This window comes from Paraburkholderia phymatum, assembly GCF_038900715.1.
Classification (GTDB): Bacteria; Pseudomonadota; Gammaproteobacteria; order Burkholderiales; family Burkholderiaceae; genus Paraburkholderia; species Paraburkholderia phymatum_A.
On record NZ_JAYMRZ010000006.1, the window covers coordinates 171767 to 287109 of the forward strand.

A 115343-nucleotide genomic window follows, 5' to 3' on the forward strand; every position below is an offset into this window, starting at 1 on the left:
CCCGCGGGACCCGCGGCCGGCTGGCCGGGCACGGGCTTCGGCGGATCGGCGAATTTCGCGCCCGCGTTGTTCGCCATATAGGCGACGGCGAGGCCGATTTCGTAGTCGCTATAGTCGTCCGGGCTCGTGCCGCCGCGCGGGGGCATCGCGCCCTTGCCGGTCAGCGCGGTGTGCCAGAGCGTGTCGAAGCCCTGGGCGATGCGGGGCGCCCAGTCGCCCGTGTTGGTGAATTTCGGCGCGCCCGCCGCGCCCGCCGCGTGACAGGCCGAGCAGACGGCCTTGTACACTTCCTCGCCCGTCTTGTAGACGCGCGGCGCGTTGGCGTCGCGAATGTCGACTTTGGCGATGGGGGCGGTGCGCGAGTCGACGACGGCGTCGGACAGACCATCGGTGCCAGCGCCTGTGCGAGTCGAGTTGTCGACGTAGTAGGCGAGCAGAACGATGATGGCGATGGGGACAGCAAAGCCGGCGATGACTGCGGCGATCAGCTGTCCGGGGGTCTTGATCGGGGCTCCGTGTGGTGCTTCGCTCATGCTTGTCTCGTCTCCCATGGGTATTGTGAGCGGTACAGCGCGACGGCAACGACTTTGTTCTCAATAAGCCACGGACGATTATAGACGGAAGGTTTCGGCGCCGGTGCGCGGGCCTCGAGCGTGTTCAGTAGGCGTTTACGCGGACATTTTCCGGTTCTGGCGCTGTTTTGTGACCGATCGGATATCGCCTTCGACGGCCTGGCGGGTTGCGCCGGCGGGCCTGCGGTGGACGGGCCGCCTGAAAACGGGTATCCTCTCGGTCTCGCTCTGGCGCCGCATATCGCATCAACCTCGTGATTTTGCAGCGCTTTTCGTCGAGCATTTCCGCCGAATGCGCCCGTAGCTCAATGGATAGAGTACTGCCCTCCGAAGGCAGGGGTTGCTGGTTCGATCCCAGCCGGGCGCGCCAAATCAACTGCCGTTTCGGCACACACTTCCTCCTCCTCCTTCCTTCCGGCCGCTCTTCGCGTTCGCACCCATCGGCAAGCGGGTCACTAGTCAAGGGGCGGGTCCAAGCGTTTGCCCCAGAACCCACACGCCATTTCTTCGCTCACAAATCCGTTTGACCCGCGCAGGGAAAATCAACGGAAGGACTTCGCGCAGTCGAAGCGCCACGGTTTCCAGCTAGTTCACATTCCGGCTAATTGGCGGGGTAATCGCCCTCTATTACGCGAATTGGATCTGTCGAGGCGTCGATATATTGCCAACATCTGCCGCGAGTCTTGCATCGGTCGGTGTCGAAGCGCAGCCAGGCGCCGCTCCGCCATCATGGCGGGCATTCGCCCGGCGGGACAGGGTTGATGGGCTGCGGCGACCAGACGCTTCCAGCAAACCTGAGCATGGCCGCGTCGAATTTGCGCGGCATTCATACATTTTCGGCGGAAGCGATTTCGCCAGGTACGCCATCAATCAAGGAGTATTTTCATGCCCCCCGTCGATCTGATGCCCAGCATCGAGCAGTTCATCGAGCAATTCCTGATCGCCGTCGATTTCCAGGAGCCGGTCGAAGTAACGGCGGACACGGCACTGGCCGACCTGCCCGAGTGGGATTCCCTCGCTTCGCTCGGCGTGATCGTGATGTTCGATACGGAATACGGCACGACCATTTCGGGTGACGACATCAAGAAGTGCGCCACCATCGCTGACCTGCGCAAGCTGCTCGGATAAAACGTCATGGGCCTTTCCACTCTGCAAAACGTGCGCTTTGCGGGCATGGCGACCTGTGTGCCCAAGCGCGTCGTCAACAATATCGAAGATGCCCCGCCGCAGATGCGCTCCGAGCGCGAGCGACTGGTGCGCAACATCGGTATCCAGCAGCGCCGTCTCTGTCCGGAGTGGCAATGTTTTTCGGATCTCGCGTTCGACGCGACCGAAAAGCTGTTGGCCGAACTCGAATGGTCGCGCGATGAGATCGATGCGCTGATCGTGGTGACGCAGTCGCCGGACTACATCATCCCCGCGACGTCGATCATCTTGCAGGACCGCCTCGGTCTGTCCCACAGCACGATTGCATTCGATGTGAATCTCGGCTGCTCGGGCTATCCGTTCGGGTTGCATATTCTCGGCAGCATGATCGCATCGGGCGCGGTCAAGAAGGGGCTGGTGCTAGTCGGTGACCGCGCAGGCTCCTTGAAGGATCCGATTTTCTCCGACGCCGGCACAGCGACGGCGCTGGAATTCGATCCAAACGCGGCGCCGATGTACTTCGATCTGAACAGCGACGGCAGCGGCCACAAGGCGATCATTTTGCCCGTCGGCGGCCACCGCGAGCCTGTCACCACCCAACATACGATCACCCATCGCGACGAGAACGGTTTCTCGCGGTCGCCGATGGACCTGATCCTCGACGGCACCGCCGTGCTGAGCTTCTCGACGCAACGCGTGCCGCCCGCCGTCCAGAATCTGCTCCACTACGCAGAGATGGACAAGGAGCAAGTCGACTACTACGTTTTCCACCAGGCGAACCGGATGATCAACGAGACCATCCGCAAAAAGCTCGGGCTGCCTGCTGAAAAAGTGCCGTCGACGCTACATGACTTCGGCAATACGAGCGGCGCGTCGTTGCCGGTGACCATGACCGCGCGCTTGCACGACACGTTGCATCTCGCGAAGCATCGTCTGCTGTTGTGCGGCTTTGGCATCGGCCTGTCGTGGGGCGGCGCAATCGTCGATATCGAGTCCGCGAAATTCCCGGCGCTGATCGAGTCATGAGCATCCAGGAAGTTTTTTCGCTGAACGGCAAGCGCATTCTCGTGACAGGCGCGTCATCGGGTATCGGACGCCAGATCGCGCAAAGCTGTGCGCAAGCAGGTGCGACGGTCATCGCGTCGGGGCGTGACGAAGCACGCTTGCAAGCGGTGGTTGCCGGACTGGCTGGTGTCGGGCACGGCCATTTCGCATGCGATCTGGGCGACGACGAAAGCATCAGCGACCTCGTGAAGCACGTCGGCAAGATCGACGGCGTCGTGCACAGTGCGGGCATCTCGATGTTGGCGCCGTTGCGGCTCGCTTCGCGCAAACACATCGAAGACCAGATTCGCACCAACACGGTAGGTCCGATGCTGCTGACGCAGCAACTGCTGCTGCGTAACGCGATCCTCGCCGGCGGTTCTATCGTGTTCATTTCCTCGATCTCCGCGCACATCGGCGTGCATGGCGTTTCGGCCTATGGCGGCAGCAAGGCTGCGCTGGAGGGGATGGCCCGCAGTCTGTCGATGGAGGTGGCGAAGAAGAAGATCCGCATCAACTGTCTCGCGCCAGGCCTCGTCGAAACGCCGATGCTGGAAGCGGCGCGCAGCACGACGGGCGGGCTCGAGGAAACGCTCGCGCGGTATCCGCTTGGCTTTGGTCTGCCGGAGGACGTCGCACATGCGGCGATCTTTTTCCTGTCGCAGGCGAGCCGCTGGATCACGGGAACGACGCTGGTACTCGACGGCGGTCACACGGTGGGATGAGGCGAATATGCGCAAACGGCTTGTAATTATCGGCGCAGGAGGGCTCGGTCGCATTGTGTACGACGTGCTGTCGAACGACATCCCCATGCTCGACGAAGTCGAACTGGCGGGCTTTCTCGATACGCGCGCCGATCTGGAGATGCCTGAAGGACTGGATTGTCCCGTACTTGGCAGCCCGCTCGAGTACCAGGTTCGGGACGGCGACATTTTCATTCCCGCTGTCGGCGACCCGACGTGGCGCAAGAAGCTCGTTGCTCCTCTTCTTGAGCAGGGCGCTGAATTTTTCAGCTATACGCGCCGCGCGTCCGTCGCGGGACGCGCGCAGATTGGCCACGGCACGTTTCTGACGCCGGGCGCGGTCGTATCGACGGATTGCCGCATCGGCGCCTTCGGCTATATCGACACGTACACGATTCTCGGACATGACGTCGAAATCGGTGAGCATTGTATGGTCGGTGCGATGACCTTTATCGCCGGTGGCGTGCAAGTGGGCAATGGCGTCGCCATTCATCCGCGCACGACTATCGCAAAGGGCGTGAAGATCGGCGATGGTGCAACCATCGGTATTGGCTCAGTCGTCGTCAAAGACGTACCACCAGGCGTCACGGTTTTCGGTAATCCGGCACGCACCATTTAACGCTAAGCCCCATCAGATATGAATACCATGTCCCGCGCTCAGGCCCTGCACGGATTCGAACAGCTCACCGCGGATCTTCGTTTCCATCAGCCAAAGAGTGTTGCGCAGCCGCTCGAAGACGCGCGCACGATCTATCTGCTCGCGGCCGGCTCGTTCCTGGGTATTTCATTTGCAAATCCCATTGCCCGGAATCTTCTCGCGAAGGGCAAGCATGTCGTACTCGTCGACGATACTCTGCGCGAAACAACCGTTGCCGGCTGTGAACTGATCGGCTCACAGGCTTTTGCACAAGCAAAACCGGTTGGTGCGCTTGCAATCAATCTTGGCAACGCGACTTTCGCGGCCGAGTACTTCTCGAAACTGGCTTCGCGGGCGGGCGTCGCTGAACTGGACGTTATTCCCGTGCTCGACGTTCTCGGACTGCCGGTCATCTACGAGACGGCGAGCGTGATGCGTGAAGCGACGCTGCAACGTCTGCCCGACTACCTTTCGTTGGCGAACAAGCTCGATGATGCCCTGAGTATCCAGACACTCGGCGCGATGCTCGAGCTGCGCGTGCGACTCGATCGCCGCGCTGTGCTCCCAGTATTGTTGAGTCTTGAGGACGAATATTTCTCGCCCTATCCTGCGGGCAAAGACCTGACGTTTACGATGGGGCCAGAGGAAATCTTCTGTGACATCGGCGCGCATGTCGGTAGCACGATTCGCAAGCTGCTCACGGCGACCCACTGGAGTTACGACACCATCTATGCGTTCGAGCCCGACGCGATCAACTATGGAGCGCTGAGCAAAGGCGTTTTTACGAACCTCGAGCGTTTCAAGGCGAGCAATATCGCGTTGTCGGACACGCGCAGCGTGCTCAGTTTCTCTGAGACCGGGACCATGGGCAGTCGGCTCGACAATACGGGCAACGTTCAGGTTCAGGCCTCCACGCTCGATGACGAAGTGCCGCGCGCGACGTTCATCAAAATGGACGTGGAAGGACACGAAGTGAAGATCCTGCAGGGCGCACGTCGGCTGATAGCCAGCAGCAAGCCGCGCATGGCGATCACGGGTTATCACTATGCCGACGACCTTCTGAATATCGCGAACCTCGTGCACGAGATCGAGCCGCGTTACCGCTTCCGGCTGCGCCATCACTCGTACTACTACTTCGATTCGATTCTGTACGCCGACATTCCGTCATGATCAAACCGGTGCTTCCTCCCGTCTGCTACACGGAGCAGGGCTGGTTCGACCGCGAGCAGGAGAAGATCTTCGGCAAACTGTGGCTGCTGGCGGGTCTGACGCAGCAGTTGCAGGCGGAAAACGACTTCATCGTGCGCAACTTCAGTGGCGTGCCTGTGTTGATCCAGAACGCGGGCGGCACGCTGCGCGCATTCCGCAATGCCTGCGCGCATCGGGGCATGCCCATCCAGATCGCCGACTGCGGCAACCGCAGGCTGACCTGTCCGTACCACGGCTGGAGCTACAACGGCGACGGCCAGTTGCGCGGCATTCCGAACGAGAAGATCTACGGGCTATGCAAGAAGGAGCAGGCGAACCTGAAGCTGCACAGCTACGCGGTGGAAACGGTCGGCAACTTCGTGTTCGTCAATCTGAGCGACGATCCGCTGCCGATCACCGAGCAGTTTTCCGACGATCTGCTGCTGCTGTTGCGCGAGGTATCGCCTCACTTCGCGCCGGAAGTTTCGTATTCGACATTCACCGGGCACTACAACTGGAAGCTGAATTTCGAAAACATACTGGACTGGAACCACGCCCAGTTTGTCCATAAGCAGACGCTTGCGCCGTTGTTGCAGTTCGAAAGCGGCGGGGGCTTTAGTGCTGCGTCAAAGAACGTGTCCATACTCTTTGGACCTGATTCCCCGCTGTCCGACATCCGGTTCACGGGCGAACTGCCTCCCGCCGACCCCATCGGGTTGAAAGACATCAGCGTCATCGGACGCTCATCGATGCCGTACACGCAACGATGGTTCGCGAAGTTGTTCGATGCGCCGCTCGATCCAGGTTCGTTCTTCGCCTGCAACATCTTTCCGAACGTCAACTTCGGCTCGATTCACGGAGAGCATTTCTATCTCCAGCAGTTCGTGCCGATGGCGCCGGATCGAGTCGAGTACCACTCGTGGGTATTCACGGCGCGGCTCAAGCACGGCGTGCCTCCCCAGCCTCATCTGCTGTGGGGCATTCATCATGCCGAGAAGCGCGTTATCGACGAAGACGTCGTGCTGCTGAACGGACTGCAAAAGTCACTGTCGGTCGCATCGACGGTCGGCACGATGGGCGATCACGAGGAACCGCTTGCAGTTGTCGGACGCTGGTACATGGAACATCTACAGGAAGAAGGCTTGTCATGAAGTCTCTGCTAATTGCAGGCCCCGATAGCACGCTGCGCGATGTGCATGCTCTGGCTGTGCAAGCGTATCCGCAGCGTCGCATCGAGGTTCTGCATATTGCGTCGACGGACTATTACACCTTCGACCTTAACGGGCTCGCAGCCTTTCCTGTGACCGAGTGGGACATTGCGATCGCGGTCAACGAGTTCTACATCAACGACGTGCGCCGCGCGCTCCACGCCGAGGTAGCAGCGTTGGGCTACCAGGCCGTCTCGCTGATATCGCCGGCCGCGCACGTGAGCGCCGATGCGGTCGTCGGCGAGAACGCGATCATTCATGCGGGTTGCTTTGTCGGTGCTGGCAGCGTGATTGGACATCATTGCGTGCTGCGCCCCAACGTCGTACTCGGCGAGGAAGTGCGCCTCGGCAACTACGTCACGCTGGAAGCCAACGTTTCGATCCGCGAAAAGTCGACAATCGGTGACTTCGTCACCATCTGCGCCAACAGCAGCCTCACTCGCACGACGGTGGTCGGCGCACACAGCTATCTCAACGTTTCGCGTCAATACACTGGAACGATTGCGCCCTGCACGTTCTATTCGCCGGTCTTCGAGAACCCCGTACGGGTCTTGTCGAGCAACACCGCACTTTCATCATGATGCAACCGGTTTTGCCGCCGGCCTGCTATACGGAGCAGGGCTGGTTCGACCGCGAGCAGGAGAAGATCTTCGGCAAACTGTGGCTGCTGGCGGGTCTGACGCAGCAGTTGCAGGCGGAAAACGACTTCATCGTGCGCAACTTCAGTGGCGTGCCTGTGTTGATCCAGAACGCGGGCGGCACGCTGCGCGCTTTCCGCAATGCCTGCGCGCACCGGGGCATGCCCATCCAGATCGCCGACTGCGGCAATCGCAGGCTGGTCTGTCCGTACCACGGCTGGAGCTACAACGGCGACGGCCAGTTGCGCGGCATTCCGAACGAGAAGATCTACGGGCTATGCAAGAAGGAGCAGGCGAACCTGAAGCTGCACAGCTACGCGGTGGAAACGGTCGGCAACTTCGTGTTCGTCAATCTGAGCGACGATCCGCTGCCGATCACCGAGCAGTTTTCCGACGATCTGCTGCTGCTGTTGCGCGAGGTATCGCCTCACTTCGCACCGGAAGTTTCGTATTCGACATTCACCGGGCACTACAACTGGAAGCTGAATTTCGAAAACATACTGGACTGGAATCATTTCCAGTTCGTGCATCGGCAGTCACTCGCGCCGTTGCTGGAGTTCGAAGGCGACGGTGGGCCAGGCGAGCCGCTTACGCAACATTCGCCGTTTTTTCGGCCAGGCTCTGCGTTGGCGGACGTCAGGTTCTCACGCGGAGGTCCGCCTGCTGAGTCAGTGCGGCTCAAAGACCTGAGCATCATTAAACGCTATGCGATGCCGTATCGGCGACGCTGGTTCGCGAAATTGCTCGATAGAACCTTGGACCCGGGCGCATTCTTCGACTGCAACATCTTTCCGAACGTCAACTTCGGTTCGATTCACGGAGAGCATTTCTATCTCCAGCAGTTCGTGCCGACAGCGCCGGATCGAGTCGAGTACCACTCGTGGGTATTCACGGCGCGGCTCAAGGACGGCGTGCCTCCCCAGCCTCATCTGCTGTGGGGCATTCATCATGCCGAGAAGGGCGTCGTCGACGAAGATGTTGTGCTGTTCAACGCGCTGCAGAAAGCGCTTGAGTCGGCGTCCACGATTGGCGTGATGGGCGATCACGAAACGTCGATCACCGCGATCGGACATTGGTATAAGCGGCATTTGACGGAAGAAAATGCCCGCAACGTTTTGATGGCGGGTGATGGAAGTCACCATCCATGAAGGCGATCGTGCATGCAAAGGGGGCGCCATGAGACCATCGCGTCCCCTCTGTCTATTGTGTCCGGCTGCTGTTCAGCCTACGTACTCGAATAGAGCCACACCCCATGAAAGCCCAACGCCAAAGCCGACGGTCATCACGATGTCGCCCGGTTGCAGCAGCGGCAGTTGCTCGGCCAGCAAGATGGGAACCGACGCGGAAACGGTATTGCCCATATAAGCGCAGTTTTCCGGTACCTGTTCATTGCTCAGCCCGAGCTTCTTCACGAGCTGCGCGGTGACGAAGCTGTTGGCCTGATGAAAAATAAACTTCCTGATCTGCCCGACGTCGAGACCGTTGTCGCTGAGCGCCAGTCGAACGGCATCGGGTATCTCTCGCAGCGCGAAATTAAAGATCGCGGTGCCGTCCATGTAGATGCCGGACGGCTGATCGCTCGAACGCAAGGCCGAGCCATGGGCAACGAACGCGTCGTAGCCCGAGCCATCAGCGAAGCTGTGGCAGTACAGAAAACGCAGTCCTTCGGGTCGGGTCGAGAACTCCGCCGCCGTTGCCGCATCGCCGAACAGCACGCGTGTTGTCACATCGTCAGGCCTGAGAAGCCGCGAATAGGTATCGGCGTTGATCAGGATCGCGCTCTTTTCGGTTGGAAACGACTTCTGCAGCGCGACGAGCGTTTGCGCTCCAAGTACGAATCCCGAGCAGCCCTGGTTGATATCCAGCACGAAGCAATCGTTTGGCAACTCGAGCAGACCATGAACGCGTGACGACACGCCAGGAATGAGGTGATCCGGTGTCTGCGTGCAGACGACGAGCGCCCCGACTTCCGTATGAGGGCGTGCCGCAAGGAGGCCCTTTGCCGCCGCAAAGGCAAGATCGCTCGTGTATTGGCCGGGACCCGCAACAGGGCGACTACGAACACCTGTCTTCCTCACGATGCGATCGTAGTTCGCGTCAGGCACTCCGAGCGTCGAAGCGTCGTTCTGTTCGGTCAATGCGCCTTTGACCGCAACGATAGCGTTGAGGTAAACGTCAGGCGAGGTCAGCAAGTTTCCCATAATGAACAGGCCAGAATGAAGGGAGGTCTACTCGTCGCTCAGCGCGCTGGCGAGTTGCGTGGAATGGGCTGCCGTCAATACGACATCGATGACCCTGTCTTGTGATTCGACATCCAGAGCGGGGTAAATCGGCAAGCACAACACCTGCTGCGAGACTTTGCTGGCAATCGGCAGATTCTCCGGCGATGCCGACGGCAGTCCGCGATAGCTGGGGAACTGACTGATCAGCGGATAGAAATAGCGACGTGCCCAGACATCGCGTTCACGGAGCGCGTCGTAGAGCTCGTCGCGCCTGATCGGAAACTCATCCGTGATCCGGATTGGAAAGTACGAGTGATTGCGCGTACTGTGCTGCGGCACTTCATGCAGGATCAGACCTTCGATACCCTCGAACGCATCGCGGTAGCGTTGTGCGATGCGTCCGCGGGCACTTGCGACCTCGTCCATGTACTGCAACTGCAACAGGCCGAAGGCTGCCTGAACTTCATTCATCTTGGCATTGATGCCGGGCTTTACAACGGTGAGTTCGTCGGCGAAGCCGAAGTTCTTCAGATGATCGATGTGGCGCTTGGTCTTCGCGTCCTTGCAAACGATTGCTCCGCCTTCAAACGTGTTAAAGATCTTGGTGCCATGAAAGCTCAAGACCGACATGTCGCCGAACTTCAGAATCGACTCGCCATGTTTGCGTACGCCGAATGCATGCGCTGCGTCATACAGTACGCGCAGGCCGTAGGTGTCGGCGATGCGTTCGATCTCCTCGACTTCGCATGGGTTGCCATAGACATGGACCGGAAGGATCGCTGTCGTGTGCGGGGTGATCGCCGCCTCGATCTTCTGGGGATCGAGATTCATGCTTTTCGGGTCGATGTCGGCGAATACCGGCTTGATGCCATTCCAGTGCAGCGCATGTGTCGTCGCGACGAAGCTGAACGGCGTGGTGATGACCTCACCCGTCACTTTCATCGCCTGCAGGGCCGTAATGAGTGCGAGCGTGCCGTTGGAAAAGAGCGAGAGGTACTCGACGCCAAGGTACTCGCAGAGTGCCTGTTCCAGTTGGGCATGAAACGGCCCGCCGTTCGTCACCTGCTTGCTTTCCCATATCTTTTCCAGATACGGGAGAAATGCCTCCAGCGGCGGCAAGAAGGGCTGGGTTACCGGTATTAGCTTGTCCATGAAGAGCCCGCGTGAGCTATGGCGTGAATGCGGCACAGTGTCAACGTACCGAGGATAGCCGTCAGATTCGGAGATCGATTGCCCAATAAGCCACCTCAAAGCGTGCCAATTCCGATAAATGAGCGGCATGCCGAACGCTCTGCGCACACAGATGGGTGCCGACACGCTGAAATGGGCCGAAAAACCCAGGCTGTTCTCCCGTTCGGCTTGCACAGGCGGTTGGTATCCTGCGATTAACTCAATGGCGCCCATACGGCGCCCTGTTTCCGTCGAATATGGACTCGGCGGGATGTCAGTCAGGATCCTGCATCAATGGCCACCGTCAGCATTCTCATTCCCGCTTACAAGCCGGACTATCTCAGGAAGGCAATCGCCAGTGCAAAGGCGCAAACCTTCACTGACATCGAAATTCTGGTTGGTGACGACAACGTCGATGGCAGGCTGCGCGAAATCGTCGAAGGCTTCGACGATCCGCGCATCCGGCATTTCCATCACGGTTTGCGCGACTGCCGGCGCAATTCGGAGGCGCTTTGGCAGCGGGCGACGGGAACCTATGTCAAGTGGCTGTACGACGACGACATGCTGATGCCTACGTCCGTAGAGGCGCTGGTGGGCGCGTTGCAAGCCAATCCCGATTCGGCGATGGCATTTCATGAGCGCGTGATAATCGACAGCAACGACAACGTGGTACAGGTTCCGCAACCGCTGCTCCCGGCGGGCCAGCTGGCGCGTGTCGATCGTGCGTTTCTCGTACACAACATGGTGGCGGGCGCAAACAATTTCATCGGCGAGCCGAGCAACGTGATGATCCTTCGCGATGGAGTCGATCCCTCGTCGCTGATGGCATACCGCGGCTGGAACTTTATTTTCCTCACCGATGTTGCGATGTACCTGAACCTCGCTGAGCGTGCTCCGCTCACGCTCGTCGGTGGGCACCTCAGTTGTTTCCGCAGGCATCCCACGCAGAACTCGAGCAACGCGAGTCCAACGATCGCTGCCGGGTACTACGAGTGGGAGGCGCTCGTGCGAGGCGAAGCGGCGGCGGGCCGGATGTCTGCAGATTCACTGACGCGCGCAAAGGAGTACCTGACGCGGACTTATGCGCACGCTGTCGAATCGCTGGGAATCAAGGAGCTGGTGCCTTTGCGGCGCAACCTGAACGCCTTGACGGAGTCGCCGACGGCGGACCTGTTCACTTCGTCGCAGTACATGGCGGACATTTCCGAAGTGTTCGAAATGGTCCGGGCGCGCGCCAATGCCGCATAAGCAGGGGTGCATTGCGGTCCAATCACCTGGCACCTCATACGCCGCTCCTCCCAGCGCCCGTCATTCCGCCCCGTTCCCCGAATTACGGCCGTTTACCCAGTCTGATCCTTCGATCGGCTGTTGCGCTCCCAACCGAGAATAACGTCAGATCAGGTACGTCCGCGCTCCACGTGCGCACACATCGAACGCGCCTGACATGTTCGTCTCCATTGGATTTTTTCATGAAGCCAGTTCGATTTGTCTGCGGGACGCGCGAGTCTTACGACAACTTCGCGACGCGAACCGCGCTAGGCCGTTCGCTCTCGCAGTGGCGCTATTTCCATCCGCCACAGCTGGTGGTCTTCGACAACAACCGCGATGGCCTGTCGACGATCTATAACCTCGCAATCGAACAGGCGAAAGACTATCCCGCCATCCTCGTGTTTCTGCACGACGACCTGCACATTCCAGATTTCTACTTGCTGGACCGCATTCGCGAGGCGTTGGCGCGCTTCGACGTGGTCGGCCTTGCGGGCAACACGCGCCGCATGCCGCGGCAACCGGGATGGTGCTTCCCAGACGAGACCTTCACGATGGATTCGCCCGAGTACCTGAGCGGTGCGGTCGCGCACGGCAAAGGCTATCCATGGGAGAACCTGTCCTTCTATGGGCCGCCGGGCCGCGAATGCAAGCTGCTCGACGGCGTGCTGCTCGCCGCCGACAGCGAAGTGCTGCACGACAAGGGGCTGTTCTTCGACGAGCGCTTCACCTTCGATTTCTACGATCTGGACTTTTGCCGGCAAGCCGAACTCAAGGGCCTACGGATGGGCACGTTCGCGCTCACCACGATTCACGAGAGCGGCGGCGGCTTCAATTCACCGCGCTGGCGGGATGCGTATGTGCGCTACCTGCACAAGTACAACGACTAGGCGTCGCGAGACAGGTTCGCGACCTGGCCGCGCCACTGCGCGTTGCCGGAAAGCCGGTTTTCGTCGACACGTTTGAACGTTTTATTGAACCGGTCGCGCGTGCCGTGCGACCCATCGAACCTATGAACGATTTCGTCCAACGCAATCCGCAAGCACCCGAGCAGGCCGCGCCTGCTGCCTGGGAGCGCATGCCCACACCGCGCCGTCCGGGCGCCGCGAGCGCGCCGGCGGAAGCCGCTTCTGCGAGCGCCATCGAGGCGCTGCTCGCGCGAGCAGTCGAACACCATCAGGCAGACCGGCTCGACGAGGCCGAGACGCTCTACCGCGAGATTCTCGCGAGCGATCCGCAACACGCCGACGCGCTGCATCTGCTTGGGCTGATCGCCCATCAGTTCGGCCAGTACTCGCAGGCGTCGGAGCTGATCATGGCGGCCATCGCGAGCAAGCCGCACGCGATCTACTACTACAACCTCGGCAACGTGATGCAGGCGAACAAGCGCATTGCCGCTGCCGCCGAGTGCTTCCGCCAGGCCATCGCGCTCGTGCCGGACTATGTCGACGCCTGGAATAACCTCGGCAACGCGCAGCGCGCCGAGGGCGAACTGCATGGCGCCGTCGAGTCGTTCGTCAAGGTCATCACGCTGAAGCCGGACTATGCGCAGGCCTACAACAACCTCGCGAACGCGCTGATGGAGCTCGACGAACTGGATGCCGCCATCGAGTCCTACGGCACGGCGATCGCGCTGCGCCCGGACTTGCCTGTGCCGCGCAGCAACCTGCTGTTCGCGCTCAACTACCGCAGCGACCTCACGCAGCAAGCCTACCGGGAAGAAGCGGCGCGCTTCGACGAAGCCGTCATGCAAGGCGTGACGCCCGCGACGAGCTGGCTCGTCGAGGCGACGCCGCGTGCTGCGCGTCCGTTGCGCGTCGGCATCGTGTCGGGCGATCTGAAGCAGCATCCCGTCGGATACTTTCTGGAGAGCGTCGTCTCGAACCTCGACGCCCAGCGCATCGAACTGCACGCGTATCCGACGCGAGATGTCGAAGATCTGCTGACGTTCCGCATCAAGCCGCGCTTCGCGTCGTGGACGAACATTGCGGGACTCAGCGATGACGCAGCCGCCGAGCGTATCCGCGCCGATTGCATTGACGTGCTGATCGACGCGTCGGGCCATACGCAGTTCAACCGCCTGCCCGTGTTCGCGCGCAAGCCCGCGCCCGTGCAGGTGAGCTGGCCGGGCTATTTCGCGAGCACCGGCTTGCGCACCATCGACTACATCATTGGTGATCGCCACGTGCTGCCCGCCAGCGAACATAGCCACTTCACCGAGCGTCCGTGGCATTTGCCCGACAGCTACCTGTGCTTCACGCCGCCTTCGGACGCAGTCGCCGTGGGCGATCTTCCGATGAGCGCGAACGACCACGTCACATTCGGCTATTTCGGCAAGCTGGCCAAGATCTCCGCGCAGTCCGTCGCCGTGTGGTCGCGCTTGCTGCATGCCGTGCCCGGCTCGCGTCTGTTCGTGAAGGCGCAGCATCTCGACTCCGATCACGCGCGCGAGGCGCTGCTGGGGCGATTCGCCGCGCACGGCATCGACGCTGCCCGCCTGATTCTCGAGGGCCGCTCGCCGCGCGCCGAGTACCTCGCGGCGTACAACCGCGTCGATATCATGTTGAGCCCGTTTCCGTACCCCGGCGGCACAACGACGGTCGAAGGGCTGTGGATGGGCGTGCCGGTCGTGTGTCTGCGCGGCGAACGCTTCCTCACGCACATCTGCGAAAGCATGCTGCATTCGGCGGGGCTGTCGGACTGGATCGCCAGCAGCGAAGACGAGTACATCGAGAAGGCCGCTGCTTTCGCCGCCGACGCGAGCCGCCTGAGCGCGCTACGCAGCGGGTTGCGCGCGCAGTTGCTCGCATCGCCGCTATGCGATGCGCCGCGCTTCGCGAAGCATCTCGAGGCGGCCTTGCACGGGATGTGGGAAGAGCACCTGGAAACAGCGGCGGAGAACGCGCAGTGACCCAGCATTCGATACTGGTCACGGGCGGCGCGGGCTTTCTCGGCTCGCATATCTGCGAGCGCCTCGTCGGCGCGGGCCACGAGGTGATGTGCGTCGACAACTTTCACACGGGCAGCAAGCAGAACATTGCGCATCTGATCGGCCGGGTTAACTTCGAGCTGATCCGGCATGACGTCTGGCTGCCGCTCTACGTCGAGGCTGACCGCGTGTTCAACATGGCATGCCCGGCGAGCCCCGTGCATTATCAGAGCGATCCTGTATCGACGGTGAAAACGGCCGTGCTCGGCGCGATCAACATGCTCGGCCTCGCGAAGCGTTGCAACGCGCGCATCCTGCAGGCGTCGACCAGCGAGGTCTACGGCGACGCGCAGCAGCACCCGCAGCAGGAGAGCTACTGGGGCAACGTGAACCCGAACGGGCCGCGCGCCTGCTACGACGAAGGCAAACGCTGCGCCGAGACGCTGTTCTTCGACTATCACCGCCAGCATGCCGTCGATATCCGCGTCGCGCGCATCTTCAACACGTACGGCCCGCGCATGCGTCCCGACGATGGCCGCGTCGTCTCCAATTTCATCATGCAGGCACTGCGCGGCGAACCCATCACGCTCTACGGTGATGGCAGCCAGACGCGCTCGTTCTGCTATGTCGACGATCTCGTCGAAGGCCTGCTGCGCCTGATGGACCAAAACGAAGTAGTGGGCCCGCTCAACATCGGCAACCCGTCGGAAATCACCATTCGCGAACTCGCCGACTGCGTGCTGCGACTGACAGGCTCAAAGAGCCGCATCGAATTCCGGCCGCTGCCCGCCGACGACCCCGTGCAGCGTCGTCCCGACATCGCGCGTGCACGCCAGCATCTCGACTGGCAACCCGGCGTCGCGCTGGAAGATGGCCTGAAGGAAACCATCGCCCATTTCCGCAATATGGTGAAGTCATGAGTTTCGATCTGCTCAGCGCAACGTGTCCCGTATGCGCGCACAGTGTCGCCGCGCGCTTCTTTCCGGCGGGCGAGCAGACTCTCGCGACGCTCGCATGGCCCGCGTCCGCGCAAGCCGCGCGCGACCTGCCGCGTCATACGCAGGATTTCGTGCAGTGCCCGTCATGCTCGCACGTGTGGAATCATCGCTTCGATTACGACGCGATTCCCTACGCAAGCAATCCGAACCGGATGTTCAACAACGGCGGCATCTGGAAGGGGCACCTGGCCGCAACCCGCGATGCATTGCTCGAACATTTGCCGACGTCGCCGGACGTGGTCGAGATCGGCTGCGGCGAAGGGCATTTCATCCGCGGTCTCGCGCAGGCACGCCCAGGCGGACGCTTTGTTGGCTTCGACCCGAATGCCAGCCCGGAAACGGGAAAGGGCGTGGAGTTTCACGCGCGCCTTTTCGAGCCGCTCACGGACATGGCCGCGTTCGCGCCCGACGCCGTCCTGATCCGCCATGTGCTCGAACACCTGACGGAACCGGCAAAGCTCATCGAGCAACTCGCATGGGGCGCGGCCGCATCGGGCAAGCCATGCCTGCTGTTCGCCGAGGTGCCCTGCATTGACCGCGTGTTCGAAACCGACCGTCTCGCGGACTTCTTCTACGAGCATGTTTCGCATTTCACGACGGAATCGTTCCGCGAACTGATGTCGCGTGCCGGCGAGATCGTCACGCTCGATCATGGCTACGACGGCGAGGTGGTGTACGCGCTCGTGCGGCTGTCCGTCGACGCCGGCGTCCAGGCGCGCGCGCGAGCCGCCGCGCGGTTCTCGGCGCGCTCCATCGTCAGCCGCGCGACGATCGCGCAACAGCTCGGCGAACTGGCGGAGTCGGGCAAACGTGTCGCCATCTGGGGCGGCACCGGCAAGGCGGCCGCTTTCATCCACCAGTTCGGCGCGGATGCGCAGCGCTTTCCACTGGTCGTCGATTCCGATCCGCACAAGGCAGGAACCTTTGTGCCGGGCACCGGCCAGAAAATCGAATTCCGCGATGTGCTGAAGGCTTCAGGTGTCGACGTGGTCGTCATTCCGACGCAATGGCGCGCGCGTGACATCGTTGCCGAAATGGCGCGCGAAGGGATTGATGCACAAACGGTGATGATCGAGCACAACGGCTCGCTGATCGATTTCGCGGCCCAGGCGCATCCCTACTGACATTTTTCGACCGACGGGGCACGACCCGACAGCCGATTCGACGGGAACCATGAACGAATTGCAGAAGTTGCTGGAGCGCGCGCTCGAACATCACCAGGCAGGTCGCCTTGCCGACGCACAGGCGCTCTACAAGGAGATCCTCGCGCGCGAGCCGGGACAACCGGGCGCGCAGCACTTCCTGGGTCTGCTCGGCTGTCAGATCGGGCAGTATGACGCGGGCATCGCGCTGATGGAGCAGTCGCTCGCGGCACGGCGCGAGCCTGCGTATCTGAACAACCTGGGCAACGTGCTGCGCGAGCACGGACGTCTGGACGACGCCATCGCACGCTATCAGGAAGCGGTGTCGCTGAAAGCAGACTACGCGGAGGCGCACAACAATCTGGGCAATGCGTTGCGCGAAGCAAAACGTGCCCACGAGGCGATGCAGAGTTGCGCGCGGGCCATCGAATTGAAGCCGGACTACGCGCACGCGTACAACAACCTTGGTAACGCGCTGCAGGATTTGGGCGAGCTTGAGGCCGCGTCGAAGAGTTATGGCAAGGCGATCGCTCTTGCGCCGGATTTCGCACGGGCCCACAGCAATCTGGGCAACGTGCGACTCGCGCAGCAGCAGACGGATGCCGCCATCGACAGCTATCGCCGGGCGGTTCAATTGCAGCCGGATCTGCGCGCGGCCCGTCAGGGGCTGAGCGCGGCGCTGCGCGCGAAAGGCGATCTGGCAGGCGCGCTGGCACTTGCCGATCCGATGCCGCCGCGCGAAGAACTGGACCAGCATATGGCGCTTGCCCGCCAGTTGCGCGCGCAACGGCAGTTCAGCGTGGCATCGGCGATCTACCAGAAAGTGCTCGCAGTCGATCCGGACAACGCGCACGCCCATTGCGAGCTTGCGGACGTGTGCGGGTGCCTGGGCGCATACGACGACGCTGTCAGCCACGCGCGCCGCGCGATCGAACTCGCTCCGCGCGATGTCGCGGCGTACAACATTCTCGGCAATGCATACTACTCGCTGGAAAAGTTCGAAGCCGCCGAGTTGAGTCATCAATACGCGCTCGAGTTCGACGCGGATAACGCCCAGACGTATCACTATCTTGCGATGGTGCAGGTCAAGCAGAACAAACCGGGCGATGCGCTCGCGAACTGCAGCAAGGCCCTGTCGATCGCCGGCAAGAATGCTGCGATGCTGTTGACGCTCGGCGACATCCGGCGCCAGCTGAACGACGTGCGAGGCGGTATCGCAGCGTATCGCGAGGCGCTGACCCATGGCGGCGATGCGATGCCCGTCTACATTCGCATGCTGTTTGCCATGACGAGTTCGCCGGAATTCGAACCGCGTGAATGGCTTGATGACGCGCGCCGCTTCGGCGAGTTGATGCGAATCCGCTCGCAGCCCTTCGAACATGCGCCTGGTTCGCCACGCGACAAGCGGCCTTTGCGCGTCGGCTTCGTATCGGGCGATCTCCGTAGCCACCCCGTCGGGATTTTTCTCGAAAGCGTGATCGAGCGTATCGACAGGACGCGCATCGAACCGGTCGCGTACAGCACCTACGCATTCGAGGACGACATCACGCGCAGCCTGAAGGCGAGCTTCAGCGAATGGCACGGCGTGCACGGCATGACGACGGAAGAGGCGGCGCGCAAGATCCACGCGGACAGTATCGACGTTCTCGTCGATCTCGCCGGGCATACCTCGTGGACGGGGCTGCCGATCTTCGGCTTCAAGCCCGCGCCCGTGCAGGTCAGCTGGCTCGGCTTCTTCGCGACGACGGGCAGTACGGCGATCGACTATTTTCTCGGCGACCGGCACGTGCTGCCCGAAACCGAAGAGGCGCATTTCGTCGAGCGGCCGTGGCGGCTGCCCGACAGCTACCTGTGCTTCACGCCGCCGCGCGAGGCCGTGTCCGTCGGCCCGCTGCCGATGCTTTCGAACGGGCATGTCACGTTCGGCTGCTTCGGCAAGCTCGTGAAGGTGACGGACAAGGTGATCGCCGTATGGTCGCGCCTGATGCGTGCGCTGCCCGGCTCGCGGCTCTTTCTCAAGGCACCGGAGCTGAAGGCCTCCGACATGTGCGAGGCGACGAAGGCGCGCTTCGCGGCGCACGGCATCGACGAAGGGCGGCTGATTCTCGAAGGTCCGTCGCCGCGCGCGCTGTATCTGGACGCGTACAACCGCGTGGACATCACGCTAAGCCCGTTTCCGTACGGCGGCGGCACGACCACGGCCGAAGGGCTGTGGATGGGCGTGCCGGTGCTGGGCATGAAGGGTGACCGGTTCGTCACGCATATCTGCGAAAGCCTGCTGCACACGGCGGGCCTGGGCGAGTGGATTGCCGAAGACGAGGAAGACTACGTGCGCAAGGCGCTCGCCTATGCGGGCGATCCGGGAAAGCTGAACACATTGCGCGCGGGCCTGCGCGCCCAGGTGCTGAACTCGCCGCTGTGCGATGCGAAGCGCTTTGCACGCAGCCTGGAATCGGCCTTCGAGCAGATGTGGTCGCGCTACGTGGCCGGGGCAGACAAGACGCTGGAAGAGTCATGAACGAACGGCAGGCGCTGCTGGAGCGCGCGCTCGGGCATCACCAGGCGGGACGTCTGGGGCAAGCGCAGGCGCTGTACCGCGAGATCCTGGCACAGGAGCCGGGGCAGCCGGATGCGCAGCATTTTCTGGGTCTGCTGGGCTGCCAGCTGGGCCAGTACGACGCGGGGCTTGCGCTGATGGAGCAATCGCTCGCGGCGCGGCGGGAGCCGGCGTACCTGAACAACCTGGGCAACATGCTGCGCGAGCACGGCCGGCTGGAGGAAGCGATCGCGCGGTATCAGGAAGCGGTGCGCCTGCAGGTCGACTACGCGGAGGCGCACAACAATCTGGGCAATGCGCTGCGCGAAGCGGGGCGGGCGCAGGAGGCGATGTACTGCTGCGCGCGGGCCATCGAGCTGAGCCCGCAGTCCGCGCAGGCGTACAACAACCTGGGCAATGCGCTGCAGGATCTGGGCGAGCTGGATGCAGCGGCGGTGAGCTATGGCAAGGCGATTGCGCTGGCGCCCGGGTATGCGCAGGCGTACAGCAACCTGGGCAACGTGCAGCGGGCGCGGCAGCAGATGGATGCGGCCATCGGCAGCTACCGGCAGGCCATCGGCCTGCAGCCGGACCTGCACGTGGCGCATCACGGACTGGGCCTGGCGCTGCGCGCAACAGGCGACCTGGCGGGCGCGGCAGCGAGCTTGCGGGCCAGTCTGAAGCTGAATACGGCCGATGTAATCAACAGCTACGCCACGGTCTTGCGCGATCAGGGAGAACTCGACGAAGCCGCCTCGTACTATCGCAAGGCCATTGCGCTGTCGCCGGACGACGCTCAGGCGTACAGCAATCTGAGCGGCGTGCTGCGGCGACAGCAGCAGTTTGCCGAAGCGCTTTCGATGAGCGACCGCGCGGTGGCGTTGTCGCCCGAACAGGCGCAGGCGTGGAACGCGCTCGGCAATGCGCAGCACAGTCTCGACGATCTGCCGGGCGCCACGCGCAGCTACCGGCGCGCGCTGGAACTGGACAATGACGATGCGGGCGCGCACCACAACCTTGCGCTGGTGTTGCTCAAGCAGGAGCGCACGGACGAAGCGCTCGTGCATTGCCGGCGGGCGCTCGCGCTGGAAGGGCCGAATGCGTCGATGCTGGTGAATCTCGGCGACACATTGCGCGCACAGGGCGATATCGACAGCGCGCTCGACGCCTATCGCGATGCGTTGACGCTCGATCCCGCCGAGCCGCTGCTCGTCTATCAACGGCTGCTGTTCTGCGCAGCGGGCACGCACACGGTGACGCCCGAACGGTTCATCGACGACGCGCGCCGCTGCGGCGCGCTGATGGCGGCCACGGCGCGCCCGTACCGTCATCTGCCCACGGAACGCACGCGCACGGGCGCGTTGCGCGTGGGACTCGTGTCGGGCGATCTGCGCCAGCACCCGTCGGGCATTTTTCTTGAGAACGTGCTGGACCACATCGACGCGCGCCGCATCGAACTCATCGCCTATTCGACGTGCGCGAAGCACGATGAGGTGACGGACCGTCTGAAGCACAAGTTCGGCCTTTGGCGCGACGTGCACGATCTGGGTCCGGAGGCGCTGGCGCGCCGCATCCATGACGATGCGGTCGACGTGCTGGTCGATCTGTCCGGCCACACGCAGTTCTCTGGATTGTCGGCGTTCGCGTGGAAGCCCGCACCCGTGCAGGTCAGCTGGCTCGGCTTCTTTGCGACGACGGGGCTTTCGCAGATCGACTATTTCCTTGGCGACCGGCACGTGCTGCCCGAAACCGAAGAGGCGCATTTCGTCGAGCGGCCGTGGCGGCTGCCCGACAGCTACCTGTGCTTCACGCCGCCGCGCGAGTCCGTGTCCGTCGGCCCGCTGCCGATGCTTTCGAACGGGCATGTCACATTCGGCTGCTTCGGCAAGCTGATCAAGATCGGCGACAACGTAGTTGAGCTGTGGTCGCGGATGCTGCATGCGCTGCCGGACTCGCGCCTGTTCCTGAAAGCGCTGGGCCTTGAACATCCGGGCGCTCGCGAGGCGACGAAGGCGCGCTTCGCGGCGCACGGCATCGACGAAGGGCGGCTGATTCTCGAAGGTCCGTCGCCGCGCGCGCTGTATCTGGACGCGTACAACCGCGTGGACATCACGCTAAGCCCGTTTCCGTACGGCGGCGGCACGACCACGGCCGAAGGGCTGTGGATGGGCGTGCCGGTGCTGGGCATGAAGGGTGACCGGTTCGTCACGCATATCTGCGAAAGCCTGCTGCACACGGCGGGCCTGGGCGAGTGGATTGCCGAAGACGAGGAAGACTACGTGCGCAAGGCGCTCGCCTATGCGGGCGATCCGGGAAAGCTGAACACATTGCGCGCGGGCCTGCGCGCCCAGGTGCTGAACTCGCCGCTGTGCGATGCGAAGCGCTTTGCACGCAGCCTGGAATCGGCCTTCGAGCAGATGTGGTCGCGCTACGTGGCCGGGGCAGACAAGACGCTGGAAGAGTCATGAACGAACGGCAGGCGCTGCTGGAGCGCGCGCTCGGGCATCACCAGGCGGGACGTCTGGGGCAAGCGCAGGCGCTGTACCGCGAGATCCTGGCACAGGAGCCGGGGCAGCCGGATGCGCAGCATTTTCTGGGTCTGCTGGGCTGCCAGCTGGGCCAGTACGACGCGGGGCTTGCGCTGATGGAGCAATCGCTCGCGGCGCGGCGGGAGCCGGCGTACCTGAACAACCTGGGCAACATGCTGCGCGAGCACGGCCGGCTGGAGGAAGCGATCGCGCGGTATCAGGAAGCGGTGCGCCTGCAGGTCGACTACGCGGAGGCGCACAACAATCTGGGCAATGCGCTGCGCGAAGCGGGGCGGGCGCAGGAGGCGATGTACTGCTGCGCGCGGGCCATCGAGCTGAGCCCGCAGTCCGCGCAGGCGTACAACAACCTGGGCAATGCGCTGCAGGATCTGGGCGAGCTGGATGCAGCGGCGGTGAGCTATGGCAAGGCGATTGCGCTGGCGCCCGGGTATGCGCAGGCGTACAGCAACCTGGGCAACGTGCAGCGGGCGCGGCAGCAGATGGATGCGGCCATCGGCAGCTACCGGCAGGCCATCGGCCTGCAGCCGGACCTGCACGTGGCGCATCACGGACTGGGCCTGGCGCTGCGCGCAACAGGCGACCTGGCGGGCGCGGCAGCGAGCCTGCTGCACGGTCTCGACACGACCGATCCTCACGCCCACAACACGCTTGCCACAGCGCTGACCGACATCGGCGATCTGGAAGGCGCGCAGGCGCATTGCCGCAAGGCGCTCCAACTCGCCCCGGAACTGGCGATTGCGCACAGCAACCTTGGCGGTATCTTGCGCATGCTGCGGCGATACGACGAGGCGATCGCCAGCTGCCGGCGAGCGCTCGAACTCGATCCCCGTCTTGCCGTTGCCTATGTCACGTTAGCCACTGCCTGCTTCGATCAGGAGCAGTTTGCCGCGGCCGAGCAGGCATTCCGGCAGGCCATCGCACTCGGCGCGGGCGACATCAACGTGCATCACAATCTGGCCGTCACGCTGCTCAGACTGGAGAAAACGGGAGAAGCGCTGGCGAGCTGCCGCGAGGCGCTGTCCCGCGATGGCGCGACGGGACTCATGCTCACGACGTTCGGCGACATCCTGTGCGCGAGCAACAGGACAGATGAAGGACTCGCGGCCTATCGCCGCGCGCTCGAACTCGATCCGGACCTGTGGTTTGCGCATACGAGTCTGCTCTTCAAGCATGCAGGCTGGATTCATTGCGACCCCGTTCAAATGCTCGCCGATGCGCGCCGGTTCGGCGGCAGCATGACATCGGCGGCGCGACGCTGGGAACACGCGCCCGCATCCGTGCTAGCGAGGCCCTTGCGCATCGGCTTCGTATCGGGCGACTTGCGCGGGCACCCCGTTGCCGTGTTCATCGAAGGGCTTATCACAGCAGTGAACCCCGATCGCGTGCAGCTTTTCGCGTACGCGACGCAGCCCTCCGAAGACCACGTCACCGCCCGACTGAAGCCGCATTTCGGCGTGTGGCGCGATATCAGCGCGTTAAGCGACGAGGCGGCGGCGGACCTGATCGGGCGCGACGGCATCGACGTCCTGCTCGACCTCAGCGGGCACACGAAACATCACCGGCTGCCGCTCTTCGCAGGGAAGCCAGCGCCCGTGCAGGCCACGTGGCTCGGCTACTTCGCCACCACAGGCATCGCCGAGATGGACTATGTTCTCGGCGACGCGTACGTGCTGCCCGTCGATGAGGAAGCGCACTTCACCGAAAAGCCCTGGCGGCTGCCCGACAGCTACCTGTGCTTTACGCCGCCCGATGAGCCTGTCGAAGTCGGGCCGTTGCCGATGGCGGCAAATGGCTTCATCACTTTCGGCACGCTGAACAACGCGAACAAGCTCAACGACGAAGTCATCGCGTTGTGGTCCAGGGTGCTGCGCGCGGTGCCCGACTCGCGGCTCTTGCTGAAGTCGGCGCAGTTCGCGCAACCGCCATTCTCCGACCGGATCGCTCGTGCGCTCGCGGCACGGGGCGTCGCGCGCGATCGGTTGATCCTGCTTGGCCATTCGTACCGCCGGCAGCATCTGGAGGCTTTCAATTTGCTCGACATCGCGCTCGATCCTTTTCCCTATCCGGGCGGGACGACGAGCGTCGAAGGTCTGTGGATGGGCGTGCCCGTGCTGACGCGCAAGGGGGATCGCTTCCTGTCCCATGTCGGCGAAAGCATCTTGCACACGGCGGGATTGCCGGAATGGATCGCACGCGATAACGACGACTATGTCGCGAAAGCGGTCGCGTTCGCGAGCGACCCGGCCGCGCTCGCCGACGTGCGCCGCGGTCTGCGCGCGCAGCTTCTCGCGTCGCCGCTGTGCGACGCTCGACGATTCGCGCGCAACTTCGAAGACGCGATGGCGGGCATGTATGCATCGGTTGCAACGGGCGCGGCCTCGCGCGATTGACGCCGGCGTCCCCCTGGACGCGGACAGCGCGTGAGTCTGCGCGCGGCTACGCGCAAAGTAAAAAAGCCGCATCGCTGCGGCTTCGGAAGGTACTTCACCGTCTCCCATTCGAAAGCGTGGGAAGTCTGGCAATTGGATGGCAATTCGGATAGCAACCCGGATGGCCCGGCTGACGGAACGTCAACTGGCGCAGTCGGCTCTCAGCGGCTTCGCGCCGACATGATCCCCGTGATCTGATACTGCCGCGCCGCTTCAATCTTGCTGATCGCTTCGTTTTGGCGCGCCGCGAGTTCGTCGCGGCTGGCATGCGCCCGCTGCATGACGCTCGCATTGATCCGGTGGATTTCGCGGATCATGTCGAGCGCTTCGGCCGATTGTTCGGGCGCGAGCTGCCGAAAGAGCGGCGAGCACGCCTCGACGAGCGACGCAGCGCGCGTCCAGTCGCCCTGCAACGCGACGGACTCGAGTTCTTTCGTGAGTCCATATGCGCGGGTCAGCGCGTCGTTTGCCATGCTTTACTCCGGGTGTTTTCGCCGATCAGGTGCCGATTACTTGTTGGTTGCGAGCGCGCCCGCGCTGCTCGTGCCGCCAAACAGTTGCGTGAGGTACTGCGTGTTGCTCTGCATCTGCGCCATCAGCGTGTTGAGCGCGGTGAACTGCGCGTTGTACTGCTTGGTCAGCGTCGTCTGGTAGTTCGTCAGGTTCGTCTGCTGGTCGGAGAGATTCTGCAGGTCCGCGTTCAGCGCGTTCGTGCGCTGGTCGATGATGCCCGACGTCTGCGTATAGGTCGTGACGAGGTTGTTCAGCGTCACGCCCATGCCGTTGGTCGAATTGAACAGCGACGATACAGCGCTGCTGTTCGACGTCAGTGCATTTTTCAGCGCGGTGTCGTCGACCTTCAGCGTGCCGTCCGGCTGCAGGTCGATGCCGATGGCCGACAGCGAAAACGTGCTGCCGTTCGTCTTCACGCCGCTGCTGACTGCCGTTGCGAGCCCGCTCGAAATCGAGTTGAGCATCGAGTCGCCAAGCAGCGGACCCGCCGTCGAGGTGCTCGTGTCGTATGACGAGAGCGACTGAGCGGTGCTGACATACTTGTTGTACGCCGAGACGAAGTTGTCGATGGCCGTCTGCGATGCCGTCGTGTCGGTGGCGATGGAAACGGTCTGTGTCGTGCCGACGGCTGCGCTCGTCAGGTTCAGCGTGACACCCGTGAGCGCGCCTGTCACTGAATTGCTCGCGCTCGTCACCGCGTTGCCGTCGATGGTCAGCGATGCATCCTGCGCGGAGGTGACCGTGGTATATCCCGAAGCCAGCTTCGAGTTGACGCCCGTGGCCGTGACGGACAGCGTGTTGGCCTGGCCTGTCGCGTTCGACTGGAACACGAGGTGCTGGCCGTCGGTCGCCGTCAGAACGGTTGCCGTGACGCCCGGGTTGCCTGCTGCGTTGTTGATCGAGGATGCAATGTCGGCCAGCGATTGGCCCGCGGTCACGTTGATGTTGAATGCGCTGTTCGTGCCGAGCGTGATGCTCAGCGAGCCTGCGCTAATCGAATCGGTGCTGGTGATGGCTTGCGAAGAAATCTTCGCCGCCGTCGCGAGGTTGTTGACCTTGATGCTGTAGTTGCCCGCCGTCGCGCTAGTCGACATCGTGGCAGCGATGCCGGTGCCGCTTGTCGTCGCTGTCAGCTGGCTCAGCGCCGTGCCGTCGGAGAGGCCGCTCAGCGCGGTCTGGAGTGCGGAAAGCGCCGATTTGATCGAGCCGATCGCCGACAGTTCGGTGTTGTCCGCATTCTGCTTGGCGGTGATCGTGGCCGTTTGTCCGGCTGTCTTGGCGGTGACGATCGAGGACACGAGCGAATCGACATCCAGTGTCGATTTGGTCGCGCCACTGATAATGGACTGTCCCGCCTGGGCGAGAAGACTGGTGATATCAGTGCTGGTGGTGCTGGATGTCGCCGTCGTGGTCATGCCGGTACTCCGTTCTCGGTCGCGCCCTGCGCGGTTCAATGCTTATAGTGGACTGCGATCAATGCACTTCGGGAGGCATGCCTCCCGATCTTTCAAAACCTGTTCCGCGGCAGACACGCGTGTTGCTGCGTCTGCCGCGGCGCGGCGTCGTTGCCTTCGCCGCGCCTCGCATCATCGTTACTGGAGGAGCTTCAGAACTTGCTGCGGCAGCGAGTTCGCTTGCGCGAGCACCGAGATGCCAGCTTGCTGCAGAACCTGAGCCTTCGACAGGTTCGCCGTTTCCGTCGCGAAGTCCGCGTCGGTGATCTGCGAACGTGCAGCGCTCATGTTCGTCGATTGCGTTTGCGTCGTGGTGATTGCAGCCTGGAACGTGTTCTGCGTTGCACCCAGCGTTGCCTGGAAGGTATTGACTTGCGTCAGCGCTGCGTCGATCGCGTTCATTGCCGACTGTGCCGACGTTGCCGTCGAAACCGACAGCGAGGTCAGGCTGAGACCCGTCGTGTTCCAGACCGTGCTGCCGAAGTCGATGCTGATCTGCTGGCCCGAGAACGCGCCGATCTGGAAGTTGACCGTGCTTGCGCCCGACAGGATGTTCAGACCGTTGAACGTCGTTTGCGTAGCAACGCGGTTGATTTCCGACAGACGCGTTTGAACTTCAGCGTCCAGGTTGGCCAGTGCGTTCGAATCCAGCGAGCCGTCGCCTGCTTCAACTGCCAGTTGGCGGATACGTTGCAGGTTGTCGACGGTCGACTGCAGTGCGCCCGCAGCGGTTTGCACCATCGAGATACCGTTGTTCGCGTTGGCGGCGCCTTGCGTCAGTGCGTTGATCGACGCGGTTTGCGACGTCGAGATCGCGAGACCTGCCGCGTCGTCTGCAGCCGTGTTCACGCGCTTGCCCGACGAGAGACGGTTGATAGCCTGCGACAGCGCGCTTTGCGAGCCCGACAGGTTATTCTGCGTGGTCAGCGACAGAATGTTGGTGTTGATATTCAGCATTTTGCGTCCTCTTTATAAAACGCCTCGGAGATAGGCTGTTTGGCTTGGCGTCGCGCTTGACTGAATGCGTTGCGCCGCCGCCTGTCCTGGTTGACGGCGTGGTCAGAAGAAAACTTTAGGGGCGTTCTGGCGAAATTTGGGGGCGTATGGATGCGGCAACGGACGCTCAAGCCGCCGCCGGACGTGTCTGTAACGAATCCGAAGGCCGCGTATCCTTGGTGGACCGTTGTCCTTTCTGATGGAGATGTCATGCAGAAACGCAACCTCGGCAAATCGCATCTGCGGGTCGCGCCGCTGATGTTCGGCGGCAACGTGTTCGGCTGGACGGCCGACGAAGCGACATCCTTTTCGATCCTCGACGCGTTCGCCGACGCCGGCCTGAATTTCATCGACACGGCCGACGTCTATTCGGCATGGGTACCGGACAATCGCGGCGGCGAGTCGGAGACGATCATCGGCAAGTGGTTCGCGAAGTCGGGCAAGCGCGACAAGATCGTGCTGGCGACGAAAGTCGGCATGCTCGGTAGCCGCAAGGGATTGTCGGCGGGCAACATCCGCGCGGCCGTCGAAGATTCGCTGCGGCGCTTGCAAACCGATTACATCGATGTCTATTTCTCGCATCTCGACAACGAGGAGACGCCGCTCGCGGAAACGCTCGGTGCATATCAGCAATTGATCGAGGCAGGCAAGGTGCGGGTGATCGGCGCGTCGAACCATAGCGGCGCGCGCGTTCTGGAAGCCTTGAAGGTTTCGCGGGAAAACGGCCTGCCGGAATATCAGGTGATCCAGCCGGAGTACAACCTGTACGACCGCGCGGCGTATGAGACCGACCTCGAGCCGGTCACGCTGGTAGAGCGGCTGGGGGTCGTCTGCTATTACAGCCTTGCAAGCGGCTTTCTGTCGGGCAAGTACCGTTCGCGCGAAGATCTGAAGAAGAGCGCGCGTGGCGCCAAGGTCGAGGCGTATCTGAACGAACGCGGTTTCGCGATCCTCGACGCGCTGCAAGAGATTGCGGCGCGCCATCACAGCGCGCCGGCTTCGGTGGCGCTCGCATGGCTGATCGCGCGGCCGAGCATCACGGCGCCGATTGCCAGCGCAACGTCCGTCAAGCAACTCGAAAGCCTCGTCGCAGCAGTGAATCTAAAGCTCACGGACGCCGATCTGCGTGCGCTGAACGATGCAAGTGCCTGACGCGGTTCGCTAAAATGCTGGTCTGCGCGGCGATTTCCTGATATCATCGGGAGTGAATTGAGATCTTTGCTCGTTTCGTCATGGGTTACTGGTGGCGAAACGCTAGCTAGGCGCGGCGCCGCAACGTGCGCTGCCCGCGTTTCGCGGTGAACTCCCACCTCTCTTTTCCGGCCTCCGTGGCCGCTTTGCCTCTCGTTTCAGTTGTGCTTCGCCAGAGTCTGGAACGACCGGAGGGCCGGCGCGTGAGTGGGCTAACCGCCACGCCATTAACCGTATCAAGCGTATTTAGGAATTACATGACGACGATTCTTCTGAAAGAAAATGAGCCGTTCGAAGTGGCAATCCGCCGCTTCCGCCGCGCAATCGAAAAAAATGGCCTGATCGCAGAACTGCGCGAGCGCCAGGCGTACGAAAAGCCGACGACGGCACGTAAGCGCAAGAAGGCAGCTGCAGTGAAGCGCCTGCACAAGCGCCTGCGTAGCCAGATGCTGCCGAAGAAGCTGCACTAAGCACGCTTCCGGCACGCGAAAGCACGCCAAACGGCGGTGTGAGCTTCGAAAGAAGCCACACCGCCGTTTTCATTTCGGGGTGTCGTTGTTCGATATCGGAAAAGACGGCGGGGAAAGTGGACGGTTTGCCGCGCCCCGTACCGATCGACAAGGCGTCCGCTGTTGCAACGGCGCGACATGAAAGCGTGCTGGCGCCTTCATGAGATCGGCGCCGGACACATCACTTTGAAATTTTCTTGCGCCCTTTCTTGCCGAGTGTCGCGCATCGCATATGGCAGGCGCAGTCGATCTGATGGTCGTTGACCATGCCCACCGCCTGCATGAACGCGTAGCAGATGGTTGTGCCGACAAATTTGCAGCCGTAGCGTTTCAGCGCCTTGCTGAGCGCATCCGATACTTCCGTCGACGCGGGCGCGTGCTTGTAGGTCGTCCACGTATTCTGGATCGGCGTGTTGTCGACGAACGACCACACGAAATCCGCAAATGAACCATGCTCCGCCTGGATCTGCCTGACAGCCTTTGCATTCGTCACTGCGGACTCGATCTTGCCGCGATGTCGCACGATGCTTTCATCCAGCACGAGTGCGTCTAGCTTTTGCTGCGAAAAGCGGGCGACCGTGTCGATCTCGAAGTTGGAGAATGCACGCCGGTATCCGTCGCGCTTGTTCAATATGGTCGACCACGATAGCCCGGCCTGCGCGCCTTCGAGCACCAGCATTTCGAACAGGTGCTGGTCATCCCGCGAGGGGACGCCCCACTCGGTGTCGTGATAGTGTGCGAGCGCTTCGCTCGTTGCCCAGTTGCATCGCTGCTCAGCCACGTTCAGGCTCCTGCATGGTTGGTTGATCGCCCGTCGATCAGGCCACGCCAGCATAGCGGAACGGAGAGCCGCGACAACCTGGCCATTCGGCTAATTGTCGCGAGCGGGCGGACCTGCCACGCTATGCCCTAATACATCACTGAGACATCACTGAGCATATCGATGAATCAAGACCTCTATCTAATCGGCGTCGATGGTGGCGGCACCGGCACGCGCGTCGTGCTGGCGAACGCCGCAGGCCACGAACTCGCGCAAGGCACGGCCGGGCCGTCGGGGCTCGGTTTGGGCGTCGAGCGCGCATGGGAAGCGATCCTCGCCGCGAGCGCGCAGGCGTTCGAACGCGCCGGCCTTGCCGCAGACTGGTCACACTGCGTGCTCGGCTGCGGCCTTGCGGGCGTCAACAACCGGGACTGGCTGGCTGCGTTTCGCTCGAAGGCGCCCGCGCAGGCCGGACTCGCGATCGAAAGCGATGCCTACACGACGCTGCTCGGCGCGCATGGCGGCGAGCCGGGCGTGATTGTCGCGCTGGGGACGGGCAGCGTCGCAGCCGTGCTCGATCGTAGCGGCGCGAGCCGCATGGTCAGCGGCTACGGCTATCCGTCCGCCGACGAAGCCAGCGGCGCATGGCTCGGCTTGCGCGCGATCGTGCATGCGCAGCACGCGCTCGACGGCCGTGTTCCCGCCGACGAATTCTCGAAAGCACTGGTCAAGCATGTCGGCGCAACCGATCGCGATGGACTCGTCGTATGGTTGTGCGACGCGAATCAGACCGCTTATGCGAGCCTCGCGCCTGTCGTCGTCGCGCATCGAGAGCACCCGTTTGCGGCGCGTCTGCTCGAGCAAGCGGGCGACGAGATCGGCAAGATGATTGCCGCGCTGGACCCGTCAGGAGCGCTGCCTGTCGCGCTGTGCGGCGGGCTCGGCAAGCCATTGAGCGAGTATGTGCCAGCGCCATTTCGAAAGCGTCTGCGCGAGTCCATTTCGGATTCGGCGCACGGCGCGCTGCAACTCGCCCAGCGCGAGGCTGCGCGAATCGGCGCTGTAGGCGCTTCAAAGCCGGACGAGCGCCTCGATCGCGAGCCATGAACGGAAGGGTGCGCGCCTGGAGGCGATAAAATAGATGTTTTCAGACGCTGCCCGCCCGCCTTCCCATGTACAAAGTTATCGCGAGTGACCTCGATGGAACGCTGCTGAACAGCAACCATCAGGTCGATCCCTTTACGATCAGCACAATGCGGGCGCTCGAATCGCAGGGCGTGCCCATCGTGATCGCTACCGGGCGCCACTATTGCGATGTCGCTGGCATTCGTGACGTACTGGGCATCCGGCCGTATCTGATCACGTCGAACGGCGCGCGCGTCCATGCGCCTGACGATGAAATGATATTCGCCGACGATCTGCATCCGAACGTCGTCCAGCAACTGGTCAAGCGGGAGATCGCGGGCGAGCATGGACGCGTGATCGTCAACCTGTTCGCCGACCGCGAATGGCTGATCGACCGCGATGCTCCGCACCTGCTGCGCTATCACCAGGACTCGGGCTTCACATATAACGTGATCGATCTGCAGCAGCACGACGGCGCCGACATCGCGAAGGCGCTTTACATCGGCGACCCGAACGATCTCGCCGTAGTGGCGGCCAATCTTCAGCGCACATTCGGCGAGACGCTGTACGTGACTTACTCGCTGCCGGATTGTCTCGAAGTGATGACGGCGAACGTGTCGAAGGGGCGCGCGTTGCAGGTCGTGCTCGAGCGGCTGAATGTGCCGGCTGCGAAGTGTGTCGCGTTCGGCGACAACATGAACGACATCGACATGCTCGAAACGGCCGGCCATCCGTTCATGATGAACAACGCGAATCCCGATCTGATCGCGCGTCTGCCGAACGTGCCGCGCATCGGCAACAACTTCGAAGCAGGCGTCGCGTATCACCTTCGCAAGCTCTTCGAACTCGATGATGAATTGACTGCGTAAGCCCGTAACGCATCCGATTCACACGGCGCGCGGCCCATTTTGGGACGCGCGCCATGTGAAGGCGTGGAGGAATCGGTGTTTGAGTGCCCCCGAGCTGTCGCCGAGAGATGCTACCCGGCATCGGCGATATCGGAATCGCGTCGATCCCTCGATCACGGCCTCGCAAAGGCCTTAGTCGTGATACCCCCAACCGCGACCGTTCTCGTTCCAGTGGTTGCCGTGGTTGTCATTCCAGCGGTTGTCGTGATCCCAGCCGCGGCCGCGGTTCCAGTCGCGGTCGCGTCGATAGCCGTCATAGCGATGGTCGCCCCAGTAGCGGTTGCCGTAATAGACGGGTTGCGGAGCCGCGTACACGGGCGCCGGTGCCACGTACGCCGGAGCGGGCGCGCCGAGCGACAAGCCGATGCTCAGATTCGTATGCGCCTGTGCGACACCGCATGCGCCAGCGGCGAGGCCAGCTGCGACGAGCATGTGAGTGACGATGCGCTTCATGTTGCTTCTCCTGTGAATGCGGCGTGTTTGCCGTACAGGTTCAATCTACGCGTCGTCTGTGGGCGGGACTGCGACAGGTTGTTACGAAGTGAAAGCATGCAATGCGCACCGCGAAAGCTCTTCCAACGTCGGATTAGCCGATGCCGACATGCCCGGGTCAGCGCGCCACGCCGGCCCGTCCTCACGGGCCAAAGCAGGCTGGATCTTCCCTCAGCCGAATCGCTCATACCGATGCAGTAAATGCGACCGTAAACCTGCCTTACATTTGAACCATCTATTAATGCGGAGCGCCGCGCCCGCAAACAAAACCGGGGCGCCGCAGCGCCCCGTTTTCTATTAGACGGACAAGCAAACGGACCTCAGGCAGTGACCCTCGTAGCTTGCGCGTCTACGGATTGACGGGCGTCGCCTGCGACGAGCGGATACACGATGCCCGCGATCACGGCGCCGACAATCGGCGCGACCCAGAAGAGCCACAGCTGGTCGACGGCAGCGCCGCCGACGAAGAGCGCCGGACCCGTCGAGCGCGCCGGATTCACCGACGTATTGGTGACGGGAATCGAGACAAGGTGAATCAGCGTCAGGCACAAGCCGATCGCGATGGGTGCGAAGCCGGCGGGCGCGCGCTTGTCGGTGGAGCCGAGAATGACGAAAAGGAAAAATGCCGTCATCACCGTTTCGCAGACGAATGCGGCCGGCATCGCATAGTGGCCGGGCGAGCGGTCGCCATAGCCGTTGCTCGCGAAACCGCTGGAGACCAGATGGAAGTCCGCGTTGCCCGAAGCGATGACCGACAGCACGTAGGCGCCGAGCACCGCGCCGAGCACTTGCGCGACGATGTACGGCACGAGGTCGCGTGCCGGGAAGCGGCCGGCGACCGTCAACCCGACGCTCACCGCGGGATTCAGATGACAACCGGAAATATGGCCAATGGCATAAGCCATCGTCAGAACGGTCAGGCCGAACGCGAGCGACACGCCCACGAAGCCAATGCCGAGGCCGTGAACAGGACCCGCAAAGTTTGCCGCGAGGACGGCGCTACCACAGCCGCCGAGAACGAGCCAAAAGGTGCCGAACAGCTCCGCCGCTAGGCGCTTGAAGAGATTCATCGTGTGCAATCCTAATAAGTGCGTGGGAATTCAAGAATGGAAACGCGGGCGACAGGCGCTTGCGAGCGGAAATTCTAAGCACCGTTGACAAAAGGGACTGTCAAGAATTGTCATTCACGAACGCGGAATTATTTCGTGATAAACCGGCTGCTCTTTGAACGATTCAACCGGATTTAATAAATTACTCAGACAAAAACTTTTGATAGACGCATTCATCTCCATTGCGAATTTCGTTTGCACCGGCTAATCTCCGTGCTAACCACTTTAGAAAAAAGAGGGGAGCCCAAATGTCGCAATACGCAGATCTCAAGGCGCAAATCGCTCGCTTGCAGGCAGAAGCCGACGAAGCGCGCCGTCATGAAGTCGGCAATGTGATTGCCGAGATCCGCCAGAAAATCGCGGAATACGGACTGAGCGCGAATGACCTCGGTTTTGTGGAGGCGGCCCGCCGCGGGCGCCCGCCCAAGAAGGCGCCGCTGCCCGCCAAGTATCAGGATCCGAAGTCCGGGAGCACGTGGAGCGGCCGGGGAAAGCCGCCCAAATGGATTGCCGGCAAAAATCGCGAGCGCTTTCTGATCGGCGAGGCGTAATCAGTCAGACGATGAAGGCCACTTGAAGGTGATCAGGCTGAATGCGCCACGTGCTGATCGGTTAAATGCGCACAAAGGCGTTACAGGTCCGCGGAACCACTGATTGCGCTAAAAAGCATTTAAGAAAGCGCTTCCACTACTGGCGCAGTTTGGATTGACCGGTATAAAAAAGCCGCCCGGGGAGGCGGCTTTTTTCTTGAAGCGATTCGAATCGAAGGCAGAACGGTCGCGCAAACGATTGACCTGAATAATTTACGTGTCCAATACGCCTTCCGGCAGAGTTGACCGATAACGATCAGCCCACCGCCACGCGACGCAGCACCGGGCGGCGCGTTGCTTCGAGGAGCGCCGTGTAGCTGTCGACGTAGTTCTGCGCCATGATCTTCGAGCTGAAGCGGCGTTCGAACTGCGAGCGGATCTCAGTGCGCGAAAGTTCGTCGATTCGCTGCAGCGCCGCCACGGCACCTTGCACGTCCTCGCAGATGTAACCCGTCACGCCGTGGTCGATCACTTCGGGCACCGAGCCGCGATTGAACGCGATCACGGGCGTCCCGCATGCCATCGACTCGATCATCACGAGGCCGAACGGCTCCGACCAGTCGATCGGGAACAGCAGCGCCTTCGCACCCGACAGGAACTCCGGCTTCTGCGCCTCGTTGATTTCGCCGATGAATTCGACGTGAGCCTGCGACAGCAGCGGTTCGATTTCCCGCTTGAAGTATTCCTGGTCGACCTTGTCCACCTTGGCGGCGATCTTCAGCGGCAAACCGCTTTGTGCAGCGATCTTGATGGCTGTATCGACGCGCTTTTCCGGACAGATGCGGCCAAGGAACGCCAGGTATTCCGGCTTCTTGTGGCTTTGCGGCGTGAGCAGCTGGTCCGGCAGGCCATGATAGATCGTGTTGAGCCAGTTCGCCTGCTGCAGCGGCAGACGCTGCGAATCCGAAATCGAGACCACGGGTGCGTCCGTGAACGTGTCGAACACCGGCTGCAGTTCCGGCAGATCCAGACGGCCGTGCAGCGTCGTCACGAACGGCGTGTCCAGCGTCGAAAAGAGCGGGAACGGCAGATAGTCGAGGTGAAAGTGCAGCACGTCGAACTCGTGCGCGATCTTGCGCACCCGCTCCAGCAGCAGCATGTGCGGGGCGAGCGCGTCGCGGATCGTCGGATCCAGACGCAGCGCGCGCGGCCACGCGGGCTCGAGCTTGGCGGACGTCATTGAATCGCCGCTCGCGAAAAGTGTCACATCGTGACCCAGATCGACCAGCGCTTCGGTCAGATACGACACGACGCGTTCTGTGCCGCCATAGAGTTTCGGTGGGACAGCTTCATACAACGGCGCGATTTGTGCGATTCGCATGCGTGATCTCCTTTTGCAAACGGCTTCGCGCCGCGCTGCCTTGTCGTGTGGCAAAAAGCGGAAGCCTGTCGGACGGTTGGGCGCGGTGTGCCGCCGCCCGTCGCAGGAAACCCAATCGGGTTATCCCTAGGTCCCATTATCGGGATCGGGCGCGCCAATTCGAGCTATTTTTCAAACACTTAACGTTGTTACAGCGCGAAACATGATGCGTAATAAGTGTACGGATCGTACCGGAATGCTCGCCGGGAAGAACATCCAGACAATATCCCCCGTACTTTGCGCCAGATATCGCAGCATGTTGCGCCATGCTTTCGTCCGACCTTATTGTGCATTGCCGAACGTATCGGCGCAAAATCGCTTGGTCGGCTTTCAGATATGAGCGCATAATCCGCTTCCCAATCTTTTTGCACGCACTTGCGTGCAGCCGGCTCGCGCTTTCAATGCGCTTCTATGCCGCTTCAGATCCCGCGTCGAAAATTTGTAGGAAAAAGACCTACAGAAATTCTGGATTTTTCCGTCAACCAATTGAGGCGGATGTCCGATTCCCATCGGCTGGCCCTTTCGAGAAAATGCATGCTGACCATAAGCGTGCCGTTCGCATTTTTTTAACGCGAGCGAGCAAACGTTTTACATAGGCCTGACCAGCCAGTTCGAACCGGGGGATTCATGAGCGCTCAAAGCGACATGCTCAATGAAATTAGGGAAGTGAACTTGTCGTATCTGTTGCTTGCCCAGCGCCTGCTGCGCGAAGACAAGCCAATGGGCATGTTTCGCATGGGCATCTCGGAGCAGCTCGCCGACGTGCTCGCCAATCTGTCGCTCGCGCAGACCGTCAAACTCGCTGCGTCGAACCAGTTGCTGTGCCGCTTCCGCTTCGACGATCACCAGATCCTCTCGTCGCTTGCCGACAAGGGCAAAGCGAGTGTCGTCGCCCAGGCGCACTCCGCCATCCTGATGGCTGGACAGCCGGTCGAGCAGATCGGCTGACGCCGGCCGGCGCGCACACGCGCCGCAGACACGCAGACAGACGCAATCCTACGCGCGCCGGCGACGGCGCTCTTTCACCGTTCCCGCCGGAGCGCGCCGCATCGCGCGCCTAAAAGGCGAGACGGGCCACGGACGCGGGAAGCGAGGCGGATGGCACAAAAAAGCGTGATGCTCGAAGTCAGGGAGATCACCCTGGCGATTGAACTGATCGAACTCGGCGCGCGCCTGCAATTGCTCGAAGCGGAAACAACGCTGTCGCGCGACCGGCTCACCAGGCTGTACAAGGAAGTGAAGGGCGAGTCGCCGCCCAAGGGTATGCTGCCGTTCTCGACGGACTGGTTCACGACCTGGCAGCCGAACATTCACGCTTCGCTGTTCTACAACATCTACCGGTTCATGTCGCAGCGGGGCGGCTGCGAGACGATCCACTCGATCGTCAAGGCGTACCGGCTGTATCTCGAACACGTGCGGCTGCATCTCGACGAGCCGGTGCTCAGTCTCACCCGCGCGTGGACGCTGGTGCGCTTCTTCGACTCCGGCATGCTGCAGACGACGCCCTGCACCCGCTGTCGCGGACATTTTGTCGCCCATGCGCATGATCCACGTCAAGGCTTCGTATGCGGCCTGTGCGCGCCGCCGTCGCGCGCCGGCAAGACCCGCAAAGCCGCTGGCACCCACGGCGGTGCAACGCAAGCGGCCGTCGGCAAGCTGTCCAGCGCGCCCGCAGAAGCCCTGCCGGGCGGCGCCGAGGCGTCCGCGTGAGCGCGCGCCGCGCAGCTGATCTGCACGCGTGGCGGCTGAATTGCATGCGCTTTCGCGTCCTCTGGTTAACACCGTCCCGCACCGAATCCCAATCCCCCAAAGTTTTCCAGCCGTTTGCCGTAAACCTGAATAACGACGGTCTCCGTCGACTTTCGTGAGGGCTCGGCAGTGCTGATTTTCGTGGGAACACTCGTTACGCTGTTGTCCGTCTTCGGCGGGTATGCGCTGGAGGGCGGCCATCTGGGCGCGCTCATGCAGCCCGTCGAAGTGCTGATGATCGCTGGAGCGGGTCTCGGCGCGTTCATCCTGGGCAACGGGATGAAGACGATCAAGGCTACGTTGCGCGTGATTCCGACGCTGTTCAAGGGCGCCAAGTACAACAAGGACGTTTATATGGAGCTGATGGCGCTCCTTTACGTCCTGCTGGCGAAGGCGCGCAAGGAGGGCACACTCACGCTCGAAGCGGATATCGACGATCCGCAGAAGAGCCCGATTTTCACGCAGTACCCGAAGATCCTTGCGGACCATCACATCGTCGAATTCCTGACGGACTATCTGCGCCTGATGGTCGGCGGCAACATGAACGCGTTCGAGATCGAAAGCCTGATGGACGAAGAGATCGAAACGCATCACGCCGAAGGCGAAGCGCCCGCGCACGCGCTGATGAAGGTCGGCGACGCGATGCCCGCGTTCGGTATCGTCGCGGCCGTGATGGGCGTCGTGCACACGATGGCTTCCGCCGACAAGCCGCCCGCCGTGCTCGGCGAAATGATCGCGCAGGCGCTGGTCGGCACGTTCCTCGGCATTCTGCTTTCGTATGGCCTTATCAGTCCGCTCGCGAGCGTCGCCGAGCAGCGCGTCAAGGAGTCGACCAAGATGTTCCAGTGCATCAAGGTCACGATCCTCGCGAGCCTGAACGGCTATGCGCCTGCCATCGCCGTCGAATTCGGCCGCAAGGTGCTGTTCTCGACCGAACGCCCGTCGTTCGCCGAGCTGGAAGAACACGTGCGCCGCGTGAAGGCGAAGTAACGGCGGACACGGGCGAGGAATCGGGCAATGGCCAAGGACAAGGACCGCGCAATCGTCGTCAAGCGCGCCGCGCCGAAGAAGGACGGCCATCATGGCGGCGCGTGGAAGCTCGCGTATGCGGACTTCATGACGGCGATGATGGCCTTCTTCCTGCTGATGTGGCTGCTGAGTTCGGCATCGACGGTGCAGCTGAAGGGCATCGCCGACTACTTCAATCAGCCGCTAAAGATCACGCTGTGGGGTGGCGACCGCAGCGCCGTCGATTCGAGCACGATGAAGGCGAGCGGTCGCGACATTTCGACCGACAAGGACGGCATCACGCGTCAGAGCGAAGGCTCGACGAACCGCGCCGAGCACACGGCGATGCGGGCCGACGACCAGGCGATGCAGCAGTTGCAGGGCGCCGTCGAGCGCCACGAGCAGGTGCGCCTGCACGACCTGCAGGTGAAGCTGATGGCCGCGATCGAAGCGAACCCCGTGCTGCGCCAGTTCAAGCAGCAGATTCGCATCGACTCGACGCTGCAAGGCTTGCGCATCGAAATCGTCGATACGCAGAAACGGCCGATGTTCGCGACCGCGCAGGCCGTCGTGCAGCCGTACATGCGCGATATTTTGCGCGCGATCGGCAATACGCTGAACGACGTGCCGAACCGCATCGTCGTGCAGGGCCACACCGACGCCGTGCCGTATGCGGGCGGCGACAAGGGCTATAGCAACTGGGAGCTGTCCGCGGACCGCGCGAACGCATCGCGCCGCGAGCTGATCGCGGGCGGCATGGACGAGACCAAGGTGTTGCGCGTGCTGGGCCTCGCGTCGACGCAGAACCTGAACAAGGCCGATCCGCTCGATCCGGAGAACCGGCGCATCAGCATCATCGTGCTGAACAAGCGGTCGGAAGAAGCCATGATGCACGACGACACGTCGTCGACCACCTTGTCGAACGACGCAGCCGGCGCCGGCAAGCCGCTGCTGCAAAAGATCACGCAACCCGCTCCGCAACAAGGTCAGCAATCCGGGCCGCAACCCGCCTTGCGATCCGGTGTGAACGGAGCAAAGCCCAGCCTGCAATCCGCTTCGCCGCCGCCCTCGCTTCAGGCCGCAGCGCCTGACGCGCAAGAGAACGGCGCGGTCGAAACGGCCGTGGTCGAGCAAAGCGTGGCTGGCAAGGGCGCGGCGCCTGCAACGGCGACGCAATGACAGACAGCGGATCGCGGACGCGCGCCGGAATGCGCAGCCGCGATCCATCGTGAGCGCAGTGAGGATGGAATGATCAGGCACATTCTGGCAATCGACGATTCGGCGGCGATGCGGCAAATCCTTGCCGCGACGCTGACGGGTGCCGGCTATCAGGTGACGCTCGCGGCCGACGGCGACGAAGGGCTCGAAAACGCGCTGGCGATGCCGTTCGATCTCGTGCTGACCGATCAGCACATGCCGGGCAGAACCGGCCTCGACCTGATCGCCGCGCTGCGCGGCAACCCGGCATATCGCACGACGCCGATCCTCGTCCTGACGACGGAATCCGGCGAACCGTTCAAGGCAGCAGCACGCGACGCGGGCGCGACGGGCTGGATCGAAAAGCCGCTCGACCCCGACATGCTGACCGAGCTGGTCGCGGCGCTCGCGTGAGCGCGGCGGCGGGCAGGCGGCAAACGACAAATGGAAGTGGCATAGCAAGCCAGACAGGACTTTCGCGGTGACACAGGCATGACACTCGACATCACTCAGTTCTATCAGACGTTCTTCGACGAAGCGGACGAACTGCTCGCGCAGATGGAGCAGTTGCTCCTGAATCTGAACGTCGGCCAGCCCGATCCCGAGGATCTGGCGGCCATCTTTCGCGCGGCCCACTCGATCAAGGGCGGCGCGGCGACGTTCGGCTTCACCGCGCTGACCGAGACGACGCACATTCTCGAATCGCTGCTGGACCGCGCGCGCAACAACGAACTCGTGCTGCGCAAGGACATGATCGACACGTTCCTCGAAACGAAGGACGTGCTTTCGGGCCAGCTCGCCGATTACCGCGCAAGCGCCGAGCCGGATGCGGCCGTCGCGGCCGCGATCTGCGCGAAGCTCGAACGGTTGAACGCGGAAAATCGCGGCGAGGCGCCCGCGCAAGCCGCGGCACCGGCACCGGCGGCGCCGGCCGTCGCGCAAGTCGCCGCGAACGGGCATGCGCCGGAACACGTGGTCGAACAGGCAGTAGAAGCCGCAGGCGAATGGGCAGGCAACGAACCGGCAAAGACCGGCGCTGCGCCATCCGATGCGGCCGCAGGAGCCCATCTGAAAATTACGCTACGGGGCGTTGGGGAAAAGGACCAGGCACTCCTGACCGAAGAGTTGGGCAACCTGGGCCGAATCGTCGGGCAGGTGAAGACAGGCGGCGACATCACGCTGTGGCTGGATTCCGATGTGTCGTCCGACGACATAGTTGCCGTGTGCTGTTTCGTGATCGACGAAAGTCAGATCGAGATAGGCCGCGGCGCGGCGCCGGCCAACGACGTGGAACAGGACGCGCCTCGCGCGCCTGAAGCCGCGCCCGTTGCGCAGGCATCTGCGGGGGGCATGGCGAGCGGCGGCGCGGGGGCGCCTGCCGCAGTCGTGCAGCCGGCCGTTGCAGCAGCGGCGGTTTCCGTTGCGGCGGCGCCTGCCGTGGCTGCGCAGCCCGCCGCTCAACCGGCTATGGAGCAGGCCGTTCAGCCTGCCGCAGCCGCAATCGTTGCACCCGCAGCGGAGGCGCAGCAGCCGGCAGCGGCCGCAGCGAAGGCCGCGCACGCATCCGCCGAAGGCGATCGCAAGGCGCGTCCGGCGGCTGCCGCGAATGCGGGCGAAGGCAGTTCGATCCGCGTGGGTGTCGAGAAGGTCGACCAGCTGATCAACCTCGTCGGCGAACTGGTGATCACGCAAGCGATGCTCGCGGAAACCACCAGCACGTTCGATCCGGCGCTGCACGATCGCCTCTTCAACGGCATGGCGCAACTGGAGCGCAACGCGCGCGATCTCCAGGAAGCCGTGATGTCGATCCGCATGATGCCGATGGATTACGTCTTCAGCCGCTTCCCGCGTCTCGTGCGCGATCTGGCGGCGAAGCTCGGCAAGCAGGTCGAACTCGTCACCTTCGGTCAGGCGACCGAACTCGACAAGAGCCTGATCGAGCGCATCATCGATCCGCTCACGCACCTCGTGCGTAACAGCCTCGACCACGGCATCGAAACGGTCGAGGCGCGCAAGGCGGCAGGCAAGGATTCGACGGGCCAGCTCGTGCTGTCGGCGGCGCATCACGGCGGCAACATCGTGATCGAAGTGAGCGACGACGGCGCGGGCCTGCGCCGCGACAAGATTCTCGCGAAGGCCGTCAAGCAGGGCATGGCCGTCAGCGACACGATGACCGACGAAGAAGTCTGGAACCTGATCTTCCTGCCGGGCTTCTCGACGGCGGAGCAGGTGACGGATGTCTCCGGCCGCGGCGTCGGCATGGACGTGGTGAAGCGCAACATCCAGTCGATGGGCGGCCATGTCGAAATCACGTCGCATGCGGGCAAGGGCAGCACGACGCGCATCGTGTTGCCGCTCACGCTGGCGATTCTCGACGGCATGTCGGTGAAGGTGGGCAGCGAGATTTTCATCCTGCCGCTGAACTTCGTGATGGAGTCGCTGCAGCCCCGAGCCGACGATATCTACACGGTTGCGAACGGCGAGCGCGTCGTGCGCGTGCGCGGCGAATATCTGCCGCTCGTCGCGCTGCACGAAGTGTTCTCGGTCGACGGCGCGCGCACCGATCCGACGCAGGGCATCGTCACCATCATGCAGACGGAAGGACGCCGGTTCGCGATGCTGATCGACGAACTGGTCGGCCAGCAGCAGGTCGTGGTGAAGAACCTCGAAACGAATTACCGCAAGGTACACGGCATTTCCGCGGCGACGATTCTCGGCGACGGCAGCGTCGCGCTGATCGTGGACGTGGCGGCACTCAATCGCGAATCGCGGGCGTCGCACGGCGCGTCGCTGGCGTTCGCCTGACATTCAACTCATCCCAACCGTTTTTTGGGGGCTAACGTGGCAGAAGTCCAATCCATCAATTCGAGCGGCGTGGCCGGCTCGAACGGCCGCCGCGACGCGCAGGCCGATGCGGGCGGTCAGGAGTTCCTGATCTTCACGCTCGGCGCCGAAGAGTACGGCATCGACATCCTGAAGGTGCAGGAAATCCGCGGCTACGAGAGCGTGACGCGCATCGCGAACGCACCGGATTTCATCAAGGGCGTGATCAATCTGCGCGGCATCATCGTGCCGATCGTCGACATGCGCATCAAGTTTCACCTCGGCCGCGTCGAGTACGACCATCAGACCGTCGTGATCATTCTGAACGTCGCGGGCCGCGTGGTCGGCATGGTCGTGGACGGTGTCTCCGACGTGCTGACGCTCGCCAACGATCAGATCATGCCCGCGCCGGAATTCGGCGCGACGCTGACGGCGGAATATCTGACGGGCCTCGGCACTGTCGATGGCCGCATGCTGATCCTGATGGACATCGAAAAGCTGATGACCAGCCGGGAAATGGCATTGATCGAAACGCTCGGCTAATCACGCGGGCCGCAGGAACGCAGCAAGAACGACAGCCATGCATGGGACCAGAGGACGCGCTGAAGCGCCGACTTCTGATCGACAACCGTGCAGGGAACCGGAGCGAGCGCCAGGGCGCCAGCTTCGGTACAGCAAAATCAGGGAGCAGAAAATGCTGAGCAGATGGTCGATCCGGACGACGCTGACCGTCGTGGGGATCATTCTCGTTGCGCTGACAGTGATCGTCGGGGCGCTTGGGTTCACGGCGCTGAGCCACTCGGGCGACGCGCTTGACGGCATGGCGCACGGCGACATCGTGGCGATCCGCACGCTGAACGATTCGTCGTCGTACCTGCTGCGCGCGCGCGTCACGTTCGACCGCGTCAACGCGCTGACGGCGCAGGGCGAGATCGAACAGTCGAAGCAGGCTATCGACCGTGCGGCATTCCTGCTCGGCAAATCGAACGAAAACTGGCAGGCGTTCCTGAACACCCCGAAGAAGGGCGTCGATCAATCGCTGGTCGACGCCGTGGTCGCAAAGCGCGCGGCGCTGATGAACGACGGCGTAACGCCCGAGCTGGCCGCGCTGCGCGCAAGCGACCTGTCCGGCTATCACGCGATCGCCGACACGAAGATCAGCCCGATGTTCGTCGCGTATGACGACGCCGTGAGCCCGATGGTCAGGGGATTGCAAGCGCACGCCGAGCAACAGCAGGAGAACGCCGCCGAGCAGATCGCGACGATGCGCGCGCTGATCATCGGCGTCGTGGCGCTCGCAGTGGTGATGGTGATCGGCATCCGCTTCGCGCTGCGCGGCATGATCGTGCAGCCGCTGAACGATGCGATCGCGTGCTTCGAGCGCATTTCGAAGGGCGACCTGACGCAGCAGGTGAACACGTCGGGCACGAATGAAATCGGCCGCCTCTTCCGGGCAGTCGGCCAGATGCAGGAAAGCCTGTCGGCGATGCTCAAGTCGATGCACGCGAGCGTCGAGTCGATCGACACGGGCGCGCGCGAAATCTCGATGGGCAACACCGACCTGTCGCAGCGCACGGAACAGCAGGCGGCCTCGCTGCAGGAAACGGCATCCAGCATGGAGCAGCTGACGGGCACGGTGCGCCAGAACGCCGAGAACGCGCGCCAGGCGAGCCAGCTTGCGGTGAACGCGTCGGACATCGCGACGCGCGGCGGCGAAGTGGTGAGCCAGGTGGTCAGTACGATGCAGGACATCGCGAGCAGCTCGAACAAGGTCGTCGACATCATCAGCGTGATCGAAGGCATCGCGTTCCAGACGAACATTCTCGCGCTGAACGCGGCCGTCGAAGCGGCGCGCGCGGGCGAGCAGGGCCGCGGCTTCGCGGTCGTCGCGGGCGAAGTGCGCAGCCTCGCGCAACGCAGCGCGAGCGCGGCGAAGGAAATCAAGGAGCTGATCGGCGACTCGGCCGACAAGGTGCAGGGCGGCTCGGCGCTCGTCGGCCGCGCGGGCACGACGATGGACGAAATCGTGCAGGCCGTGCGCCGCGTGACGGACATCATGGGCGAGATCAGCGCGGCATCGGAAGAGCAATCGGGCGGCATCGAGCAGGTCAACCGCGCCGTCGTGCAGATGGACGCAGTGACGCAGCAGAACGCGGCGCTCGTCGAGCAGGCGGCGGCAGCGGCGGCGTCGCTCGAAGAGCAGACGCGCTCGTTGCAGACGGCGATCGGGCACTGGCGCGTGAATGGCGCGCAAACGGCACAAGCAGCGCGCGCGGCGGCCACGCCGTCCGCGAACGCAGCGAAGAGCCGTGTGAAGGCCGCCGTCGCGCAGGCGGCGAAGCCCGCGCAGCCGGTCGTCGCAAAGGCGGAAGCGGCAGCGCCGTCGCGCGTCGAGCCGGCCGTCAGAAAGACACCGTTGACGTCGGCGGAACCCGCCGCACGTCAGACGGCGAGCGCGGCCTCCACGTCCGACGCCGATTGGGAAACGTTCTGACGAACGACACATGGATAGATCAGACTGCCGGCACATCACGCAGTGCCGGCGACAACGCAGGCAACATTGAACGCAACAGCGGCAAGGGCAGGATCGACGGGCGGTGCGGCGCTCGCTGTGGCAGACGGAAAACATCATGATGGCAACGCGCGCGCAACCGCGCCCTGAACGGGCAGAGCCGACGAAATCCGGCGAACAGGCTCGCGATTTCGAATTCACGTCGGCGGACTTTGCCCGCATTCGCGAGCTGATTCATCGCAGCGCGGGCATTTCGCTGTCGGATCATAAGCGCGACATGGCGTATAGCCGGCTCGCGCGGCGTCTGCGCGCGCGCGGCATCGACTCGTTTCGGCAATATCTCGATCTCCTCGAATCGGACAACGATCCCGCCGAGTGGGAAGCGTTCACGAACGCGCTCACGACGAACCTCACCGCGTTCTTTCGCGAAGCCCATCACTTTCCGATTCTCGCCGACTTCGCCGCGCGCCGGCCGGGGCCCGTGTCGGTCTGGTGCTCGGCGGCATCGACGGGCGAGGAGCCGTATTCGATCGCGATGACGCTGATCGAAGCGCTCGGCGAACAGGCCGCACGCCACGCGAGCGTGCTCGCAACCGACATCGACACGCAGGTGCTCGCCAAAGGCGAGGCAGGCATGTATCAGTTCGATCAGGTCAAGCACCTGTCGCAGGAACGGCTCAAGCGCTTTTTCCTGAAGGGCACGGGTGCGCATGCGGGCATGGTGAAGGTGCGTCCCGAGCTGCGCGCGATGATCCGCTTCGAGCAACTGAATCTGACCGAGCGCGACTACAGGCTGAACACGCAGTTCGACGCGATCTTCTGCCGCAACGTGATGATCTATTTCGACAAGCCGACGCAAGGGCAGGTGCTCTCGCGCTTCGAGCCGCTCGTGAAGCCGGGCGGCCTGCTGTTCGCGGGCCACTCGGAGAACTTCACGTATGTCACGCAGGCGTTCCGTCTGCGCGGGCAAACCGTCTATGAGCTGACTCGCGATGCAGGCGCTGCGCGCCCGGCGCATCGTGCGGCGAGCCACGGCGCGACGAGCGGGGTGCCCGCATGAGCAGCACTTTGCCGATCGCAACGAATCTCTATTTCGACAATCACTTCAAGCGCCCCGGCGTCAAGCTGCTGCCGAACGAGTTCTACACGACGAACGAGGACATGGTGCTCGTCACGGTGCTCGGCTCGTGCGTGGCGGCCTGCATCCAGGATCGCACGGCGGGTATCGGCGGGATGAATCACTTCATGCTGCCCGACGACGGCGCCGACGTCGCGCAGGCCGCCTCCGACTCGATGCGCTACGGCGCCTACGCGATGGAAGTGCTGATCAACGAGCTGATCAAGGCGGGTGGCCGCCGCGAGCGTTTCGAGGCGAAGGTGTTCGGCGGCGCGGCCGTGCTCGCGGGCATGACGACGATGAACATCGGCGACCGCAACTCCGCATTCGTGCGCCGCTATCTCGCGCTGGAAAAGATTCCCATCGTCGCCGAAGACCTGGAAGGCAACCATCCGCGCAAAGTCGCGTTCATGCCGCGCACGGGCCAGGTGATGGTCAAGAAGCTGCGTTTGCAACAGGAAGCCGGCGTCGCGGAACGCGAGCAGGCGCTCGCGCGGCAATCGGCCGAAGCGCGTGCCGAGCGACTCGCAAAGGCGCGCGCGCGCGTCGAGCTGTTCGCGGCGCCCGCTGCGGGCAAGCCGCGCATCGAGCTGTTCGGCGCGAACGCATCGGCCGGGGCAAATCCGGCGGGAAATCCGACAACAAGCCCGAATGCGGGTGCAGCGCGTCCGGCGGGCGCGAAGCCGCGCATCGAATTATTCGGCGCGTCCGCGCGCCCGACTCAATCAAACAACGCCAGGACGGTAGAGGAGGCGTGAGCGCTGTGCAAAAGATCAAGGTACTGTGCGTCGACGATTCGGCGCTGATTCGCAGCCTGATGACGGAAATCATCAACGGCCAGCCCGACATGACGGTCGTCGCGACCGCGCCCGATCCGCTCGTCGCGCGCGAACTCATCAAGCAGCACAACCCGGACGTACTGACGCTCGACGTCGAAATGCCGCGCATGGACGGCCTCGACTTCCTCGAAAAGCTGATGCGCCTGCGTCCGATGCCTGTCGTGATGGTGTCGTCGCTGACGGAGCGCGGCTCGGAAATCACGCTGCGCGCGCTCGAACTGGGCGCCGTCGATTTCGTCACGAAGCCGCGCGTCGGCATTCGCGACGGCATGCTCGAATACGCGGAAAAGCTCGCCGACAAGGTGCGCGCCGCTGCCCGCGCGCGCGTGCGCCAGGCCGCGCCCGCCCATCACGCGCCCGCAGCCGGTCAAGCCGCTGCGGCCGCCGCGACGCACGCGCCGCTCTTCAACAACCCGCTCGTGTCGACGGAAAAGCTGATTATCGTCGGCGCGTCGACGGGCGGCACGGAAGCGATCCGCGAAGTGCTGATGCCGCTGCCCCCCGATGCGCCCGCCGTGCTGATCGCGCAGCACATGCCGCCCGGATTCACAAAATCTTTCGCGCAACGCCTTAATGGTTTGTGCCGGATTACCGTTAAAGAGGCTGAGCACGGCGAACGCGTGCTGCCGGGACATGCGTATATCGCGCCCGGTCACGCTCACCTGCTGCTTGCCCGCAGCGGCGCAAACTATATCGCGCATCTCTCAGACGACCCGCCCGTCAACCGGCATCGTCCGTCTGTCGATGTGCTGTTCCGCTCGGCCGCGCTGCATGCCGGAAAGAACGCCGTCGGCGTGATTCTCACGGGCATGGGGCGCGACGGCGCGGCGGGCCTGCTCGACATGCGCAAGGCGGGCGCGTATACGCTCGCGCAGGACGAAGCGAGCTGCATCGTGTTCGGCATGCCGCGCGAGGCGATCGCGATGGGCGCCGCCGACGAGATCGCGCCGCTTTCGGAAATGAGCCGGCGCGTGATGGCGCGTCTTGCTGCAATGGGTGATCGCGTTCAGCGCGTATGATGCGGCCTCGGCCAAGTAAGTGATTGAGATGGGCCAGTGACCGCGCCATCTGGATTGGAAAAAGGAACAGGACATGGATAAGGGAATGAAGATTCTGGTTGTGGACGACTTTCCGACGATGCGCCGGATCGTCCGCAATCTGTTGAAGGAACTGGGCTACTCGAACGTCGACGAAGCGGAAGACGGCGCGGCGGGCCTCGCGCGTCTGCGCAGCGGCAGCTACGACTTCGTGATTTCCGACTGGAACATGCCGAATCTCGACGGCCTTGCGATGCTCAAGGAAATCCGCGCCGATGCGTCGCTCGCGCATCTGCCCGTGCTGATGGTCACGGCCGAATCGAAGAAGGAAAACATCATCGCTGCCGCTCAGGCGGGCGCGAGCGGTTATGTCGTGAAGCCGTTCACGGCCGCGACGCTCGACGAGAAGCTCAACAAGATCCTCGAGAAGATGGCGAAAGCCGGGAGCTGATGTGAACCCATCGATCAACGAGCAAGGCGCCAAGGAAGACGGCACCGACCTCGCGACCGACCGCATCCTTGCACGCATCGGACAGCTCACGCGCACGCTGCGCGATTCGATGCGCGAGCTGGGGATCGACAAGCACGTCGAGCGCGCGGCGGAAGCGGTGCCGGACGCTCGCGACCGTCTGAAATACATCGCGACGATGACCGAGCAGGCGGCCGAGCGCGTGCTGTCGTCGATCGAAGTCGCGAAGCCGATGCAGGAGCAGTTGCAGCAGGACGCGGCCGCTCTCGACGCGCGCTGGGAGCAGTGGTACTCGGCCCCCATCGAGCGCGAGGAAGTGCGCGCGCTGATGAACGACACGCGCGCGTTCCTGCGCGGCGTGCCCGAAATCACGTCGGCGACCAACGCCCAACTGCTCGAAATCATGCTGGCGCAGGACTTCCAGGATCTGACGGGCCAGGTCATCAAGAAGATCACGGACGTCGTGTACCTGATCGAGCAACAGCTTCTCGGCGTGCTGATCGACAACATCGCGGCCGAGCGGCGCGAGCAGTTCGCGGCGACGGCGGCGCAACTCGTGGCGGAAGCCCAGCACGACCCAATCTCGCCGACGGGGAGCCCGCAGAGCCTGTTGAACGGTCCGCAGATCAATCCGGAAGGCAAGCCCGACGTGTTGCAGGACCAGAGCCAGGTCGACGATCTGCTTGCCAGCCTGGGTTTCTAGGGCGCCGGGCTTTTTCTGAGGCGGTCTGCTTCTTCCAGGTTGCCGGGCTGCTTCTGAGGCGTTCTGCTTGTTCCAGGTTGCCGGGCTTCGTCTGAGGCCGGCCGCACATGGCCGGCCGGCCCGCTGCTGCGGCCCGCACGTCTTGCCGCGCCGCTCGAAGCGTTTCCCAGCGTCCTTTGCCGCCCAATACGAGCCGGGTCTTTTCCTTCGATCCCGTCCGCGAACGCCCACCCGGGCGTCCGCTTCAGGCCTCGCGCGAAGCCGTGAGCGCCCGCTTCGACACCTTCCGCATCGATGCTCACTGCATCGCCGCACGCCCGTTCGTGCGGTCGCGCACCGCGCCACTTCATCAACGGCTGTCATACTACGGACCGGGGAGGATGGTGCTTGACGGCGCTCGGCGCCGTCGGACGCACGATGCCCGCGTGCGCCGCCGCGTCGTTTTCTCCTGAATGAACAACCCGGGTCCGTGAACTGCTGGCACTGTACGGTGTCGATTGGGGGGAGGAATAAAACCATGTCGATTAGCTTTAGCCGTGCCGCTGTCTTTTCAGCGTTTGGATTGTGTTGCGCGCTGCCGGGCCTGCTCGTTTCGCCGCCCGCCAGCGCCGCCTTGGGCGGCAGCCCGATGACGCCGCCCGCCGGCGCGACGACCCAGACGGTGCCCGTGCCGTCCGGCGTCGCCGTGATGCGCAGCGCGTCCGCCGGCTCCGCCGCGTCTGCTTCGTCTTCTTCCGCCGGCACCTCCCCGTCGTACACGGTGCGAGAAACCACGCTCGGCAACGGCACTGTCGTGCGCGAGTACATCTCGACGGCGGGCAGCGTCTTCGGTCTCGCATGGAGCGGGCCGCAAATGCCCGACCTTTCCGACCTGCTCGGCAGCTATTTCCCGCAATACGTGGCGGGCGTGACGAATGCACGCCAGTTGCGCGGCGGCGGACACGGCCCCGGCATCGTGCAGGACAACGGGCTCGTCGTGCATTCGGGCGGCCATATGGGCGCTTTCTCCGGCCAGGCTTACCTGCCGCAGGCACTGCCGGCCGGCGTAAGCGGCACCGATATCAAGTGACGACGGGAGACGAATCATGCGATTTGCGAAGATCGAGAAGTCCATCCACGTCGTAAAGGCGGTGCTCGCCATCTGCGTCGTCTCGATGACGGCATTCGTCGCCGGATGCGGCGGCGGCGGAGGCGGCGGGGGCGGAAGTTCGTCGTCCTCGTCGGGCGCCAACAACGGACCCAGCCAGCAGCCGATTGCCGCCAACGCGCCGAACACGGTGGCCGTGACGGTGGACCGCGGCGTCGCGAACCTCATCAACATACCGACGGTCAGCATGAAGATCTGCGACCCGACGAACGCCGCCAACTGCACGGTCGTCGACCATGTGCTGCTCGACACGGGCTCTTTCGGCGTGCGCATCGTCAATTCCGCGCTGGGCTCGCTTTCGAGCGCGCTGCCCATCCAGCAGGCGACGGCGGGCGGACAGCTCGCCGAGTGCACGCACTTCGCCGACGGCTTCACGTGGGGCACGACACGCACGGCGACGGTGCAGATCAGCGGCGAGGTGGCGAGCAACATTCCGATCCAGGTGATCGGCGACCTGCCCGAAGCGACGATACCCTCGGGCGGCTGCGTAAACGGCGCGGCCGAGAACACCGCGCAGGCGCTGGGCGCGAACGGCATCGTCGGCATCGGCGTGGCGCCCGTCGATTGCGGACCGGCCTGCTCGGTCCAGGCCAACGTCGCGCAGTTCAGTAACTACTACGCGTGCAACGGCGCGAACTGCGTGCGCACGCTCGCGGAGCGGGAGAAGCAGGTGGCCAACCCAGTGCCTAACTTCCCCGCCGACAACAACGGCGTGATCGTGCAGATGGCGCCCATCTCAGCGAGCGGCCAGGCATCGGCGACAGGGACGGTCGTGTTCGGCATCGGCACGCAGTCGAACAATGGCCAGGAACAGGGGATCACGACCTTTACGACCGATGCGTCCGGCGATCTCGTCAACAGCAAGTTCAACGGCGCGACGACCAATACGTTCATGGACAGCGGCTCGAACGGCTACTTCTTCCAGGACGGTTCGATGCCGTTGTGCACCGGCAATCTGGCATCGTTCTACTGTCCGGGCACGACGCAGCAACGCACGGTCACGCTCGTCGGCGCGAACGGCGTGACGGGCGACGTGCCACTCAACGTCGCGAATACGCAGAACCTGTTGAGCGCCGGAAGCAACTTCGCGTTCAACGACCTCGGCGGGCAGATCGGCTCGTTGAGCGCGTTCGATCTGGGCTTGCCGTTCTTCTTCGGCCGCCATGTCTACTACGGGATGGACAAGCGCGCGTCGGGCGGGCAGGCGCCGTTCGTCGCGTTCTGATGTCGTCGTGATCGCGCGCCGGCCCGCTGCCTCGCGGGCCGGCCGGCGCGTCGAACGAATGCGGCGTTCTTCCGCTTCCGCGTCCCTGAGCGGCGCATGTTCGTGCCGCCCCATCGTTTGAAATACCCCCCTTTCCCCGCCTTTATCCGCCAATCGCCGCTCGACGTCTGCGGGAATAATCGCTCTGACTGAAAAAGGGCATGGTGCCCTTGCAGCCGGAGAGCACGTTGGCAGAGGATAGCGACCTCGAAAAAACCGAATCAGCCACCCCCCGGCGCCTGAGCAAGGCGCGGGAGGAGGGGCAGGTCGCGCGTTCGCGGGAACTGGCGACGTTCGCGCTCGTCGCAGCCGGGTTTCTCGGCACGTGGGCGATGTCGGGCATGATCGGCGACCACGTGCAGGCGATGCTGCGCGCGGCGTTCACGTTCAATCACGACACCGTCTTCGATACGAAGCGCGCGCTGCCCAGCGCGGGCGCCATCGCGCGTGAAGGCTTCTATGTGCTGCTGCCGCTGCTGGTGCTGACGGGCCTCGCCGCGCTGCTCGCGCCAATGGCGCTCGGCGGCTGGCTGCTGTCGACCAGTTCGCTGTCGCCGAATTTCGGGCGACTGAATCCCGTCGCGGGATTCGGGCGCATCTTTTCGATCAACGGGACGATCCAGCTCGGGATGTCGCTCGCGAAGATCATCGTTGTCGGGCTGATCGGCGGACTGGCCATCTGGCACAAGCGCGACGACTTCCTCGCGCTCGCGACACAGCCGCTGCACATCGCGCTGTCGAACGCGGGCCATCTGGTCGCCGTATGCTGCGCGATGACGGTCGCCGGGATGTTCGTGATCGCCGCGCTCGACGTGCCGTATCAGGTGTGGTCGTTCCACAAGAAGCTGCGCATGACCAAGGAAGAAGTGAAGCGCGAGCATCGCGAGAGCGAAGGCGACCCGCACGTGAAGGCGCGTCTGCGTTCGCAGCAGCGCGCGATGGCCCGCCGCCGGATGATGGCCAACGTGCCGAAAGCCGACGTCGTCGTGACGAACCCGACGCACTTCGCCGTCGCGCTGCAATACACGGACGGCGAAATGGGCGCGCCGAAGGTCGTCGCGAAGGGCGTGAACCTCGTGGCCGCGCGCATCCGCGAGCTGGCGACGGAGCACAACATTCCGCTGCTCGAAGCGCCGCCGCTCGCGCGCGCGCTCTATCACAACGTCGAACTGAATCGCGAGATTCCAGGCGCGCTGTATGGCGCCGTCGCGGAAGTGCTCGCATGGGTCTATCAACTGCGCCGCTTCAAGGAAGACGGCGGCGTCGCGCCCGTCGCGCCGACGGAGCTCGACGTTCCGCCGGAACTGGACAAGGGCGGCGTGCCCGACGACGAAGCGGACCAGGAAGCCGCCGACGCGCTCGGCGGCGACACTCAAGGTAACGGAGCATCAGCATGAACGCCCGCGCGGGTTTCCTTTCACGACGGCCGGAAGCGCTGAACGGCACCAACCTGCGGGCACTGGCGGGCCCGCTTCTGATCTGCATGATCCTCGGCATGATGATCCTGCCGTTGCCGCCGTTCCTGCTGGATCTGCTGTTCACGTTCAACATCGCGCTTTCCGTGATGGTGCTGCTCGTCAGCATGTACACGATGAAGCCGCTCGACTTCGCTGCGTTCCCGAGCGTGCTGCTGTTCTCGACGCTGCTGCGGCTGTCGCTGAACGTCGCGTCGACGCGTATCGTGCTGCTCGAAGGCCACACCGGGCCGGGCGCGGCGGGCGCCGTGATCGAGGCGTTCGGTCACTTCCTCGTCGGCGGCAACTTCGCGGTCGGCATCGTCGTGTTCGTCATCCTGATGGTCATCAACTTCATGGTGATCACGAAGGGTGCGGGGCGTATCGCGGAAGTGTCCGCGCGCTTCACGCTCGACGCGATGCCCGGCAAGCAGATGGCGATCGACGCCGACCTGAACGCCGGCATGATCAACGAGGAACAGGCGCGCAAGCGCCGGACGGAAATCTCACAGGAGGCCGAGTTCTACGGCTCGATGGACGGCGCGAGCAAGTTCGTGCGCGGCGATGCGATCGCCGGCCTGCTGATCATGGTGATCAACATCATCGGCGGGCTGATCGTCGGCATCGTCCAGCACGGCATGGACTTCGGCGACGCGGGCAAGACCTACACGCTGCTCACGATCGGCGACGGCCTCGTTGCGCAGATTCCGTCGCTCGTCATTTCGACGGCGGCGGGCGTGATCGTGTCGCGGGTCGCGACCGACGAAGACATCGGCACCCAACTGACGGGCCAGCTCTTCACGAACCCGCGCGTGCTGACGATCACGGGCTCGATCCTCGTGCTGATGGGCCTGATCCCCAACATGCCGCACTTCGCGTTTCTGCTGCTGGGCGGCGGCGCGATCCAGCTCGGCCGCATGATGAAGAAGCGCGCCGCGCAGAGCAAGTCGGCGGCCGCGCTCGTCGATGTCGTGCCGCAGGCGCTCGCACCGTCGGAAGCGGCGGAAGCCAGCTGGGACGACGTGACGATGATCGACGCGCTCGGTCTCGAGGTCGGCTACCGGCTGATCCCGCTCGTCGACAAGAATTCCGACGGCGAACTGCTCAAGCGCATCAAGAACATCCGCAAGAAGTTCGCGCAGGAAATCGGCTTCCTGCCGCCTGTCATTCATATCCGCGACAACCTGGAACTGCGTCCGAACGGCTACCGGATCGCGCTCAAGGGCGTCGAAGTGGGCGTCGGCGAGGCGTATCCAGGCCAATGGCTCGCGATCAATCCCGGTCAGGTCACGGCCGCGCTGCCCGGCACGCCGACCCAGGACCCGGCGTTCGGCCTGCCCGCGATCTGGATCGACACGAACATGCGGGAACAGGCGCAGGTGTACGGCTACACGGTGGTCGATTCGAGCACGGTCGTCGCGACTCACCTGAATCACCTCGTCGTCACGCACGCGGCGGAACTGCTCGGCCGCCAGGAAGTGCAGGCGCTGATCGAGCGGATGCAGAAGGACGCGGCGCCCCTCGTCGACGATGTCGTGCCGAAGGTGATCCCCGTCGCGACGCTGCAAAAGGTGCTGCAGAACCTGCTGGAAGAAGGCGTGCCGATCCGCGATATGCGCACGATCCTCGAAGCGCTGTCGGAGCACGCGCCGAAGTTCACCGATCCGCACGATCTCACGGCGGCCGTGCGTCTCGCGCTGGGACGCGCGATCACGCAGCAGTGGTTCCCCGGCAATGGCGACATCCAGGTGATGGGACTCGACGCGCATCTGGAGCGGCTCCTGAGCCAGGCCCTCAACACGGGCGCGAACCCCGGCCTCGAACCCGGTCTCGCGAACACGCTGCTGATGGAGACGCAAAAGGCGATGACGCGCCAGCAGAACATCGGTCTCGCGCCCGTGATGCTCGTCCAGCATTCGCTGCGCGCGATGCTCGCGCGCTTCCTGCGACGCAGCCTGCCGCAGCTGAAGGTGCTGTCATACGCGGAAGTGCCCGATACGCGGCATGTGCGGGTCGTCAACGTGGTCGGCATGCAGGGGTGAGGCTGAGGCTGAGCGCGTTCGCGTGCGGTCCATACGGTCCGTTCGCGGCGACTCGCGATGATCGCCGGCATCGCCGCGATCGCCGCGATCGTCGCGATTGCAAGGATCGCCACGGCATTTCTTGCCGCTGTCTCGCGGACAGCGAGTCCGATCCGAACGCCGGCCTCTTTGGGTTGACGCGGGCGACGCCTTGATACGCAAGGCTTCGCGCCCGTTGGCGTTGGTCAGCGGCGCGCGTCGCCGATCGGATCGGCCGGGCTTCAATGATCGTTCCCGGCGTCCGGAGCGGGCGCCGAATGCGTGAATTGCCAGCGTTTCACCGTCTTTATTGCCCGATGGACGGTGGACGTCTTTCGCAATAATTCATCTCATCGGGAAACGGTATATCGCCGGTCCGCGCTGCTCATCGGAGAACCAGCTTGAACATTCGTAAATTTGTCGGTGCAACGAGTCGTGACGCGCTGCGTCTCGTCCGCGAGGCATTGGGCTCCGATGCAGTCGTATTGTCGAATCGCACGAATGAAGATGGCACCGTCGAGATCGTTGCGGTCGCCGACCGGGATCTGAACGCAATCACGCCGCGTGCGCAGGAAAGCGCCGCGATGAGCACGACGGGCGCGAGCACGTCGGCGGGCACGGCGCTGATCGCCGGTCCCGCAACGAACGCAGGCGCCTCCACGCGCGCGCCGATGCCGTCGATGCCCGTCAATCCATACGCGAGCGGAATGCCTGACGTGTTCTCGTCGGTGTTCGGCGCGAGCCCGGAAGCGGGCACCGAGCGCATGCTCGCCGCGAGCGAAGAGAAGGCCGAACCGCAAGGCGCGATGGCGGCCGCCGGCGAAGGCCCGGCAAGCGACAGCAAGCCGATGGGCGCATCGAACGCTGCGCGCCTAACCAACGACGTGCGCGACGACGTGCGCGTCGAGCTGCGCCACGAATCGCGCGGCGAGCTGCGCTCGGATGCATCGGCTGCGCCTTCCGTGGCAAGCAAGCCCGCGATGCCGGAAGTGCCCGTACGTCCGCGCACGATGGCCGAAACGAATCCGTGGCTGATCGATCACGCGCGCCGCATCGCGGCCAAGGACGTGGTCCCCGCCGCCAATCCGACGATGACGCCCGCCGCCGCGATCGCGCGCGGCTTGGGCACGCCCGTCGATCCGCGCGAGCCGGCCGTCAACGAAGGGTCGACGCCCGAGTGGGCGCGCGAAGCCGCGCAACTGGCCGCGCGCCGCGCATCGCAGAAGAACACGCCCGCCGCGTACGACATCGGCGGCGACATCACCCACGCTGCCGATGCACGCCGGAACGCAGCCGCCGAAATGACGCCGAAGTCGGCCGCCGAGCTGATGGAATCGGTGAAATCGCGTATCGAGCAGATGGTCAACGAGACCGTGATGAACGAGCTCACGTCGATGCGCGGCATGATGGAAGAGCAGTTCGCGGGCTTGCAGTGGGCCGATCGCCAGCGCCGCAGCCCGACGCATGCGGCGTTGACGAAGCACCTGTTCGCGGCCGGCTTCTCCGCGCAGCTCGTGAAGATGGTGATCGACAACCTGCCCGACGTCGAAAGCATGGACGAGGGCCTCGATTGGGTGAAGACGGTGCTCGAATCGAACGTGCCCGTGATGGAAAACGAAGACGCGCTGATGGAGCGCGGCGGCGTGTTCGCGCTGATGGGCCCGACGGGCGTCGGCAAGACCACGACGACGGCGAAGCTCGCGGCGCGTTGCGTGATGCGCTTCGGCGCAAGCAAGGTCGCGCTGCTCACGACCGACAGCTACCGGATCGGCGGCCACGAACAGCTGCGCATCTTCGGCAAGATCCTGGGCGTGTCGGTGCATGCGGTGAAGGACAGCGCCGACCTTCAGCTCGCGCTCTCCGAACTGCGCAACAAACATATCGTGCTGATCGACACGATCGGCATGAGCCAGCGCGACCGGCTCGTCTCCGACCAGATCGCGATGCTGGGCCGCGCCGGTCAACCCGTCCAGCGCCTGCTGCTGCTGAACGCGACGAGCCACGGCGACACGCTGAACGAAGTCGTGCAGGCCTATCAGAACGCGCCGGACCAGCAGCCGCTCGCCGGTTGCATCCTGACCAAGCTCGACGAAGCGACGAATCTCGGCGCGGTGCTCGATACGGTGATCCGCTACAAGCTGTCCGTGCACTACGTGTCGACGGGACAGAAGGTGCCCGAGAACCTGTACGTCGCGACGAAGAAATTTCTCATCAAGAGCGCTTTCTGCATTCCGCGTGACAACTCGCCGTTCGTCCCGCAGGACGAGGACGTGCCGGCGCTGCTGTCGGCGCTGTCGGCCCGTTCGACCGCCGATCTGCATGAGGTTCGCTTTGGATAAGTTTGTGCAGGATCAGGCGGAAGGACTGCGGCGGCTGCTCGCGCGCACCGGCTCGCGGGTCGTTGCGGTAGCGGGCGGCACGCGCGGCGTCGGCGCGACGACGACGGTGGTGAATCTCGCGGCCGCGCTCGCGGAGCAGGGCAAGGACGTACTGGTGATCGACGAATGTCTGGGCGAGCGCTCGGTGAGCGCGACGCTCGGCGGCGTGCGCGGCGCGGGCAATTTCTCCGCGGTGATGCGCGGCGAGATGACGCTCGAACAAGCGGCGGGGCGGCATGCGCTCGGCTTTGCGGTTCTCGCTGCATCGCGCGGCAATTGCGAAAGCTGCACGAAGGAGCAGTTGGGCGTGGTGCTGAGCGGATCGGCCGATGTCGTGCTGATCGATGCGCAGGTGGACCGCGAGGGCGCGTTGTCGGCGCTCGCAAGACAGTCGCATGACGTGATGGTCGTCACGCGCGTCGCGGCGCAGGCGATCACCGATGCGTACGCGTGCATGAAGCGTCTGCATTTTTCGCATGCGATTGCGCAGTTTCGCGTGCTGATGAATCACGTGCAGAGCATCGCTGACGCGCATGTCGCGTTTGAGAACCTGGCGGGCGTGGCGGGGCGCTACCTCGCCGTATCGCTGGAAGAGGCGGGCTGCGTCTCATCCGAGCCTCTGATGGCGCGAGCCATGGAGTTGTCACGCTGCGTCGTCGATGCGTTCCCATCGGCACCTGCTGCGCGCGACTTTCGACATATCGCAGCCGAACTGCAGTACTGGCCGATGCGGCCAGCGATTTCGTCACGGGCACACAGTGTGCCGCCGGCGGCGGTGACAGCGGCGCAATTCGCCGACCAGCCGTCCGCGCAGCACGCCTGAAGGCGGCAAGAACAAGGGGAGCACGATGTACAACGCTCAAGGAAAGATTTCGCAGGCCGACGTTTTGACGAAGTACGCGCCGCTGGTGCGCCGTCTCGGCTTGCAGCTCGTCGCGAAGATGCCGGCGAGCGTGGACCTCGACGATCTGATCCAGGCGGGCATGATTGGCCTGCTGGATGCGGCGAGCCGCTACAAGGAAGACCAGGGCGCGCAGTTCGAGACGTACGCGAGCCAGCGGATTCGCGGCGCGATGCTCGACGAGCTGCGCAGCAACGACTGGCTGCCGCGCAGTTTGCGCCGCACGTCGCGCGAGGTCGAGACGGCCGTGCACAAGGTCGAGCAGTCGCTGGGCCGGTCGGCGAGCGAAGCGGAGATTGCCGAGCATCTGAAGATGCCGCTCGAAGAGTATCAGTCGATGCTGCAGGATTTGCACGGCAGCCAGCTGATCTATTACGAGGACTTCGATCGTTCCGCGGACGATGAGCCGTTTCTGGACCGCTATTGCGTCGATCACTCCGATCCGCTGTCGGCGCTGCTCGACGAGAGCTTGCGCGGCGCGCTGGTCGAGGCGATCGACCGGCTGCCGGAGCGCGAGAAGCTGCTGATGTCGCTTTACTACGAGCGCGGCTTGAATCTGCGCGAGATCGGGGCGGTGATGGAGGTCAGCGAGTCGCGTGTGTGTCAGTTGCATTCGCAGGCCGTCGCGCGGTTGCGGACTCGCTTGCGCGAGCAGGCTTGGGCTTCGGCGGAGACTAGCTGATTTTTTGTTTTTGCCCTGTGGGCGGTTTGTTTTGTGAGAGCCGATCTTTTTTTAAGGTCGGCTTTTTTGTTTTTGGCTCTTCGTTTTTCGGCAGCGGCGGCTTTTGTTTCGCGTGCGCCGTGCGCGCCATTTGCCGCGAGTGCAATTTCGAATTTGTTCGATATCGGCCGCATGACGACATGCCGCACACTTCAGTCGATATACGACCGCATTGGAGGCAAGGACGCACCCGATCGAGCATCACGCGATGTCCATGCATGGGCCCGGATGTGAGTTCAGGTAGCGGCACTCCAAGACGACCTACAAGATATGAACTGACGGTTTTCCATGAAGAAATTGCGGGTTCTCGCACTATGTGCCGCTGTCATCGAATTGACCTCGTGTGCCGCTGACGCGCCGCGCCTCCTTGAAGAAAGTAACGCGGGTGCGTTCCCGATTACGCCGAACGCGATACTGGTCGTGGTAGACGATGGGGTGTTCGACTCGCCAGTGCTCGGCACAATGGGAGATGCATATCGAAGCGGGCTGCGCCGAGGGCTTCAGAGCACGCTGGGCGGCGTTCCGACAAATTTCATCGATGTGCATTCGATGACTCAAGCCGCGCGGATTGCGCCACAGCTGCGGGCAACACGCCCAAGTCATACGCTACGGCTATTCACGCGTTCGTCCATGCGACGCGGCACTTTGCCGATCAGCGTCGTTTGGCAAATGGAAGTGTCCAGTGTCGTGTTCCACACGGTGTTTTCGCTCAAAGGCATCCCGAAGGTCGAGGTCGCTTCTACTCCCCTCTATGAGGCAAGTGCCGAAGGCGACGCGTGCATGTTGTCCGATAGCGCCGCGGACAAGTGCGGCGAGGCTATGGGCCAACTGCTAGGCGAGAGGCTGCGCGCCGCTCATGTGTTGCAGATCGATGCAGGCAGTTGAACTGCGTTCGATACCGACCAGTCGCAGACAAAAGCAAAGAACAAAAAGCAAAACCGGCACCCAAAGGCACCGGTCAATTAGAAAAACAGAGAGGAGATAAGAAGGGGGCAACCCCTTTAAACCAGATCAAACTCCCGCAAACGCCGGAACCCGCCCATCCGGGCCATAAAGCGCGCCGCGCTCCGGCCCAACGGCCACGTTCAACGCGGCAAGCGCCCGCCGGTTATATTCCATGCGAGTCCGGATCAGCGCGCCATTCGTCGTGTTGAACCGCTTCGCGCGCTCGACGGCCTTCTGCAGCAAGGACCACTGCGTAGCAAGCCGCGAATCGTTGGCGACCGCCATCTCCATGCCCTTCCATCCCGTCGGATAGCCAAGCTGCACGAGCTGTGAATCGCGGACTTTCTCAAGAGTCGAGAGCCTCTCAACCAACTCCATCTTCTTTTCGACGATGGGCGGCAGCGTCTCGATGGGATGCACCGTGGTCAGTGCCTTTTCCTCGGCGGCGAGAACGGAGGCAAACAGCTCCACAGCGGAATATTCGTCGATGACGGTGGCAAGCAGGGCGTCTTTCATCACTAACAACTCGCTAGGCAGCGGCTCGCGCCGCGCGCAAAACCGGATTGGTCATACATGCCGCCCGGCTCCCGGCGCACCGCATCGGTACGCCGGTCAGTTGCCGGCCGACTGGCTCTTCTGTTGCAGCAGTTCGCGCGCCGTCGCCAGCACACCATCGGCGATCTTGCCGGGGTCGATCGTCAACGTGCCGTCCTTGATCGCCTGCTTGATCGACTCGACATGCGCCGTATCGATGTCCGACGTGCCCGCGCTCGCGAGGCTCTGCAGATGCGACGACAGTCCCGACAGATTCACATTGGCGTCACCCGACGCGCCCGTGGCCGTCGATGCGCTCGACGTCGCCGTGCTCGCACCGCCCGTCGCGGCGGTATCGCCTTGCTGCGTGCGCTGCAGCCCGTCTTTCAACGTCTGCAAGCCAGATTGGGTAGTGGAATCAACTTTCACGATTGGCTTCCTGAACGATTTGAATGTGATATCGGCAATCACACCGTCGAACTTTAGCGCAATCGATCAGACACGTTTTTCAAGTTGTAACCGCGCGCGGCGCGTCGTCAGAGCTGGATTTCGACGGTTCCGCCGTCCTTCACGATGCCCTGCACGATCTGCCCGCTCGCCATCTTCACCTTTACCGGCTGGCCCGGCGACGCATTGTTCATCACGCTGCCTTCCGCCGAAATCGAAAAGCCCTGGCCCTGCGCGACCACTTTGACCGACTGGCCGATCGTCACCGACTCGGCGCTCTTCAGCATGTCCCGGCGCAACGGCAGGCCCGCCGACACGCGCATCAGCGCGACCGAGCCGACCGCCTGCGCGGGGTCGGTGATCACGGCTTGCGGCAGGAGCGTCAGATCGCCGTCGCGGGCGACGAGATCGGCGGCCGTCAGCAGTTCGCCCGGTCCGATCGCTCGCGACGCCAGATAGTAAGTCGCGTGCACCGAGACCTTCGCCTGCAGATAAAGCGTCCACGGACGCTCGCCCGAGCAGCGCACGCCGACCGTCGTGCGGCCCCACAGGCGCGCGCCCGTCGGCATGAACGGTTCGAGCGTCGTGCACGCCGCGAGCCCGCGCGGAAACACCGTCGTCACGCTGATGTCGACCTTGCCCGGCAATCCCGCCGACTGCTGTTGCAGATAGGCGAGCGCGGCCCGGCGGATCGATTCGCCGTCCTGCTGTCCAGCGGGCACGGGCGCTGCCGCTTGAGCCTGAGCCTGAGCCTGAGCCTGAGCCTGAGCTTGAGCTTGAGGCTGCACTTGCGCCTGCGCAGCGACGGCCGGCGCGGACGCCGCCGCGTTATTGCGCGCGACGCCGCCGCGAGGCTGCGCGGCTGTGGCATTCGGGAATGCATTGCCGGCGGGCGGATTCACGGCGATCGGTTCCACGCCCGCTGTCTGGCGGGCGGCGGGCTGGGCCGGCGCGACCACGACGGGCATCACCTGACGCGAGGCCGGTTGCAGGCTCACGCGCATCATGCCCGGCGCGTTTGCCGCGACGGCGGGTTCCCTCTGAGCCGCGGCTTCGGCAGCGCCGGGAATCACGATCGCGCCATCGGCATGCGCGGCTTGCGCGAAGCGGTCGGTTTCGTTGCGCGGATTCGGGCCGAGCATGGGCGGCACAGCGGCTGGCGCGGACACGGCAGCCACGCCGGGCGCAGCCACACTAGGCGCAGCAACGCCAGGCGCAACGCCACGCGGCGCGGACGCATTCATGCGCTCGGCCATCGCTTGCAGTTCGGCGGGATTCTTCTCTGCCGGTCCGGCGATCACGATCGGACCGCCGTTCTCCTGCGCCTGCGCATGCGAGACGAAGGCACAGGCGCCGACCAGCGCGATCGCCGACAGCGTGCGGACAGCACGCGCACCCGCGCGGCGAGCGTGGCGCGAAGCGGTGGCGGCAGGCGAGGGCATGGTCGTTCTCCATCTGATGCATCGGTACGAATCGCATTCTAGAGATAGGCCACCTCGCAGAAACGGTGAATAGAGGCATCCTTCCCCGGCTATTCGTCCGATTAAGTCTTGCGCCCCGCCCATAAGATGCACCACATGCGAAAAGGCCATCCCGGCCCGCGCGAACGAAACGCCTGCTACGAAACAGCGCGTATCGGCGCGAGCGAACGGGAAGCCTCGGACCGTTCAACGGAGAACTCAATGCTCGACAAACTCGATGCCGAATTTGCCTTTGGCCGCCAGGCGCTCGACGTGCGCGCCTATCGGCAGGAGCTGCTGTCGTCGAACGTCGCGAACGCCGACACGCCCGGATACAAGGCGCGCGACGTCGACTTCGCGTCGGCGCTCGCCGGTTCGCTGAAGAAAAGCGGCGGCATGACGGCGGGCGCGTCGAACAATGCAACGCTCGCGATGACCCAGCCGGCGGGCGTGACCCAAGGCATGTCGATGGCATCGACGGAAGCCGGCCACATGACGGGCAAGGCGCGTCTCGTCGCGACGGGCGGCCCGACCGACGACTTCGGCAAGGTCGCCTACCGCATTCCGACGCAGCCCGCGCTCGACGGCAACACCGTCGATCTCGACGCCGAGCGCGTGCAGTTCGCCGACAACTCGCTGCACTTCGAGGCGGGCATGACGGTGCTGTCGCAACAGATCAAGACGATGCTGGCGGCGATCACGTCGAACAGCTGATGGAACTGCGCTGTCGCCCGCACAGGCGGCGGCGCGCTGGATCAACGCTAAAAACCAGAACGCTACGGGACTAGACGCCGGTGCGCCGGCAAGAGAGGTCGAAAAGCCATGCCATCCCTGATGAACATTTTCAACGTCGCCGGCTCGGCGATGTCCGCGGAATCGCAGCGCCTCAACGTGACGGCGTCGAACCTCGCGAACGCCGACAGTACGACGGGCCCCGACGGCAAGCCGTACAAGGCGAAGCAGGTCGTGTTCGCCGTCAACCCGATCGGCGGCGCGCGCACGGGCTCGGGCCAGCAGATCGGCGGCGTGCAGGTGAAGGGCGTCATCGACGATCCGACGCCGATGAAAACGTCGTATGACCCCGGCAATCCGGCCGCCGACGCAAACGGTTACGTGACGCTGCCCAACGTGGACCCCGTGCAGGAAATGGTCAACATGATTTCGGCTTCGCGCTCCTATCAGGCCAACGTCGAAACGCTCAACACCGCGAAACAGCTGATGCTGAAGACGCTCACGATCGGAACCTGAGGAGAGCCTTCTTGACCACGCAAACCACGATCGGCAACAACGGCACGACGGTGTCGCAGACGTTGCTCGACACGATGAACGGCACGAACAGCGCGTCGTCGAGCAGCGCTTCAAGTGCGACGTCGGGCAGCGATCTGCAGAACACGTTCCTGCAACTGCTCATCGCGCAGATGAAGAACCAGGACCCGACAAATCCGATGGACAGCTCGCAGATGACCTCGCAGCTCGCCCAGATCAACACGGTGACGGGCATCCAGCAGCTGAACACGTCGCTGACCTCGCTCGCGTCGCAGCTCACGACGAACCAGCAGACGCAGGCCGCGAACCTCATCAGCTCGACGGTGCTCGCGCCGGGCGACAACTTCTCGGTGGCGTCGGGCAAGGCGACGGGCTTCGGCGTCACGCTCGCGTCCGCCGCGACCGATGTGCAGATCACGGTGAAGAACTCGGCGGGCCAGGTAGTGAACACGATCGATCTCGGCAAGCAGTCGGCGGGCACGATTCCCATCGGCTGGACGCCCGTCGACAAGAGCGGCAACGCGCTGCCCGACGGCACGTACACGTTCACGGCCACCAGCACGTCGGGAAGCGGCACGGGTTCGCCCGCCACGCTGTCGGCGGCCACGGTTCAAGGGGTCATCAAGCAGACGGACGGCACGCCCGGCCTCGTCCTTTCGAACGGCAAGACGGTCGGCCTGTCGACGGTCGCCGCCATCATCTAAACGCATTCGGCATCACGGGATACGGAGACCTTCATGGGTTATCAGCAAGGGTTGAGCGGACTGGCGGGCGCATCGAGCGACCTCGACGTCATCGGCAACAACATCGCGAACGCGAACACCGTCGGCTTCAAGCAGGGCCAGGCGCAGTTCGCCGACATGTACGCGAACTCGATCGCGACGGCCGTCAACAACCAGATCGGCATCGGCACGCGCATGTCGGAAGTCGAGCAGAACTTCTCGCAAGGCACGATTTCGAGCGATGACATCGCGCTGCACGTCGCGATCAACGGCAACGGCTTCTTCCAGATGTCGAACAACGGCTCGGTGACGTACTCGCGCAACGGCGTGTTCCAGCTCGACAAGAACGGCTACATCGTCAACGCCGACGGCCTGAAGCTGATGGGCTACGCGGCGAACAAGAACGGCATCATCAACACGGCGGGCACGGTGCCGCTGCAGGTGCCGACGACGAATATCGCGCCGACGGCCACGCAGACCATCACGGCGGGCCTCAACCTGAACGCGCAGGACGCCCTCGTGCTCGGCACGCCGAGCGTTACGGGCACGAACGCGAATGTCTCGAGCAACGGCGTGACCATCACCGACGCGACACAGGGCACGAACGCGGACACCTACACGATCTCGTTCGACGGTGCGGGCGGCTACACGGTCACGTCGTCGGCGGCTGGCTCGGCGCCCGTGACGGGCACGTTCAGCAGCAACTCGCCGATCAAGCTCGGCAACGGCGAAACGATCACGCTGACGGGCAATCCGACGGCGACGGATAGCATCGTCGTCAAGCCGACGGCCAAGAACTTCGATCCGAACGACAACGCGACGTACAGCTATACGACGTCCGTGCCCGTCTACGATTCGCTCGGCGGCGAGCAGCAGGTCGACATGTACTTCGTGAAGACGGCAGCGGGCTCGTGGACCGTCTATGCAGGCAAGGACGGCAACGTGCCGACGACGCCGATCGGCACGATGAGCTTCGATACGTCGGGCAACCTGGTCAGCACGAATTCGGCGATGGCGACGACGTCGAATCTCGCCTTCGCGTTCCAGATTCCGAACAACGACGGCTCGTCGACGCCGCAAACGCTGACGCTGAAGGTCGGCGGCACGACGCAGTTCGGCAGCAAGGACGGCGTGAACTCGCTGACGCAGGACGGCTTCGCGGCCGGCCAGCTGACGAACTTCACGATCGGCACCGACGGCACCATCACCGGCAACTATTCGAACGGCCAGACGGCAGCGCTCGGCCAGGTCGCGCTCGCGACCTTCGCGAACCAGAACGGCCTCATCAACCTCGGCAACAACCAGTTCCAGGCGACGGCCGCTTCGGGCGTCGCAGTGGTGGCGGTGCCGGGCTCGACGAACCACGGCTCGCTGCAAGGCGGCGCAACCGAAAACTCGAACGTCGACCTGACGAGCGAGCTGGTGAACCTGATCACCGCGCAGCGCAATTACCAGGCGAACGCGCAGACGATCAAGACCCAGCAGGCCGTCGACCAGACGCTCATCAACCTGTAACGCTGACGCACCGACACCATCATGGACCGGCTCATCTACACCGCGATGTCGGGCGCGACGCAGGCGCTCGAACAGCAGTCCGTGGTCGCGAACAACCTCGCGAACACCTCGACCACCGGCTTTCGCGCGCAGCTCGCGACGTTCCGCGCCGTGCCGATGGCGTTCGGCGACGGCAGCACGATTCAGGACGACACCACGCGCACTTTCGTGCTGTCGTCGACGCCGGGCGCGGACTACACGCCCGGCCCGATCCAGCAGACGGGCAACCCGCTCGACGTCGCCGTCCAGGGACCGGGCTGGCTGTCCGTGCTGACGCCGGACGGCTCGGAAGCGTACACGCGCGCCGGCAACCTGCACGTCGACGAAAACGGCCAGCTCGTGACGGCCAGCAACATGCCCGTCGTGGGCGGCGGCGGCCCGCTGTCGGTGCCGCCCGGCTCGCAGGTGACGATCGGCCGCGACGGCACGATATCGGCGCTGATTCCGGGCGATCCGCCGACGTCGATTGCCATCGTCGATCAGCTGAAACTGGTGAACCCCGATCCCGCTTCGCTCACGCGCGGCGACGACGGACTCTTCCGCACCGCCGACGGCAATCCGGCGGAAGCCGATCCGAATGTCGTCGTGGCGGCGGGGGCGCTCGAGGGCAGCAACGTGAATCCGGTGGCGGCGATGGTCTCGATGATCACCAACGCGCGCCAGTTCCAGATGCAGACCAAGATGATCGAGTCCGCCGACCAGAACGAACAGTCGGCGAACAAGCTGCTCGACTTCAGCTAAGCCGATACCGAATCAACGGAACGCACGACAACAACGCTGCGTTCACAACCAGTTGCATGGGACCGGAGCGCCAACTCCGGTCGACCGCGAAGCATGGGACCAGAGTAACCGCCAAAGCGCCAACTCTGGTCGACCGCTAGTGCATGGGACCGGAGTAAGCGCTAAAGCGCCAACTCCGGTCGACAAAGGAGAGAAGAACAGTGAACCGCTCACTCTATATCGCCGCCACGGGCATGAACGCGCAACAGGCGCAGATGGACGTGATCTCGAACAACCTCGCGAACGTCAGCACGAATGGCTTCAAGGGCTCGCGCGCGGTGTTCGAAGACCTGCTGTATCAGACGATCCGCCAGCCCGGCGCGAACTCGACGCAGCAGACGGAACTGCCCTCGGGCATCCAGCTCGGCACGGGCGTCCAGCAGGTCGCGACCGAGCGCCTGTACACGCAGGGCAACCTGCAGCAGACGGGCAACTCGAAGGATGTGGCGATCAACGGCCAGGGCTTCTTCCAGGTGCTGATGCCGGACGGCACCAACGCCTACACGCGCGACGGCTCGTTCCAGACCAACGCGCAAGGCCAGCTCGTCACGTCGAGCGGCTATCAGGTGCTGCCCGCGATCACGATTCCGCAGAACGCGACATCGCTGACCATCGGCAGCGACGGCGCCGTGTCCATCACGGTCGCGGGTTCGAGCAACACGCAGCAGATCGGCTCGCTGCAACTGGCGACCTTCATCAACCCGGTCGGCCTCGACGCGAAGGGCGAAAACCTGTTCGCCGAAACGTCGTCGTCGGGTGCGCCGAACATCACGACGCCGGGCCTGAACGGCGCGGGCACGCTGAATCAGGGCTACGTCGAAGCGTCGAACGTGAACGTCGTGCAGGAGCTGGTCAACATGATCCAGACCCAGCGCGCGTATGAAATCAACAGCAAGGCCGTGACGACGTCGGACCAGATGTTGCAGACGCTCGGCCAGATGCCGGTTTGAGCAGGCTGAGCTGTTGAAAGCAGGAATCAGACAGGCGGTAATCAAGATGTCGCACCTCACCCGTACTTCGGTCCTTCTGCGCAGCGCGCGGGCAGCCTCGATGCTCGCGTGCGCCGGCGCGCTCGCAGTCGCGCTCGGCGGCTGCGGGCTCGTGCCGAAGCAGCCGATCACCCAGCAGCCGATGTCGGCGCTTCCGCCGACGCCGCCGTCGCTGCAGACGCCCGGCTCGATCTACAACCCGGGGTACGCTGGCCGGCCGCTGTTCGAAGACCAGCGTCCGCGCAACGTCGGCGACATCCTGACCATCGTCATCGCCGAAAACATCAACGCGACGAAATCGTCGGGCGCCAACGCGAACCGCGATACCGCGACGAAATTCGGCGTGCCGACGTCGGGCTTTCTCGGCGGCCTGTTCGGCAAGATGAACCTCGACGCGAGCGGCAACAACGCGTTCAAGGCGCAGGGCGGCGCGAGCGCGGCGAACACGTTCAACGGCACGATCACCGTCACGGTGACGAACGTGCTGCCGAACGGCAACCTCGTCGTGAGCGGCGAAAAGCAGATGCTCATCAATCAGGGCAACGAGTTCGTGCGCTTCTCGGGCGTCGTCAATCCGAACACGATCAACGGCCTGAACGCCGTCTACTCGACGCAGGTCGCGGACGCGAAGATCGAATACTCGGCGAAGGGCTATATCGACGAAGCCGAGAACATGGGCTGGCTGCAACGCTTCTTCCTCAACGTCGCGCCGTGGTGATCATGCGTACCGTTTCTATCTTCGGCCCGGTTTTCAGCTTCGCGACGCGCGCGCTGGCCGTGGTCGCGCTCGCCTGCGCGGCGCTGCCCGTCACGACGCACGTCGCGCACGCCGAACGCCTGAAAGACCTCGCGCAGATCCAGGGCGTGCGCGACAACCCGCTGATCGGCTATGGCCTCGTCGTCGGTCTCGACGGCACGGGCGACCAGACGATGCAGACGCCGTTCACGACGCAGACGCTCGCGAACATGCTCGCGAACCTCGGCATCTCGATCAACAACCAGCAGGCGGGCGCGAGTAACTCGGGCGCGAACGCGCTCTCCAGCATGCAGCTGAAAAACGTCGCCGCCGTGATGGTGACGGCCTCGCTGCCCGCGTTCGCGCGTCCCGGCGAAGCGATCGACGTCACCGTGTCGTCGCTCGGCAACGCGAAGAGCCTGCGCGGCGGCACGCTGCTGCTCACGCCGCTCAAGGGCGCGGACGGCGCGGTGTACGCACTCGCGCAGGGCAACATGGCCGTCGGCGGCGCGGGCGCGAGCGCGAACGGCAGCCGCGTGCAGGTGAACCAGCTTGCGGCGGGCCGCATCGCGGGCGGCGCGATCGTCGAGCGCTCGGTGCCGACGACGATCTCGCAGGCGGGCACGATGCAGCTCGAACTCAACGACATGGACTACGACACGACGCAGCGCGTGACGTCCGCGATCAACAACACGTTCGGCTTCGGCACGGCCGTTGCGCTTGACGGCCGCACGATCCAGTTGCGCGCGCCCGCCGATCCGGCGCAGCAGGTCTCGTTCATGGCGCAGTTGCAGAACCTCGACGTGAAGCCCGCGCAGGCCGCCGCGAAGGTGATCCTGAACGCGCGCACGGGCTCGATCGTGATGAACCAGATGGTCACGCTGCAAAGCTGCGCGGTCGCGCACGGCAATCTGTCGGTGATCGTCAACACGCAGCCCGTCGTGAGCCAGCCGGGCGCGTTCTCGAACGGCCAGACTGTGGTCGCGCAGCAGTCGCAGATTTCGATGAAGCAGGACAACGGCGCGCTCAAGTTCGTCACGGCAGGCGCGAATCTCGCGGAAGTGGTGAAGGCGCTCAACGCGCTCGGCGCGACGCCCGCCGATCTGATGTCGATTCTCCAGGCGATGAAGGCAGCGGGTGCGCTGCGCGCCGACCTTGAGATCATTTAGGGTCTGTTGCATATGAAACGTACATGCGAACGCCCGAAACCGGGCGCAGGGCAAGGAGCAAGGAGCGCCGTTTGGCTGCGCCAAACAAGCGACGCGCGACGCCGCCATGCGCCCGGTTTCGGGCGTTCCCCTGGAATGAATGAATTCAGAAGTCAGGGGTTGCCCCGTAAAGGGCCACCCGCCGCGTCACGCTCCTTGCGAATACGTCCAGTATTCGCTGCGTCGCAGTCCTTGCGGGCGGCCCTTTACGGGGCAACGCATGCACGTTTCATATGCAAACAGACCCTTGGGAACAACGAGAATGAACTCCGACACGACACGCAACGCAGCGAATGACCTGACGAACCGCTTTGCGCTCGACGTGCAGGGCTTCGATGCGATGCGCGCCCAGGCGGCCGCGAATCCGCGCGAGGCGATGAAGTCGGCGGCGAAGCAGTTCGATGCCGTCTTCACGCAGATGATGTTGAAGAGCATGCGCGACGCAACGCCGTCCGACGGTCCGTTCGATTCGCACGACACGGCTACTTTCACGTCGATGATGGACCAGCAGCTTGCGCAGCAGATGTCGTCGAAGGGAATCGGCGTGGCCGATGCGATGCTCAAGCAGTTGATGCGCAACTCGGGCATGTCCGCCGACGATGCGAATGCGGGCAACAACGCCGCGCTGAACGCGCTCGCAAAGGCGTATGCGAGTCCCGCAAGCAACGGCGCGCTGCGTATGGGCCGCGGCTATTCGGCGAACAGCGCGCTGACGCCGCCCGTGCACGGCGACGGCTCGTCGGAAAAGGTCGATGCGTTCGTCGACAAGCTCGCTGCGCCCGCGCAGGCGGCCAGCGCGGCGACGGGCATCCCCGCGCGCTTCATCATCGGCCAGGCTGCGCTCGAATCGGGCTGGGGCAAGCGCGAGATCAAGAAGGCGGACGGCACGACGACTCACAACGTCTTCGGCATCAAGGCCACCGACGACTGGACGGGCAAGACGGTCGCGACGGTCACGACGGAATACGTCAACGGACGGCCGAAGCGTGTGGTCGAAAAATTCCGCGCGTATGACTCGTACGAGGAAGCAATGACCGATTACGCGAGCTTCCTGAAGTCGAATCCGCGCTATGCGCAAGTCATCAATTCTTCGCGCGACGTGAACGGCTTTGCGCAGGGCATGCAGCGCGCGGGCTACGCGACCGATCCGCACTACGCGAAAAAACTCATCTCCATCATGCAGAAGATGGTGTGACGCTGTTTCCTGACGCGGCGCTCGCCGCGTTCATGCTGCCTTTCCACTTTCGGGATTCGCGCGCAAATTGGCGTATCCTTTCTTCGTTGCAGTGTCAAACGTTTGCGAAAAATATTTCGCAAAACCAGTCTAAACTTTGACCTGACGCTGCCGCTAAACAGTCAGACCCGATACCGGAATGCCGTATATGAGATCCGGTCCAACGCGCGTTTCGCGACCCCGGAAGGCCGGCTGAGAACCAGCCAGCCAAGTTCGCGTGGCGCGCCCGCAAGAACGAAGAGAAATTGGCAAGGCCATGAATACCACCCAGTCGAATGGTGATGACCGCGAGACGGAAGGCGTCGACTTCGGCCGCCGCAATCCGCTTGAGATCGGCGTGCAATTGCGCAACCTGCTCAACCGCGGCGATTTTCTGACCGTGCAGTACAAAGGCGGCCAGCTGGTGACGAAGATTCTCGAAGTGGACGTGCGGGAGCGTACTTTTACGTTCGACTGGGGCGCGCTCGCGGATCAGAACCGGGGCCTGCTGTCCTCGCCGGAAGGGCATTTCCACGCGACGCCCGACGGCGTGCGCGTGCACTTCGTCACGTCGACGCCGCGCGAAACGAAGTTCGAAGGCCGTCCTTCGTTCGAGGCCGATTTTCCCGACGTGCTGTATTACGTGCAACGCCGCGAGTATTTCCGCGTCGATGCGCCGTTGCTCGATCCGTACATCTGCCGCGGCCGCCTGCCGGATGGCGACGGTTTCCGCTTTGAGGTGCAGGACCTGTCGCTGGGCGGCATCGCGATGCGCACCAGCGACGAGCGCGTGACGTCGCTCGAACACGGCGTGCGCCTGCTCGACACGGAAGTGTCGCTGGGTTCGCTCGGCACGCTGCAACTCGATCTCGAACTGATGTCGAACCGCGCCATCGCGCTGCCCAACGGCTCGCAGCGCTATACGCTCGGCTTCCGTTTCCTGTCGTTGCCGGGCAATGCGGAAAACACGCTGCAACGCCTCATCACGCAACTCGAAATGAAGCGCCGCTCGCTCGTGCGCGCCTGAATTCGAACACGCCCGACCCTCACCTGATTCGATACGCATGCGCTTGTGCGGCCGTGTTCGCCGCAAGCGCATGCGCGTCCACACGCGGCCATCCCGAGCTGCACGGCCTGCATCGAGAAATGCCGGATGCATCGCGGCGAAAGCGCATAGAAAAACGAATAGAAAAGCGCACCGAAAAACGCGGCGAAAAATGATGCGGCGCCATCAATTGGCCCTCAATGTTCGCGCGCCGAGGCCGATATACAAAGTGTTCGGTCAATCTGGCGGCGCTGCATGCGCCGCTTCTTACGCCGTCTTTCAGGATGACGCATGTCCAGCAACCTCTTTAGCATCGGCCTCAGCGGACTCAATGCAGCCCAATGGGGGCTGACGACGACGGGTCAGAACATCAGCAACCAGGCGACACCGGGCTATTCGGTCGAGCGCCCCGTCTACGCGGAATCGAGCGGACAGTACACGGGCTCCGGCTACGTCGGCAGCGGCGTGTCGACGACGACCATCCAGCGCCAGTACAGCCAGTACCTGACGACCGAGCTGAACAACGCGCAGTCGCAGTCCGGTTCGCTGACCACGTACTACAACATGATCGCGCAGCTCAACAACATGGTCGGCAGTCCGACCTCGGGCATTTCGAGCGCGATCACGAGCTTCTTCACGGGCCTGCAGAACGTCGCGAACGATGCGTCCAATCCCGCGATGCGCCAAAGCGCCGTCAGCAACGCGCAATCGTTGGCGGACCAGATCAACGCGGCGGGCGACCAGTACGACCAGTTGCGCGCGAGCGTCAACACGCAGCTCGGCGACACCGTCAAGCAGATCAACAGCTACACCGCGCAGATCGCGCAACTGAATTCGCAGATCCAGGCGCTGAGCGCGCAAGGCCAGCCGCCGAACCAGTTGCTCGACCAGCGCGACCTCGCCGTGTCGAACCTGTCGCAGATGGTCGGCGTGCAGGTCGTGCAAGGCGACAGCGGCTATAGCGTGTTCATGAGCAACGGCCAGCCGCTCGTCGTCGCGGACAAGAGCTTCAATCTCACGACGGTCACGTCGCCGTCGGACCCGACGGAAACGGCCGTTGCATACGCGGGCCTTGCGAGCCAGGCCGCCACGTCGACGCCGCAGATCCTGCCCGACAGCACGGCGCTGGGCGGGCAGCTCGGCGGGCTGATGACGTTCCGCAGCCAGACGCTCGATCCCGCCGAAGCGCAACTCGGCGCGATTGCGACGAGCTTCGCGGCTCAGGTGAACGCGCAGAATGCGCTCGGCATCGACCTGAACGGCAACAAGGGCGGCGCGCTTTTCACGGTCGGCAATCCGACTGTCTATGCGAACGCGAACAACACGGGCAACGGCAACCTCGGCGTCACGCTGATGAACCCGGCGCAGCCGCCGTCGAGCGACTACACGCTGTCGTATGACGGGACGAGCTACACGCTCACCGATCGCGGGACGGGCCAGGTCGTCGGCCAGGCGCCGAACCTTTCCAACCCGATCGGCGGCATGCAGTTCTCGCTCGGCGTGACCACGATGAACGCGGGCGATTCGTTCACGATCGAGCCGACGCGCGGCGCGCTGAACGGCTTCGCGCTGACGACGACCAGCGGCACGGCGATCGCCGCTTCGTCGCCGGTTCTGGTGACGGCGGGCAGCGCGAACACGGGCACGGCGACGGTGACGCAGGGCACGGTGACGGCGGGCTACTCGGTGCCCACCAGCGGCAGTCCGACGAAGTTGACGTACGACTCGACGACGGGTTCGCTGTCGGGTTTCCCCGTTGGCTCCACCGTGACGATCGCGGGCACGCCTCCGACCCAATACAACATCACGGCGACGACGCCCGACGTGCCGTACAACCCGGCGACGGGCGCCTCGCTGACGATCACGGGCAGCACGATCAACAACGTCTCGCTGCAGATCACCGGCACGCCCGCCAATGGCGATACGTTCGTGATCGCGGCGAATCCGTCGGGCGGCAAGGACGGCCGCAACGCGCAGCTGATGTCGAATCTCGTGACGACGAAGAGCATGGGCAACGGCACGCTCACGCTGACCGACTCGTACGCGAACTACGTCAACGACATCGGCAACCAGACGAACCAGATACAGTCGTCGAGCAAGGCACAGGCTTCGCTCGTGACGCAGATCACGACGGCGCAGCAGTCGATATCCGGTGTGAACATCAACGAGGAAGCGGCGAACCTGCTGCAATACCAGCAGCTGTATCAGGCGAACAGCAAGGTCATCCAGACGGCCTCGACGCTGTTCCAGACGATCCTCGGCATCTTCCAGTGAGGCGTTGAACGCATATGCGCATCTCTACTTCGCAATATTTCGGCATGAACGTCCAGACGATGGACGATCAGCAGGCGACGCTCGCGCAGTTGTATCAGCAGCTGTCGAGCGGCGTGAGCCTCGCGACGCCTTCGGACAATCCCGTCGGCGCGGCGCAGGCGGTGCAGCTCAGCATGCAGGGCACGACGCTGTCGCAGTACGCGAGCAACCAGAATACGGCGCTGTCGGCGCTGCAGGCCGAGGACAGCTCGCTGTCCAGCGTCAGCAGCGTGCTGACGTCGATCAGCACGCAGCTCGTGCGTGCAGGCGACGGGACGCTCAACGACGGCGATCGCGGCTCGATTGCCACGGCGTTGCAGGGTCTGCGCAATCAGTTAATGGGGCTTGCGAACGGCACCGATGCTTCGGGCAATTATCTGTATGGGGGCTATCAGGCCTCCACGCCTGCGTTTTCAGTCGATGCGGCGGGCGCGGTGCAATACGACGGCGACAACGGCGTGCAGTACGTGCAGGTGACGAGCAGCCGCAGCATCGCGACGGGGGACACGGGGAACGCCGTATTCCGGAGCATTTCGGCTGCGGGTAGCTCGCCCGTTGGGGCAGGCTCTGCGAGCAATACGGGCTCGGGCGTGCTGGGCAATGTGTCGATCACCAATACCGCCGATCCGACGAATCAGCACAAGTTCCAGATCGACTTCACCTCGTCGAACACGTACACGATCACCGACGTGACAGCGGGGACGCCGGCAGGTCCGGCGCAGACCTACGCCGCTGGCCAGGCGATTTCGCTTGGCGGTCAGAGCGTGACGATTTCCGGCGCGCCGAACAGCGGGGATTCGTTCACGGTGACGCCGGCCGCGCAGTCGAGCACCGACGTGTTCGCGAACCTGAACAGCGTGATCGCCGCACTGCAAACGCCGTCGACGAGCGCGGCCGGGCAGGCGAATCTGACGAACGCGCTGGGGACGGCGTTGACCCAGTTGCACAACACGATGAACAACGTGACGACGATCCACACGTCCGTGGGCGGACGCGAGCAGGAGATCGAGGCGTTGCAGGCCGTCACGCAATCCAATTCGCTGCAGACGCAAAGCAATCTCGCCGATCTGACGCAGACGAATCTGACCAAGGTCATCAGCCAGTACACGATGACGCAGTACTCGCTGCAGGCTGCGCAGCAGGGTTTCTCGATGATCCAGAAGCTGTCGCTGTTCGATTACATCGGAGGTTGATTGGCGGGCTGTTGTTGCCCGCGGTTTTTTTGCGGTTTTTCTGGCGTGCCGCTGGCATCCGCATATGCGCCTCGCGGCGCGGGCGTTGCCCCCTGTGCGGGGCGGCACTTGCTTTTGTTTGCAACGGCTTTTCTTGTGGTGTTTTTTGCCTTTGCGCTGGCACCCGCATATGCGCCTCGCGGCGCGGGCGTTGCCCCTGTGCGGGGCGGCCCTTGCTTTTGTTTGCAACGGCTTTTCTTGTGGTGTTTTTTGCCTTTGCGCTGGCATCCGCATATGCGCCTCGCGGCGCAGGCGTTGCCCCTGTGCGGGGCGGCACCTACTTTTCTTTGCCGCCGCAAAGAAAAGTAGGCAAAAGAAAGCGGGCTAACACCGCCCGCACTTGACCCCTACCCACGGGCTCTCAACGTCCCCGTGTTTCAAGCGGCAGTATGCTGGCTTGTGCTTGCTGCCAACGCTCCCGCTAAACGCCTGACCCGCTTCATACACGCGCGGTACAGCTAAAGGCATCGAACGTTTCAGCGCCGCATGTCGGTAGTGAATGAGGTTGCTGTGTCGTACAGGGAATCGCCCTCACTTGAGCCGCATCGCATGGCGAGGGTTTCCTGTGTGGTGCGAATGCCTACACACAGTTTGCCGCAAAGGGGCCGAGGACATTTGAGGTCGCGGGCCGTAACACGGGTGCGTGAAGTGGGTGAGGCGTTTGATCAACGCGCTGGCAACGTGCATGAGGTAGCACGCGGCCGCGCGAAGTATGGGGACGTTGAGAGCCTGTGGGTAATACGGAGCACTGGCGGTGTGAGCGGCTTTCTTTTGCCTACTTTTCTTTGCCGCTGCAAAGAAAAGTAGGTGCCGCCCCGCACAGGGGCAACGCCTGCGCCGCGAGGCGCAACGCGGATGCCAGCGGCACGCTAAAAGATCCAGGCAATCGCGGATGCCAGCGGCAGGCTAAAAGATCCAGGCAATCGCGGATGCCAGCGGCAGGCTAAAAGATCCAGGCAATCGCGGATGCCAGCGGCACGCTAAAAAAAACCAACAAGCGTCGCAGACAAAAAAACTACCTCAACCCCGCCGCCACCCGCCCCATCTCATCAATCCCGCTCTCAAACAGCCGCGAAAAAAACGGCATCATATTCGGCAGCATCAACTGGATCAGCAGCAACCCGGTAATCACAGTCACCGGCAAGCCGACCTGAAACACCCCGATCTGCGGCGCAGCCCGATTGAGAATACCCAGCGCGAGATTCGTGATCAGCAGCGCCGTCACGACGGGCAGCGACAGCAACAGTCCCGCGCTGATCACCGTGCTGCCCCAGCCGACGAGCACGCGCCAGCCGTTCGCGCCCAGCACGTTCGCCGCGACGGGCAGCGACTGAAATGTCTGGATCAGCGCCGACAGCATCTGCAAATGCCCGTCGAGCGCGAGAAAGGTCAGCAGCGCGATCATGTTCACGAAGCGCGACATCACGTCCGTCGACCCCGCCGCATGCGGATCGAAGAACGTCGCGAAGCCGAGCCCCATGCTCATGCCCATGAAGTTTCCCGCGGCCTCCACCGCCGCGAACACCATCTGCATCGTGAAGCCGAGCGCCGCGCCGATCAGGAACTGGTTGACGATGATCCAGACGCCCTGCGCCGAAAACACCGTCACCTGCGGCATCGCGGCGAGCGTGGGCGCGACGACGATCGTCACGAACGCGGCGAGGCCGATCTTCACGCGAGTCGGCAGCGACTTCTCGCCGAACGCGGGCGCTGTCGCCATCAGCGCGAGAATCCGCACGAACGGCCACAGGAACGCAGTGAGCCAGACGTTCAGCTGCTCGTAGGTGACGGAGAACATCGCGCGTCGAAGAAAAAAAGAAGCGCGCTCAGTTGGCGAGCGTCGGAATGCTCGTGAACATGTGGCGCATGTAGTCGAGCATCTTCGCGAGCATCCACGGGCCGATCAGCACGAGCGTCACGGCGACCGCGAACAGCTTCGGAATGAACGACAGCGTGGCTTCGTTGATCTGCGTCGCGGCCTGGAAAAGACTCACGACGAGACCGACGATCAATCCCACGAAAAGCGGCGGCGCGGCCAGCAGCAGCGCGATGTACATCGCATCGTGCGCGAGCGTGGTGACGGTTTCGGGTGTCATGGCGTCAGTCTCCCGGGTATCAGGTGAAGCTCTGCGCAAGCGAGCCGATGATCAGCTGCCATCCGTCGACCAGCACGAACAGCATCAGCTTGAAGGGCAGCGAAATGGTCGCGGGCGAGATCATCATCATGCCCATCGACATCAGCACGCTCGCCACCACCATGTCGATGATCACGAACGGAATGAACACGGTGAAGCCGATCTGGAAGCCCGTCTTCAGCTCGCTCGTCACGAACGACGGCACCAGCAGCGACAGCGGCACGTCTTCCGGGCCCTGCATCGGCGCGGCGTGCGAGATGCGCGCGAAGAGCGCGAGGTCGCTCTCGCGGGTCTGCTTCAGCATGAACGCCTTGAACGGCGCGACCCCGCGCTTAACGGCTTCGTCCATCTGGATCGTGCCTTCGGAGAAGGGCTTGTAGCCATCGTTATACGCCTTGTCGAGCACGGGCGACATCACGAACAGCGTCAGAAACAGCGCGAGGCCGACCAGCACCTGGTTGGGCGGCGTCGTCGGCGCGCCGAGCGCCTGGCGCAGCAGCGACAGCACGATGATGATGCGCGTGAAGCTCGTCATCATCAGCACCATCGCGGGCAGGAACGACAGCATCGTGAGCAGCAGCATCGTCTGCACGCTCAGCGAGTAGGTCGTGCCGCCGTTCGGGCCGGGACTCGTGTTGAACGCGGGCAAGCCCGCCGTCTGCGCGAACGAGAGCGTCGGCAGCGCGAGCATCAGCGCGGGCAACGCGAACGGCGCGACACGCGACGCCACATGCGCTGCACGTTTCACGAAGGGAATCGACATCGAAGCGGGCGCCGAAGAAGTGGCGCGAGAAGATACGTGGGAAAGGGCGTGGAAACCCCGAGCGCAGCCGCGCTGCGCGTCAGATCGGTCGTACTGCATTTACTGTTCTCCGCTCGCGCGCCGCTGGAAACGTCTGCTGGCTTCGTGTTTGAGCGCGTCGCGAAAGCGTTGTCCGAAGGTGCCGCTCAACTGGGCGGGACCACCGCCGATAGTCGAACCGGCTGCGCCGGGCGCAGCGGCTGTGCCAGTGAGAGGGATTCCGCCTGCGGCCGAGCCCGCCGGCATCGTGTGCAACAGACGCACATTGCCGGGTGCCGCGCCGAGCACGAGCCACGTATCGCCGATTTCGACGACGGCCACGCGCTCCTTGCCGCCGAGCGACGTGCCGCCGATCGTCTTCACGATGCCGCCGCGCTGGCCCGGTTGCAGGCCGAAGCGGCGCGCGAGCCACGCGCAGCCGAACACCAGGCCGATCACGACGGCAAGCCCGACGATCGTCTGCAACACCGCGCCGACGCCGAGCGACGGCACCGCCGTTCCCGCGCCGACGCTCGAGGCGAACTTCGCGGCGTTGTTGACGGCGTTCATGTCGGCGGCGCGCGCGACGTTCGACGCACTGGCGCAAAGCGCAACACCCGCCAGCACAACCGTCGACAGGAAACGGGCGCGGGCAAGCGACACGCCGCTTGCAAAAAACGCGACCCGGCGTACAGCGTGTTTCATCGATTCAGCTTCCGGATACGCTCGGACGGCGTAATGATGTCGGTCAGGCGAATGCCGAACTTGTCGTTCACGACGACCACTTCGCCCTGCGCGATCAGGCAGCCGTTGACGAGCACATCCATCGGCTCGCCCGCGAGGCCGTCCAGCTCGACGACGGAACCCTGCGCGAGTTGCAGCAGGTTGCGGATCGCGATCTTCGTGCGGCCGAGCTCGACGGTCATCTGGACGGGAATGTCCAGGATCATGTCGATGTCGTTGCGCGTCGTGGTCGGCTCGACCTTCGACAGCGGCTGGAACACGCCCGCCGTGCTCGTGCTCACGGGCGGATTGTTGTTCTGCTCGGCGAGCGCGCTCGCCCAGTCGTCGAGGGCAGCATCGTCGGCGCTGACGGCCGCCGCCGGATCAGTGATCCTGGATTCTTCCGGCATGTCCATATCGGGTGTCGAGTTCAGCTCAGTCATATCCCGCTTCCTTCATCGTGTCCGCTGCGCTGATCATCTTCTGGACCCGCAACGCATATTGACCATTGAAAATTCCGTAGCCGCACTCCATCACCGGCACGCCGTCGACTTTCGCGGTGATGTGCTCAGGGACGTTGATCGGCAGCACGTCGCCCGCCTTCATGTTGAGAATCTCCTGGAACGTCACCGGGATTTGTGCGAGATCGGCCGTCAGCTCCACTTCGGCGGCCTGCACCTGCTGCGACAGCACGCGCACCCAGCGGCGGTCCACTTCGAGCGCTTCGCCCTGGATCGGCGACGAGAGCACGTCGCGGATCGGCTCGATCATCGAGTACGGCATGCAGATGTGCAGCGTGCCGCCCGTCGGACCGAATTCGATCGAGAACTGCGTGACGATCACGATCTCGTTCGGGGTGGCAACGTTTGCGAACTGCGTGTGCATCTCCGAGCGCACATGTTCGAACTGCAGCGGACGCACGTTTTTCCACGCCGTCGAGTAGTGCTCGAACACGAGGCCGAGCAGCTTGCTGATGATGCGCTGCTCGGTCTGCGTGAAGTCGCGGCCTTCGACGCGCGTATGAAAGCGCCCGTCGCCGCCGAACAGGTTGTCGACCACGAAGAACACGAGGTTCGGATCGAACACGAACAGCGACGTGCCGCGCAGCGGCTTCACGTGGACGAGGTTCAGGTTCGTCGGGATCGGCAGGTTGCGCGTGAATTCGCTGTACTTCTGCACCTTCACCTGGCCGACGGAGATTTCCGCCGTGCGCCGCATGAAGTTGAAAATGCCGACGCGCAAGAGCCGCGCGAAGCGGTCGTTGATGATTTCGAGGCCGGGCATCCGGCCGCGGACGATGCGTTCCTGCGTCGCAATGTTGTACGGGCGGACGCCGCCTTTGTCGGCCTCGCCGGATTGCGAGTCGGATTCGCCCGTAACGCCCTTGAGGAGTGCATCGACCTCCTCCTGGGACATGAACTCTTCGTGGCCCATTCCTATTCCTCGTGCGTCCCTTCGCGATGGATGGCGCGGTTCAAGATCAAGTCAGTCAGCGCGGCGCGCCGTTACTGGACGACGAATTCGGTGAACAGCACGTCTTCGACGTGCACCCGCAGGCCACTGGGCTCGGTCGGCAGCTCGACCAGCGCTTCGAGTTCCTTCGCGAGCGCCTTCTTGCCGTCGAGCGTCGCGAGTTCGTCCGGATGCTTGGCCGACAGCGCGAGCAGCACGCGGCTGCGGATCTCGGGCATGTGTTCGGTCAGATGCTCCTGCACCTTCTGGTCGGCGAGCTTCAGCGTCAGGCCGATGCGCAGGTAGTGCAGCTGGCCGTCGTCGGATTGCAGGTTCACCGTCATCGATTCGAGCGGGAAGAAAATGGGAGCGGCTGCGATCACGGGTCCTGCCGCCGTCGCGGCGGAGGGCGCGCGCTTCGACATGAAGAACCAGGTGGCCGCGCCGGCTGCGCCTGCCGCGACCAGCGCGATCAGCAGGATCACAACAATGCGGTTGACGAGGCCCGGGGACGAGGGCTTCGCGTTGGCTTGCTGGGTTGCGGTCGTGGATGCCATGGAATTGATTGCCTCAATGCTGTAGGTGAATTTTCAGGTGTCTGACAGTGCCGCGATGGGTCGAAAAGAAGGGATATTCACGTTTAGCTCGTTTGTTTGCCTCGTTCCGGCCACGCTCGCCGATCCTCGATCGACGCGCGGCGCGGCGAGCCGCATGCCGCGCGCGATGTCCCAGCCGACCACTGCCGTGGCTGCTGCCTTGACTTCAGAGATGGCTGCGATGCGGGTGCAAGCGCGATGCGTATCCTTGCTTCACCCGTGCCTCGTCTGGCCGTGCGCTGAAAGCTCCTGTCGTTTTCGTCATCGGCATGCGCACGCGGGCCTCGCGCGCGCAACGCATGCCTTCAATCGTTATCAGGGAAGCACGGCGCGGCCGCCGCCCTCACGGCGAGCCGCTTGCGCGGTGCGCGCGGAATCAGGCGAACGTGTCGACGAGTCCGACGGTGCGGCGCACGGGCACGTTCACGGCCGTCGCGCTGTCCGCGACGCCGATGCCCGCGTCGCCACCACGGCTGCCGCCCCGGCCGCCGCGCGCGCTGCCGCTGCGCCCGTCGCCCTGCTGGCCGGTCTGCCGGGAAAAGCCGTCGCTGACGCTCGCGCTTCCCAACCCGATGCCGCCTTGTTCCATCGCTTCGCGCAGTTTCGGCAGCGCGGCTTCGACCGCGTCGCGCACCTGCTGATGCTGCGAAACGAAGAGGGCATGTGCATGGTTATCGGCAACCTGGAGGACGACCTGTAGCGGCCCGAGGTCGCGCGGGTTCAGCGTGAGTTCCGCCGACTGCTGATGCGCACTGGTGAGGAACACGACCTTCTGACTGAAGGCGTCTTCCCAGTCGGACGTGCCGACATGCGGCGCGACGGCGTTCGCCATCGCGGCCGTCGCGGGATTGGAAGCCTGGCTCGCGACCGTCGATGCCGTTGCCGTTGCCGTCGCCGCCGCCGCCGCCGCCGCCGCTTGGGTCGCGGCAAGCGCGTCGTTGGTGCCGGCCGTGGGCGCGGCGTTCTGCGGCGCGTTCGCGGTCGCCGCCGCAAGCGCTTCGGCGGAACTTTGCGGCGTCGCGGTTCCGGTGGATGCGGCGGCCGTGGCGGCTGCGCTCGACGATGCCGCGTCGCCCTTCGCGCCGTGGAAATCGCCGATCGGCAGGCCCTTGCCGGCGTTCGCGCCGTGGCCGCCGAGCGTCGCGTCGCCCGTAGCAGGCGTGCCCGCCTTCGCGGATGCCGTGTTCATCGCGGGCGCCGCGCCCTGGCCGCTGGCCATCGCGGCGAACGCTGCCTGCAGCGCGTCTTGCGTGGCTTTCGGATCGAGCGATGCGATCTTTTTCGAAGGCGTCTGGATCACGGGCGTCGTCGTGTTGCCGGCGACAGGCGTCGTAGCGGGCGCGGTCGGCTGCGTGTCGCCGTCGGCCGTGGTCGCTGCCGCTGCCGCATTTGCCGCGCTGCTCGCCTGGGCCTGTGCCTGAGCGGCTGCGGCGGCCGCCGCTGCCGCAGCCGCCGTTTCAGCCGTGGCCGCGCTCGTGGTCGGCGCGTCGGCGTTCTGCTTCGACGCGGAGTCGCTCTTGTCCTTGCCGTTCGCGCCGCTCGTCGATGACGGCTGCTGCGCGCCGCCCGTCTGACTCGCGGACTTCGTGCTGTCGGTGCTGTTCGAGCTGTCGGCCGTGCTCGCGCTCTTCGATGCGTCGTCGGGCGGCGGCGCGTCGTGAACGCCGGAATTGCCCACATCCGTTGCGCCATTCGATGCCGATGCCGATGCCGATGCCGATGCCGATGCCGATGCCGATGGCGTCGACGTCGGCGCCGGCGCTGCGCTGGGCGCTGACGGGGAAGGCGCCGGCGCGGCGGGCGCCTGATTCTGCGCGTCGATGCTTTGTTGCAGCGTCGTCGAGAAGGGCAGCGCGCTTCCCGCGCTCGCGCCATTCGACGCGCTGCTGCCGCCCGATGTGCCGCTCGTTGCGCCGAGCAGTGAGTTGATCAGTGAAAGAGGCGACATGCTAAATCTCGTTTGGTCGTGTCAGTCCCGTTGCGCGCAATACGGCGAGATGGCGCGCGATGCGCGGAAGCGCCTTCATGCGCCTTCCGCCCGCATCCGGAGAATTCGTGCGCCGTGTTCGTCGGCGTCGCGTTGCTCGCGGCGGGCGTCGGCCCGCGCTTGCACCGCGATGCCGCGCGCTTCGAGCACTTCGTAAGAGCCGAGCTTCTGCTTGCTGCGCTGCCACTCGGGCTTCGCCGCTTCGACACGCGCCGTCGCGGCTGCCAGCAACTGGCGCTGCTGTTCGATCGCGGCGTCGAGCGTGTCGATGAATGCCTGGAAATTGCGCATGTTGCCGGCGGGCATGCCGGCCTTCGCCGTTTCCGTAAAGCGTCGGTGATATTCGTCGCGGTATTCGACCAGCGAATTCAGCTGCGCTTCGATCTCGTTGCGCTCGCGCTGCACGCGGCCGAGCTTGCGCGCGGCGGCATCGACGTCGTCTTGAGCGAGACCGATTAGCGTCTTGATCGGAAAGTGCTTGCTCATTCAGTCTCCTTAACCGAACAGCGAGTCGAGGTGCGCGACGCTGGTTTCGAACCCGGCGCTTTCGCGAAAACCTTGTTGCAGGAACGCTTCCATGCGTGGATACAGCGCGATCGCGCGGTCGAGCACGCCGTCGCGTCCCGCCGAATACGCGCCGACGTTGATCAGATCGCGGTTGCGTTGATAGCGCGACAGCATCTGCTTGAACTGGCGCGTGCGGTCGAGATGCGCGTCGCTGATGAGCGACGTCATCGCGCGGCTGATCGACGCTTCGATGTCGATCGCGGGATAGTGGCCCGCTTCGGCGAGCACGCGCGACAGCACGATATGGCCGTCGAGAATCGCGCGCGCCGAATCGGCGATCGGGTCCTGCTGGTCGTCGCCTTCCGTCAGCACCGTATAGAACGCGGTGATCGAACCGCCGCCTTCGGGGCCGTTGCCCGTGCGCTCGACGAGCGCGGGCAGCTTCGCGAACACCGACGGCGGATAGCCTTTCGTCGCGGGCGGCTCGCCGATCGCGAGCGCGATTTCACGCTGTGCCATCGCGTAGCGCGTCAGCGAATCCATCAGCAGCAGTACGTGCTTGCCTTGATCGCGGAAGTATTCGGCAAGCGACGTCGCGTACGCGGCGCCCTGCATGCGCAGGAGCGGCGACACGTCGGCGGGCGCGGCCACGACGACCGAGCGCGCGAGACCGTCCTCGCCGAGAATCTGCTCGATGAACTCCTTCACTTCGCGTCCGCGTTCGCCGATCAGGCCGATCACGATCACTTCCGCGCTCGTGTAGCGCGCCATCGTGCCAAGCAGCACCGACTTGCCGACGCCCGAACCGGCGAACAGACCCATGCGCTGGCCGCGTCCGACGGTGAGCAGCGCATTGATCGCGCGCACGCCGACGTCGAGCACCTTGTGAATCGGCTCGCGGTGCAACGGGTTGATGGTCGGCGCGGTGAGCGGCGCGTCGTTGCTCGCGTTGAGCGGTCCGAATCCGTCGAGCGGCTTGCCCGACGCATCGACCACGCGGCCGAGCAGTTCCCAGCCGACGGGCAGACGCTTCGCACCCGCCATCGGATCGGCGATGGGCGCGGTTTCGAGCGGATAGACGCGCGCGCCGGGTAGCAGCCCCGCGACCTCCGTCGTCGGCATCAGAAAGAGCTTGTCGCCGGAGAAGCCGACCACTTCGGCTTCCGCCATCGTGCGCGTGCTGCCGGGAGGCAGCTCGATCATCACTTCCGCGCCGACGGCGAGCCGCAGCCCGACGGCTTCGAGCACGAGACCAGCCGCGCGCGTCAGACGTCCGCACGCGCGCAGCGGACGCGCGATCTGGTTGCGTTCGCGCAAGCCGTTCAGCCGCGCGCGCCAGGCTTGCAGATGCGGATTGCCGGCGAGCGCGGGGTCGGGCGTGCGCCTGGGCGGCGGCGCCGACTCGCGGCTTGCGGGCGCAGCGAGGGGATGTGCAGCGGGATGCGGAGTGCTCGCGTCGGCGTGAGTTGCATCGGACGTGATGGCGTCGGCGCCCGCATGGGCCGATGAAATCGCCGATTCCAATGCCGCGAGCGACGCCTCCATCTGCGCGACGGTGAGCGCCTCGGTGCCGAACGACGCCAGCGCCAGTTCGCGTTCGAGCGGCGTGAGGTCGCTGTGCTGAATGTCTTCGATGGTCGGCTTTACCATGTGCTTGCCTTGCCGAGCGCGGCGGCGACGCGCTCCCAGCGCGTGCCGATGCCGGCGTCCACTTCGCCCGTCGTGGAGATCGCGCGGCAGCCGCCGCGTTCGATCGCGGGATCGGTGCGCACGCTCCAGCCGCGCGTCTGCAATTCTTCGAGCAGATACGCTTCGACGACGGGCAGATCGGCCGGGCTCACGATCAGAGCGGGCGCGCCGATCAGCGCCGGTTCCGTCGCCATCACTTCACGCGCGGCGGCGATGAGCGCCGTCGGATCGTGCTGCACGTGCTGGCGCACCACTTGTTGCGCGATGTCGAGCGCGAGCGCGACGATCGTTTCGGACAGTTCGTGCTGCGCGTTGTCGAGCGCCGCCTTGAACGTCTCGGCGAGCGCGGCGAGCTGCGCGGCTTCCGCGCGCGCTTCCGCCTGACCCTGCTCGAAGCCCTGTGCGCGGCCTTGCTCGTAGCCGGCCTGGTAGCCGAGCGCCTGGCCGGCGACATGGCCGGACGCGACGCCTTGCGCATGCGCCGCGTCGCGCAGGCGTTCCAGCTCGGCTTCGAAAGCGCCGTCGTCGACGGGTTCCGGCTCGGGCACCGGATCGAACGAGGCCATCTCCCAGCGCTGGTAGGCCGGGCGGCTTTCCTCGCGCACGGGATCGTGGTCAGACATACGCATCTTCCGCCTTGCCGCCGATCACGATCGCGCCCGATTCGGCGAGATTGCGCACGACCTGAAGGATCTTGCGCTGTTGCGTTTCCACTTCCGACACGCGGACCGGGCCGCGCGCGTCGAGATCTTCCGCGAGCAGTTCGGCTGCACGCTGCGACATGTTCGACAGGAACTTCTGGCGCAGCGCGGGCTGCGCGCCCTTCAGCGAGATGATCAGCGTTTCCGACTCGACTTCCTTCAGCAGCAGCTGGATCGCGCGGTCTTCGAGGTCGAGCAGGTTGTCGAACACGAACATCTGGTCGATGATCTTCTGCGCGAGTTCGGCGTCGTACTGGCGGACGTTGTCGATGACGGACTCTTCGTGATTGCTCGGCAGGAAGTTGAGAATTTCCGCCGCCGTCCTGATGCCGCCCATCGGGCTGCGCTTCAGGTTGTCGCTGCCCGAGAGCAGGCCCGTCAGCACGTCGTCGAGTTCGCGCAGCGCGGCGGGCTGGATGCCGTCGAGCGTCGCGATGCGCAGCAGCACGTCGTTGCGCAGGCGCTCGGCGAAGCAGGAGACGATCTCCGACGCCTGATCGCGGTCCAGATGCACGAGAATCGTCGCGATGATCTGCGGATGCTCGTTCTTGATCAGCTCGGCGACGGCGCCCGAGTCCATCCACTTGAGCCCTTCGATGCCGCTCGTGTCGCTGCCCTGCAGGATGCGGTCGATGATCGCGCCTGCCTTGTCGTCGCCGAGCGCCTTCGTCAGCACGGAGCGGATGTACTCGTTCGAATCCAGCGAGAGGGCAGTGTGCTTGTCGGCTTCCGCGACGAACTCGTGCAGCACCTCGTCGATCTGCTCGCGCGTGATGTTCTTCAGCGACGCCATCGCGACGCCGATCTTCTGGACCTCGCGCGGGCCGAGAAACTTGAATACCTGAGCCGCCTCTTCCTCGCCGATCGACATCAGCAGGAGCGCGCTCTTCAATACGCCTTCAGTGCTCATCGGACACCCAGCTCTTCACGACGGTTGCAACGATCTTCGGATCCTGGCGCGCGATCTGACGCGCGTATTCGAGGTTCCGCTCATATCTGGCCTTGTCGCTTTCCAGCGCGACCAGCGTGCCTTCATCCTCTTCGGTGTCGATCGCGGTCATGGCCGGCAGGCCGTCGAGCACCGGCTCGTCCGGCGACGGCAGCGCGGCGGGCGGCTCGGGCGGCGGGAACGCGCGGCGCAGCGCCGGCTTGACCATCGCGAAGTAGAGGAACAGCGCGACGAGGCCGATGCCCGCATACGTCGCGGCCTGCTTGTACAGCGCGATCATGTCCTTCGTGCGCCACCACGGCAGGTCGGCGTCCGGATCGGGGATCGTCGTGAACGCGCTGTTCATCACGTTCACCGAGTCGCCGCGCGCCTGGTCGAAGCCCATCGCGTCCTTCACCAGTTGAGTAACCTGCGCGAGCTTGTCGGCGGGAACCGGCTGCATCGTCGCGTGACCCTTCGCATCGACGACGCGCATGTAGTTCACCACCACCGCCACGGACAGGCGCTTGATGCCGCCCGTCGCCTTTTCCGTGTGGCTCACGGTCTTGTCGAGCTCGTAGTTGGTCGTCGAGTCCTTGCGGTCGCTGACGGGCGTCGTCGTCACGCCGCTTGCGCCGTTCGCGCTCGCGACGATGGGCGCCGAGGCCGGCTGCGGCGGCTGGTTCGACAGCGCGCCCGGCACGCCCTGCGCGCCGCTCTGCGTCATTTCCGTCGCCGTGCTGGTCTGCTGGCTGCGGATCGCGGCCTGCTGCGAGTTCGCGTTCGGGCCGTAGTTTTCGGACGTCTGCTCGCCCTTCGTGAAATCGATGTCGGCGCTCACCTGCGAATGCGCGTTGCCTGCGCCGAACAGCGGCGCGAGGATCGCGTCGATGCGCTGCTGTGTGTTGTGCTCGATCTGCTGCACGTACTTCAGCTGCGTCGCATCGAGGGCGCTGCCGTTGGCGCCCGCCTGCGTGAGCAGGCTGCCGTCCTGATCGATGATCGTCACGTTGCGCACGGGCAGATCGGGCACCGCCGACGCCACCATATGCGTGATCGCCACGACCTGGCCTTCGTCGAGCATGCGGCCCGGATACAGATTGACGAGCACCGACGCCGACGGCGCTTCGCGGTCGCGCACGAACACGGTCGGCTTCGGAATCGCCAGATGGACGCGCGCCGTCTTCACCGTCGAGATCGACTCGATCGTGCGCTGCAGTTCGCCTTCCAGCGCGCGCTGATAGTTCACCTGCTCGGCGAACTGGCTGATGCCGAACTTCTGGTTGTCCATCAGCTCGAAGCCGACCGAGCCGCTCTTGGGCAGGCCCTGGGAGGCGAGGCGCAGACGCATTTCATGCACCTGGTCGGCGGGCACGAGGATCGCGCCGCCCGCATCGGAAAACTTGTACGGCACGTTCGCCTGCTGGAGCGCGGCAACGATTGCGCCGCCGTCCTGATCGGAGACGTTGCTGTAGAGCACCTTGTAGTCCGGCGCGCGCGACCAGAGGATCAGCCCCGCAATGACGGCGACCAGCACCGCCACCGCGAAGATCAGCGGCGCGCGCGGGTTGCCGCGCATCTGCGACAGCGACGCGGGCAAGCCCGGGAAGCGCGTGGGGAAGCCACCGCCGCCCGTGCCGCCGAGGTCGACGCCTGCTGCGCCGGCCGTGGCAGCGCCTGCCGTGCCCGGCTGCGCGCCGGCGAGGCCCATGCGGGCGTCGGGGTTGATCAAAGAGTTGGCTGACGAATCCATGCGTCGGGTTTCTCCGGAATGCTTTCGAGTTCTGCCGGCGGCGCCCGGGCTTGCGGCGCGCACCGGCAGAGACTTTCACGCTAGGGATTATCCGCATGGGCTGGCAAGCCGATGCTTCGAATAGCGGGGGGTTTCCCCCTTACTTTCGCGGCTTTCGGAAGGGGGCCGCTGCTATGCTTCCTGTCCAATCGGTGCATGGCGCGAATGCCCGCCGCATCCCACTTCTGGAGAGAACATGACTGTGCCCATCAATCCGCTCACGTCGGCGTTGCAGCAGATGCAGTCGATGGCCGCCCAGGCCGCGGGCAGCAGCGCGCCCGCCGCGAACGGGTCCGGCGCGGCCACGGCGGGCGGCTTCGCGTCGGCCCTGAAGGCCTCGATCGACAAGATCAGCAACGGCCAGCAGAACGCGGTCGGCGAAGCGCATGCATTTGAGATCGGCGCGCCGAACGTGTCGCTGAACGACGTGATGGTGGACATGCAGAAGGCCAACGTCGGCTTCCAGTTCGGCCTGCAGGTGCGCAACAAGCTCGTGTCGGCCTACAACGAGATCATGCAGATGGCCGTCTGAAGCGGCGCTCGCGGCCGGCAGCTGCCGCGCGGCGGCGCACAGGCGCACGTCGGGCGGCCTTTCATTTGACGCTTCCTTTCGGCGGCCTAAAGCTTTATTCGAACGATCCGATAACCTTGATACAAGGGCTGGCCTGACGGCGGGCTGCACGCTGATGCAGCGCGTTTCCGGGCAAGCCTGCCGCTGTCGTATCGATCGTCATCTGCAATTCAGGAGGAGCGCCGATGTTTTCCCCGGGACACTCTGGAGCCAACGCCTACGCTCGCGTCGGCCTGGAGACAGGAGCGATGGGCGCTAGCCCGCACCGCCTGATCGTGATGCTGTATCAGGGCGCGCGTCAGGCGATCGCGCAGGCCCGCATGCATCTGCAGCAGGGCGACATTCCGGGGCGCGGGCAGGCGATCACCAAGGCGATCGGGATCATCGGCGACGGATTGCAGCAGGCGCTCAACCTGGAAGCGGGCGGCGAAATCGCGGGTCGACTGGATGCGCTTTATTCGTACATGACGCGGCGGCTGCTCGAGGCGAACATCAAGCAAAGCGAAGCAATGCTTGTCGAAGTCGACGGCTTGCTGGCGACACTCGAGGAAGCCTGGCTCGGAATCGCGCCGGAGATCGCGCGGATGGTGACGCAGTCGTCCGCGGAAAGCATGAGATGAATTCGAACGAAGAATATCTTGCCCGCTACGAGGCAATTGCAGTGATTTCGGTGCAGATGGTGATGGCGGCGCGAAACGCGGCGTGGAACGAGCTCGTCCTGTTGCAGGACGAGTACCGTCATCTCGTCGATGCGCTGAAGGACGCGGAATCGTCCGAGCGGCTGTCCGAGGACGACCGCGCGCGCAAGTTCGACCTGATCCGCCAGATTCTCGCGAACGACGCGACGGTCCGCGATCTGGCGAATCCGCGCATGGCGAAGCTGCAGGCGCTCTTTGCGCCGACCCGCCCCGCGATCGTATTGAAGGAACTCTACCAGGCGCGTTGAGCGCCGTATCCCCGTCCAGTAACACAGTCCAACATGAGCCGCATGGGCGCACGCGCCGCTAGCGGCCACGCATCGTCAAGACGCGAAAGGAAGCGGGCATGAACGGAATCGACTCGGCGGTGGCAACGCTGCTGGCTAGCCGCATCGACAGCCTCCTTTCCGTCGGCGCACGCGCCGGTGCGACGGCCTCGCAAGCGGACGCGTCGCTCAACGTCAAAACTCCCACCACGCCTGTTGCGGCCACGTCCGCGCCTTTGCCCGCATCCGCGCAGACGGCATTGTCCGCCATCGCGCTGACGCTCGACGCGATCACGCGCTCGGGCGGCGAGGCGACGCCCGCGCTCGTCGGCCGGGCGCCCGTGTGGCCCGCCGCGCCCGCCATCGATGTCGCGCCATTGCCGTTGTTCGATGTGGGGACGGGCGCATCGGGCGCTTCCGCTGCGGCGAACGCGGCGGGGAATGCGGCAACATCGGCGGCATCGCAGGGCGCTAACGGCGTGAACAGCACAACCGGCACAAACGCGGCGCAGGGATCGAACGCGGCATCGAATGTCGTCGCGGCGCCCGTGCCCGTCGCCGAACTCGCGGCGGCGCTGAGACGCACCGTCGACGAAAGCGGGCTCTTCTACGAATCGCATCTTGCGCAGTGGCTGTCGGGGCAACGGCCCGTCGAATCGCTCGCCGCCGAGCCGCAGAATCATCTCGCCGACATGGCGTCGCAGTTGCCGCTCGACTGGAGCCACGACGCCGACGATCCGCTGTCGTGGACGCAAGGCCATCCGTCGAGCGGCGCGGGTCCGGGCGCGGCGGCTTCGGCGAATTTCGCTGCGCGCGGCGCGCCCGATGGACCGCATGCGCAATCGGCGCGCTTCACGACGTTCGACATGGCGACGCACGACATCATCGACATGACGGACGAGCACGCTGCACCCCATGCGGCTTCGGCCAGTGCAACGGGCATCGACGACGGCAGCGGGCGTCAGCCGCAGTCGATGGCCGCGTCGCTGCATCCCGCGACGATTCCGCTCGTGCGCCAGCAGCTCGATCTGCTCGCGACGGGACAGTTCCGCTGGACGGGCGAGGCATGGCCCGGCGCACGCCTCGACTGGACGATCGAGCAGGAAGGCGACGAATGGCCGCGCGGCGGCAGCGGCGCTTCTTCCGCCGACGACGAATATCCGTGGCGCACGCGCCTCACGCTGTCGCTGCCCACCCTCGGCACCGTCGACGCCGAACTCACGCTGACGGGCACAAGGCTCGTCGCGCGCGTGCTCGCGAGCCCGCGCGGTGCGGCGCGTCTGTCGGCACAGGGCGACGCGTTCCGGCAGCGGCTTGCGCAGGCGGGCATCGAACTGAGCGGGCTGTCGATCCGCGAGATCGGCGGGAATGCGCTCGCGGGCGGCGCGGCCGCTGCGGCGGCGGCCGCGGCATCGGCGTATGCGAGGTCGACGGATGCGCTGGCGGGCAGGCCGCATTCGCACGCCGACGACGACAACTTCGACTGGGATCTGCAATGAGCCGCACGAATCGCAAGAGCGCGGCGGCGCTGGTCTACGATTCGCACGGTCACGACGAAGCGCCGCGCGTCGTCGCGAAGGGCTACGGGCTCGTCGCCGACATGATCGTGCAGCGCGCGAAGGAAGCGGGCCTGTACGTGCACGAAGCACCGGAGATGGTGTCGCTGCTGATGCAGGTCGATCTCGACTCGCGCATCCCGCCGCAGTTGTATCAGGCCGTCGCGGAGTTGCTGGCGTGGCTGCATCGGCTGGAAAGCGGCGCGGCCGACGACGTGCCGTCCACCGAACTCACCGTATCCACGACGCCGCCATCGGGCACGGCGCAGTAGCCGCCAGGGAAACCGGCGGCATGATGGAACTCAGTGCCGCATCATCAAGGCGAGCAGTGCCCGCACGCGCTTGCCGTATGGCGGCGCGATCAATCCGCGCCCGTTGAAGCGCGCCTGCGTGAAAACCGGCTTCATCTTCGAGAACGTGACGAAGCCTTCGTATCCGTGATACGCGCCCATGCCGCTCGCGCCGACCCCGCCGAACGGCAGGCTCTCGCACGCGAGGTGCATCAGCGTCTCGTTGACGGACATGCCGCCCGCTATCGTCTCGCGCGTGACGCGCGCAATCGTGGCCTTGTCCTCTTCATACAGGTACAGCGACAGCGGACGCGGCCGCGCGTTGACATAGCGAATCGCATCGTCGATCGAATCGTATGGAACGACGGGCAGCAGCGGTCCGAAAATCTCTTCCTGCATCAGCGTGGACGCGTCGGGTGCCTCGGTCACGGCGACGAGCGGAAAACGGCGCGTATTCGCATCGGCCGTCGAATCGGTGAGCGTGTGAAGTTGCGCGCCCTGTTCGCGCGCTTCGTCGGCGAGTCGTTGCAGCCGCGCGAAATGGCGCGGCGAAATGATCGACGTGTAATCGCGGTTGCGCGCGAAATCCGGATACAGGCGCGCCATGCGCACGCGCGCCCGTTCGATGAACGCCTGTTCCTTGCCGCGCGGCACGAGCACGTAGTCCGGCGCGATGCACGTCTGCCCGGCGTTGAGCGTCTTGCCCGCGACGATGCTGTCGACGGCATAGTCGAAGCGCGCGTTCGGCCCGACGATCGCAGGCGACTTGCCGCCGAGTTCGAGCGTCACGGGCGTCAGATGTTCGGCGGCGGCGCGCATCACATCATGGCCGACCTTCGTCGAGCCGGTGAACAGCAGATGATCGAACGGCTGAGCGCTGAACGCGGCGGCAAGCTTTGCATCGCCATTGACGACGGCGACGTGATCGCGCGCGAAGGTCTGCGCGATCAGCTGTTCGAAGAGCATCGACGTGCGCGGCGTCAGCTCCGACATCTTGACGATCGCGCGGTTGCCCGCTGTGAGCGCGCTGATCAGCGGACCGACCGCGAGCAGCACCGGATAGTTCCACGGCACGATGATCCCCACCACGCCGAGCGGCTGCGGCACGATCTTCGCGCGCGCGGGCAACAGCCATTTGTTCGTCGCGCGCCGTTGCGCGGTCATCCAGCGTCTGCCGTGACGCAGCGCGCCGTCGATTTCCTCTTTCACGAGCAGAAACTCGGCCAGCAGGATTTCTTCTTTCGCGCGATTGCCGAAGTCGGCATGCATCGCATCCGCGAGTGCGTCGCGATTGTCGAGCAGCACGTCGCGCAGTGCCTTCAATTGTGCGGCGCGCTGATCCCACGACGGATACGGCGCGCGCAGATATGCGGCCCGTTGTTCGCGCAACAGGCCTTCGAGTGCTGCGACTTCCGGCAGGTCGTTTTTCATCGTTTGTCTCTCTCTCTCTATTGTTTTGTGTTGCGCGTCGTGCCGCGCAGTCAGCCCGCGAAAGCGCGATCGACGATCGCCGCATGATCGAACGCGGACGGCAGCGTGCCATACACGCGGCCGCTCTCGCCGCAGCCTTCGCCGAGCCGTGTCGCGATGAAGGCATCGGCGACGAACGACGGCGCATGTTGCGCGAGCAACACCGCCTGCGCGATCAGCACGATCTGCTGCGCGATGCGGCGCGCGGACGCCTCGCGCGCTTCGGGCGCCGACGTCAGCGCGTTCATCAGCCGTTCGATCGCCGTGTTCAGCGCCGGATGCGCATGCGCTTCTTTGCGCCACGCGGCGAGCAACGCCTGTGCCGCTTCGGGCTCGCGCTCCATCGCGCGCAGCACGTCGAGACACATCACGTTGCCCGAGCCTTCCCAGATCGAATTCACGGGCGCTTCGCGATAGAAGCGCGCCATCGGTCCTTCTTCGACGTAGCCGTTGCCGCCCCATACCTCCATCGCTTCGCCCGTGAATTCGAGCGTGCGCTTGCAGACCCAGTACTTCGCGGCGGGTGTCACGAGCCGCCGCCACGCGCGTTCTTCCGGCGCATTCGCGGTGTCTTCGAATGCGCGCGCGAGGCGCATGAATAGCACCGTCGCCGCCTCCGATTCGAGCGCGAGATCGGCGAGCACGTTGCGCATCAGCGGCTGTTCGACGAGATGCTTGCCGAACGCGCTGCGATGGCGCGTGTGATGGATCGCCTGCACGAGCGCGGCGCGCATCAGCGCCGCGCTGCCGATCACGCAGTCGAGCCGCGTGTAGTTCGCCATTTCGATGATGGTCGGCACGCCGCGTCCTTCGTCGCCGATCATGAGGCCATAGGCATCGAAGAACTCGACTTCGCTGCTCGCGTTCGAGCGGTTGCCGAGCTTGTCCTTCAGACGCTGGATGTGCACGGCGTTCTTGCTGCCGTCAGGTGCGAAGCGCGGCACGAAGAAGCACGACAGGCCTTCGTGATCGCCGGTGCGCGCGAGCACGAGATGCGCATCGCACTGCGGCGCGGAGAAAAACCATTTGTGGCCGACGAGCCGATACGCCGCGCCGCGTCCGCCGCCGTTCGCCGCGAATGCTTGCGTCCGGTTGCTGCGCACATCCGATCCGCCTTGCTTTTCGGTCATGCCCATGCCGACCGTCATCGAGGTCTTCTGATCGAGCGGCACGTCGCGCGAATCGTGTTCGCGCGAATAGAGCTTGTCGCGCAGCGCGTCGAACAGTGCGGGCTCGCGTTGCAATACGGGGATGCTCGCGAACGTCATCGTCAGCGGACAGAGCGAGCCGGATTCCAGTTGCGCGTGCAGGAAATAGCCGGCGCAGCGCGCGACCATCGCGCCTTGCTGCGGATCGGAAAACGGTAGTGCGTGCAGGCCCTCGCGACGCAGCAAACCGAGCAGCGTGTGCCACGCGGGATGAAACTCGAGCGCGTCGATGCGTTCGCCGCGCGGGTTGAAGGTCGCGAGTTCCGGTGTATGGCGGTTCGCGAGATCGGCGAGCGCGAGGACTTCGGGTGTCGTCAGCGCGGCGCCGTCACGCGTGAGCGCATCGCGGTGCCACGCCGCGCCTTCGCGGCCGACGGCGGCGGCGAGCGCGGCATCGCTCGAAAACAGGTTGTAGTTCGCGAGCGGCGGGACCTGATTGGTCACGTCGTGCGTCTTGCCGGGGCCGAACCGTTCCATCGCATGTCTCCGTTTGACGGACGCGCGCCGTTCATTTTTCGAGGCGCTGTTTGATTCGAGCGCGCAAGTCATGCGTACGGACAGCGGCGCGCGAAAGACCGTGTTTGAACGATGTCCGGGCGGGCGGCTTTGCGCGGACGGAAGCTTTCATCATAGGGGGCCGATGCGCGATGCGTTTAGAAGGATCGCTCTGTCATCATCGATCCGGCGTTTCTCGGCGATCCGCGCGATCTCGATCTGCTCGTCGACGGCGTGCGTCTGTCGCGGCGCATTCTGGATGCGCCGTCGCTTGCGCTGTGCGGCGGGCGCGAGCTTTACACGCGTCCCGGTCAGACGGATGCCGAACTGCGCGCGACGATCGCCGCGCATGCAGACACGATCTATCATCCGGTCGGAACTTGCCGGATGGGCAGCGACGAACACGCCGTCGTCGATACGCAGCTGCGCGTGCGCGGCGTGACGGGCCTGCGCGTGGTCGATGCATCGGTGATGCCGACGCTGATCGGCGGCAACACGAATGCGCCGACGGTGATGATCGGAGAACGTGCCGCCGATTTCATCGCGGCCACACGCGTCGAGCGCGCGTCGTCCGTTATCGCGGATGAACCCGCTGGCGCAGCAGCTAAATAGGATTAGTCCGATAAAGCTCGAAATTCAGTCATCGCTTCATTTCTGAGATTTTCCCGCTCCTATAATCGCGCCCCAATGAAGCGCGTGTGGGCGCGCGCTCGAAATTCAGGGAAACGAATCGATGAGTGTCAATGTGATTGAACTGATCCGGTCGGCGTTGCCGGAAGCGGTGATTCGGCAACTGTCGAACTGCCTCGGGTTGCCGCCGGAGGCGACGGCGAAAGTCGTGGACGCGGCCTCGCCGGCGCTCGTTGCAGGTCTCCTGAACCGGTGCGCGACGCTCGACGGCGCACGCGCGCTGTTCGCGACGATTCTCGGCCAGGAAGTCAACGCGGATATCGGCGAGCAGTTGCCGCGCATCTTCGCGAGCACGACGGGCGTCACGCAGCTGTCGTCGACGGGACGCCAGTTGCTCGAGCATACGTTCGAGCGCCGCATCGACGGTCTGAGCGATGCCGTGTCGATGCAAACAGGCGTGCCCGCGCACGCGACGCACGCGGTGACGGGCATTGCGGGCAGCATCCTGATGGGCGTGCTGAAACGTCATCTTCTGGCTCATCAGGTCAATATCGGTCAGTTGCCGACGCTGCTCGGCCAGCAGTTGCCGGCCATCGCGCCTCATCTGAACGACGGCCTGACGACGATGCTCGGGCTGGGCGGTGCGTCTGCGTTCGTGAATGCCGTGGGCTTGCATGTGCGCGCGGTTTCGGCGCATTTCGAGCGGCCGGCTGCGGCGCCTGCGCCGGCTCGCGATCCGGCCGAACCGGCGCCGTCGGCTTCGGCTTCGGCTGCTGCGTCTGGGTCTGGATCTGCGGCGGCTGCCGCGCCGGCGTCGCAGCCCGTGCGCGAAGTGCGCTACGCCGGCCCGAAGGCGAAGCACTGGTTCGGCGCGGCGGCCTTGTCGGCGCTGATCGGCGCGATGGCCGCGATGCTGATGTTGGTCGCGCTGGCTGAGTGCCCATCGGCGGTGAATTTCCTTGGCCGCAATGCGGTCGCGGCAACGGCTTCGACTCCCGCTCCCGCTCCGACCCCGACGATCGCGGCTGCCGCATCCGCCGATACGCCGGATGCGGCGGTGCATTCCGCATCGGAAGCGCAGCCGAACGACGCGGCGAGCACGACAGGCAGGATCGAGCCGCAGGCATCCGCGTCCGCGAAAGATTCACGGCTGATCGTCGCCGTCTACAAGCACGGCAAGCCGGCGATCACCGCAACCGTGCAGAACGTCGCGGACAAATCCGTGCTGTTGAACGCGCTGACGACGAAATTCGGCGCGGGCAACTTCAACGCCGATATCACAGTCGACGACAACACGAAGGCCGCCGACTGGCTCGCGCACATCGATGCGCTGTTGCCGTTGATGCAGACGCCGGGCGCCGGGATGAAGATCGGCGGCGCGCGCGTCGAGCTGAGCGGCGCGGCCGCCGACGCGACGGCCGGCTGGCCCGACCGCCTGAAGGCGCTGTTCGGCGCGACGTATCAGGTGAGCGCGCTCGATGCCGCGCGCGCTACGGCGAGCGCCACGCACGGCGCGCAGGCACGGGTCGCGCGAACGCAGGCGGCGAAGGCGCAGGCTCAAGCCCGCGCGCAATAAACGCCACGCGCCCCCGCAAGCAAGTGAGCGCGCTCGATGTCGCGCGCTACGGCGAGCGCCACGCACGGCGCACAAACAAAAGCCACTCAAACTCAGGCCCACGCGCAATAAACGCCCTGCGCCCGCAAGCAAAACAGAATGCCGCCCGACCCAAACTGGGCGGCATTTTTCATTTCAGCGTCGATTTCGGCCGATCCGGCGACTGCGTGGGCACGTCGAACGTCGGCGTGTGCGTGAAGTTGTCGGTGGTCAGCCCCGGCAGCGTCTCGCGCGCGACGTCGAGCCACGCGCGCGCCGCGTGCGACAGATAGCCGTTGCGCCGCCAGCCGATCGCCATCTCCCACGGAATCTCCGGCTCGACGACGGGCAGGCAGGTGAACTGCGCCGCGTCGAGCCGCTGGCAATACGGCGCGGGCAGCAGCGCGATGCCGACGCCCGCCAGCACCAGCGCCGCCATGAAATCCCAATGCCCGCTGCGTCCGACGATGGTCGGCGCAAAACCGGCGGTGCGGCAGGCCGTCAGCACGACGTCGTTGAGCGCGAGGCTCTCGCCGTAGAACACGAACGGCTCGTTCGCGAGATCGGCGAGCGGCACTTCGTGCAGCGCGTCCCAGCGAGAGCCCCGGCGCGCGACCAGCCACAGCACCTGACGTGTCATCGGCAGCACGTCGATCGTCTCCGGGTCGACGGGCTGCAGGACGCCGCCCAGTTCGAGTTCGCCGGAAATCAGCGCGGCCTCGATCGCCTTCGAACCCTGCTCGAACAGCTTCAGCTCGACCTTCGGATAGCGCTGCCGGAACACGGCGATGGCGGGCGTGAAGAGCGAGCCGCCCATCGGCGGAATGCCGATCGTCAGTTCGCCGCGTCCGAGCGTGCCGAGATCGTTCAGTTCGGCCTGCAACTGCGCGTAGGCGGCGAGCACGTCCTGGCCGCGCTGATAGACGATCCGCCCGGCATCCGTCAGCACCATCTGCCGGCCGTCGCGCAGCAGCAGCGGCGAGCCGATCTCGTCTTCCAGCGATTTCACCATCTTGCTGATGGTCGGCTGCGTGACGAACATCTGCTCGGCCGCGATGGTGAAGCTTTGCTGCCGGACGACCTCGACGAAATATCGCAACGCGCGCAGTTCCATGTTCGTAGCCCTCGTAGTCCTGAAATTCCAATTTGGAATGGAGTAAATAATTCTAAGTCATTTTATTTATGTTGCGCCGCAACCTATACTGAATCCCATCGAAAAGTCACCTAGGGTTTGCCATGATCTCGCCGCTCATCGCTCGTATCGCCGCTTCCGTTCGCATGGACGCGAAGTCGCCGCTCGCGAGAATCAGCCGGATCGCCGTGCAGAGCGCCGCGATCGCGGGCGTCTGGTTCGCCGCCGATTTCGTCGTGCGACGCTTTGGCTTGCCGGTGCCTGGCGGCGTCGTGGGGCTTGTCGCTTTGCTCGCGCTGCTGTTCTGCGGCGGCGTCGCGCCGCGCTGGGTCAAGGCAGGCGCTGACTGGCTTCTGTCCGACATGCTGCTGTTCTTCATCCCTGCGGCCGTCGCGGCCGTCCAGTACGGCGGCCTGTTCCGCGAAGACGGCTGGCGCCTCGCCCTCGTGGTCGTCGCGGGCACGCTGATGGTGATGGTGGCCGTCGCGTTCGCCGTCGAGCAGGCCGCGCGCCTCGAACGACGTCTCGCGCTGCGCCGCGTGATGGTTCAACGGGGTCAGTCCGGGCGCGGCATCGACCGCCGAAGCTTCCGCTAATCCCCGTTGCGAGTCACGCCATCATGAGCGCCCTCTACACGTCCCTTTTCGCCGACGACGCGTCCCGGCTCATCGCCGCAGGCTGCTTCGTGCTGACGGTGGCGCTCTATTTCGCGTCGAAAGCGCTGTACGCGCGCTTCAGGTCGCCGTGGCTGACGCCGCTCGTCGCGGTGCCCGCCGTGCTCGCCGCGATCGTCATGGTCACGCGGATTCCGTACGCCGTCTACTTAGAGGACACGCGCTGGCTGATGTGGCTGCTCGGCCCGGCCACCGTCGCGTTCGCGGTGCCGATCTACGAGTATCGCGAATTGCTCAAGCGTCACTGGATTTCGCTCACCGTCGGCGTGACGGTCGGCATCGTTGTCGCGGTGGGCGGATCGCTCGCGCTGTCGAAGCTGCTGCATCTGTCGCCGGAATTGCAGCGCAGCCTGATGACGCGCTCCGTCTCGACGCCGTTCGCGCTCGCCGTCTCCGACAAGATTCACGCTCCGAAAGACCTGACCGCGCTGTTCGTGATCGCGACGGGCGTCTGCGGGATGCTGTTCGGCGAAATCGTGCTCGCGCTGGTGCCGCTGCGCACGCGGCTCGCGCGCGGCGCGCTGTTCGGCGCGGCGGCGCATGGCGTCGGCACGGCGAAGGCGCGCGAGCTGGGCAGCGAAGAGGGCGTCGTCGCCAGCCTGACGATGATGATCGCCGGCGTCGTGATGGTGCTGCTCGCGCCGCTTTTCAGCATGCTGCCGCTCTGACTCGAAGGCACCCGCGACCAAATCGAGATAAAAGGCGGCGCGTCGGCTTTATGATCGACGCACTGTCTTTTCACGGTCGCCGGTCCTCGCGATGCTGCCCATCTCCGTCATCATTCCCTGCTACAACGCCGAGAAAACGCTCGCCCGCACGCTCGATAGCTGCGTCGCGCAGCCGGAGGCGGCGCAAATCGTCGTGGTCGACGACGGCTCGCAGGACGCTTCCACCGAAATCGTCGCGCACTACGCGCGTGAGCATCCGCGTGTCGAGCTGCTGCGCATGCCGCACAACGGCGGCGCGGCTCGCGCGCGGAACTGGGGCGCGATGCATGCGCTTCATCCGCTGCTGGGCTTCATCGACGCCGACGACGAGTACCTGCCTGGCGCACTGGCGAGCGCCGCCGCTTTCATGGCGGAGCATCCGCATCAGCCGTCGATCCGGCTCGACGTCGATTTTTGCGGCTTTCCCGCCGACATCACCGGGCATCCGCAATTCGAAAGCCACGCGGCCGTTCTGAGCAACACGGTACCGAGCAGCCTCGTGATTCGCCGTTCCGTCTATGCGGCGTTCGGCGGCTTTCCGCTCGATGACGTGTTCCGGCGCCATGGCGGAGAAGACGGCGCGTTTTCGCTGGCGCTGCTGAACATCTTCGGCAATCCGCGCCTCGACGACTGCAAGCGCGTGCGCATGCACTATCACCCGGAGATTCACGCCGAGCGCTATTTCCGCATTTCGATGGGCATGCTCGCCGCGCCCGATGATCTGATCGCCGCGACCCGCGATGCTTCGTGGCGCTTCGTGCATCGCGCCTACGCAGCAATCAAGGAACTGCGCGACGCCGAACTGGCGCCGCATCTGACGCCGCCGCCTGCCGGCGCAGCGCCGGCAAGTCAATCGGCATAGGCCGAAGCGCCCCACCGCAAGCCATCTCGTTTTGCTACAATCGCCGTTCGTCTTCGAGGAGCGTTGCGACGGGTTCCGCCCGCCAGGCTCGAAGGCTTTCAATCGGAAGGATTGGACGCGCGCCGCGCTTACAAACCAACCGCATCGAACGGCGCTCACGTCACATTTCTAGTCATTTTTAGAAAGGAGGGCGTGATGAACGCCGCTGTATACGATTCGAAAGATTCCAAGGATTTCGTCGTTGCCGACCTGTCGCTCGCCGACTGGGGCCGCAAGGAACTCGACATCGCCGAGACGGAAATGCCCGGCCTCGTGCAGATCCGCGAAGAGTACAAGGCGCAGCAGCCGCTGAAGGGCGCGCGCGTCGCCGGCTCGCTGCACATGACCATACAGACGGGCGTGCTGATCGAAACGCTGAAGGCGCTCGGCGCCGACGTCCGCTGGGCGTCGTGCAACATCTTCTCGACGCAGGACCACGCCGCTGCCGCGATCGCGAAGGGCGGCACGCCCGTGTTCGCGTTCAAGGGCGAATCGCTCGACGAATACTGGGAGTTCACGCACCGCATCTTCGAATGGCCGAACGGCGAATTCGCGAACATGATCCTCGATGACGGCGGCGACGCGACGCTGCTGCTGATTCTCGGCGCGAAGGCCGAGAAGGACCGCTCGGTTATCTCGAAGCCGACGAACGAGGAAGAAGTCGCGCTGTACAAGGCCATCGCGAAGCATCTCGACGCCGATCCGACGTGGTACTCGACGCGTCTCGCGCACATCAAGGGCGTCACGGAAGAAACCACGACGGGCGTGCATCGCCTGTATCAGATGGAGAAGGAAGGCCGTCTGCCGTTCCCGGCCATCAACGTGAACGATTCCGTCACGAAGTCGAAGTTCGACAACCTGTATGGCTGCCGCGAGTCGCTCGTGGACGGCATCAAGCGCGCGACGGACGTGATGATCGCGGGCAAGATCGCCGTGGTCGCGGGTTATGGCGACGTGGGCAAGGGCTGCGCGCAATCGCTGCGTGGCCTGGGCGCGACCGTGTGGGTCACGGAAATCGATCCGATCTGCGCGCTGCAAGCCGCGATGGAAGGCTACCGCGTCGTGACGATGGAATACGCCGCCGACAAGGCCGACATCTTCGTGACGGCAACGGGCAACTACCATGTGATCAATCACGATCACATGAAGGCGATGCGACACAACGCGATCGTCTGCAACATCGGCCACTTCGACTCGGAAATCGACGTCGCGTCGACGCGCCAGTACAAGTGGGAAAACATCAAGCCGCAAGTCGACCACATCATCTTCCCGGACGGCAAGCGCGTGATCCTGCTGGCGGAAGGCCGCCTCGTGAACCTCGGCTGCGCAACGGGCCATCCGTCGTTCGTGATGTCGAACTCGTTCACGAACCAGACGCTCGCGCAGATCGAACTGTTCACGCAAGGCGGCAAGTACGAGAACAAGGTCTACGTGCTGCCGAAGCAGCTGGACGAAAAGGTCGCGCGCCTGCACCTCGCGCGCATCGGCGCGAACCTGACGGAGCTGTCGGCCGATCAGGCGAAATACATCGGCGTCGACAAGAGCGGTCCGTTCAAGCCGAACCACTACCGCTACTGATCGGCAAACAGGCGGCATGACGGATGCAGCCGCGTGCCACGGCATGCGGCTGCATCGCGCGAAGCAAGAAGCACGAAGCAGATGGCCGATGCGGCCGCACGCATGGCCGCACACGTGGCCTCACATGTGTCCGCATAGGGCGAGAAGCGGCCCACGCGATGCGTCGCGCGGTCCCGTGCTTCGCGCATGCCCTGGCGTTCAACCCGGACTTCACGCCCGCAAGCGACGAGGAGCTGTAAATGACTGTATTGCTGACCTGGGTGATCAACGCGCTCGCGCTTTTGATCATCACTTACCTTGTGCCGTCGATCCACATCCGCAGTTTCGGCACTGCGTTGATCGTCGCGCTCGTGCTCGGGCTCATCAATGCCGTCTTGCGGCCGGTGCTGATCCTGCTGACGCTGCCCGTCACGATACTCACGCTCGGGCTCTTCATACTGGTGGTGAACGCGCTGTGCTTCTGGCTGTGCGCGTCGCTGCTGAAGGGCTTCGAAGTGTCGGGTTTCTGGTCGGCGTTCTTCGGCTCGATCCTGTACAGCATCGTTTCGTGGCTGCTGTCCGCGCTCATCTTCGGCAACCGCAGCGTCGGCTGACGGGACTGCCAACAGGACCATGAACCCCATCGAACTTTCATTCGAATTCTTCCCGCCGAAGACGCAGGAAGGGCTCGACAAGCTGCGCGCCACGCGCGCGCAACTGTTGCCGCTCAAGCCCAAGTTCGTGTCCGTCACGTTCGGCGCCGGCGGCTCGACCCAGCAAGGCACGCTCGACACCGTGCTCGAAATGGCGAAGGACGGCGTCGACGCCGCGCCGCACCTGTCGTGCATCGGCTCGTCGAAGGAAAGCCTGCGAGCGATTCTCAACGAGTACCGCTCGCATGGCATCCGTCATATCGTCGCGCTGCGCGGCGATCTGCCGTCGGGCATGGGCGAAGTCGGCGAACTGCGCTATGCGTCGGAACTGGTGAGCTTCATTCGCGCCGAGTTCGGCGACTGGTTCCGCATCGAAGTGGCCGCGTATCCCGAGTACCACCCGCAGTCGCGTTCGCCGCGTCACGATCTGGAAAACTTCGCGCGCAAGGTGAAGGCGGGCGCCAATTCGGCGATCACGCAGTACTTCTTCAATGCCGACGCGTATTTCCGCTTCGTCGACGATGCGCACAAGCTCGGCGTCGATGTGCCCATCGTGCCGGGCATCATGCCCATCACGAACTTCTCGCAGCTGATGCGCTTCTCCGAAATGTGCGGCGCCGAAGTGCCGCGCTGGGTTGCGAAGCGGCTCGAAAGCTTCGGCGACGATCGCGATGCGATCCGCGCATTCGGCCTCGACGTGGTGACGGACTTGTGCCGCCGTCTCGTCGACGCGAAGGTGCCGGGCCTGCATTTCTATACGCTCAACGGCGCGGCGGCGTCGAAAGCCATTTGCGAGCGGCTGGGCCTCTGATCTTTTGCATCTGATCTTTCGTCGCCGATCTCTCGCATCTAGTCTTTTACGAGCGGCAAATACGGGCGGTGTGCGCGCAGGCGCACACCGCCCGTTTCATTTCACGCGTACTGTCGCGCTCATCGTTTCGATTCACTTTGCTGCTACGAAAGCGGAGTGAAAACCCATATTGAATCGGAATATTGACTGACTATGATCCAAAGGCACTCGACCCAACTGCCTCGCGGAGAACAACATGTCAATGTCATCGACGCTGTCTGCAGTTCGCCAGTCCTGCCTGCCCATTTTGTCCGCCGTCGCGATTGTCGCGGCATGCGTCGCGCCCGGTCTGAGCGCCGCGGCGTCGCTGCCCGACAAGACGGTCGTGTTCTGCTCCGAAGGCAGTCCCGCCGGATTCGATACCGCGCAGTACACGACGAGCGTCGAGTTCAGCGCCGGTTCGTACACCGTCTATAACCGGCTCGTCGAATTCGGTCACGGCAGCACCGATATCGAGCCCGGCCTCGCCGAAAAGTGGGATGTTTCCAGCGACGGCTTGCAGTACACGTTTCATCTGCGACACGGCGTCAAGTTCCACACAACGGCCTGGTTCAAGCCGACGCGCGACTTCAACGCCGACGACGTCGTCTTCACCTATACGCGGATGCTCGATCCGGAACATCCGTTCCACAAGGCGTATCCGGTGTCGTTCCCGTACTTCAACGATCTCGGCCTCGCGAAGAACATCAGCAAGATCGAGGCGGTCGACCCGTACACCGTCCGCTTCACGCTGAAGGAGGTAGATGCGCCGTTTCTCCAGCAGCTTGCGATGCCGTTCGCGTCGGTCCTGTCGGCTGAGTATGCGGATCAGTTGCTGAAGGCGGGCAAGGCGTCCGACATCAATCTGTTCCCGGTCGGCACAGGGCCGTTCATCTTCCGCAGCTACACGAAGGACGATTCGATCCGCTTCGACGGCAACCCGAACTACTGGAAACCGGGCGTCGTGAAGGTGAGCAAGCTGATCTTCGCGATCACGGTCGATCCGTCCGTGCGTCTGCAAAAGCTCAAACGCAACGAATGCCAGGTGATGAGCTATCCGAAGCCCGCCGACATTCCGCAGATCCAGTCGGACTCGTCGCTCGCGCTGCCGCATCAGGTGGGCTTCAATCTGGGCTTCATCGCGTACAACACGACGAAAAAGCCGCTCGACAACGTGCTCGTGCGGCGCGCGCTCGATATGTCGGTCAACAAGAAGGCGATCATCGATTCCGTCTACCAGGGCGCGGGCCAGGCCGCGACGAATCCGATGCCGCCGACGCAATGGGGCTACGACAAGAACCTGAAAGACGCGCCGTATGACGTCGACAAGGCAAAAGCGCTGCTCAAGCAGGCGGGCTACCCCGATGGCTTCGATCTCACACTGTGGGCGATGCCCGTTTCGCGTCCGTACAACCCGAACGCGCGTCTGATGGCCGAGATGCTGCAGGCCGACTGGTCGAAGATCGGCGTGAAGACGAAGATCGTCACCTTCGAGTGGGGTGAGTACATTCGCCGCGCCCATAGCGGCGAGCACGAAGCGATGCTGATCGGCTGGACGGGCGACTACGGCGACCCGGACAACTGGCTCGGCGTGCTGCTCGGCTGCGACGCCGTCAACGGCAGCAATTTTTCCAAATGGTGCTACAAACCTTTCGACGACCTTATCAAGCAGGCCCGCAGCACGACCGACATGGCCACGCGCACGAAGGACTACACCGAGGCCCAGGAGATCTTCAAGCAGGAGGTTCCTTTCACTCCCATTGCACATTCGACGGTTTATCAGCCGCTGTCGAAGTCGATCACAGGCTTCAAAATCGACCCGTTTGGCCCAACTCAATTCTGGAACGTCGGCTTGAAGTAACGAATTTGCCGCTTCTTTGCGCAAATTCGCTCTAGTCCAGGATGGCTGCCGCGCGGCCCGCGGCAGTCCCCGGCACAGGTGTTTCCGATCGTCAACACAAGGAATTTCCTCCGCTTGTGGCCCCTGGCAAAGCTCAGTAATATCGCGCTACGCTGGTTTTTGCCGGCGCTGAACCTGGAGGAAACATGAAGCAAAACAAACTGTTGCGCGCGGCTCGGCTCACGATGCTGGTCGCGACTGCAGCGGCATCGATGGCAGGAGCCCAACTGGCGAACGCCGCCGATATTCCGAACAAGACCCTCGTCTACTGCTCCGAAGGCAGTCCAGCGGGCTTTGATCCGGCGCAGTACACCACCGGCGTGGATTTCACGGCCAACACATTTACGGTCTACAACCGCCTCGTCGAATTCGAGCGCGGCGGCACGAAGGTCGAGCCGGGCCTTGCAGAGAAGTGGGACGTTTCGCCCGATGGCAAGACGTACACGTTCCATCTGCGCCACGGCGTCAAATTCCACACGACATCCTGGTTCAAGCCGACGCGCGAATTCAATGCGGATGACGTCGTGTTCACGTTCGAGCGCATGCTGGACCCGAACCAGCCGTTCCGCAAAGCCTACCCGGTGCAGTTCCCGTACTTCACCGACATGGGCCTCGACAAGCTGATCGAGAAGGTCGAGAAGGTCGACCCGTACACCGTCAAGTTCACGCTGAAGGAAGTCAACGCGCCGTTCATCCAGAACCTGGCGATGGAATACGCATCGATCCTGTCTGCTGAATACGCGGATTCGCTGATGAAGGCAGGCAAGGCCGCCGACATCAACCAGAAGCCGGTCGGCACGGGCCCGTTCATTTTCCGCAGCTACACGAAGGACGCGACGATCCGTTACGACGGCAACCCGGACTACTGGAAGCCGAACACGGTCAAGCTGTCGAAGCTGATCTTCTCGATCACGCCTGATCCGGGCGTGCGCGTGCAGAAGTTGAAGCGCGACGAATGCCAGGTGATGAGCTATCCGCGTCCCGCCGACATCGCGCCGCTGAAGGCCGATTCGAACATCGACATGCCGTCGCAGCCGGGCTTCAACCTCGGCTATCTCGCGTACAACGTGAGCCACAAGCCCGTCGACAAGCTCGAAGTGCGCGAAGCGCTCGACATGGCGATCAACAAGAAGGCGATCATCGACTCCGTCTACCAGGGCGCAGGCCAGGCCGCGACGAACCCGATGCCGCCGACCCAATGGTCGTACGACAAGAGCCTGAAGATGCCGGCTTACGATCCGGAAAAGGCGAAGGCGCTGCTCTCGAAGGCCGGCTTTCCGAACGGTTTCGACATCACGCTGTGGGCGATGCCCGTGCAGCGCGCGTACAACCCGAACGGCCGCCTGATGGCGGAAATGATTCAGGCCGACTGGGCCAAGATCGGCGTGAAGGCGAAGATCGTCACGTACGAGTGGGGCGAGTACATCAAGCGCGCGCACGCGGGCGAAGACGACACGATGCTGATCGGCTGGACGGGCGACAACGGCGACCCGGACAACTGGCTCGGCACGCTGCTCGGCTGCGACGCGGTGAACGGCAACAACTTCTCGAAGTGGTGCTACAAGCCATTCGACGATCTGGTGAAGAAGGGCCGCGAAACGACGGCTCAGGCGGATCGCACGAAGGCCTACACGCAGGCTCAACAGATCTTCGCGCAGCAGCTGCCGTTCTCGCCGATCGCGCACTCGACGGTGTATCAGCCGGTCAGCAAGAAGGTCGTCGATATGCGTATCGAGCCGCTGGGCTATGCGCGCTTCGACGGCGTGACCATGAAGTAAATCTCGCGATGCGGCGGGTTTCGTTGCCCGCTGCGTCCCAGACGCAGTACGCTTTTCGTTCGGTTAGAAGACTGGTCGAAATGGTCCGGCGACCGGGGTCACGAGCCCTCGTCGCCGGTTGCGTTTTTTCTCACCAAGACCATAGGGACGAACCATGTTCCGATTCGTTTTGCGCCGCATCGGGATGGTCATACCGACTTTCATCGGTATCACGATCCTCGCGTTCGCGCTCATTCACCTGATCCCGGGCGACCCCATCGAAGTGATGATGGGCGAGCGCGGCGTCGATCCAGCCATGCACGCAGCCGCGATGCATCGCCTCGGACTCGACGAGCCGCTGCCCATCCAGTACGTCCACTACGTTGGCCATGCGCTGCAGGGGAACCTCGGCACATCGATCATCACCAATACCAGCGTGATGGACGAGTTCCTTGCGCGCTTCCCCGCCACTGTCGAGCTGTCGTTCTGCGCGATGCTGTTCGCGCTGATCGTCGGGCTGCCGGCGGGCGTGTTCGCGGCGCTGCGGCGCGGCACCGTCGTCGATCACGGCGTGATGGGCACGGCGCTCACCGGCTACTCGATGCCGATCTTCTGGTGGGGCTTGATCCTCATCATGTTCTTCTCGTCGAAGCTCGGCTGGACGCCCGTGTCGGGCCGCATCGCGGTCGAATACGACATCCCGCACGTGACCGGCTTCCTGCTGATCGATTCGCTGTTGCCGGGCACCGACGAAGGCTCGTTCCGCTCGGCGCTGTCGCATCTGATCCTGCCCGCGATCGTGCTCGGCACGATTCCGCTCGCAGTCGTCGCGCGGATGACGCGTTCGTCGATGCTCGAAGTGCTGCGCGAGGACTACATCCGCACGGCGCGCGCGAAGGGCCTGTCGCCGGTGCGCGTGATCGTCGTGCATGCGCTGCGCAACGCGCTGATTCCCGTCGTGACGGTGATCGGTCTGCAGGTCGGCACGCTGCTCGCGGGCGCGGTGCTGACAGAGACCTTGTTCTCGTGGCCGGGCATCGGCAAATGGCTGATCGATGCGATCGGCCGGCGCGACTATCCTGTCGTGCAGGGCGGTATCCTGATGATCGCAACGCTTGTGATCGTCGTGAACCTCGTCGTCGATTTGCTGTACGGCGTGCTCAATCCACGCATTCGCCATACGAGGTAATGAATATGTACCCCCACGCTCACATTCGTTCGCTGCCCCCCGAGGGGGCGCATGCCTCCCTTGAGGCGGCTCGGCGGGAGGCATGATGGCAGACATCCAAAACACCGTCCCCCAGGCAGTCACGCCGCCCAGCGGCCGTGCGATCGCCGCCCGCGAATTCTGGACCAACTTTTCGCGCAACCGCGGCGCCGTCAGCGCGGGCATCATCGTGCTGGTGCTGGTCTTCGTCGCGGTCTTCGCGCCGTTGATCGCGCCGCACAGCCCGATCGAGCAGTACCGCGATTCCGTGAAGATTCCGCCCGCATGGCTCGACGGCGGCAACTGGAAGTTCATTCTCGGCACCGACGAAGCGGGCCGCGACATTCTTTCGCGTCTGATGTACGGCGCGCGCCTGTCGTTCTGGATCGGCTTCGTGTCGGTGATGCTCGCGCTGATTCCCGGCATCGTGCTCGGCCTGATCGCCGCGTTCTTCGAGAAGTGGGCCGACACGCCCATCATGCGCATCATGGACGTGCTGCTCGCGCTGCCGTCGCTGCTGCTCGCGGTGGCCGTCGTCGCGATCATCGGTCCGGGCCTGACGAATACGATGCTTGCGATCGCAATCGTCGCGCTGCCGGGCTATGTGCGTCTCACGCGCGCATCGGCGCTCGGCGAGCTGCACAAGGAGTACGTGATGGCGTCGCGCGTCGCGGGCGCGGGCACGCTGCGCCTGATGTTCTCGCAGGTGCTGCCGAACTGCACGGCGCCGCTGATCGTGCAGGCCACGCTCGGCTTTTCGTCGGCGATTCTCGATGCCGCCGCGCTCGGCTTTCTCGGCCTCGGCGTGCAGCCGCCGTCGGCGGAGTGGGGCGCGATGCTCGCGTCGGCGCGCGACTACATCGACAGCGCATGGTGGATCGTCACCATGCCCGGTCTCGCCATCCTGATCTCGGTGCTCGCGATCAACCTGCTCGGCGACGGGCTGCGCGACGCACTCGACCCGAAACTCAAACGGCTGGCCTGACATGCAAAACGTTACCAGCGGAAATCTGTTGACCATCCGCAATCTCGCGGTCAACTTCAGCGGCATGCCCGCTGTCGATCGAATCAACCTCGACGTGGCGCCCGGCGAAGTGGTCGGCGTCGTCGGCGAATCGGGCTCGGGCAAGAGCGTGACGATGATGGCGCTGATGGGCCTCATCGACGCCCCCGGCAAAGTCACCGCCGACGAAGTCACGTTCAACGGCAAGGACCTGCTGAAAGCGACGCCGAAGGCGCGCCGCAAGATCATCGGCAAAGACGTGGCGATGGTGTTCCAGGACGCGCTGACGAGCCTGAACCCGAGCTATACCGTCGGCTATCAGATCAAGGAAGTGCTGAAGCTGCACGAAGGCCTGCACGGCGACGCGCTGCATAAGCGCGCGGTCGAACTGCTCGACCAGGTCGGCATTCCCGATGCGAAGAACCGCATTTCGACGTTCCCGCATCAGATGTCGGGCGGCATGAACCAGCGCGTGATGATCGCGATGGCTGTCGCATGCAACCCGAAGCTGCTGATCGCCGACGAGCCGACCACCGCGCTCGACGTGACCATCCAGGCGCAGATCATGCAACTGCTGGTGCAGTTGCAGAAAGAGCGCGGCATGGCGCTCGTGCTGATTTCGCACGATCTGGCCGTGGTGTCGGAGGTCGCGCAGCGCGTGGCCGTGATGTACGCGGGCGAGATCATCGAAACGAACCGCGTGCCCGATATCTTCAGCGCGCCTCATCATCCGTACACGGAAGCGCTGCTCGCGGCGATTCCCGAGCACAACGTCGGCGCGGTGCGTCTCGCCGCGCTGCCGGGTATGGTGCCGGGCCGCGACGATCGCCCGAAGGGGTGTCTCTTCGCGCCGCGCTGCAAGTACGTCGTCGACGACTGCAACAAGGCGCGGCCCGCGCTGTCGTCGATGGCGGACCACGACGCCGCAGCCCAGGTTCGCTGCATCAAGCCGCTGAACCTGGTTCGCGATGCCATTCAACACGGAGGCGCACGATGAATGCAGTACCCGAAACGCGGCGCCCCGATGATGGAGCCCGCAAGCCCGCCGGCGATCACGTGCTGGTCGCCGACAATCTCGCGCGCCACTATGACGTGAAGCGCGGCATGTTCGGCCATGGCACCGTGAAGGCGCTGAACGGCGTGTCGTTCCGGCTCGAACGCGGCAAGACGCTCGCCGTGGTCGGCGAATCCGGTTGCGGCAAGTCCACACTGGCACGTCAGCTGACGATGATCGAATCGCCGACGTCCGGTCGTCTGCTGATCAACGGCGAGGACGTCGCGGGCGCGAATCACGAGAAGATTGCGCAACTGCGCCGCCGCGTGCAGATGGTGTTCCAGAACCCGTTCGCATCGCTGAATCCGCGCAAGACCGTCGAGCAGACGCTCAACGAGCCGCTCGCCATCAACACGCAACTGAACGCGGGCGAACGCGCGGCGCGCATCGCGCACATGATGCGCATCGTCGGCTTGCGGCCCGAGCATGCGAAGCGGTATCCGCATATGTTCTCGGGCGGCCAGCGTCAGCGTGTCGCGATTGCGCGCGCGATGATTCTCGATCCGCAGATCGTCGTCGCCGACGAGCCGGTTTCCGCGCTCGACGTGTCGATCCAGGCGCAGATCCTGAACCTGTTCATGGACCTTCAGGACGAGTTCAAGACCAGCTATGTGTTCATCTCGCACAACCTGTCGGTGGTCGAGCACATCGCGGATGACGTGATGGTGATGTACTTCGGCGGCATCGCGGAACTCGGCGACAAGCAGCGCATCTTCAGCAAGCCGCGGCATCCGTACACGCGGGCGCTGATGTCGGCGACGCCGTCGATCTTCGAAGCTGATCGCCGCATCCAGATCAAGCTGCAAGGCGAAATGCCGTCGCCGCTCAATCCGCCGTCGGGCTGCACGTTCCATCAGCGCTGCCCGTATGCGATCGAGCGCTGCCGCAAGGAAGAGCCGAAGCTGCGCGAAGTGGATGGCCGTCAGGTGTCGTGTCATCGCGCCGAAGAGGTGGGAGACGACACGAATGCATGACGGGGTGGCGGCGCGTCGTCTTGCGCGCCGTCACGCGCGTCGTTCGCATGTCGATCATGCGCGCGGCGCGCGCGCTGCGACGATGCGGCGGCGGGCTGCGCGCGTTTTCGCGTGCGCGATGCTCGCCGCCGCGCAGTTTTCGTTTCATTGGCTGGATGCCGTCATTGTTCCCGCGCATGCTGCGGGCGCTGCCGCGAACACGGCCGCTCAAGGCGCGCAGGCCAACCAGGCGGGACGGCCCGCCGTCCCCGTGCCGGGCTCGCGCAATGCACCTCAGCCGCGCGCGACGTTGCCCGGCTTCAATCCGCCGCCGTCGACGGCGAGCGGCACCACGGCAAGCGGCCCCGTGCGCGTGCAACCGGCGCGCATGCCTTTCTATGTCGCCACGCGCGGCACGACCACGATCTATCTGCTCGGCACGCTGCACGTCGGCGATCCGAACGACTATCCGACCGGCCAGCCATTCCGTGCGCCGATACTCGGCGCGCTCGCCGCATCGCCGACGCTCGCGCTCGAACTGTCGCCCGACGATCTGCTCGTCTCGCAGGACGATGTGTCGAAGTACGGCGTCTGCTCGTACCGATGCCTGCCGAAGCTGCTGCCCGAGCCGTTGTGGCACAAGCTCGCGATGCGCCTGCACGGCAATCCCGCCGCGCTCGACGAGATCAGGAAGATGCGGCCCTGGCTCGCCGCCCTGCTGGTGGAAACCTACGATTCGCTGAGCGCCGGCCTGCAAACCGAGTACGGCACGGAGGCGCAGTTGCAGAACGTCTATCTGAGGCAGAAGGGCAGGATCGTCGGACTGGAGACGCTCGCCGAGCAGATGCGCGCGTTCACGGGGCTCACGCTCGCGCAGCAGCGCGAAATGCTCGCGCAGGATCTCGTGCAGACGCCCGCCGATAACGTCGCCGATGTGCAGACCTTGCACCGGCTATGGCGCGTCGGCGACGCCGATGCGATCGCCGCCTGGGAAGCGGCGAAGTCGGAGAAACTCGCGCGTGACAAGCGCATCTCCGCGCAGGTCGACAACAAGATCCTGTTCGACCGCAACCGGCGCTTCGTCAACCGGATGCTGCTGATCGCCGCGCCGAACAAGCCCGTGTTCGTCGCGATCGGCGCGCTGCATCTGGGCGGCCCGAAGGGCGTGTTGCAGTTGCTGCGGCAGCGCGGCTTTGTCGTCGACGCGTATTGAGCTGGCCGCCCCGCGCGTTCGAGGACGCGGCGCAGGCGGTCCGCTTCAGGAAATCGACCGCCTGCCGTTTCTGTCCAGCGCGAAGCGCTACAGCCCTACAGGAACATCAAAAAGTTCAGCAGGAGAATGTTCACGACGAGCAGCGGCAGCGCCGTCAGCACCTGCGCCTTGATCACCGCGTTCTTGTCGGGCAGTTCGAGCAGCGCGGCGGGCACCATGTTGAAGTTCGCGGCCATCGGCGTCATCAGCGTGCCGCAATAGCCCGAGAACATGCCGATCGCGACCATCACGGCCGGGTTGCCATGAAACACGTTGACGAGAATCGGCACGCCGACGCCGCCCGTCATCACCGGAAAGGCCGCGAAGCCGTTGCCCATCACCATCGTGAAGAGCGCCATGCCGATGCAGTAGACGGCCACCGCGATCAGCCGGTAGTCGAGGCTGATGTAAGCCGTCGTCACGTGCGCGACCGCCTTGCCGACGCCCGCATCCGAGAATACGAGGCCGAGCATGCCGAGCATCTGCGGCAGCACGGCGGCCCACGACAGTGCATCGACGAGACGGCGCGCTTCCTTCATCGACTGGCCGACGGTGTCGCGCGTCATCATGCACGCGAACGCGAGCGCGATCACGCAGCCGATGCCGAAGCCGATCAGCGTGACGTTCTTCTGCTCGATCAGCGGTGTGCCGCCGAACACCAGATGGCTCGCGCCGAGCGTGATGATCACCGTGACGGCGGGAATCGTCAGCGCGGGGAAGAAGAGCTTGTTGCCGAGACGCGCGGCGCTCGCCTTGCGCGTGCCCTCGGACAACACCTTCGGCTTGCCCGCCGTCACGCCGCCAAAGCCGGCGATCAGCGCCATCGCGATCACGAGCGCGCCGACCAGTTCGAGCGGCAGCTTGTCGCCGACGAGAAAGATCACCGCATAGATGATCCAGAAGCCGCCCGCCGTGAAGCGGCGCGGATGTTCCTTGTCCGTGACGATCATGCCGCCGATCACCAGCAGCACGATGCCGACCAGCCAGAAGAGATAGTTGATGGTGAGTGTCATGCTTCGTCCCCGGTTGCCGCGCGTGTAGCCGATTGAGCGGTGTGCTTGCCTGCCGCGTTGTTGTCGTTGGTGTTCGTGCCCGCTTGCGATGCCGCGTTGCCGCGCAGCTCGCGTTCGAGCTTGCGGTCGAGCAGATAGAGCCGGAAGCCGTGAATCAGAAACGCGCTGACGGCCGTCGGAATGCCCCACACGGCGACGTGCATCGGCTCGACGGTGATGCCCGCTTCCTTCAGGAACGTGACCATCAGCACGATCGCGCCGAACGCGACGAAGATGTCTTCGCCGAAGAAGAGGCCCACGTTGTCGGTTGCCGCCGCGAACGCGCGCAGCTTGTAGCGCACCGCGTCGCTGAGCTTGCCGAAGCGCGTTTCCGTCGCGCCTTCCGCCATCGGCGCAATCAGCGGACGCACCATCTGCGGATGACCGCCGAGACCCGTCAGGCCGACGGCAGCCGTCAGCTCGCGCACGAGCAGATAGACGATCAGCAGACGCCCGGCCGTCGCGGCCTTGATGCTCGCGATCCACGTCTGCGCGCGCTCGCGTAGCCCGTGCCGTTCGAGCAGGCCGATCACCGCGAGCGGCAACAGGATGATGAGCGGGATGTTGCGCGTCTTGATGAAGCCGCTGCCGATCGCTGCGAGAATCTTGTCGGGCGGAAAATGCCCGGCGACGGCGGTGATGACCGCGGCGGCGGCCACGATCAGCATCGGGTTGAAGCGCAATACGAACCCGACGATGATGACGGCAACTCCAATGAGCGGCCACAGGTTGACGGTTGACTGCATCTAGATCTCCAGAGGTGGTCCTGCGTTGGGACACCGCGCGTGGCGGCGAACTCTCTTGACTCCGCGCCATGTCGGCGCGGATGCCCTCTTTGCCGTGCGGCTCTTCGATGGCCGCTTGGCGGACTGCCTGTCGTTGCTGCGGGTACTTCCCGGTTACTGCCGAACTTCTGCTGCTTCAAAAAATCGCAGGCAAGCGTTGTCGTTGCGTTTGGCAAACGCCCCGCAAAGAGCGGGGCGTCGGTTGCTGAATGGTGCATGCGGCATGCGTGCCGGAATCGGAATCAGACGCGCGCCGCGCTGGCCGCATGCACGCCGATGCCCGCCGCTTCGAGCGCCGCGCGGATGCGGCGCGCAAACGCGAGCGCGTGCGGGCCGTCGCCGTGCAGGCAGATCGTCTGCGCGTTGATGGACACCCACTCGCCGCTGACCGCCTTCACGCGCTGCTCGCGCACCATCGTCAGCGTGCGCTCGAGCACTTCGTCTTCGTCGTCGAGCAGCGCGCCCGGCTCCTTGCGCGGCACGAGCGAACCGTCGGCGCGATAGCCGCGATCGGCGAACACTTCCTCGACGGCGACGAGCCCCGCGTTGTGCGCAGCCGTCACGAGCCCGCTGTTCGCAAGAGCGAACACGACGACGGACGGATCGAAGTC

The 115343-nt window shown here is 64.2% G+C and carries 105 protein-coding genes, 1 tRNA gene, 1 pseudogene and 1 riboswitch (2 of these 108 running past the window's edge); of the genes and pseudogenes, 75 read left to right on the forward strand and 32 right to left on the reverse strand.

Going from position 1 to position 115343, the window contains the following annotated elements:
• A protein-coding gene (locus VSR68_RS13820; RefSeq protein ID WP_342940383.1) for a c-type cytochrome crosses the window boundary here: on the reverse strand, positions 1 to 533 show its 5' portion. 400 nt of this gene lie to the left of the window's left edge; the window shows 533 of its 933 coding nt (coding positions 1-533); its start codon is at positions 531 to 533; its stop codon lies beyond the left edge, outside the window.
• Between the two features lie 333 nt (positions 534 to 866).
• Between VSR68_RS13820 and VSR68_RS13825 the strand changes: the two genes are divergently transcribed.
• From VSR68_RS13825 to VSR68_RS13865, 9 genes are all read left to right on the forward strand, one after another.
• A tRNA-Arg gene (locus VSR68_RS13825) sits at positions 867 to 942 on the forward strand.
• A gap of 515 nt (positions 943 to 1457) precedes the next feature.
• Complete coding sequence (locus VSR68_RS13830; RefSeq protein ID WP_342940384.1) at positions 1458 to 1700, forward strand: acyl carrier protein; 243 nt, start codon at positions 1458 to 1460, stop codon at positions 1698 to 1700.
• Positions 1701 to 1706: 6 nt separating this feature from the next.
• The gene (locus tag VSR68_RS13835; protein WP_342940385.1) at positions 1707 to 2744 is read left to right on the forward strand and encodes a ketoacyl-ACP synthase III; all 1038 of its coding nucleotides are present in this window, start codon (positions 1707 to 1709) and stop codon (positions 2742 to 2744) included.
• A complete protein-coding gene (locus tag VSR68_RS13840; protein ID WP_342940386.1) occupies positions 2741 to 3487 on the forward strand; it encodes an SDR family oxidoreductase in 747 nt (248 codons plus the stop codon). The genes VSR68_RS13835 and VSR68_RS13840 overlap by 4 nt, the downstream gene beginning before the upstream one ends.
• A 7-nt stretch (positions 3488 to 3494) precedes the next feature.
• Positions 3495 to 4124 (forward strand): acetyltransferase, encoded by a 630-nt coding sequence (locus VSR68_RS13845; protein WP_342940387.1) that lies wholly within the window; start codon positions 3495 to 3497, stop codon positions 4122 to 4124.
• 27 nt (positions 4125 to 4151) lie between these two features.
• Positions 4152 to 5312, forward strand: a complete 1161-nt coding sequence (locus tag VSR68_RS13850) for an FkbM family methyltransferase (RefSeq protein WP_342940388.1) — start codon at positions 4152 to 4154, stop codon at positions 5310 to 5312.
• Positions 5309 to 6481, forward strand: a complete 1173-nt coding sequence (locus tag VSR68_RS13855; RefSeq protein ID WP_342940389.1) for an aromatic ring-hydroxylating dioxygenase subunit alpha — start codon at positions 5309 to 5311, stop codon at positions 6479 to 6481. Before VSR68_RS13850 ends, VSR68_RS13855 begins: the two co-directional genes overlap by 4 nt.
• Complete coding sequence (locus VSR68_RS13860; protein WP_342940390.1) at positions 6478 to 7119, forward strand: hypothetical protein; 642 nt, start codon at positions 6478 to 6480, stop codon at positions 7117 to 7119. The genes VSR68_RS13855 and VSR68_RS13860 overlap by 4 nt, the downstream gene beginning before the upstream one ends.
• Entirely contained in the window at positions 7116 to 8324 is a 1209-nt protein-coding gene (locus VSR68_RS13865) for an aromatic ring-hydroxylating oxygenase subunit alpha (protein ID WP_342940391.1), read from the forward strand. The genes VSR68_RS13860 and VSR68_RS13865 overlap by 4 nt, the downstream gene beginning before the upstream one ends.
• Positions 8325 to 8396: 72 nt before the next feature.
• Here the strand turns inward: VSR68_RS13865 and VSR68_RS13870 are convergent, their stop codons facing one another.
• Both VSR68_RS13870 and VSR68_RS13875 read right to left on the reverse strand, forming a co-directional pair.
• Positions 8397 to 9314, reverse strand: coding sequence for a ketoacyl-ACP synthase III (locus VSR68_RS13870; protein ID WP_342940392.1), 918 nt, complete (start codon positions 9312 to 9314; stop codon positions 8397 to 8399).
• Between the two features lie 90 nt (positions 9315 to 9404).
• Entirely contained in the window at positions 9405 to 10550 is a 1146-nt protein-coding gene (locus VSR68_RS13875) for a DegT/DnrJ/EryC1/StrS family aminotransferase (protein ID WP_342940393.1), read from the reverse strand.
• Between the two features lie 312 nt (positions 10551 to 10862).
• On the opposite strand from VSR68_RS13875, the gene VSR68_RS13880 reads away from it, so the two are divergent.
• The 8 genes from VSR68_RS13880 (at position 10863) to VSR68_RS13915 (ending at position 24378) form a co-directional block, all read left to right on the forward strand.
• Positions 10863 to 11816 (forward strand): glycosyltransferase family A protein, encoded by a 954-nt coding sequence (locus VSR68_RS13880; RefSeq protein WP_342940394.1) that lies wholly within the window; start codon positions 10863 to 10865, stop codon positions 11814 to 11816.
• A gap of 221 nt (positions 11817 to 12037) precedes the next feature.
• Positions 12038 to 12724 (forward strand): hypothetical protein, encoded by a 687-nt coding sequence (locus VSR68_RS13885; protein ID WP_342940395.1) that lies wholly within the window; start codon positions 12038 to 12040, stop codon positions 12722 to 12724.
• 122 nt (positions 12725 to 12846) lie between these two features.
• Entirely contained in the window at positions 12847 to 14745 is a 1899-nt protein-coding gene (locus VSR68_RS13890; protein WP_342940396.1) for a tetratricopeptide repeat protein, read from the forward strand.
• Positions 14742 to 15683, forward strand: coding sequence for a UDP-glucuronic acid decarboxylase family protein (locus VSR68_RS13895; protein ID WP_342940397.1), 942 nt, complete (start codon positions 14742 to 14744; stop codon positions 15681 to 15683). The genes VSR68_RS13890 and VSR68_RS13895 overlap by 4 nt, the downstream gene beginning before the upstream one ends.
• Positions 15680 to 16885: a class I SAM-dependent methyltransferase gene (locus VSR68_RS13900; protein ID WP_342940398.1), complete on the forward strand. Its 1206-nt coding sequence runs from the start codon at positions 15680 to 15682 to the stop codon at positions 16883 to 16885. The genes VSR68_RS13895 and VSR68_RS13900 overlap by 4 nt, the downstream gene beginning before the upstream one ends.
• Positions 16886 to 16934: 49 nt before the next feature.
• Positions 16935 to 19421, forward strand: a complete 2487-nt coding sequence (locus VSR68_RS13905; protein WP_342940399.1) for a tetratricopeptide repeat protein — start codon at positions 16935 to 16937, stop codon at positions 19419 to 19421.
• On the forward strand, positions 19418 to 21907 hold the full coding sequence (locus VSR68_RS13910) for a tetratricopeptide repeat protein (RefSeq protein ID WP_342940400.1): 2490 nt from the start codon (positions 19418 to 19420) through the stop codon (positions 21905 to 21907). Before VSR68_RS13905 ends, VSR68_RS13910 begins: the two co-directional genes overlap by 4 nt.
• On the forward strand, positions 21904 to 24378 hold the full coding sequence (locus VSR68_RS13915; protein ID WP_342940401.1) for a tetratricopeptide repeat protein: 2475 nt from the start codon (positions 21904 to 21906) through the stop codon (positions 24376 to 24378). Before VSR68_RS13910 ends, VSR68_RS13915 begins: the two co-directional genes overlap by 4 nt.
• A gap of 200 nt (positions 24379 to 24578) precedes the next feature.
• Here VSR68_RS13915 and fliT read toward each other — a convergent pair whose 3' ends face one another.
• The 3 genes from fliT to VSR68_RS13930 all read right to left on the reverse strand — a co-directional run bounded on the left by fliT (position 24579) and on the right by VSR68_RS13930 (position 27341).
• Positions 24579 to 24890, reverse strand: coding sequence for a flagellar protein FliT (fliT, locus tag VSR68_RS13920; protein WP_342940402.1), 312 nt, complete (start codon positions 24888 to 24890; stop codon positions 24579 to 24581).
• Positions 24891 to 24926: 36 nt separating this feature from the next.
• Entirely contained in the window at positions 24927 to 26345 is a 1419-nt protein-coding gene (gene fliD, locus VSR68_RS13925) for a flagellar filament capping protein FliD (RefSeq protein WP_342940403.1), read from the reverse strand.
• 177 nt (positions 26346 to 26522) lie between these two features.
• Positions 26523 to 27341, reverse strand: a complete 819-nt coding sequence (locus VSR68_RS13930; protein WP_342940404.1) for a flagellin domain-containing protein — start codon at positions 27339 to 27341, stop codon at positions 26523 to 26525.
• Between the two features lie 249 nt (positions 27342 to 27590).
• Between VSR68_RS13930 and VSR68_RS13935 the strand changes: the two genes are divergently transcribed.
• Both VSR68_RS13935 and rpsU read left to right on the forward strand, forming a co-directional pair.
• Positions 27591 to 28532 carry an aldo/keto reductase gene (locus VSR68_RS13935; RefSeq protein ID WP_342940405.1) on the forward strand — a complete coding sequence of 314 codons (942 nt, stop codon included), beginning with the start codon at positions 27591 to 27593 and terminating at the stop codon, positions 28530 to 28532.
• Between the two features lie 296 nt (positions 28533 to 28828).
• The gene (gene rpsU, locus VSR68_RS13940) at positions 28829 to 29041 is read left to right on the forward strand and encodes a 30S ribosomal protein S21 (RefSeq protein ID WP_007581560.1); all 213 of its coding nucleotides are present in this window, start codon (positions 28829 to 28831) and stop codon (positions 29039 to 29041) included.
• Between the two features lie 220 nt (positions 29042 to 29261).
• Here the strand turns inward: rpsU and VSR68_RS13945 are convergent, their stop codons facing one another.
• Positions 29262 to 29861: a DNA-3-methyladenine glycosylase I gene (locus VSR68_RS13945; protein WP_342940406.1), complete on the reverse strand. Its 600-nt coding sequence runs from the start codon at positions 29859 to 29861 to the stop codon at positions 29262 to 29264.
• 162 nt (positions 29862 to 30023) lie between these two features.
• On the opposite strand from VSR68_RS13945, the gene VSR68_RS13950 reads away from it, so the two are divergent.
• Both VSR68_RS13950 and VSR68_RS13955 read left to right on the forward strand, forming a co-directional pair.
• A complete protein-coding gene (locus VSR68_RS13950) occupies positions 30024 to 30947 on the forward strand; it encodes a BadF/BadG/BcrA/BcrD ATPase family protein (RefSeq protein WP_342940407.1) in 924 nt (307 codons plus the stop codon).
• Between the two features lie 65 nt (positions 30948 to 31012).
• Entirely contained in the window at positions 31013 to 31834 is an 822-nt protein-coding gene (locus tag VSR68_RS13955; protein WP_342940408.1) for a Cof-type HAD-IIB family hydrolase, read from the forward strand.
• 171 nt (positions 31835 to 32005) lie between these two features.
• Here VSR68_RS13955 and VSR68_RS13960 read toward each other — a convergent pair whose 3' ends face one another.
• Positions 32006 to 32326 (reverse strand): hypothetical protein, encoded by a 321-nt coding sequence (locus VSR68_RS13960; protein ID WP_342940409.1) that lies wholly within the window; start codon positions 32324 to 32326, stop codon positions 32006 to 32008.
• A gap of 359 nt (positions 32327 to 32685) precedes the next feature.
• Positions 32686 to 33435 (reverse strand): aquaporin Z, encoded by a 750-nt coding sequence (aqpZ, locus tag VSR68_RS13965; RefSeq protein ID WP_342940410.1) that lies wholly within the window; start codon positions 33433 to 33435, stop codon positions 32686 to 32688.
• A gap of 287 nt (positions 33436 to 33722) precedes the next feature.
• On the opposite strand from aqpZ, the gene VSR68_RS13970 reads away from it, so the two are divergent.
• Positions 33723 to 34025 carry an H-NS family nucleoid-associated regulatory protein gene (locus VSR68_RS13970; protein ID WP_090870554.1) on the forward strand — a complete coding sequence of 101 codons (303 nt, stop codon included), beginning with the start codon at positions 33723 to 33725 and terminating at the stop codon, positions 34023 to 34025.
• A gap of 295 nt (positions 34026 to 34320) precedes the next feature.
• On the opposite strand, the gene VSR68_RS13975 is transcribed toward VSR68_RS13970, so the two are convergent.
• Positions 34321 to 35385 carry a glycosyltransferase family 4 protein gene (locus tag VSR68_RS13975; protein ID WP_342940411.1) on the reverse strand — a complete coding sequence of 355 codons (1065 nt, stop codon included), beginning with the start codon at positions 35383 to 35385 and terminating at the stop codon, positions 34321 to 34323.
• Positions 35386 to 36051: 666 nt separating this feature from the next.
• On the opposite strand from VSR68_RS13975, the gene flhD reads away from it, so the two are divergent.
• The 21 genes from flhD (at position 36052) to VSR68_RS14080 (ending at position 59688) form a co-directional block, all read left to right on the forward strand.
• Positions 36052 to 36372, forward strand: coding sequence for a flagellar transcriptional regulator FlhD (flhD, locus tag VSR68_RS13980; protein ID WP_087736326.1), 321 nt, complete (start codon positions 36052 to 36054; stop codon positions 36370 to 36372).
• Between the two features lie 150 nt (positions 36373 to 36522).
• Entirely contained in the window at positions 36523 to 37134 is a 612-nt protein-coding gene (gene flhC / locus VSR68_RS13985) for a flagellar transcriptional regulator FlhC (RefSeq protein ID WP_342940412.1), read from the forward strand.
• A 168-nt stretch (positions 37135 to 37302) separates the two neighbouring features.
• Positions 37303 to 38163: a flagellar motor stator protein MotA gene (gene motA / locus VSR68_RS13990; protein WP_342940413.1), complete on the forward strand. Its 861-nt coding sequence runs from the start codon at positions 37303 to 37305 to the stop codon at positions 38161 to 38163.
• 27 nt (positions 38164 to 38190) lie between these two features.
• Entirely contained in the window at positions 38191 to 39360 is a 1170-nt protein-coding gene (gene motB, locus VSR68_RS13995) for a flagellar motor protein MotB (protein WP_342940414.1), read from the forward strand.
• A 69-nt stretch (positions 39361 to 39429) separates the two neighbouring features.
• The gene (locus tag VSR68_RS14000) at positions 39430 to 39792 is read left to right on the forward strand and encodes a response regulator (RefSeq protein WP_090870542.1); all 363 of its coding nucleotides are present in this window, start codon (positions 39430 to 39432) and stop codon (positions 39790 to 39792) included.
• Positions 39793 to 39870: 78 nt separating this feature from the next.
• On the forward strand, positions 39871 to 42183 hold the full coding sequence (gene cheA / locus VSR68_RS14005) for a chemotaxis protein CheA (RefSeq protein ID WP_342940415.1): 2313 nt from the start codon (positions 39871 to 39873) through the stop codon (positions 42181 to 42183).
• Between the two features lie 36 nt (positions 42184 to 42219).
• On the forward strand, positions 42220 to 42744 hold the full coding sequence (locus VSR68_RS14010) for a chemotaxis protein CheW (protein WP_090870538.1): 525 nt from the start codon (positions 42220 to 42222) through the stop codon (positions 42742 to 42744).
• Between the two features lie 151 nt (positions 42745 to 42895).
• A complete protein-coding gene (locus VSR68_RS14015) occupies positions 42896 to 44695 on the forward strand; it encodes a methyl-accepting chemotaxis protein (protein WP_342940416.1) in 1800 nt (599 codons plus the stop codon).
• A gap of 136 nt (positions 44696 to 44831) precedes the next feature.
• Positions 44832 to 45773, forward strand: coding sequence for a CheR family methyltransferase (locus VSR68_RS14020; protein ID WP_342940417.1), 942 nt, complete (start codon positions 44832 to 44834; stop codon positions 45771 to 45773).
• Positions 45770 to 46588 carry a chemoreceptor glutamine deamidase CheD gene (gene cheD, locus VSR68_RS14025; protein WP_342940418.1) on the forward strand — a complete coding sequence of 273 codons (819 nt, stop codon included), beginning with the start codon at positions 45770 to 45772 and terminating at the stop codon, positions 46586 to 46588. The genes VSR68_RS14020 and cheD overlap by 4 nt, the downstream gene beginning before the upstream one ends.
• A 5-nt stretch (positions 46589 to 46593) precedes the next feature.
• Positions 46594 to 47688 carry a chemotaxis response regulator protein-glutamate methylesterase gene (locus tag VSR68_RS14030; protein WP_342940526.1) on the forward strand — a complete coding sequence of 365 codons (1095 nt, stop codon included), beginning with the start codon at positions 46594 to 46596 and terminating at the stop codon, positions 47686 to 47688.
• A 73-nt stretch (positions 47689 to 47761) separates the two neighbouring features.
• Positions 47762 to 48157, forward strand: coding sequence for a chemotaxis response regulator CheY (cheY, locus tag VSR68_RS14035; RefSeq protein ID WP_342940419.1), 396 nt, complete (start codon positions 47762 to 47764; stop codon positions 48155 to 48157).
• Position 48158: 1 nt separating this feature from the next.
• Complete coding sequence (gene cheZ / locus VSR68_RS14040; RefSeq protein ID WP_342940420.1) at positions 48159 to 48878, forward strand: protein phosphatase CheZ; 720 nt, start codon at positions 48159 to 48161, stop codon at positions 48876 to 48878.
• Between the two features lie 517 nt (positions 48879 to 49395).
• A complete protein-coding gene (locus VSR68_RS14045) occupies positions 49396 to 49947 on the forward strand; it encodes a DUF2844 domain-containing protein (protein ID WP_342940421.1) in 552 nt (183 codons plus the stop codon).
• Positions 49948 to 49963: 16 nt separating this feature from the next.
• On the forward strand, positions 49964 to 51250 hold the full coding sequence (locus VSR68_RS14050; RefSeq protein WP_342940422.1) for a DUF3443 domain-containing protein: 1287 nt from the start codon (positions 49964 to 49966) through the stop codon (positions 51248 to 51250).
• 227 nt (positions 51251 to 51477) lie between these two features.
• The gene (gene flhB, locus VSR68_RS14055; RefSeq protein ID WP_342940423.1) at positions 51478 to 52686 is read left to right on the forward strand and encodes a flagellar biosynthesis protein FlhB; all 1209 of its coding nucleotides are present in this window, start codon (positions 51478 to 51480) and stop codon (positions 52684 to 52686) included.
• Positions 52683 to 54785: a flagellar biosynthesis protein FlhA gene (gene flhA, locus VSR68_RS14060; RefSeq protein WP_342940424.1), complete on the forward strand. Its 2103-nt coding sequence runs from the start codon at positions 52683 to 52685 to the stop codon at positions 54783 to 54785. Before flhB ends, flhA begins: the two co-directional genes overlap by 4 nt.
• A 419-nt stretch (positions 54786 to 55204) precedes the next feature.
• Positions 55205 to 57142, forward strand: a complete 1938-nt coding sequence (gene flhF, locus VSR68_RS14065; RefSeq protein ID WP_342940425.1) for a flagellar biosynthesis protein FlhF — start codon at positions 55205 to 55207, stop codon at positions 57140 to 57142.
• Positions 57135 to 58004: a MinD/ParA family ATP-binding protein gene (locus VSR68_RS14070; RefSeq protein WP_342940426.1), complete on the forward strand. Its 870-nt coding sequence runs from the start codon at positions 57135 to 57137 to the stop codon at positions 58002 to 58004. The genes flhF and VSR68_RS14070 overlap by 8 nt, the downstream gene beginning before the upstream one ends.
• A gap of 25 nt (positions 58005 to 58029) precedes the next feature.
• Positions 58030 to 58764: an RNA polymerase sigma factor FliA gene (locus VSR68_RS14075; protein WP_342936991.1), complete on the forward strand. Its 735-nt coding sequence runs from the start codon at positions 58030 to 58032 to the stop codon at positions 58762 to 58764.
• A gap of 327 nt (positions 58765 to 59091) precedes the next feature.
• A complete protein-coding gene (locus tag VSR68_RS14080; RefSeq protein ID WP_342940427.1) occupies positions 59092 to 59688 on the forward strand; it encodes a hypothetical protein in 597 nt (198 codons plus the stop codon).
• Positions 59689 to 59814: 126 nt separating this feature from the next.
• Here the strand turns inward: VSR68_RS14080 and VSR68_RS14085 are convergent, their stop codons facing one another.
• The 3 genes from VSR68_RS14085 to flgA form a co-directional block, all read right to left on the reverse strand.
• Positions 59815 to 60264, reverse strand: a complete 450-nt coding sequence (locus VSR68_RS14085) for a flagellar protein FlgN (protein WP_342936990.1) — start codon at positions 60262 to 60264, stop codon at positions 59815 to 59817.
• Between the two features lie 96 nt (positions 60265 to 60360).
• Entirely contained in the window at positions 60361 to 60711 is a 351-nt protein-coding gene (gene flgM / locus VSR68_RS14090) for a flagellar biosynthesis anti-sigma factor FlgM (protein WP_342940428.1), read from the reverse strand.
• 107 nt (positions 60712 to 60818) lie between these two features.
• A complete protein-coding gene (flgA, locus tag VSR68_RS14095; RefSeq protein ID WP_342940429.1) occupies positions 60819 to 62171 on the reverse strand; it encodes a flagellar basal body P-ring formation chaperone FlgA in 1353 nt (450 codons plus the stop codon).
• A gap of 240 nt (positions 62172 to 62411) precedes the next feature.
• On the opposite strand from flgA, the gene flgB reads away from it, so the two are divergent.
• From flgB to flgL, 12 genes are all read left to right on the forward strand, one after another.
• Positions 62412 to 62903: a flagellar basal body rod protein FlgB gene (flgB, locus tag VSR68_RS14100; RefSeq protein WP_342940430.1), complete on the forward strand. Its 492-nt coding sequence runs from the start codon at positions 62412 to 62414 to the stop codon at positions 62901 to 62903.
• Positions 62904 to 63011: 108 nt separating this feature from the next.
• Positions 63012 to 63437, forward strand: coding sequence for a flagellar basal body rod protein FlgC (gene flgC, locus VSR68_RS14105; RefSeq protein WP_087736305.1), 426 nt, complete (start codon positions 63012 to 63014; stop codon positions 63435 to 63437).
• Between the two features lie 11 nt (positions 63438 to 63448).
• A complete protein-coding gene (locus VSR68_RS14110) occupies positions 63449 to 64159 on the forward strand; it encodes a flagellar hook assembly protein FlgD (RefSeq protein WP_342940431.1) in 711 nt (236 codons plus the stop codon).
• A 33-nt stretch (positions 64160 to 64192) separates the two neighbouring features.
• Positions 64193 to 65692, forward strand: coding sequence for a flagellar hook-basal body complex protein (locus VSR68_RS14115; RefSeq protein WP_342940432.1), 1500 nt, complete (start codon positions 64193 to 64195; stop codon positions 65690 to 65692).
• Positions 65693 to 65713: 21 nt separating this feature from the next.
• The gene (gene flgF, locus VSR68_RS14120) at positions 65714 to 66472 is read left to right on the forward strand and encodes a flagellar basal-body rod protein FlgF (protein WP_342936984.1); all 759 of its coding nucleotides are present in this window, start codon (positions 65714 to 65716) and stop codon (positions 66470 to 66472) included.
• A 200-nt stretch (positions 66473 to 66672) separates the two neighbouring features.
• Positions 66673 to 67461, forward strand: a complete 789-nt coding sequence (gene flgG, locus VSR68_RS14125) for a flagellar basal-body rod protein FlgG (protein ID WP_342936983.1) — start codon at positions 66673 to 66675, stop codon at positions 67459 to 67461.
• 46 nt (positions 67462 to 67507) lie between these two features.
• On the forward strand, positions 67508 to 68218 hold the full coding sequence (gene flgH, locus VSR68_RS14130; RefSeq protein WP_428983504.1) for a flagellar basal body L-ring protein FlgH: 711 nt from the start codon (positions 67508 to 67510) through the stop codon (positions 68216 to 68218).
• Positions 68219 to 68220: 2 nt separating this feature from the next.
• Positions 68221 to 69405, forward strand: coding sequence for a flagellar basal body P-ring protein FlgI (locus VSR68_RS14135; protein WP_342940433.1), 1185 nt, complete (start codon positions 68221 to 68223; stop codon positions 69403 to 69405).
• 301 nt (positions 69406 to 69706) lie between these two features.
• Positions 69707 to 70639 carry a flagellar assembly peptidoglycan hydrolase FlgJ gene (gene flgJ, locus VSR68_RS14140; protein ID WP_342940434.1) on the forward strand — a complete coding sequence of 311 codons (933 nt, stop codon included), beginning with the start codon at positions 69707 to 69709 and terminating at the stop codon, positions 70637 to 70639.
• A 295-nt stretch (positions 70640 to 70934) separates the two neighbouring features.
• Complete coding sequence (locus VSR68_RS14145; protein ID WP_342940435.1) at positions 70935 to 71684, forward strand: flagellar brake protein; 750 nt, start codon at positions 70935 to 70937, stop codon at positions 71682 to 71684.
• A 309-nt stretch (positions 71685 to 71993) separates the two neighbouring features.
• A complete protein-coding gene (gene flgK / locus VSR68_RS14150) occupies positions 71994 to 73976 on the forward strand; it encodes a flagellar hook-associated protein FlgK (protein WP_342940436.1) in 1983 nt (660 codons plus the stop codon).
• A 14-nt stretch (positions 73977 to 73990) separates the two neighbouring features.
• Entirely contained in the window at positions 73991 to 75208 is a 1218-nt protein-coding gene (gene flgL / locus VSR68_RS14155) for a flagellar hook-associated protein FlgL (RefSeq protein WP_342940437.1), read from the forward strand.
• A 1054-nt stretch (positions 75209 to 76262) separates the two neighbouring features.
• On the opposite strand, the gene fliR is transcribed toward flgL, so the two are convergent.
• The 13 genes from fliR to fliF form a co-directional block, all read right to left on the reverse strand.
• Positions 76263 to 77045 (reverse strand): flagellar biosynthetic protein FliR, encoded by a 783-nt coding sequence (fliR, locus tag VSR68_RS14160; protein ID WP_342940438.1) that lies wholly within the window; start codon positions 77043 to 77045, stop codon positions 76263 to 76265.
• A gap of 28 nt (positions 77046 to 77073) precedes the next feature.
• Entirely contained in the window at positions 77074 to 77343 is a 270-nt protein-coding gene (gene fliQ, locus VSR68_RS14165; protein WP_342940439.1) for a flagellar biosynthesis protein FliQ, read from the reverse strand.
• 19 nt (positions 77344 to 77362) lie between these two features.
• On the reverse strand, positions 77363 to 78145 hold the full coding sequence (gene fliP, locus VSR68_RS14170; protein WP_342940440.1) for a flagellar type III secretion system pore protein FliP: 783 nt from the start codon (positions 78143 to 78145) through the stop codon (positions 77363 to 77365).
• Positions 78146 to 78244: 99 nt separating this feature from the next.
• Entirely contained in the window at positions 78245 to 78868 is a 624-nt protein-coding gene (gene fliO, locus VSR68_RS14175) for a flagellar biosynthetic protein FliO (RefSeq protein ID WP_342940441.1), read from the reverse strand.
• Positions 78865 to 79329 carry a flagellar motor switch protein FliN gene (gene fliN, locus VSR68_RS14180; protein WP_342940442.1) on the reverse strand — a complete coding sequence of 155 codons (465 nt, stop codon included), beginning with the start codon at positions 79327 to 79329 and terminating at the stop codon, positions 78865 to 78867. Before fliN ends, fliO begins: the two co-directional genes overlap by 4 nt.
• Entirely contained in the window at positions 79322 to 80320 is a 999-nt protein-coding gene (gene fliM / locus VSR68_RS14185) for a flagellar motor switch protein FliM (protein WP_342940443.1), read from the reverse strand. The genes fliN and fliM overlap by 8 nt, the downstream gene beginning before the upstream one ends.
• 71 nt (positions 80321 to 80391) lie before the next feature.
• Positions 80392 to 80895, reverse strand: coding sequence for a flagellar basal body-associated protein FliL (gene fliL / locus VSR68_RS14190; protein WP_342940444.1), 504 nt, complete (start codon positions 80893 to 80895; stop codon positions 80392 to 80394).
• A gap of 415 nt (positions 80896 to 81310) precedes the next feature.
• Complete coding sequence (locus VSR68_RS14195) at positions 81311 to 82882, reverse strand: flagellar hook-length control protein FliK (protein ID WP_342940445.1); 1572 nt, start codon at positions 82880 to 82882, stop codon at positions 81311 to 81313.
• A 75-nt stretch (positions 82883 to 82957) separates the two neighbouring features.
• A complete protein-coding gene (gene fliJ / locus VSR68_RS14200) occupies positions 82958 to 83407 on the reverse strand; it encodes a flagellar export protein FliJ (protein ID WP_342940446.1) in 450 nt (149 codons plus the stop codon).
• Positions 83408 to 83416: 9 nt separating this feature from the next.
• Complete coding sequence (gene fliI / locus VSR68_RS14205) at positions 83417 to 85078, reverse strand: flagellar protein export ATPase FliI (protein WP_342940447.1); 1662 nt, start codon at positions 85076 to 85078, stop codon at positions 83417 to 83419.
• Positions 85072 to 85746, reverse strand: a complete 675-nt coding sequence (gene fliH / locus VSR68_RS14210; protein ID WP_428983505.1) for a flagellar assembly protein FliH — start codon at positions 85744 to 85746, stop codon at positions 85072 to 85074. The genes fliI and fliH overlap by 7 nt, the downstream gene beginning before the upstream one ends.
• Positions 85733 to 86728, reverse strand: coding sequence for a flagellar motor switch protein FliG (gene fliG / locus VSR68_RS14215; protein WP_342940449.1), 996 nt, complete (start codon positions 86726 to 86728; stop codon positions 85733 to 85735). Before fliG ends, fliH begins: the two co-directional genes overlap by 14 nt.
• Entirely contained in the window at positions 86718 to 88499 is a 1782-nt protein-coding gene (gene fliF / locus VSR68_RS14220; RefSeq protein ID WP_342940450.1) for a flagellar basal-body MS-ring/collar protein FliF, read from the reverse strand. Before fliF ends, fliG begins: the two co-directional genes overlap by 11 nt.
• A 235-nt stretch (positions 88500 to 88734) precedes the next feature.
• Between fliF and fliE the strand changes: the two genes are divergently transcribed.
• From fliE to VSR68_RS14245, 5 genes are all read left to right on the forward strand, one after another.
• Positions 88735 to 89070: a flagellar hook-basal body complex protein FliE gene (gene fliE / locus VSR68_RS14225; protein WP_342940451.1), complete on the forward strand. Its 336-nt coding sequence runs from the start codon at positions 88735 to 88737 to the stop codon at positions 89068 to 89070.
• A 224-nt stretch (positions 89071 to 89294) separates the two neighbouring features.
• A complete protein-coding gene (gene fliS, locus VSR68_RS14230) occupies positions 89295 to 89729 on the forward strand; it encodes a flagellar export chaperone FliS (RefSeq protein ID WP_342940452.1) in 435 nt (144 codons plus the stop codon).
• Complete coding sequence (locus VSR68_RS14235; RefSeq protein ID WP_342940453.1) at positions 89726 to 90055, forward strand: flagellar protein FliT; 330 nt, start codon at positions 89726 to 89728, stop codon at positions 90053 to 90055. The genes fliS and VSR68_RS14235 overlap by 4 nt, the downstream gene beginning before the upstream one ends.
• A 98-nt stretch (positions 90056 to 90153) precedes the next feature.
• Positions 90154 to 91572 carry a flagellar hook-length control protein FliK gene (locus VSR68_RS14240; RefSeq protein WP_342940454.1) on the forward strand — a complete coding sequence of 473 codons (1419 nt, stop codon included), beginning with the start codon at positions 90154 to 90156 and terminating at the stop codon, positions 91570 to 91572.
• Complete coding sequence (locus VSR68_RS14245; RefSeq protein WP_342940455.1) at positions 91569 to 91901, forward strand: EscU/YscU/HrcU family type III secretion system export apparatus switch protein; 333 nt, start codon at positions 91569 to 91571, stop codon at positions 91899 to 91901. Before VSR68_RS14240 ends, VSR68_RS14245 begins: the two co-directional genes overlap by 4 nt.
• A 30-nt stretch (positions 91902 to 91931) precedes the next feature.
• Here the strand turns inward: VSR68_RS14245 and VSR68_RS14250 are convergent, their stop codons facing one another.
• Both VSR68_RS14250 and VSR68_RS14255 read right to left on the reverse strand, forming a co-directional pair.
• Positions 91932 to 93350: a coniferyl aldehyde dehydrogenase gene (locus VSR68_RS14250; protein WP_342940456.1), complete on the reverse strand. Its 1419-nt coding sequence runs from the start codon at positions 93348 to 93350 to the stop codon at positions 91932 to 91934.
• A gap of 50 nt (positions 93351 to 93400) precedes the next feature.
• Positions 93401 to 95074: an isovaleryl-CoA dehydrogenase gene (locus VSR68_RS14255; protein WP_342940457.1), complete on the reverse strand. Its 1674-nt coding sequence runs from the start codon at positions 95072 to 95074 to the stop codon at positions 93401 to 93403.
• 195 nt (positions 95075 to 95269) lie between these two features.
• Between VSR68_RS14255 and VSR68_RS14260 the strand changes: the two are divergent.
• Positions 95270 to 95704 (forward strand): annotated as a pseudogene (locus VSR68_RS14260) (GMC oxidoreductase); the annotation flags it as partial.
• 121 nt (positions 95705 to 95825) lie between these two features.
• A complete protein-coding gene (locus VSR68_RS14265; RefSeq protein WP_342940458.1) occupies positions 95826 to 97298 on the forward strand; it encodes a DUF937 domain-containing protein in 1473 nt (490 codons plus the stop codon).
• A gap of 169 nt (positions 97299 to 97467) precedes the next feature.
• Here the strand turns inward: VSR68_RS14265 and VSR68_RS14270 are convergent, their stop codons facing one another.
• Complete coding sequence (locus VSR68_RS14270) at positions 97468 to 98430, reverse strand: LysR family transcriptional regulator (protein WP_342940459.1); 963 nt, start codon at positions 98428 to 98430, stop codon at positions 97468 to 97470.
• Between the two features lie 125 nt (positions 98431 to 98555).
• On the opposite strand from VSR68_RS14270, the gene VSR68_RS14275 reads away from it, so the two are divergent.
• The 13 genes from VSR68_RS14275 to VSR68_RS14335 all read left to right on the forward strand — a co-directional run bounded on the left by VSR68_RS14275 (position 98556) and on the right by VSR68_RS14335 (position 112856).
• A complete protein-coding gene (locus VSR68_RS14275; protein ID WP_428983508.1) occupies positions 98556 to 99044 on the forward strand; it encodes a CidA/LrgA family protein in 489 nt (162 codons plus the stop codon).
• Positions 99045 to 99067: 23 nt separating this feature from the next.
• The gene (locus VSR68_RS14280; protein ID WP_342940460.1) at positions 99068 to 99790 is read left to right on the forward strand and encodes an LrgB family protein; all 723 of its coding nucleotides are present in this window, start codon (positions 99068 to 99070) and stop codon (positions 99788 to 99790) included.
• A gap of 91 nt (positions 99791 to 99881) precedes the next feature.
• Positions 99882 to 100691, forward strand: coding sequence for a glycosyltransferase family 2 protein (locus tag VSR68_RS14285; protein WP_342940461.1), 810 nt, complete (start codon positions 99882 to 99884; stop codon positions 100689 to 100691).
• A gap of 49 nt (positions 100692 to 100740) precedes the next feature.
• Positions 100741 to 100855: riboswitch (S-adenosyl-L-homocysteine riboswitch) on the forward strand.
• A gap of 31 nt (positions 100856 to 100886) precedes the next feature.
• The gene (gene ahcY / locus VSR68_RS14290; protein ID WP_342940462.1) at positions 100887 to 102308 is read left to right on the forward strand and encodes an adenosylhomocysteinase; all 1422 of its coding nucleotides are present in this window, start codon (positions 100887 to 100889) and stop codon (positions 102306 to 102308) included.
• 239 nt (positions 102309 to 102547) lie between these two features.
• Positions 102548 to 102901 carry a phage holin family protein gene (locus VSR68_RS14295; RefSeq protein ID WP_342940463.1) on the forward strand — a complete coding sequence of 118 codons (354 nt, stop codon included), beginning with the start codon at positions 102548 to 102550 and terminating at the stop codon, positions 102899 to 102901.
• Between the two features lie 19 nt (positions 102902 to 102920).
• On the forward strand, positions 102921 to 103751 hold the full coding sequence (gene metF / locus VSR68_RS14300; protein ID WP_342940464.1) for a methylenetetrahydrofolate reductase [NAD(P)H]: 831 nt from the start codon (positions 102921 to 102923) through the stop codon (positions 103749 to 103751).
• A 235-nt stretch (positions 103752 to 103986) separates the two neighbouring features.
• Entirely contained in the window at positions 103987 to 105630 is a 1644-nt protein-coding gene (locus VSR68_RS14305) for an ABC transporter substrate-binding protein (protein WP_342940465.1), read from the forward strand.
• A 185-nt stretch (positions 105631 to 105815) separates the two neighbouring features.
• Positions 105816 to 107447 carry an ABC transporter substrate-binding protein gene (locus tag VSR68_RS14310; RefSeq protein WP_342940466.1) on the forward strand — a complete coding sequence of 544 codons (1632 nt, stop codon included), beginning with the start codon at positions 105816 to 105818 and terminating at the stop codon, positions 107445 to 107447.
• 154 nt (positions 107448 to 107601) lie between these two features.
• Complete coding sequence (locus VSR68_RS14315) at positions 107602 to 108615, forward strand: ABC transporter permease subunit (protein ID WP_342940467.1); 1014 nt, start codon at positions 107602 to 107604, stop codon at positions 108613 to 108615.
• Positions 108616 to 108700: 85 nt separating this feature from the next.
• Positions 108701 to 109618 (forward strand): ABC transporter permease subunit, encoded by a 918-nt coding sequence (locus tag VSR68_RS14320; protein ID WP_342940529.1) that lies wholly within the window; start codon positions 108701 to 108703, stop codon positions 109616 to 109618.
• Position 109619: 1 nt separating this feature from the next.
• On the forward strand, positions 109620 to 110633 hold the full coding sequence (locus VSR68_RS14325; RefSeq protein WP_342940468.1) for an ABC transporter ATP-binding protein: 1014 nt from the start codon (positions 109620 to 109622) through the stop codon (positions 110631 to 110633).
• Positions 110630 to 111664, forward strand: coding sequence for a peptide ABC transporter ATP-binding protein (locus tag VSR68_RS14330; RefSeq protein WP_342940469.1), 1035 nt, complete (start codon positions 110630 to 110632; stop codon positions 111662 to 111664). Before VSR68_RS14325 ends, VSR68_RS14330 begins: the two co-directional genes overlap by 4 nt.
• Positions 111657 to 112856 (forward strand): TraB/GumN family protein, encoded by a 1200-nt coding sequence (locus tag VSR68_RS14335; protein WP_342940470.1) that lies wholly within the window; start codon positions 111657 to 111659, stop codon positions 112854 to 112856. Before VSR68_RS14330 ends, VSR68_RS14335 begins: the two co-directional genes overlap by 8 nt.
• Positions 112857 to 112951: 95 nt before the next feature.
• On the opposite strand, the gene VSR68_RS14340 is transcribed toward VSR68_RS14335, so the two are convergent.
• The 3 genes from VSR68_RS14340 to pxpA all read right to left on the reverse strand — a co-directional run.
• Positions 112952 to 113908 carry a DUF979 domain-containing protein gene (locus VSR68_RS14340; protein ID WP_342940471.1) on the reverse strand — a complete coding sequence of 319 codons (957 nt, stop codon included), beginning with the start codon at positions 113906 to 113908 and terminating at the stop codon, positions 112952 to 112954.
• Positions 113905 to 114693: a DUF969 domain-containing protein gene (locus VSR68_RS14345; protein WP_342940472.1), complete on the reverse strand. Its 789-nt coding sequence runs from the start codon at positions 114691 to 114693 to the stop codon at positions 113905 to 113907. Before VSR68_RS14345 ends, VSR68_RS14340 begins: the two co-directional genes overlap by 4 nt.
• A gap of 281 nt (positions 114694 to 114974) precedes the next feature.
• Positions 114975 to 115343, reverse strand: the 3' end of a protein-coding gene (gene pxpA, locus VSR68_RS14350) for a 5-oxoprolinase subunit PxpA (protein WP_342940473.1). 384 nt of this gene lie beyond the right edge of the window; 369 of the gene's 753 nt are visible here — the last part of the coding sequence; its start codon lies beyond the right edge, outside the window; its stop codon occupies positions 114975 to 114977.

Excerpts from the sequence above, each read along its gene's own strand:
- VSR68_RS14020 (WP_342940417.1), top strand. The coding sequence starts at position 44,832 with ATGATGGCAACGCGCGCGCAACCGCGCCCTGAACGGGCAGAGCCGACG.
- VSR68_RS14235 (WP_342940453.1), top strand. The coding sequence starts at position 89,726 with ATGAATTCGAACGAAGAATATCTTGCCCGCTACGAGGCAATTGCAGTG.
- VSR68_RS13845 (WP_342940387.1), top strand. The coding sequence starts at position 3,495 with ATGCGCAAACGGCTTGTAATTATCGGCGCAGGAGGGCTCGGTCGCATT.
- fliQ (WP_342940439.1), bottom strand. The coding sequence starts at position 77,343 with ATGACACCCGAAACCGTCACCACGCTCGCGCACGATGCGATGTACATC.
- VSR68_RS13875 (WP_342940393.1), bottom strand. The coding sequence starts at position 10,550 with ATGGACAAGCTAATACCGGTAACCCAGCCCTTCTTGCCGCCGCTGGAG.
- VSR68_RS13885 (WP_342940395.1), top strand. The coding sequence starts at position 12,038 with ATGAAGCCAGTTCGATTTGTCTGCGGGACGCGCGAGTCTTACGACAAC.
- VSR68_RS13860 (WP_342940390.1), top strand. The coding sequence starts at position 6,478 with ATGAAGTCTCTGCTAATTGCAGGCCCCGATAGCACGCTGCGCGATGTG.
- VSR68_RS14145 (WP_342940435.1), top strand. The coding sequence starts at position 70,935 with ATGAATACCACCCAGTCGAATGGTGATGACCGCGAGACGGAAGGCGTC.
- flgK (WP_342940436.1), top strand. The coding sequence starts at position 71,994 with ATGTCCAGCAACCTCTTTAGCATCGGCCTCAGCGGACTCAATGCAGCC.
- VSR68_RS14045 (WP_342940421.1), top strand. The coding sequence starts at position 49,396 with ATGTCGATTAGCTTTAGCCGTGCCGCTGTCTTTTCAGCGTTTGGATTG.
- flgL (WP_342940437.1), top strand. The coding sequence starts at position 73,991 with ATGCGCATCTCTACTTCGCAATATTTCGGCATGAACGTCCAGACGATG.
- VSR68_RS13830 (WP_342940384.1), top strand. The coding sequence starts at position 1,458 with ATGCCCCCCGTCGATCTGATGCCCAGCATCGAGCAGTTCATCGAGCAA.
- fliD (WP_342940403.1), bottom strand. The coding sequence starts at position 26,345 with ATGACCACGACGGCGACATCCAGCACCACCAGCACTGATATCACCAGT.
- VSR68_RS14335 (WP_342940470.1), top strand. The coding sequence starts at position 111,657 with ATGCATGACGGGGTGGCGGCGCGTCGTCTTGCGCGCCGTCACGCGCGT.
- VSR68_RS13935 (WP_342940405.1), top strand. The coding sequence starts at position 27,591 with ATGCAGAAACGCAACCTCGGCAAATCGCATCTGCGGGTCGCGCCGCTG.
- VSR68_RS14195 (WP_342940445.1), bottom strand. The coding sequence starts at position 82,882 with ATGTCGCCTCTTTCACTGATCAACTCACTGCTCGGCGCAACGAGCGGC.
- VSR68_RS14085 (WP_342936990.1), bottom strand. The coding sequence starts at position 60,264 with ATGAAAGACGCCCTGCTTGCCACCGTCATCGACGAATATTCCGCTGTG.
- fliH (WP_428983505.1), bottom strand. The coding sequence starts at position 85,746 with ATGCGTATGTCTGACCACGATCCCGTGCGCGAGGAAAGCCGCCCGGCC.
- fliG (WP_342940449.1), bottom strand. The coding sequence starts at position 86,728 with ATGAGCACTGAAGGCGTATTGAAGAGCGCGCTCCTGCTGATGTCGATC.
- VSR68_RS13850 (WP_342940388.1), top strand. The coding sequence starts at position 4,152 with ATGTCCCGCGCTCAGGCCCTGCACGGATTCGAACAGCTCACCGCGGAT.
- VSR68_RS14265 (WP_342940458.1), top strand. The coding sequence starts at position 95,826 with ATGAGTGTCAATGTGATTGAACTGATCCGGTCGGCGTTGCCGGAAGCG.
- VSR68_RS13910 (WP_342940400.1), top strand. The coding sequence starts at position 19,418 with ATGAACGAACGGCAGGCGCTGCTGGAGCGCGCGCTCGGGCATCACCAG.
- flgF (WP_342936984.1), top strand. The coding sequence starts at position 65,714 with ATGGACCGGCTCATCTACACCGCGATGTCGGGCGCGACGCAGGCGCTC.
- cheY (WP_342940419.1), top strand. The coding sequence starts at position 47,762 with ATGGATAAGGGAATGAAGATTCTGGTTGTGGACGACTTTCCGACGATG.
- VSR68_RS14050 (WP_342940422.1), top strand. The coding sequence starts at position 49,964 with ATGCGATTTGCGAAGATCGAGAAGTCCATCCACGTCGTAAAGGCGGTG.
- fliT (WP_342940402.1), bottom strand. The coding sequence starts at position 24,890 with ATGGCAAACGACGCGCTGACCCGCGCATATGGACTCACGAAAGAACTC.
- VSR68_RS14270 (WP_342940459.1), bottom strand. The coding sequence starts at position 98,430 with ATGGAACTGCGCGCGTTGCGATATTTCGTCGAGGTCGTCCGGCAGCAA.
- VSR68_RS13890 (WP_342940396.1), top strand. The coding sequence starts at position 12,847 with ATGAACGATTTCGTCCAACGCAATCCGCAAGCACCCGAGCAGGCCGCG.
- VSR68_RS14075 (WP_342936991.1), top strand. The coding sequence starts at position 58,030 with ATGTACAACGCTCAAGGAAAGATTTCGCAGGCCGACGTTTTGACGAAG.
- flgB (WP_342940430.1), top strand. The coding sequence starts at position 62,412 with ATGCTCGACAAACTCGATGCCGAATTTGCCTTTGGCCGCCAGGCGCTC.
- VSR68_RS13930 (WP_342940404.1), bottom strand. The coding sequence starts at position 27,341 with ATGCTGAATATCAACACCAACATTCTGTCGCTGACCACGCAGAATAAC.
- flhC (WP_342940412.1), top strand. The coding sequence starts at position 36,523 with ATGGCACAAAAAAGCGTGATGCTCGAAGTCAGGGAGATCACCCTGGCG.
- fliN (WP_342940442.1), bottom strand. The coding sequence starts at position 79,329 with ATGACTGAGCTGAACTCGACACCCGATATGGACATGCCGGAAGAATCC.
- fliI (WP_342940447.1), bottom strand. The coding sequence starts at position 85,078 with ATGGTAAAGCCGACCATCGAAGACATTCAGCACAGCGACCTCACGCCG.
- VSR68_RS13880 (WP_342940394.1), top strand. The coding sequence starts at position 10,863 with ATGGCCACCGTCAGCATTCTCATTCCCGCTTACAAGCCGGACTATCTC.
- flgA (WP_342940429.1), bottom strand. The coding sequence starts at position 62,171 with ATGCCCTCGCCTGCCGCCACCGCTTCGCGCCACGCTCGCCGCGCGGGT.
- flgH (WP_428983504.1), top strand. The coding sequence starts at position 67,508 with ATGTCGCACCTCACCCGTACTTCGGTCCTTCTGCGCAGCGCGCGGGCA.
- VSR68_RS13970 (WP_090870554.1), top strand. The coding sequence starts at position 33,723 with ATGTCGCAATACGCAGATCTCAAGGCGCAAATCGCTCGCTTGCAGGCA.
- rpsU (WP_007581560.1), top strand. The coding sequence starts at position 28,829 with ATGACGACGATTCTTCTGAAAGAAAATGAGCCGTTCGAAGTGGCAATC.
- VSR68_RS13955 (WP_342940408.1), top strand. The coding sequence starts at position 31,013 with ATGTACAAAGTTATCGCGAGTGACCTCGATGGAACGCTGCTGAACAGC.
- VSR68_RS14295 (WP_342940463.1), top strand. The coding sequence starts at position 102,548 with ATGACTGTATTGCTGACCTGGGTGATCAACGCGCTCGCGCTTTTGATC.
- fliE (WP_342940451.1), top strand. The coding sequence starts at position 88,735 with ATGACTGTGCCCATCAATCCGCTCACGTCGGCGTTGCAGCAGATGCAG.
- VSR68_RS14080 (WP_342940427.1), top strand. The coding sequence starts at position 59,092 with ATGAAGAAATTGCGGGTTCTCGCACTATGTGCCGCTGTCATCGAATTG.
- VSR68_RS13950 (WP_342940407.1), top strand. The coding sequence starts at position 30,024 with ATGAATCAAGACCTCTATCTAATCGGCGTCGATGGTGGCGGCACCGGC.
- VSR68_RS14245 (WP_342940455.1), top strand. The coding sequence starts at position 91,569 with ATGAGCCGCACGAATCGCAAGAGCGCGGCGGCGCTGGTCTACGATTCG.
- VSR68_RS13835 (WP_342940385.1), top strand. The coding sequence starts at position 1,707 with ATGGGCCTTTCCACTCTGCAAAACGTGCGCTTTGCGGGCATGGCGACC.
- VSR68_RS13855 (WP_342940389.1), top strand. The coding sequence starts at position 5,309 with ATGATCAAACCGGTGCTTCCTCCCGTCTGCTACACGGAGCAGGGCTGG.
- ahcY (WP_342940462.1), top strand. The coding sequence starts at position 100,887 with ATGAACGCCGCTGTATACGATTCGAAAGATTCCAAGGATTTCGTCGTT.
- VSR68_RS14280 (WP_342940460.1), top strand. The coding sequence starts at position 99,068 with ATGAGCGCCCTCTACACGTCCCTTTTCGCCGACGACGCGTCCCGGCTC.
- VSR68_RS14255 (WP_342940457.1), bottom strand. The coding sequence starts at position 95,074 with ATGGAACGGTTCGGCCCCGGCAAGACGCACGACGTGACCAATCAGGTC.
- VSR68_RS14000 (WP_090870542.1), top strand. The coding sequence starts at position 39,430 with ATGATCAGGCACATTCTGGCAATCGACGATTCGGCGGCGATGCGGCAA.
- VSR68_RS14320 (WP_342940529.1), top strand. The coding sequence starts at position 108,701 with ATGGCAGACATCCAAAACACCGTCCCCCAGGCAGTCACGCCGCCCAGC.
- VSR68_RS14250 (WP_342940456.1), bottom strand. The coding sequence starts at position 93,350 with ATGAAAAACGACCTGCCGGAAGTCGCAGCACTCGAAGGCCTGTTGCGC.
- VSR68_RS13865 (WP_342940391.1), top strand. The coding sequence starts at position 7,116 with ATGATGCAACCGGTTTTGCCGCCGGCCTGCTATACGGAGCAGGGCTGG.
- VSR68_RS13960 (WP_342940409.1), bottom strand. The coding sequence starts at position 32,326 with ATGAAGCGCATCGTCACTCACATGCTCGTCGCAGCTGGCCTCGCCGCT.
- VSR68_RS13915 (WP_342940401.1), top strand. The coding sequence starts at position 21,904 with ATGAACGAACGGCAGGCGCTGCTGGAGCGCGCGCTCGGGCATCACCAG.
- fliF (WP_342940450.1), bottom strand. The coding sequence starts at position 88,499 with ATGGATTCGTCAGCCAACTCTTTGATCAACCCCGACGCCCGCATGGGC.
- flhA (WP_342940424.1), top strand. The coding sequence starts at position 52,683 with ATGAACGCCCGCGCGGGTTTCCTTTCACGACGGCCGGAAGCGCTGAAC.
- aqpZ (WP_342940410.1), bottom strand. The coding sequence starts at position 33,435 with ATGAATCTCTTCAAGCGCCTAGCGGCGGAGCTGTTCGGCACCTTTTGG.
- metF (WP_342940464.1), top strand. The coding sequence starts at position 102,921 with ATGAACCCCATCGAACTTTCATTCGAATTCTTCCCGCCGAAGACGCAG.
- flhD (WP_087736326.1), top strand. The coding sequence starts at position 36,052 with ATGAGCGCTCAAAGCGACATGCTCAATGAAATTAGGGAAGTGAACTTG.
- VSR68_RS14015 (WP_342940416.1), top strand. The coding sequence starts at position 42,896 with ATGCTGAGCAGATGGTCGATCCGGACGACGCTGACCGTCGTGGGGATC.
- flgC (WP_087736305.1), top strand. The coding sequence starts at position 63,012 with ATGCCATCCCTGATGAACATTTTCAACGTCGCCGGCTCGGCGATGTCC.
- VSR68_RS13840 (WP_342940386.1), top strand. The coding sequence starts at position 2,741 with ATGAGCATCCAGGAAGTTTTTTCGCTGAACGGCAAGCGCATTCTCGTG.
- VSR68_RS14285 (WP_342940461.1), top strand. The coding sequence starts at position 99,882 with ATGCTGCCCATCTCCGTCATCATTCCCTGCTACAACGCCGAGAAAACG.
- VSR68_RS14340 (WP_342940471.1), bottom strand. The coding sequence starts at position 113,908 with ATGACACTCACCATCAACTATCTCTTCTGGCTGGTCGGCATCGTGCTG.
- cheA (WP_342940415.1), top strand. The coding sequence starts at position 39,871 with ATGACACTCGACATCACTCAGTTCTATCAGACGTTCTTCGACGAAGCG.
- VSR68_RS14135 (WP_342940433.1), top strand. The coding sequence starts at position 68,221 with ATGCGTACCGTTTCTATCTTCGGCCCGGTTTTCAGCTTCGCGACGCGC.
- VSR68_RS13975 (WP_342940411.1), bottom strand. The coding sequence starts at position 35,385 with ATGCGAATCGCACAAATCGCGCCGTTGTATGAAGCTGTCCCACCGAAA.
- fliL (WP_342940444.1), bottom strand. The coding sequence starts at position 80,895 with ATGGCATCCACGACCGCAACCCAGCAAGCCAACGCGAAGCCCTCGTCC.
- VSR68_RS14115 (WP_342940432.1), top strand. The coding sequence starts at position 64,193 with ATGGGTTATCAGCAAGGGTTGAGCGGACTGGCGGGCGCATCGAGCGAC.
- VSR68_RS14315 (WP_342940467.1), top strand. The coding sequence starts at position 107,602 with ATGTTCCGATTCGTTTTGCGCCGCATCGGGATGGTCATACCGACTTTC.
- VSR68_RS14345 (WP_342940472.1), bottom strand. The coding sequence starts at position 114,693 with ATGCAGTCAACCGTCAACCTGTGGCCGCTCATTGGAGTTGCCGTCATC.
- VSR68_RS14325 (WP_342940468.1), top strand. The coding sequence starts at position 109,620 with ATGCAAAACGTTACCAGCGGAAATCTGTTGACCATCCGCAATCTCGCG.
- VSR68_RS14240 (WP_342940454.1), top strand. The coding sequence starts at position 90,154 with ATGAACGGAATCGACTCGGCGGTGGCAACGCTGCTGGCTAGCCGCATC.
- fliM (WP_342940443.1), bottom strand. The coding sequence starts at position 80,320 with ATGGGCCACGAAGAGTTCATGTCCCAGGAGGAGGTCGATGCACTCCTC.
- flgJ (WP_342940434.1), top strand. The coding sequence starts at position 69,707 with ATGAACTCCGACACGACACGCAACGCAGCGAATGACCTGACGAACCGC.
- fliO (WP_342940441.1), bottom strand. The coding sequence starts at position 78,868 with ATGAAACACGCTGTACGCCGGGTCGCGTTTTTTGCAAGCGGCGTGTCG.
- fliS (WP_342940452.1), top strand. The coding sequence starts at position 89,295 with ATGTTTTCCCCGGGACACTCTGGAGCCAACGCCTACGCTCGCGTCGGC.
- fliR (WP_342940438.1), bottom strand. The coding sequence starts at position 77,045 with ATGTTCTCCGTCACCTACGAGCAGCTGAACGTCTGGCTCACTGCGTTC.
- fliP (WP_342940440.1), bottom strand. The coding sequence starts at position 78,145 with ATGTCGATTCCCTTCGTGAAACGTGCAGCGCATGTGGCGTCGCGTGTC.
- VSR68_RS13900 (WP_342940398.1), top strand. The coding sequence starts at position 15,680 with ATGAGTTTCGATCTGCTCAGCGCAACGTGTCCCGTATGCGCGCACAGT.
- VSR68_RS13905 (WP_342940399.1), top strand. The coding sequence starts at position 16,935 with ATGAACGAATTGCAGAAGTTGCTGGAGCGCGCGCTCGAACATCACCAG.
- VSR68_RS14305 (WP_342940465.1), top strand. The coding sequence starts at position 103,987 with ATGTCAATGTCATCGACGCTGTCTGCAGTTCGCCAGTCCTGCCTGCCC.
- VSR68_RS14330 (WP_342940469.1), top strand. The coding sequence starts at position 110,630 with ATGAATGCAGTACCCGAAACGCGGCGCCCCGATGATGGAGCCCGCAAG.
- fliJ (WP_342940446.1), bottom strand. The coding sequence starts at position 83,407 with ATGAGCAAGCACTTTCCGATCAAGACGCTAATCGGTCTCGCTCAAGAC.
- cheD (WP_342940418.1), top strand. The coding sequence starts at position 45,770 with ATGAGCAGCACTTTGCCGATCGCAACGAATCTCTATTTCGACAATCAC.
- VSR68_RS14310 (WP_342940466.1), top strand. The coding sequence starts at position 105,816 with ATGAAGCAAAACAAACTGTTGCGCGCGGCTCGGCTCACGATGCTGGTC.
- motB (WP_342940414.1), top strand. The coding sequence starts at position 38,191 with ATGGCCAAGGACAAGGACCGCGCAATCGTCGTCAAGCGCGCCGCGCCG.